Consider the following 85,496-nt stretch of genomic DNA (forward strand, 5'->3'; position numbering starts at 1 on the left):
GGGGCGCGTTCCCCCCGCTCCCCTGCCGGCCCCCCCCGTCCGCTTGGGGGGCCCCCCCCGGGCCCCGCGGCTAAACCCGGTGGGTGCCGTGGCTGCGGAGCGCTCCGCAGCCACGGCACCTGTCGTTCCCTATTCGGTTGTACGTGCCCGAGCCGTCTCCCCGAGTGGACGGCGCCGGGCGGCTCTGTGCGCCCTCGCTCCTAGCTTTCCGCCAGGATGTGCGAGAGCTCCTGATCCAGATCGAAGTGGCGGTGCTCCGTGCCCGGGGGCACGGCGGCGTCCGTTCGCTTCAGGAACGACTCCAGGGCCCGCGCCGGGGCCTCGAGCAGTGCCTCGCCCTCCGGGGAGCTCAGGGCGATGCAGACGACGCCCTGACCATGACTGCGCGACGGCCAGACTCGGACGTCGCCGGTTCCGGTGGGCCGGTGGAGGCCCTCCGCGAGAAGGTCGCGGGCGAACACCCACTCAACGGTCTCCTCGGCTCCGGTGTGGAAGGTGGCGTGCACGGCGTAGGGGTCGGCCGTGTCGTACCGCAGGCCTGCGGGGACAGGCAGGGAGGACTCGCTCGACACAACGAGGCGCAGGTGCAGCTCGCAGCTGACCGTGGTGTTCATAAGCGCCAGGGCCTTTCGCTCAGTGTGCGCTCGGGGATTCGCACGTCGGCGAAATCGACATGCCACCTACGGTGCCGTTGTAAACCCCTCTGAGTGTTTTGCGTGCCTTTACGTAACTCTTCCGGCCGAGAACCCCTTGCGGAGGTACGACCATTCCGGTGACCGGTTTCTCTCCGGTAGGGTTTGGCTGTATGAATACGGGGAGTGACGAGGCGCGCGAGGTCGCCGTGGCACCTGACGGGCAGCCTGGCAAGAAGTCGGACGAGGCGCAGGACGGGCAGGGGCTCGGTTCCAGGGCGCCGGAATTCATCAGGTCGCGGCGGCTGCTGCATCTGAGCTGGCAGGTCCTGGTCTTCGTCATCGGCCTCGCGGTCGTGGTCGCCGGCATCATCATGCTGCCGCTGCCGGGACCCGGATGGGTCGTGATCTTCGGCGGCATGGCGATCTGGGCGACCGAGTTCGTGTGGGCACAGCTGGTGCTGCGCTGGACCAAGCGCAAAGTGACCGAGGCGGCCCACCGCGCCCTCGATCCCAAGGTGCGGCGGCGCAACATCACACTGACGGTGATCGGCCTCGTGATCGTGGCCGCGATCCTCGGGGTCTACCTGTGGAAGTTCGGCTTCGAGATGCCCTGGAACATCAAGAACCAGTGAGCCGCGCGAGGGGGTGCCGGACCGGTCACCGCTGGTCACAGGCACCCCCTGACATGGGGTAATCTTCTTCCTGCACCCGGGCGATTAGCTCAGTGGGAGAGCGCTTCGTTCACACCGAAGAGGTCACTGGTTCGAACCCAGTATCGCCCACCCGGACCGAGGGGCCCGTTCGCGAAGACGCGGACGGGCCCCTCGGCGTGTGCGCAGGCCGACAGCGGCCGCCCTCTGGCGTCCTGTGCCGCCTCACTCCCGCGTGACCGTCCGCAGCCGCACCTCTGCGCCGGCCGTCCTTTTTCGGCCGTCCGTCGATCTCGTACGGCGGCCTGCGATCTGTTCGACGGGTCGACCCCATGCCTCTCACCTGGGACATCGTCAGTTTTCGGACGGTGCCCGGGCGTTGACCGTGCTCGTAGCTCCTGCTTCACTCACAAGAAATTCCTGTCCGAATCATTGACGCACCCCCGGCCCCTCCGTAGCTTGTGCCAGCAAGCGCTTACTTGAAACGATTCATGCAGGCGGCGACGCTGCGGGGAGGGGCCCGACTGTGGGAACCAGCAGGAATGTTGAGAGGCGTACGATCCTGAAGGCGGCCGGCGCCACGGCGGCGACGCTGGGGTTGGCCGCGACGACCGGGTGCGGTGGTGACAGCGGCAGTTCCGGAGACGGAACGGTGACACTGCGTTACGCGTGGTGGGGTGGCGAGCCGCGTGCCATCGCCATCAAGAAGACGATCGCGCTCTTCGAGAAGAAGTATCCGAAGATCAAGATCAAGCCTGAATTCACCGACTACCAGGCGTTCTGGGAGAAGTTCCAGACCCAGGCCTCGGGTGGGAATCCGCCGGACGTTTTCCAGAATGCGGTCGGTTTTCTGCGCAAGTACGACAAGCGCGGAGTTCTGCTGGATCTCAAGTCGCAGGCGGACGCCGGGAATCTGAGCCTGGACAACTTCCGCAACGGGGTTCTGGCGAACGGTCAGGTCGACGGCAAGCAGCTCGGCATCCCCGTCGGCGCCAACACCATGGCACTTGTCATCGACCTCAAGGCCTTCAAGAAGGCGGGCGTCGAGGCGAAGTTCGGCTGGACCTGGGACGAGTACTTCGCCGCGCTCCAGACGATCCAGGACAAGCTGAAGATCGCCGGTGACACCGGTTACCACGGCATCATGTACCTGTACGACCTGTATCTGCGCCAGAACGGCAAGGCCTTCTTCACCGACTCCGATCTCGGTTTCACCGAGGACGATCTGACGCAGTGGTGGACGGACGCCTACAAGCGGGTGAAGTCCGGGCTCGTCGCCGACCCCAAGAAGATCGAGCAGGTCTATCCCAAGTCGGGTCTGTCGGCCGGGCTCGCCGCGTCCGAGTTCACCTGGGACAACTTCTCCATCCGCTACGAGGGCGAGGGTGAGTCGGACTACGGGCTCGCGCCGATCCCCACCACGGACGGCAAGAACACCGGCCAGTACCTCGGCTCGCTGATGCTCAGCGGCTTCTCCGGGACCAAGCATCCCAAGGAAGTCGCCCAGTTCATCAGCTTCATGGTCCACGACCCCGAGGTCGGCAAGATCATGGGCTACGACCGCGGCATCCTGGCCACGACCGAGCAGTACGACGCCTTCAAGCCGACCGATGCCCAGAACAAGGGTGTCGCAGCCTACGAGGAAGAGGTCGCCAAGGCCGGCGTGCTCGGGAAGATCACCCCGCACCCGTCGGGCGCCGACGTCATCGAGGCGGCGTTCCTGCGGATCGGTGGCGAGGTCTCCCAGGGCAAGACCAAGCCGGCCGACGCCGCCAAGGCGCTGTTCAGCGAGGCCAAGGCCGCGTTCGCGGGCTGAGGGGACGTACCACCATGACGCTCGTCAAGGAAGCGCCCGTGCGCCCGGCGAAGAAGCGGCCCGCCGCTCCTGTCGCCGGGCGGCGCGGGCGGCGCCGCGAGAACATCGCCGGCTATCTCTTCATGTCGCCGTGGATTGCCGGGTTCCTGGTGCTCACGGCGGGGCCGATGATCGCGTCGCTGTACTACGCGTTCACCCGGTACAACCTGTTCACGCCGCCCGAGTGGGTGGGCTTCGACAACTTCACGACGATGTTCCAGGACCCGCGCTGGCAGAAGTCGGTGGAGGTCACGCTCAAGTACGTCGTCGTGGCCACTCCACTGAAACTGCTGCTCGCGCTCGGCGTCGCGCTGCTGCTCGCACAGAAGCGGCGCGGGCAGGGCGTGTACCGGGCCGCGTTCTACATGCCCTCCCTCATCGGCGCCAGTGTCTCCGTCGGCTTCGTGTGGCGGGCGCTGTTCTCGGACGACGCGATCGTGGACCGTACGCAGAAGGTCTTCGGGCTCGACGTGGGCGGCTGGATCGGCAACCCGGACTACGTCATCTACGCCTTGGTCGCGCTCAGCATCTGGCAGTTCGGCGCGCCGATGGTCATTTTCCTTGCCGGACTCAAGCAGGTCCCGCAGGAGCTGTACGAGGCCGCCGAGATGGACGGGGCCGGCCCGCTGCGGCGGTTCTGGAACATCACGCTGCCGATGATTTCCCCGGTGCTGTTCTTCAACGTGCTGCTGGAGTCCATCCACGCGTTCCAGGTGTTCGGCTCCGCGTATGTCGTCTCCAACACCCAGTGCGGGCCGGCCGACGCCACCCTCGTCTACACCTGTTACCTGTACCAGAAGGGCTTCAAGGAGGCCCAGATGGGCTTCGCCTCCGCGATGGCCTGGACGCTAGTGGTCGCGGTGGCGCTCGTCACGGCGGTCCTGTTCTGGTCGCAGAAGAAGTGGGTGCACTACGAGGAGGCCGCCAAGTGACCACTGTCAGCACCCCTGTCGTGCGCACCGCGAGCGAGAAGCGGCGCTCCGGATCGATCGCCTGGCACGTGGGCTCGCTCGCCGTCCTCGCGGTCGTCCTGTACCCCGTGATCTGGGTTTTCGGCGCCTCGTTCAAGCCGAGCAAGGACATCATCGCCAGCGTCGACCTGCTGCCCACCAAGCCGGTCTGGGCGAACTTCTCCGGGCTCGCCGACGGCATCTCCGGCATCTCCATCAGCAGCTTCTTCGTGAACTCGCTGATGTACGCGGGCCTCGCGGTGCTCGGTGTCGTGCTGTCCAGCTCGCTCACCGCCTACGCCTTCGCCAAGATCAGGTTCGCCGGGCGGAACCTGCTGTTCACGCTGATGATCGGCACACTGCTGCTGCCGTACCACGTCCTGCTCATCCCGCAGTACGTGATGTTCCGCAAGCTGGAACTCGTCGACACGCTGGTGCCGCTGGTGGCCGGCAAGTTCCTCGCCACGGAGGCGTTCTTCGTCTTCCTGATGGTGCAGTTCATGCGCGGGCTGCCGCGCGAGCTGGACGAGGCGGCCAAGCTCGACGGCTGCGGCCATCTGCGGACCTACTGGTCGATCGTGCTGCCGCTGTGCCGCCCCGCCCTCATCACCAGCGCCATCTTCACCTTCATCAACGCGTGGAACGACTTCATGGGGCCGTTGATCTACCTCAACACCCCCGAGAAGTACACCGTGTCGCTGGGCCTGATGATGTTCCGCGACCAGGAGGGCATCTCCAACTACGGCAGCATGATCGCGATGTCGCTGGTGGCGCTCGTCCCGGTCATCGCCTTCTTCATGGCCTTCCAGCGCTACCTCATCGACGGCATGGCCACGTCCGGACTGAAGTGAGGAGGTCAGCATGGCGCAAGCGCGTGTGAAGGCCCGTCGCAGGGCGTCCGTGTTCGGTGGCGAGCGCTTCGCGCTCTTCGCCGAGGCACTTCTCACCGGCGTGTGGATCTCCGTGGCCTGTCTCGGCCTGGTCACCTATCCGGCGGCCTTCGCCGCGGGCGCACGGCATCTGCGGCGTCGTACGAGCCATGAGGCGGGCGGCTGGCGGGAGTTCGTCGCGGACTTCCGTACGGCCGTGCGGCGCGGGTGGCTCGTCGGGGTCGCCGGGTGGGTCGCGGCGGGCGCGGTCTGGGTGGACGTCCAGGCCGCGCGGGCCGGGATCCCCGGCGGCCCGCTCGTCGGGGCCGTCGGGCTCTTCGCGCTGATCGGCCTGGTGGTGGCCGGGCTGCGTGCGACGGCGGTCTGGACGCCGGGCGCCTCCTGGCGCGCCCTGCTCGCCGACGCCGTACGGCGGACCCTGCACGATCCCGCCGGGTCCTTCCTGATCGTCGCCGGACTGGCCGTCGTGGCCCTGTCCGCGGGGTTCGTCGCCCCGCTGGCCGTTCCCGTGCTCGGAGCCGTCGCGGCGGCGGCCGTCGCCGTGGAGGAGCGCTACCGGCGCCGCTGACGAGCGGTGCCCTTGTCACAGGTCGGCGCCCTCGGCGTCGCACCTCTCTCTGTCATGCCCCTGACCAGCCTGTCCAGCCTGTCCATGGAAAGGAACGGCCATGTCCCCCATCCCCCGCAGGTCCATCCTCAAAGCCGCCGCCGTCGCCGGAGCCGCCGCGCAGTTCAGCTGGGCGCTAGGGGCCAAGGACGCGCAGGCCGCGCCGAGAGCCGCCGAGGCCGACGACTCTCCCGTGACCCTGAACTGGCTGGAGGACGGCGGTCTCGGCGCCGCGCCCGGCTCGACCGTCGGTGTCCCCTGGCCGAAGGGCGTCTACCAGGAGGACCAGAAGTTCGCGGTCACGGACGCCGACGGCAAGGCCGTGCCCGTCCAGTCCTGGCCGATCGCCTACTGGCCCGACGGCTCGCTCAAGTGGACGGCCCACGCGGTCAGTTCGGGCAACGGCAAGCTGTCGCTCACCGCCGGTGACGCCGCCGTACCCGACAAGAAGGTGACCGTCGACAAGAGCGGCGGCACGATCACCGTCTCCACCGGCGTCATCACCGCGAAGATCGGCAAGTCGGGCGCCACGCTCATCAAGTCGGTCACCCGCGGGTCGACGGAGATCGCCAAGAACGGGCGGCTCGTGCTGATCCGCCAGCCGGAGATCGAGGACGAGGACCAGGGCACGGTCAAGACCGAGCGTTTCGAGGGGGCCATCTCGGACGTCACGGTCGAACAGGAGGGACCGGTCCGCGCGGTCGTCAAGATCGACGGCAAGCACCGCAAGGGCAACCGGAGTTGGCTGCCGTTCTCCATCCGGCTGTACTTCTACGCGGGCGCCGACTCCTTCCGCATGGTGCACACCATCACCTTCGACGGCACCCAGGAGCCGGGCAAGGCCAGCGGCGACTTCATCCGCGGCATCGGCGTCCGCTTCAGCGTGCCGATGCGCGACCAGTCCTACGACCGTCACATCCGGATCGGCGGAGAAGGAACCGGTCTGCTGCGCGAGGCCGTCAAGGGCATCACCGGGCTCCGCCGCGACCCCGGTATCGCCGTGCAGGAGGCCCAGTACGCGGGCAAGAAGCTGCCCGACCCCGCCACCTGGGACCAGCGGGTCACCACTCGGCTCCAGTACATCCCCGAGTGGGGCGACTACACGCTCTCGCAGCTCTCCGCCGACGGCTTCACCCTGCGTAAGCGCACCAAGAAGGGGCACGGCTGGATCGGCGCCGGCGGCGGCCGGCGGGCCTCCGGGTTCGGGTACGTCGGTGGCGCGAGCGGCGGATTCTCCTTCGGCCTGCGGGACTTCTGGGAGCGGCACCCCTCCCAGCTCGACATCCGCGACGCCCAGACCGACGAGGCCGAGGTCACCCTGTGGCTCTGGTCGCCCGAGGCGCAGCCCATGGACCTGCGCTTCTACCACGACGGCATGGGCCAGGACACCTTCGCCGAACAGCTCGAAGGCCTCAACATCACCTACGAGGACTACGAGCCCGAGTTCGGCACGCCGTACGGCATCGCCCGTACGTCGGAACTGCTGTTCTGGGCCAACGAGTCGACGCCGTCCCCGGAGGCCCTGGCCGAACAGGTCGAGGCCGTACGGGTGTTGCCGCAGCTCGCCGCACCGCCCAAGCAGCTCATCAAGGCGGGGGTCTTCGGCCCGGGCCTCTACTCCGAGCCGGACCGCTCGACCCCGGCCAAGGCGAAGATCGAGGACCACCTCGACTTCCTCTTCACCTACTACAAGGACCAGGTGGAGCAGCGCCGTTGGTACGGCTTCTGGGACTACGGCGACATCATGCACACCTATGACACCGTCAGGCACCAGTGGCGGTACGACATCGGCGGCTACGCGTGGGACAACTCCGAGCTCTCGCCGGACCTGTGGCTGTGGTTCGCGTACATCAGGTCGGGCCGCGCGGACATCTTCCGGTTCGCCGAGGCCATGACCCGGCACACCGGTGAGGTGGACGTGTACCACCTGGGGCAGTGGGCCGGACTCGGCACCCGGCACGGTGTGCAGCACTATGCCGACAGTGCGAAGCAGCAGCGCATCGCCAACACGACGTACCGCCGCTACTACTACTTCCTCACCGCCGACGAGCGCGTCGGTGATCTCATGCACGCCAATGTCGACTCCGACGAGACCTTCCTGGTCCTGGACCCGCTGCGCAAGATCCGTACCGACCCGTACACACCCGACCGGCACGCCCTGTCGGTCGGCTTCGGCACCGACTGGAGCGGTCTGGTGTCGGCCTGGCTGACCGAGTGGGAGCGCAAGGGGCCGAAGTGGGAGAAGGCCAAGGCGCGCGTGCTGTCGACGATGGAGGGAATCGCCGCGCAGCCGAACGGCTTTGTGCAGGGGAGCGGGCTGTACGACCTCGACACGGGCAAGTTCGCCGTCGCTTCGGCGCCGGTGGTGGGCGTGTCCCACCTGTCCGCCGTGTTCGGGCTCAACGAGCTGTGCGCCGAACTCATCGACCTCGTCGACATGCCGAAGTTCAACGAGGCGTACTTCGACTACTGCCGGTACTTCAACGCGACCAAGGCCGAGCAGGCCGCCCGCTACGGGTCCAACTTCGGGACGCTGCTGCTGTTCCAGGGGCACTCGCGACTTGACGCGTACGCGGCTGTGAAGACCGGGGACGCGAAGCTGGCCAAGCGCGCCTGGGACAAGTTCTACAACTCCGACGGGTACAAGGAGTCGGCGCCCTGGAAGACGGAGAAGTTGAGCGGGCCGGTCTCGTTGGTGGCGGGTAGCGAGGCGGCGTGGGTGGCGACGAACGACACCGCGCTGTACGGGCTGGCGGCTATCGAGAACCTGGCGCTTCTTGGGGACAAGATGCCGTAACGGTCCGGGGGGAACTGCGGGTCCGTTGTGGCTGGTCGCGCAGTTCCCCGCGCCCCTGAGTCAGTTCATCCTCCCCAGGTTTTCCCGTATCCGTCGGACATCCCTGAGGCGGTGTTCGTACGTTGCTCCCAGTGCGAGCAGCAAGAGGCCGGCCAGGGCAGGGGGCACCCAGCGGGGAAGGGCATCCGTCACCTGGACGATGTACGGGGCCAGTTCGTGCAGGGCGTCCAAAAGCAGGATCGCGCCGCCCAGCAGGAGCGGGGCCTGGAGGTGGTGGCGGGCGCCTGCCAGGGTGACCAGCAGGGCTGCCACGCCCAGCAGTAGGGGGCGTGTCCAGTCCGGGTCGCCCCAGGCCGCGAAGAGGCTCGGTACGAGAGTGGCGGCCAGGCCGGGGGCGTACGCGGTCCAGGACGAGGTCCGCGGGTCACGGCGGTGGCGCAGGGCGCCGACCAGCAGCGCGGGGATCGTGACCGGGAGGGTGTACGCCTCGGGGGCGCCCACGTCCCAGGCCGCCAGGCGCACCCAGGTGGCGAGGACGAACAGGGCGGCGGCCGCGTAGCCGACAGGGCGGCGGTCCGTACGGATCGCCGCGCCCGCGGTGATCACTCCGCACAGGGCCAGGACCGTGGCCAGCAGGGGCAGGTCGGTCGCCGCCAGCGCGATGGCCAGCAGTCCGGCCGCCGCTCCGGCCACCTCGACCGGCACGGTGGCCTTCGAGTCGCCGAGTCGATGGGCGAGGAGAGCCGCGGTCGCGGGGATCGCCAGGACCAGCAGGGCCGTGTGCGCCGGGGACAAATCCACGGAGGCGCCGGTCGCCACGGCGAGTGCGGCGCCGTAGACCAAGGCCGTCGGGGCCGTGAAAGGGGCGAGGCGCCAGGAGGCCGCGGTGAAGAGCGCGATCAGGGCGGAGAGCACGACGAGGGTCGCGGTCCGGTCGGCGAGGGCGAGGAAGGCGAGGCTCGTGGAGGTGAGCAGCGCGAGGGGGAGGGCGGTGAGGCGCTGGTTCAGGAGGGCGGCAGCGGCGAGGGCCGCGACCGTCACGGCGCCCTCGGTCAACAGGGCTGCGGAGTAAGGGAGTTCCAGCACCGCCGGGAGCGTGAGGGCGGTGGCCCAGAACAGACCCAGTGCTCCCGCCAGGGCCCGAGGACGCCAGGTCGTGTCCCGCACCGTCAGGGCGAGCACGCCCGCCACGGCGGCCAGGACCAGGGGGACCGCCTCCGTGTGCGGTGGCCAGGTCACGTCGACGGTCACCGCGGCGCGGGCGTCCGAGGGGGTGCCGGACCACGTCTGTGAGGCCCAGGCGAGCGGGCCCAGCACGACGATGCCGACGGCCGGCAGCGCCCACAGCAGGGACAGGGCCTGTACGGCACCAGAGGCCCAGGCCAGGCCTCGACGTACCGCGTCCGGCAGGCGATTGAGCCGGAGTGTCGCCAACAGGGCGATGCCGAAACCCAGATGGGCGGGAACCGCCCATGGTTCGGGCAGCGCGGATCGTGCCGTACCGCCGAAGGCGGCCACCGTGAGCAGCCCGGAAGTGATGGCCAGGCCGAGCGCCTGCTTGTGCCAGGCGGCGGCCAGCGCGATCGCGCTCGCCAGGAGAAGGAGCGCCGCCGCACGGGCGGCGGCGCTCGGGCCGGAGGCTGTCCAGGTCAGCCAGCCGGCGGCCAGTACGCCCCAGGCGCCCACTCCGTACGCGCCGATCGCGGCGACCACACGTACGGACCTGGGCGTCATCCGGAGCGCCACGATCGTGTCGAACCCCGCCGTCACCAGAAGCGCGGCCGTGAGCCCGTACGAGCCGGCGTCGGCCGCGATCGCCCAGAAGAACAGCGGGAGTTGGGCCGCGGCCAGGGCGGCCGGGTGGGGCAGGCGCAGCTCGGACGTGTGCGGCAGGAGGCCGTACGCCGTCCAGAGGCCGGCCAGCAGCGCCGAGGCGATCGCCGTGTAGGGGGCCCCGGGTGTCTTCGCGAAGACGGCCTCGTGCAGCGCGTAGGCGTCCAGGACCATCAGGGCCAGTCCCAGGCCCGCCACCGACTCGGCCGTCGAACGCAGCCCGCGCTTCAGCAGCGGGAGCGGCGCCGCGAGCGCCGCCACGGTGACCGCGCCGAGCACCAGGGACCGGCCGGTGATCCCCAGGTGACCCCAGCTGACCAGTGTGAACACCATCGCCGCAACGGTGAGCAGGACACCGCCGAGCACCAGGAGCACGTTCTGCACGCTCGGTGCGCTCGCTTCGGGACGAGGGGTTGTGGCGGGCGTCGGACCGGTCGGCCGAGGCGCCTGCCACTTCGGCTGGAGCGCGGCGACCAGCCAGGCCCGGCGGGCCAGCAACTGGCTGCGGCGGGCGTCCAGTTGCCACAGCTCGGCGTCGATGAGCCGTAGCTCCTCGGCCGGGGGCGGAATGTGCGTCATGCCTCGAAGTGTGGGCTGGGTCACGCCGCGCGACATGAGTACGGGTACTCAGAACCTACTCGGATCCGATGCCAGACTCAGTCCATGGACTGGACCCGATACCGCTTCCGCACCCAGTGGTCCCTGCCCGCGAAGCCCGCCGCCGTCTACGACGTGCTGGAGCAGGCCGAGGAGTATCCCCGCTGGTGGCCCCAGGTGCGCGAGGTGCGACGGCTCGACGACACGAGCGGTCTGATCACCATCCGCGCCGTGCTGCCGTACGACCTGGTCTTCACCGCGCGCGAGGTGCGGCGCGACCGGGAGGCCGGGGTGCTGGAGATCGCGATGACCGGGGATCTCGACGGGTGGGCGCGCTGGACGATCACCGCGGACGGTGGCGGCAGCCTCGCCCGGTACGACCAGGTCACCGAGGTGCGCAAGCCGCTGCTGCGGCGGTTCGCCGTACCGGGACGGCCGGTCTTCCTGGTCAACCACCGGCTGATGATGCGCGCCGGACGGCGGGGGCTCGTCGCCTACTTGGAAGCGGTTTGAAGGAAAGCCGCGGGGACCTGTATTGTTCAGTGCGTTCCCGGGCGATTAGCTCAGTGGGAGAGCGCTTCGTTCACACCGAAGAGGTCACTGGTTCGAACCCAGTATCGCCCACCCGGAAAAGACCGGTCTGCAACCGCAGGCCGGTTTTTTGTGTCCAGTTGTGCGTTCTGTGGGGGGCGTCATGAGTGGTGGGGGAGACAGGCGGAGATCGCGCAAGGCGATCTCGATACGGCGGCGCAGGCTTCGGTCGCTGATCGGCGTGGGGATCACCCTGATCGTGTTCGGCGGGATCGCCGCCGGCACGCAGGCCCTTGCCAACAAGGAACGGGTCACCACGATGTGGGTCGGCGCCGAGATCCGCGCCGACGGCAGCGCCCGGATCACCGAAGTCATCGACTACGACTTCGGCCACTCGGGGAGCTCGCACGGGATCTTCCGTGATGTGCCGGGGGACCCCTTCGAGGGAGACGACGTGCGCGTCAGTCTCGACGGCCACAAGGTCCCCTGGGAGGACACCTACGGCGACTACTACCGGGACGAGAACGGCGAGCAGCAGCTCGCCGACCGGCTCAAGATCGGTGATCCGGAGCGGCTGGTCAGCGGAGTGCACCGCTACCGCATCCAGTACACGCTCCCCGAGGTGGTGAAGGGCGGCAAGCTCGCCTGGGACGCGGTCGGCACCGGCTGGAAGGTCGACCGCTCCGCTGTGGAGATCCACGTCGTGGACACCCATTCACTCACCCATCTGAGCTGTCAACACGGGAGTTGGGACAAGGGGAAGCCCTGTGCGGTCCGCCAGAGCGAGCCGGGGCACCTGGTGGTGAAGCTCGACAAGCTCGCGGGCAGCGAGGGCCTCACCCTTTATGCCACCGCCGCCAGGACCAAGCTCGCCGCTGCCCCGGCACTGCCCGCGGCGCCCTCCGGTACAGCCGTCGGTACGACCCTTCCGCACCCGGTGCGCAACGGAGGGATCTTCCTCGCCGTCGCACTGGCCTGCGCCGCGCTGACCATCTGCGCGTTCCGGGTCTACGGGCGTGACCGCGTGGTCGAGGAGGACGGGCGCGTGCGGCGGGTCGAGATCGAGCGGCTGGCCCGGAAGGTCACTCCGTCCGCCACGCCTCCCGAGGACCTCACACCGGCTCAGGGCGGCGTCCTGCGCATCGAGGCGGTCAAGGATCACCACAGGGTGGCGTGGCTGATGACGGCCGCGGCCGACGGACGCATCTCCATCGACGGTGAGGGCCCCTACCCGGTCCTGGAGCGGCACGACGCCGCCGGGCTCCCGGCGGACGAAGAGGCTGAGGCCCTGCTGGACACGATGTTCTCCTCCCGCACCACACTGCACCTCGGAGTGCGCGACCACTGGTTCAGGGACGGCTGGGAGCAGCTCTCCCGGAAGCTGCACGGCTGGCGCCTGTCGAGTGGCCTGTGGGACCACGTCGCCCAGGAGCGCACCTTCAGATGGAACACGGCGGGTATGGTCGCGATACTCCTCGGGTTCGCCCTCGCGATCACCGGCGGCGTCCTGAACGGCCGCCGGATCGAGGCCGGTTCGCCCCTTCTGCTGGTCGGTGCAGTGGCCGCCGGATTCGGTGTCGCCCAAGTGGCCCGCTTCTGGGAGGTGAGCAGGCGCACCCCGCGCGGCACCCAACTCTGGCTCCAGACCGAGGCGTTCCGGCGCTACCTCGCCGACCCGTCCGCCTGCCCCGACGAACCGCCCGTCGAAGAACAGGTGGACCGCTGCACGGCATGGGCGGTGGCCCTGGGTGTCGCACCGGCCTGGGAAGCGGCCGTCAGAGCGTCGGTCACGGTGCCGACGCCGTCGTCCCGGCGCTTCTCCCTCGACATCGGTGACGTGCTGCTGGCCGGTGTCGCAATCTCCGCCGCCACGGCGTCCTCCGGCTCCGGCGGTTCCGGCGGCTCCTCCGCAGGCGGTTCCTCCAGCGGCGGAGTCGGCGGTGGCGCAGGGGGCGGGGGCGGCGGCTCCTGGTGAGGTACGGGGCGGGGGCCCGCACGGTCACGCGGGACCCTGCCCTCAGCTCGCCGGTTCCGTCAGCTGGCCGGTTCCGTCAGGCCGCCGCCGGCAGATCCGGTCGTAGCGGCCACGCCGGGTCCACCGACTCCAGGGACCCGCTGCGGGCGAACCAGGCCTGCAGGCCCCGCGCCTGGGCCGCGTGCCAGACCGCCTGGAGGTTGTGCAGTTCGGCGGGTGCCAGCCGCTCCAGCCGGGTCGCGAAACGCCGCCCGACCGCCCGTACGACATCCAGCGAGGCCTGTGCGTCGGCCGCCGCATCGTGCGCGCCGTCCAGCTCGACGCCGTAGTGCTCGCACAGGTCGGTGAGGGTGCGGCGGCCCTTGCGGTAGCGGTCGAGGTGCTTGTCGAGGACCCGGGGGTCCAGGACCAGCAGGGGTGAGGACTCGAACCAGCGGTCCAGGGAAGAGGCGCGATGACGGCGCAACTCCCGGTCGAGCAGCGTCAGATCGAACGGCGCGTTCATCACCACCAGCGGACGGCCCGCCACCGCCTGCTCCGCCAGCGCCTCGGCTATCTCGAACATCACCGGCGCCGGCCAGCGGCCGTTGAGCTGGAGATGCTCGTCCGTCAGTCCGTGCACCGCGGTCGCCCCGGCGGGCACCGGCACACCCGGGTTGACCAGCCAGCGGCTCACCCGTGGCCGGGTGCCCGCCGCGTCCTGGACGACGACGGCGGCCGACACGATCCGGTCGGTCTCGACGTCAACGCCTGTGGTCTCCGTGTCGAAAGCGGCCAGGGGCCCTTCGTACCAGCACGTCGTCATAGCTACACAACCCCTCGTTCACCCACGGCAGCTGACGCACCGTCTTCTGCCCGTTTGGTGATACCCGGGCTGTTTGCGCCGTACGCCGGAAGGACACAACAGGAGTACGGGTCTTTGCAGTTCAGCGGCCCGCTGTGCGATTCATGTGGCCCCTGTGCGGGCATGTCACTTGGCTTGGAAGGCTGTTGGTCATGGCGATAGCGCAGCCCGAGCGGGGCGGGCTGCTGCCCGAACGCACGGGCCCCCTTCGCGGCACGCTCGCCACCACCGCCTGCATGGAGACCTTGCAGGTGGGCTATCTGCACGCCGTCGCGGCGGCGGCCGGCTGCTCGTTGTCGCAACCCTTTCCGGACAACGGCATCGACTGGCACGTCAGCCACGGCTCGCCCGGACACACCGTCGACGACGAGGTCACCATCAAGGTGCAGCTCAAATGCACCTACCAGATCGCGCCCAACCCGCCAGGCCGGTTCTTCTCCTTCACGCTCGACAACGACCACCTGCGCAAGCTCGCCCGCACCCCGGTGTCGGTCCACAAGATCCTGGTGGTCATGCTCGTCCCCCGAACCCAGGACGACTGGCTGCGCGCCAGCCACGACCGGCTGGACCTCAGACACTGCTGCTACTGGGTCAACCTGGCCGGCCACCCCATCACCGGCCGGACCCGGACCACCGTGCGGATCCCCACCAACCGCATCTTCGACGACCGGGCGCTGTGCGAGATCATGACGCGCGTCGGGACGGGAGGCAGACCATGACCCACCGCCCGCTGGAGGAGCCACTGCGCGCCGTCCGCCCCCATCCGGAGGCCCACTGGGACCGTTCGCCGAGCCCCGACGAGGTCGACCCCGCCGTCCTCAGCGCCCTGCTGCACCGGCACGGCTGGCAACGGCGCGGCGGCGCCGCCGGACGCTACGGCCGCTGGACACCACCAGGGCCGGGCGCGAGCGGGACCAGCCTGCTCGTGCCCGAGAGCCGCGCCTTCCCCGACAGCGAGGACCTCCTCGGCGAGGCCCTCGTCGCGCTGTCCCGCAGCGGCACGCCCTCCGCGCGCGAGGTGCTCGTCGGACTCGCCGTCCCCAGCGACGAGATCCGCTGGTGGCGGGACGTCCCGACCGGCCCCGCCGACACCACGCCCTGGAGTGTCGAGGAGCGGCTGCGCGCCGCAGCCCGCCAGACCCTTCTCGCCGGTGCGCTCGCCACACGCGCGCGTGCCGGCTACTACGGCGCCCGTTACCGTCGTACGGCAGCCGCGTCCCTGGACAACGTCCTGGTCGGCTCCGCCGCCGGGGGCCGCCGTCTGACCGCCTTCGTGCCCGTCGACACGGGCCGCCCGCTCGCCGTCCGCCTCCACCAGGCCCTCTACGCCACCCGCGAGGCCATCGACTACCAGCGGGCCACCGGCGGCATGGACGCCTTCGACGGCGCGGTCGAGGCGGGTGTCAGCCGTGAGCTCACCGAGGCGCTGATCTCCCTCGTGCACGGGACGGAGGGCGCGCGCATCGCCGTCGAGTGGGCGCCCGCGGCCGGGGTCCCCGAGGGGTGCGCCGCACGCGCCGAGGCCGTCGAGTTCTCGCCCGGCGACCTGCCCGTCCTGCGCGAGGCGGGGGCCCGCTTCCTGCGTGAGGAGCCCTCCGTCTCGGTGCGGATCACCGGCACGGTGGAGCGGATGCGCAGGTCGGGGCCGCGCGGCGACGGGTCGGTACGGCTGCGGGTGATCGCCGGCGCCGAGATCCCGCACCTGCGGCTGACGCTGGACGAGGAGGCGTACCGGATCGCCGGGCAGGCCCACCTCGTCGGGCTGCCGGTCCGGGTGCACGGCAGACTGGAGAGCCGCGGCGGGTTCCGCAGGCTCACCGGGGCCGCCGGAGTCGTGCCCGTACAGGTGGACGAGGCCGAGCGGGACCGGCTGATGAAGTCCCTTCAGGAGAACCTCGACTTCTTCGAGGAGGCGTGCGGAGAGTCCGGCGAGGAGTCCTGCGAGGGGGACTGATTTCGCGGAGGTGGGTGCCGGGTCGGTACGATCCCCTATTGCGCGCGCTCCCGGTATGGCGCCGCACCCACCTTCAGTCAGGAGAGACCGGTGTCAGACGTCCGTGTGATCATCCAGCGCGATTCCGAGCGGGAAGAACGCGTGGTGACGACGGGCACTACGGCCGCCGAGCTCTTCGCCGGCGAACGCTCGATCGTCGCCGCGCGCGTGGAGGGCGAGCTCAAGGACCTCGCGCACGTCCTGTCCGAGGGCGACGCGGTCGAGGGCGTCGAGATCTCCTCCGAGGACGGTCTCAACATCCTGCGCCACTCCACCGCGCATGTGATGGCGCAGGCAGTCCAGGAGCTGTTCCCCGAGGCCAAGCTGGGCATCGGCCCGCCGGTCAAGGACGGCTTCTACTACGACTTCGACGTCGAGAAGCCGTTCACGCCCGAGGATCTCAAGGCCATCGAGAAGAAGATGCAGGAGATCCAGAAGCGGGGTCAGCGCTTCTCCCGCCGTGTGGTGACCGACGAGGCGGCCCGTGAGGAGCTCGCCTCCGAGCCGTACAAGCTGGAGCTGATCGGTCTCAAGGGCTCCGCGTCCTCCGACGACGGAGCGGACGTCGAGGTCGGCGCCGGCGAGCTGACGATCTACGACAACCTGGACGCCAAGACCGGCGAACTGTGCTGGAAGGACCTGTGCCGTGGTCCCCACCTGCCGTCGACCCGGAACATCCCGGCCTTCAAGCTGATGCGCAACGCGGCCGCCTACTGGCGCGGCAGCGAGAAGAACCCGATGCTCCAGCGCATCTACGGCACCGCGTGGCCGACCAAGGACGAGCTGAAGGCGCACCTCGACTTCCTCGCCGAGGCGGAGAAGCGCGACCACCGCAAGCTGGGCTCCGAGCTCGACCTGTTCTCCATCCCGGAGCAGATCGGCTCCGGCCTCGCGGTCTTCCACCCCAAGGGCGGCATCATCCGCCGGGTCATGGAGGACTACTCGCGCCGCCGCCACGAGGAGGAGGGCTACGAGTTCGTCTACACCCCGCACGCGACGAAGGGGAAGCTCTTCGAGCAGTCCGGGCACCTGGACTGGTACGCCGACGGCATGTACCCGCCCATGCAGCTCGACGAGGGCGTGGACTACTACCTCAAGCCCATGAACTGCCCGATGCACAACCTGATCTTCGACGCGCGCGGCCGCTCCTACCGCGAACTGCCGCTGCGCCTGTTCGAGTTCGGGACCGTGTACCGGTACGAGAAGTCGGGCGTCGTGCACGGCCTCACGCGTGCGCGTGGCTTCACGCAGGACGACGCGCACATCTACTGCACCCGTGAGCAGATGTCGGAGGAGCTCGACAAGACGCTCACCTTCGTCCTCGGCCTGCTGCGGGACTACGGTCTGACCGACTTCTACCTGGAGCTGTCCACCAAGGATCCGGAGAAGTTCGTCGGCTCGGACGAGGCCTGGGAGGAGGCGACCGAGACCCTGCGTCAGGTCGCCGAGAAGCAGGGCCTGCCGCTCGTTCCCGACCCCGGTGGCGCCGCCTTCTACGGTCCGAAGATCTCCGTCCAGACCAAGGACGCGATCGGCCGGACCTGGCAGATGTCGACGATCCAGCTGGACTTCAACCTGCCGGAGCGCTTCGAGCTGGAGTACACCTCGCCCGACGGCTCCAAGCAGCGTCCGGTCATGATCCACCGGGCCCTGTTCGGCTCCATCGAGCGGTTCTTCGCGGTGCTCCTGGAGCACTACGCGGGCGCCTTCCCGGCATGGCTGGCCCCGGTCCAGGCGGTCGGCATCCCGATCGGGGACGCGCACGTCGAGTACCTGCAGAAGTTCGCGGCCGCGGCCAAGAAGCAGGGCCTCAGGGTCGAGGTGGACTCCTCGTCCGACCGGATGCAGAAGAAGATCCGCAACGCCCAGAAGCAGAAGGTGCCCTTCATGGTCATCGCGGGCGACGAGGACATGTCGGGCGGCTCGGTCTCCTTCCGCTACCGCGACGGCTCGCAGGAGAACGGCATCCCGTTCGACGAGGCCATCGCGAAGATCCAGAAGGTCGTGGAGGAGCGGGCGCAGGTCTGATCTCTGTACGGCGGGGCCCCCGGGGAGTTCAGCTTCCCGGGGGCCTTTCGTCGTCCTCCTGGGAGAACACCTGGAGCAGCCAGGAGGCGAAGGTGCCGGTCACGGCGCCGAGGAGGGCCATCCCGATCATCATCACGCCGACCGCGATCAGGCGTCCCATCGGGGTGACCGGGGTGACGTCGCCGTAGCCGACGGTGGTGAGGGTGGCGCAGGTCCACCAGACGGCGTCGCCGAAGGTGTGCATGGTCGTACCGGGGGCGTCGCGTTCCTGCTGGTACACGGCGAGGGCGCCGGTGAAGCCCAGCAGAAGGGTCGACAGACCGGAGTACGCGATCACACGCGCGTGCAGGGCGAGCCGGGGACGTCCGTGCCGGCGCTGCACGGCCTCGTACACCTTGACGACCCTGAGGGGACGCAGCAGCGGCAGGGCGAGGACCACGGTGTCCAGCATGTGCGTCCGTGCGAAGCCCAGCCGCTGCCCGCTGAGCCGCCAGCGCACCGCGTAGTCCACGGCGAACAGCGCCCAGGCGGCCAGCGTGACTGCCAGACAGAGATCGAGCAGAGCGTCCGGGAGATCGGGGGCGAGTACGCGGAACGCGTATGCGGCGAGGAAGGCCAGGGAGGCGAGGGCGAGGGGGACCTCGGTGCGGGCTTCCCAGTGCGAGTGGCGGCGGTCGGGGGTACGGGGTCCGCGGGGAGCGGGGGAGTCGGGCTGGTGGGGGCCGGGAGGCCTGGGGGTTTTGGCAGTGCGGGGCTTGCGGGTGTCGGAGCCGTGGGCCGTATCCGCGGCTGTGGTCTGGGACTCCCGGTGATCGGTGCCGTGCGTTTCGGGAGCGCCGGAGTCATCAGATCCTGAGGTGTCGGCGCCGTTGGGCCCTCGCGTGTCGGCGTCGGGGGAGCCGCGCTTGTCGGAGACGTGGGCCCTGGCAGCCCTCGCATCGTGGCCGCTGTGCGCCTCGGTGCCGTGGGCGCTGCCCGTGTCGGTGCCGTCCGCCTCGTGAGCGTGAGCGTGATCGCCGGTCTCGTCGGCGTCTGCGTCGCCGGCTCCGCGGCTGTCCTCGTCCACCTGTCCAGCTTGGCCCGGGCTGCTTTTCCCACAACCCCGCCGACACGGCGCGAACGGGCGAAGTCATATGCTGCATTGCATGACGAGTGAGCCGGAGCAGCAGTTGGGAGTGGGGACGCAGGACGCGTTCCAGCGTCTGTGGACCCCCCACCGGATGGCCTACATCCAGGGCGAGAACAAGCCGACCGGCCCGGGCGCCGACGACGGCTGCCCCTTCTGCTCGATCCCGGCCAAGTCCGACGAGGACGGCCTGATCGTCCGGCGCGGCGAGCTGGTGTACGCGGTGCTCAACCTCTACCCCTACACCGGCGGCCACCTGATGGTCGTGCCCTACCGTCACGTGGCCGACTACACCGACCTCACCGACCCGGAGACCGCCGAGCTGGCCGCGCTGACCAAGCAGGCGATGACTGCTCTGCGTACGGCTTCCGGGGCGCACGGCTTCAACGTCGGTATGAACCAGGGGACGGTGGCCGGTGCCGGCATCGCCGCCCACCTCCACCAGCACATCGTCCCGCGCTGGGGCGGCGACACGAACTTCATGCCGGTCGTCGGCCACACGAAGGTGCTGCCGCAGCTGCTGGGCGACACGCGGAAGATGCTGGCGGAGGCCTGGCCGACGGCTTGATCTCAGCTGAGCCGGCATCCGTCAGCCCGTCCGGCGTTTGAGGACGAGGCCGTCCCGGCCGAAGGGGGGTCTGGGGGCGCAGCCCCCAGGGACCGGAACCCAGACCCACCCGCACGTGGACTCGCCCGAACCGCCGGAGGCCTACGCGTCGTACACGTCCGCCTTCCGCGGCGACACGTCCTGGACCTGCGTGCTCAGGAAGCCCGCCCGCGTGCCGAACTTCTCCGTGTCCACGCCGTTCTCCGACAGGATCCGGATCGCCGCCGAGTGCACCACCCGCAGCACCGGGGTCGCGGCGCGCAGCGCGTCGTCGGCCATGAAGCGGTGCCGCCACGGCTTGTCCGCCCAGGCGTGCCGCAGACCGAACGGCTCGGGCAGGGCGAGCGAACCGCCGAGCCAGTTGAGCAGCGGCGGATACCAGGCCAGGGGCGCCCGCGCGGTGAGGCGGACCACCTCGTCGGCGTCCACCAGCGGCAGCTTGATCTTCTTGGTCTCCCAGAAGCGCAGTTGCTTGGCGACCTCCTTCTCCTTGGCGGCCGGCTTCGACGTGAACAGCCCGTGCACCGGTCCCAGCGCGTGCCCGGTGACCTCGATGCGCAGCGTCTCGTGCAGCACGGTCACCGTGATCAGCATGGTGAGGACGAGCTGTCCCTCCCACAGCGTCCACTGCACGCCCAGGTAGTGCCGGTCACCGCCGCCGAACTGCTGCTTGTTGCAGATGTCCTGTATCGCGTGGTTCTTGACCTGGTACGCGTCCACGTCCGTGCCGCCCGGCCGGGACACCTCCTTCGCGCCCTCCGCGATCGGTGTGACGACCCAGTGACGTATGGAGGGCTTCGGGAAGCCGCCGGTGTTGATGGTGTTGCGTTCGAGCATGCGCAGCTGGTCGTGGATGGACCGGACCACGTCCCAGCTGCGGAAGGGGTGGATCTCCCGGGTGGGGTCGGCCGACACCAGGTCCTCGGCGAGCTGCCAGCTGCCCCAGCGGGTGCCCATGCCGAGTATTCCCTTGGGGCCGGCGTAGAAGACCGAGTTGGACTGCTGTTCGGCGCTGAGCGTGGCCAGGGACTGGCGCAGCTGCTCGGCCGCGGTCTCGCCGGGGTTGCTCGGCACCGCCTCGGGCACCTTGGCGCCCACGCTGCTGCCGGCCAGCAGACTCGCCCAGCGCTCCCGCAGATCCTTCGCGGTGCGCTCGCAGATCTGCTTGGCCCAGAACCAGCCGACCACGGGGAGGACGACGCACGCGCGTGCGTACAGCCCCCAGAACCCGCTGAACGGCATCTTGAGCAGGAAGAGCACGGCGAGCCCGGCCATCGCGACGAGGAGCACGGTGGAGATCGCCCCGGCCTGCTTGTCCTCGCGCCTGGCGACGTTGCTGCGCAGGGTGAAGACCAGCAGCCAGACCAGGAGTCCGGGCAGGAACAGCACACCGCACAGCACCATGACGGCGCTCAGCCAGTTGTCCCGGTCCCGGCGGATGTTGTTCGCCGCGAGACAGTGCTCGACCACGACCTGCGGCTCCGCGCCGAAGGACTGGATGAGCGGCTTGCGGCCCTTGCCGAGCATGCGGGTGATCACCGCCGTGGAGAAGGCCTCGCCCAGGTTGGGGCGGAAGATCTTCGCCCACTTGCGGCCGCCCTTGACGGCCGACTCGTGCCACTCGTTGTTGGCCTTGAGGATCTCCTCCACCGGATTGTCCCGATAGGCCGCCGAGGCCAGGGCGAACGTCGCCGTCTGCGCCTCGTCGCCCGTGCGCGGCACCTGCGGACCGAAGATGTCCGCGAAACCGCCGTCAACGGTCATTCCCGCCCCCGATCGCCGCCTGTCTCACCCACTGCGGCCTTCCCGACTTCCGTACTCCGCACACCTGTTGATCAGGTCATCAGCGTAACTGTCGGCACTGACATTGGTGGGCGGACGGCCGAAGCCGTCCGCCGAATCGGAGGGGAGCGTTCCGTACACGTCACTTGTGGGGCGTGGAACGCCACGTGCGCGCCGCCCGAAGCCACTTGTCCCCGGGCAGGTGCCAACTACGAGGCAGCGCGGGCCTCTTCACGGATCCTTTCGGCGATCTGCGGCGGCATGGGCTCGTGCCGGGCATAGGAGCGGCTGAAACGCGCGGTGCCGTGCGACAGGGACCTGAGGTCCACCGCGTACCGGCCGATCTCGATCTCGGGCACCTCGGCCTTGATCAGCGTGCGTCCGCCGTTGGTCTGCTCGGTGCCGAGCACCCGGCCGCGCCGGCCGGACAGGTCGCTCATCACCGCGCCCACGTAGTCGTCGCCGACCAGTACGGACACCTCGGCGACCGGCTCCAGCAGATGGATCTTCGCGTCCGCCGCCGCCTCCCTGAGGGCAAGCGCCCCGGCCGTCTGGAACGCGGCGTCCGAGGAGTCCACGGAGTGCGCCTTGCCGTCCAGCAGCGTCACCCGGACGTCGATGAGCTGATGTCCGGTGGCGACCCCCTTGACGGCCTGCGCCCGTACGCCCTTCTCGACGGACGGGATGAACTGCCGGGGCACCGCGCCGCCGACGACCTTGTCCACGAACTCGATGCCCGAGCCGCCCGGCAGCGGTTCCACCTCGATCTCGCAGATGGCGAACTGCCCGTGCCCGCCGGACTGCTTCACATGCCGCCCGCGCCCGCCCGCCTTGTCCGCGAACGTCTCCCGCAGGGACACCCGGTGCGGTACGACGTCCACCTGCACGCCGTAGCGGCTGCGCAGCCGCTCCAGGGCCACGTCGGCGTGCGCCTCGCCCAGGCACCACAGGACGACCTGGTGGGTGTCCTGGTTCTGTTCGAGCCGCATGGTGGGATCCTCGGCGACCAGTCGGGAAAGGCCCTGCGAGAGCTTGTCCTCGTCCGCCTTGCTGTGCGCCTCGATGGCGAGCGGCAGCAGCGGGTCGGGCATCTCCCACGGCTCCATGAGCAGCGGGTCGTCCTTGGCCGAGAGGGTGTCGCCGGTCTCCGCGCGGCTCAGCTTCGCCACGCACGCGAGGTCGCCCGCGATGCAGTGCGAGAGCTGGCGCTGCTGCTTGCCGAAGGGGGCCGACAGCGCGCCGATCCGCTCGTCGACGTCATGGTCCTCGTGCCCGCGGTCGGCGAGCCCGTGCCCCGAGACATGGACCGTCTCGTCCGGACGCAGGGTCCCGGAGAAGACCCGCACCAGCGAGATCCGGCCGACATACGGGTCGGACGCGGTCTTCACGACCTCCGCGACCAGCGGTCCCTCGGTGTCGCAGGCCTTGATCTCGCGCGGCTTGCCGTCGATGGTCGTGACACCCGGGGTGGGGTGCTCGAACGGCGTCGGGAAGCCGCCGGTGACCAGTTCCAGGAGCTCGACCGTGCCGAGCCCCTGCTTGGCGCCCTCGCTCGCGGGGGCGGCGGCCAGGACCGGATGGAACACCCCGCGTGCGACGGCCCGCTCAAGGTCCTCCACGAGCGTCTTGAAGTCGATCTCCTCGCCGCCCAGATAGCGGTCCATGAGGGTCTCGTCCTCGCTCTCCGAGATGATCCCCTCGATCAGCCGGTTACGGGCCTCCTCGATCTCCGGGAGCAGGTCCTCGCCCGGCTCGGACTCCTTGCGCTCCCCGGAGGAGTAGTCGAAGAGCTTCTGCGACAGCAGCCCGGTCAGACCTGTCACGGGTGTGTGCCCGTCGGGTCCCTGCGGGCCGTGCAGCGGCAGGTAGAGCGGCAGTACGGCGTCGGGGTCGTCGCCGCCGAAGGCCTCCGCGCAGATCCGCGTCATCTCCTCGAAGTCCGCCCGCGCGGCCTCCAGATGCGTGACGACGATCGCCCGGGGCATGCCGACGGCCGCGCACTCCTCCCACACCATGCGCGTGGAGCCGTCCACCCCGTCCGAGGCCGAGACGACGAAAAGGGCCGCGTCCGCCGCTCGCAGACCGGCCCTGAGCTCACCGACGAAGTCGGCGTATCCGGGGGTGTCCAGAAGGTTGATCTTGAACCCGTCCCATTCGACGGGCACCAGGGAGAGCTGTACCGAGCGTTGCTGCCGGTGCTCGATCTCGTCGTAGTCCGAGACGGTGCCGCCGTCCTCCACACGGCCCGCCCGGTTCACTGCTCCCGCGGTCAGCGCGAGAGCTTCCACCAATGTCGTCTTGCCCGAACCGGAGTGGCCGACCAGCACCACATTCCGTACGGACGCGGGGTGGTCGGCCGCTGTTGCCCTGCCGGCGGCTCCGGGGTGTGCGTTCGCCTTGTCGCCCATGGCCTTGCCTCCCGTGCACGGTGAGGTCATTGTGGGCGCGGACGCGCGGACCCGCGTGCGGTGCGGCTCCGGTGACGCCCGCGGTCCTTCGAGCTTTCCACTCCCGTCACGGTGCGTCCATACGACGGACGCGATCCCACCGTGACCCGGATGGCACGGGCCCGTGACACGGGCTCCGGGTGCCCGGCCGCCGCCCACGCGCGCGCGTGGCTACGATGGGCCAGCCGGTGGCCAGCAGGGGCCGAGCCGGCCACACCGACCGTCGGGAAGGCCATGCTGAACAAGTACGCGCGTGCATTCTTCACGCGTGTTCTCACTCCGTTCGCCACATTTCTGATCAGAAGGGGCGTCAGCCCCGACACGGTCACGCTCCTCGGCACCGCCGGAGTGGTCGCGGGCGCGCTGGTCTTCTACCCCATGGGCGAGTTCTTCTGGGGCACGGTCGTGATCACACTGTTCGTGTTCTCCGACCTCGTCGACGGCAACATGGCCCGCCAGCTCGGCCGCACCAGCCGCTGGGGCGCCTTCCTCGACTCCACGCTCGACCGGGTCGCCGACGGCGCGATCTTCGGCGGCTTCGCCCTCTGGTACGCCGGTGGCGGCGACGACATCGCCCTGTGCGCGGTCTCCATCTTCTGCCTGGCCAGCGGACAGGTGGTGTCGTACACCAAGGCCCGAGGCGAGTCGATCGGGCTGCCGGTCGCCGTCAACGGCCTCGTGGAGCGTGCCGAACGCCTGGTGATCTCGCTGGTCGCGGCCGGCCTCGCGGGTCTGCACGCGTTCGGCGTGCCCGGCATCCAGTACCTGCTGCCGGTCGCCCTGTGGATCGTCGCCGTCGGCAGCCTGGTCACGCTGATCCAGCGGGTCGTCACGGTCCGCCGGGAGTCCGCGGAGGCCGAGGAGGCCGCCGCGGAGTCGGGTGCCGAGCCGGATGCCGCCGAGGAGGACGTGGCCGGGGACAAGTCCCGGCAGCAGGGGAGCGAGGCCGCGAAGTGAGCGCCCAGGAGCGGCTGGCGGACGCGCTGTACGGCCTCGGCTGGGGCGTGGTGAAAAAGCTCCCCGAGCCGGTCGCCGTGCGCCTCGGCCGGAGCATCGCCGACCTGGCCTGGAAGCAGCGCGGCAAGGGCGTGCTCCGCCTGGAGAGCAACTACGCGCGCGTGGTGCCCGACGCGAGCCCGGAGCGCCTCGCCGAGCTCTCGCGCGCGGGCATGCGGTCGTATCTGCGCTACTGGATGGAGTCCTTCCGGCTGCCCGCCTGGAGCAAGGAGCGCGTCAAGAGCGGCTTCCACCCCAACGGCCTGCACCACCTCACCGACGGACTCGCCCAGGGCAAGGGCGTCATCCTCGCGCTGCCGCACATGGCCAACTGGGACCTCGCGGGCGCCTGGGTCACCACCGAGCTGGAGACGCCGTTCACCACGGTCGCCGAACGGCTCAAGCCGGAGACGCTGTACGACCGTTTCGTCGCCTACCGCGAGGGACTCGGCATGGAGGTGCTCCCGCACAGCGGCGGCGCCGCCTTCGGCACACTGGCCCGGCGGCTGCGTGACGGCGGCCTGGTCTGCCTGGTCGCCGAGCGCGACCTGTCGTCGTCCGGGGTCGAGGTGCGGTTCTTCGGCGAGGCGACCCGCATCCCCGCGGGCCCGGCCCTGCTGGCCCAGCAGACGGGCGCTCTGCTGCTGCCGGTGACACTCTGGTACGACGACTCGCCCGTCATGCAGGGGAGGGTGCACCCCCCGGTCCCGGTGCCCGAGACAGGTACGCGGGCCGAAAAGACGTCTGTCATGGCACAGGCGCTGGCCGATGCCTTCGCCACAGGGATCGCTGATCACCCGGAGGACTGGCACATGCTGCAGCGCTTGTGGCTGAAGGACCTCGAGCCGCGCCCGTCGGACGGGGCCCGCTCGTGAGAATCGGCATCGTCTGCCCGTACTCCTGGGATGTGCCGGGCGGCGTCCAGTTCCACATCCGCGATCTCGCCGAGTACTTCATCCGTCTCGGCCACGAGGTGTCCGTCCTCGCCCCGGCCGACGACGACACCCCGCTGCCGCCGTACGTCGTCTCGGCGGGCCGCGCGGTCCCGGTGCCGTACAACGGCTCGGTGGCCCGGCTGAGCTTCGGCTTCCTGTCGGCGGCACGGGTGCGTCGCTGGTTGCACGACGGCGAGTTCGACGTGGTCCACATCCATGAGCCGTCCTCGCCGTCGCTCGGCCTGCTGACCTGCTGGGCCGCGCAGGGCCCCATCGTCGCCACCTTCCACACCTCGAACCCGCGCTCCCGGGTCATGGTCGCCGCGTACTCGATCCTCCAGGCCGCCCTGGAGAAGATCAGCGCCCGGATCGCCGTGAGCGAGTACGCCCGCCGCACGCTGGTCGAGCACCTCGGCGGCGACGCGGTGGTGATCCCCAACGGCGTGGACGTCGACTTCTTCGCCAAGGCCCAGCCGAAACCCGAGTGGCAGGGGAACACGATCGGTTTCATGGGGCGCATCGACGAACCCCGCAAGGGCCTGCCGGTGCTGATGAAGGCCTTGCCGAAGATCCTCGCCGAGCGCCCTCAGACCCGGCTGCTGGTGGCCGGCCGCGGTGACGAGGAGGAGGCGGTGGAGTCCCTCCCCGAGGAGCTACGCGCGCGCGTGGAGTTCCTCGGCATGGTCAGCGACCAGGACAAGGCCCGCTTCCTGCGCAGCGTCGACCTGTACGTCGCCCCCAACACCGGTGGTGAGAGCTTCGGGATCATCCTCGTCGAGGCGATGTCGGCGGGCGCCCCTGTCCTCGCCTCCGACCTCGACGCCTTCGCCCAGGTCCTGGACCACGGCGCGGCGGGCGAGCTCTTCGCCAACGAGGACGCGGACGCGCTCGCCGAGGCGGCGGTACGACTGCTCGGTGACCGCGCGCGCCTGACCGAACTGCGGGAGCGCGGCAGCGCACACGTCCGCCGGTTCGACTGGTCGACCGTCGGGGCGGACATCCTGTCGGTCTACGAGACGGTGACCGCGGGCGCGGCGGCGGTGGCCGCGGCGGACGACGACCGGGGGCCGGGACTGCGGGCGAGGCTGGGGCTGGCCAGGGACTGATCGACGCCGGGGACGGGGGCTCCGGCGCCCGCGGGCGTGGTCGGGTCGGCGGGGAACTGACGGTGAGGGTGCCGTCGGCAGGAACGCCGGCCGTACGAGCCTTGCGGGTCGGACCGCCTCGCCGACGACAGGGGCACGGACGTGCAGGCGTGGTCGGTGCAGGCACGCGCGGCCGAGGCACGGGTGGTGGAGCGCGGCCGGGAGCTGAGCGCGTGACCGGAGCGTCGACGACCGGGCGAGCCTGCGGACGTAACGCTGACCGGTCCCCGGGACGCGCCTCGTCGGCGACGCCGTAGCGCCGGTACAGGGCCCGCCTCGCCGACGACAAGCCTCGTACCCGCCCTGCACCCGTCCGACGTGCCCTGCTCCGGCCACGCAGACGTCCGCCCCCCGTCCTGCCCCGCTCCGCCCCAGCCCGCCCCGATAGCCTTGCTGGCTGTGACTCCCACCCTCATCTGGATCATCGTCGCGCTCGTCGCGATCGGCCTCTACCTGAGCTGGACCGCGGGCCGTCTGGACCGGCTGCACGCCAGGATCGACGCCACGCGCGCGGGCCTGGACGCGCAGTTGCTCCGCCGGGCCTCCGTGACCCAGGAACTGGCCACTTCCGGAGTGCTGGACCCGGCCGCGTCGATCGTCCTGTACGAGGCCGCGCACGCCGCCCGGCAGGCCGAGGAGGAGCAGCGGGAGGTCGCCGAGAGCGAGCTGAGCCAGGCGCTGCGGGCCGTGTTCGCGGAGTCGGCCCAGGTGGAGGCGGTCCGCGAGGCGCCCGGGGGAGAGGCGGCGGCCCATGAACTGACGGAGGCCGTACGACGCGTTCCGATGGCCCGCCGCTTCCACAACGACGCGGTGGGCGCGGCCCGCAGGCTCCGCCAGCACCGCAAGGTCCGCTGGTTCCGCCTGGCCGGTCACGCCCCCTTCCCGATGGCCTTCGAGATGGACGACGAACCGCCCGCCGCCTTGGTGGACCGGGCCGCATAGGCCGATGACCGACGCGCGGCGCCGACCTGGCGACTACGGCTGCGTCCCGTACGAGCAGGAGGGCCCTCTGCTGGCCGTGCTGGGAAGGGCCCTCGACGAGGAGCTGAAGGAGATCTTCGTCGGCGAGCTGAAGGGGGCCGGCACCTGTGGCCAGACCTGGCCGCCCGGGTTGCTCGACCGGCTGAGAAGCGCCGTCGCACTGCCCGTCCACGGCTCCGGGAACCGCGACGAGCTGTTGCCCACGCCCCTGGTCCTCGACGAGTCCCGCCTGGCCGAGGCCGACGAGGCATGGTTGCCGGTGCTCACACCCGCCGGCCCCGGCTTTCTGACCTGGGAGAACTCCGACTGACCCGGCCCCTCGGGGAGTAAAACGAGCCACCGGCTCCCCATTGGCCCTTGCTGTGGCCTGATCCGGTGACGTTTCCTCGGTGCTGCAGTAATCCCCTTTCACTTCAGCGAGGTCAACCCGTGTCCAGCACCGAGAACCAGGCTCCCGAGACCGGCACCGCGCGCGTGAAGCGCGGAATGGCGGAGCAGCTCAAGGGCGGCGTGATCATGGACGTCGTCACGCCGGAGCAGGCGAAGATCGCCGAGGACGCGGGCGCCGTCGCCGTCATGGCCCTGGAGCGGGTCCCGGCCGACATCCGCAAGGACGGCGGCGTGGCCCGGATGTCCGACCCGGACATGATCGAGGGCATCATCGAGGCCGTGTCGATCCCGGTCATGGCGAAGTCCCGCATCGGCCACTTCGTCGAGGCCCAGGTCCTGCAGTCCCTCGGCGTCGACTACATCGACGAGTCCGAGGTCCTCACCCCGGCCGACGAGGTCAACCACAGCGACAAGTTCGCGTTCACGACGCCCTTCGTGTGCGGTGCCACCAACCTGGGCGAGGCCCTGCGCCGTATCGCCGAGGGCGCGGCCATGATCCGCTCCAAGGGCGAGGCCGGCACCGGCAACGTCGTCGAGGCCGTCCGTCACCTGCGCCAGATCAAGAACGAGATCGCCAGGCTGCGCGGTTACGACAACAACGAGCTGTACGCCGCCGCCAAGGACCTGCGCGCCCCGTACGAGCTCGTCAAGGAGGTCGCCGAGCTCGGCAAGCTCCCGGTCGTGCTGTTCTCCGCCGGCGGTGTCGCCACCCCCGCCGACGCCGCGCTGATGCGCCAGCTCGGCGCCGAGGGTGTCTTCGTCGGCTCCGGCATCTTCAAGTCCGGCGACCCGGCCAAGCGCGCCGCCGCCATCGTGAAGGCCACCACCTTCTACGACGACCCGAAGATCATCGCGGACGCGTCCCGGAACCTCGGCGAGGCCATGGTCGGCATCAACTGCGACACCCTCCCCGAGGCCGAGCGCTACGCCAACCGCGGCTGGTAACCACTCATGAGCACTCCTGTCATAGGCGTCCTGGCCCTCCAGGGCGACGTCCGGGAGCACCTCGTCGCCCTGGCCGCGGCCGACGCCGTGGCCAGGCCGGTGCGGCGCCCGGAGGAACTCGCCGAGGTGGACGGTCTCGTCATCCCCGGCGGCGAGTCCACCACCATCTCCAAGCTGGCCGTGCTGTTCGGCGTGATGGAGCCCCTACGTGCGCGCGTGCGTGACGGCATGCCCGTCTACGGCACCTGCGCGGGCCTGATCATGCTGGCCGACAAGATCCTCGACCCTCGCTCGGGACAGGAGACGGTCGGCGGCATCGACATGATCGTGCGCCGAAACGCCTTCGGACGTCAGAACGAGTCCTTCGAGGCGGCGGTCGAGGTGAAGGGTGTCGAGGGCACTCCCGTGGAGGGCGTCTTCATCCGCGCCCCCTGGGTCGAGTCCGTCGGCGCCGAGGCCGAGGTGCTCGCCGAGCACGACGGCCACATCGTCGCGGTCCGCCAGGGCAACGCGCTCGCCACGTCGTTCCACCCGGAACTGACCGGCGACCACCGTGTGCACGCCCTCTTTGTCGACATGGTGCGCGCGAACCGGGCAGCCGAGTCCTTGTAGGATCTCAGGCGTTGGTTGCAGGGATGGGTTACGCGAAGGAGACAGGCAGATGTCCGGCCACTCTAAATGGGCTACGACGAAGCACAAGAAGGCCGTGATCGACGCCAAGCGCGGCAAGCTCTTCGCGAAGCTGATCAAGAACATCGAGGTCGCGGCCCGCATGGGTGGCGTCGACATCGAGGGCAACCCGACTCTCTACGACGCCATCCAGAAGGCCAAGAAGCAGTCGGTCCCGAACAAGAACATCGACTCCGCGGTCAAGCGTGGCGGCGGTCTCGAGGCCGGTGGCGCCGACTACGAGACGATCATGTACGAGGGTTACGGTCCGAACGGCGTCGCGGTGCTCATCGAGTGCCTCACCGACAACCGCAACCGTGCCGCCTCCGACGTGCGCGTCGCCATGACCCGCAACGGCGGCAACATGGCCGACCCCGGCTCGGTGTCCTACCTCTTCAACCGCAAGGGCGTCGTCATCGTCCCCAAGGGCGAGCTGAGTGAGGACGACGTCCTCGGCGCGGTCCTCGACGCGGGCGCCGAGGAGGTCAACGACCTGGGCGAGTCCTTCGAGGTGCTCAGCGAGGCCACCGACCTGGTCGCCGTCCGCACCGCCCTCCAGGACGCCGGGATCGACTACGACTCCGCCGAGGCCAACTTCGTCCCGACCATGCAGGTCGAGCTCGACGAGGAGGGCGCCAAGAAGATCTTCAAGCTGATCGACGCCCTCGAGGACAGCGACGACGTCCAGAACGTCTTCGCCAACTTCGACGTGAGCGACGAGGTCATGGAGAAGGTCGACGCGTAACGCTGCCGCGAGTTGAGCGGATTTCGGCGGGCCGGTGGGACACACCCCACCGGCCCGCCGCCGTTGTCGGTGGCAGCGGATAGCCTGCACAAACAGGCGATCGAAAGGGAGAGGGGGGCGCGTGCGCGTACTCGGGGTGGACCCCGGTCTCACGCGGTGCGGTGTCGGGGTGGTCGAAGGTGTTCCGGGGCGGCCACTCACGATGCTCGGCGTCGGCGTCGTACGCACGCCCGCGGACGCCGAGTTGGGGCAGCGGCTGGTCGCCGTCGAGCAGGGCATCGAGCAGTGGCTCGACGAGCACCGGCCCGAATTCGTCGCCGTGGAGCGGGTGTTCAGCCAGCACAACGTCCGCACCGTGATGGGCACCGCCCAGGCCAGCGCCGTCGCGATGCTGTGCGCCGCCCGCCGTGGCATCCCCGTCGCCCTGCACACCCCGAGCGAGGTCAAGGCCGCCGTCACTGGCAGCGGCCGTGCCGACAAGGCCCAGGTCGGTGCCATGGTGACCCGGCTGCTGCGACTCGACGCCCCGCCCAAGCCGGCCGACGCCGCCGACGCCCTCGCGCTCGCCATCTGCCACATCTGGCGGGCCCCCGCCCAGAACCGCCTCCAGCAGGCCGTCGCCCTGCACACAGCCACAGCACGGAAAGGCCGTACGGCATGATCGCCTTTGTGAGCGGCACGATCGCCGCCCTCGCTCCCGACGCGGCCGTGGTCGAGGTCGGCGGTGTCGGCATGGCGGTGCAATGCACGCCGAACACGCTGTCGACCCTGCGCCTCGGCAAGCCGGCCAAGCTCGCCACCTCCCTGGTCGTACGCGAGGACTCACTGACCCTGTACGGCTTCGTCGACGACGACGAGCGCCAGGTCTTCGAGCTGCTGCAGACCGCCAGCGGAGTCGGCCCGCGGCTGGCCCAGGCCATGCTGGCGGTGCATGCGCCGGACGCCCTGCGCCGGGCGGTCGCCACGGGGGACGAGAAGGCACTGATCGCCGTCCCCGGCATCGGTAAGAAGGGCGCCCAGAAGCTGCTCCTGGAGCTGAAGGACCGGCTGGGCGAGCCGATCGGCGCCCCCGCGATCGGCGCTCCCGTCACCCAGGGCTGGCGCGACCAGCTGCACGCCGCCCTGATCGGCCTCGGATACGCCACGCGGGAGGCCGACGAGGCCGTCACCGCCGTAGCCCCGCAGGCAGAGGCGGCCGAGGGCACGCCCCAGGTCGGCCAACTGTTGAAGGCCGCCCTGCAAACCCTGAACCGCGCCCGCTAGGAGAACGTCAGTGAACTGGGACGACACGACCGACGAGACCGCCCCCGCCGCGGAGCGGCTGGTGGGCTCTGTCGCCGACCGTGAGGACCAGGCCGTAGAGGCCGCCCTGCGCCCCAAGGACCTGGACGAGTTCATCGGCCAGGAGAAGGTCCGCGAGCAGCTCGACCTGGTGCTGCGGGCCGCACGCGCGCGGGGGGCCACCGCCGACCACGTGCTGCTCTCCGGCGCCCCCGGCCTCGGCAAGACCACCCTGTCGATGATCATCGCGGCCGAGATGGAGGCCCCGATCCGCATCACCAGCGGTCCCGCCATCCAGCACGCGGGCGACCTCGCGGCGATCCTCTCCTCCCTCCAGGAGGGCGAGGTCCTCTTCCTCGACGAGATCCACCGCATGTCGCGGCCCGCCGAGGAGATGCTCTACATGGCGATGGAGGACTTCCGCGTCGACGTCATCGTCGGCAAGGGCCCCGGCGCCACCGCCATCCCCCTGGAGCTGCCCCCCTTCACCCTGGTCGGCGCCACCACGCGCGCGGGACTGCTGCCGCCGCCACTGCGCGACCGCTTCGGCTTCACCGCGCACATGGAGTTCTACGAACCGGCCGAACTGGAGCGGGTCATCCACCGCTCGGCCAACCTGCTCGACGTCGAGATCGGCTCCGACGGTGCCGCCGAGATCGCGGGCCGCTCCCGCGGCACCCCCCGTATCGCCAACCGTCTGCTGCGCAGGGTCCGCGACTACGCCCAGGTCAAGGCCGACGGGATCATCACGCGCGACATCGCGGCGGCCGCGCTGAAGGTCTACGAGGTCGACGCCCGCGGCCTCGACCGGCTGGACCGAGGGGTCCTGGAGGCCCTGCTCAAGCTGTTCGGCGGCGGCCCGGTCGGCCTGTCCACCCTCGCGGTCGCCGTGGGCGAGGAGCGCGAGACCGTGGAAGAAGTGGCCGAGCCCTTTCTCGTGCGGGAGGGCCTGCTGGCGCGTACTCCGCGCGGACGGGTCGCCACTCCCGCCGCATGGGCGCATCTCGGCCTCACCCCGCCCCGCTCCGCGGCCACAGGAAACGGACAACAAGACCTGTTCGGGACGTGATGCGTTTGTGACGGCGCCGCATTCGCCGGGTCCGGAACCCAGGTGCGATGCTGAGCGTTGTTCCATGCGCGCGGACTCGCTTAGACTCCGCCGATGCCGCCTTTGTCGGCGGCGTACAAACCCCCAACCATCAGGCCGCTCACCTCGCGGTCGCGTGAAGGAAGTTCCGACCCGTGAGTCTCGTGACCCTCCTCCCGTTCATCGTGCTCATCGGGGCCATGTTCCTGATGACCCGGTCGGCCAAGAAGAAGCAGCAGGCCGCCGCCAACATGCGGAACGACATGCAGCCCGGCAGCGGCGTCCGCACGATCGGGGGTATGTACGCCACGGTCAAGGAGGTCGGCGAGGACACCGTCCTCCTCGACGCGGGCCCGGGTGTGGACCTGCTCTTCGCGAAGAACGCCATCGGTGCCGTCCTGACGGACGACGAGTACAACCGCATCGTCCACGGCATCGAGCACGACCTGAAGTCCGACTCCGACGTCGTCCCTGACGACGCCTCCTCCCTCACCGACACCGAGACCGACGAGTCCGCCGACGAAGCTGCCGCCGCCTCCGACGAGAAGTCCGTCGATCTCGGTAAGAAGGACACGGCCGAGGAGCCCGTCGTCGACGCGCCCGCCAAGGCCGACGACGAGACCGAGGCAGCCGGGGCGAAGTCGGACGACGAGCCGAAGAAGACCGACGGCGACTCCGACGCGAAGTAGTCGCACTCCGGGGCGCGCGGACCAGCTCCGCGCGCCCCGGAATCTGCGCAGCTCGCACGGGATCCCGAACCATGTCATGGCCGCCCGTACGCCGACCCGGCGCGAGAGCGGCCCGAGAGGGAGTACGAGAAGGTGGCAGCACCTAAAAGGGGCCGGAGCGCGAGTGCCCAGAGCAAGCCAGGGCGCGCGCTGGCCCTGATCCTGATCGCCATGGTGGCGCTGACCGGGGGCATGTTCCTCTCGGGGCACACCACTCCGCGCCTCGGCATCGACCTTGCCGGCGGTACCAGCATCACGCTGGAGGCGAAGGCCGACCAGGGGTCGGCGATCAACAAGGCCAACATGGACACCGCGGTCGACATCATGAACCGCCGTGTCAACGGCCTGGGCGTCTCCGAGGCGGAGGTGCAGACCCAGGGTGATCGCAACATCATCGTGAACATCCCCAAGGGCACCAACTCCAAGGAGGCCCGCGACCAGGTCGGCACCACCGCCAAGCTGTACTTCCGTCCGGTCCTGGCCCAGGAGGCCACCGGCGGCGCCGCGGCCACCTCGCCGAGCCCGTCCGCCAGTGGCTCCTCGACCGCCTCGCCGAGCCCGTCCGCGAGCAAGTCCGGCACGGGCGAGAAGGCGACCTCGTCGTCCTCCCCGTCGGCCACCGCCACCTCCCAGGGCCGCGCCGTCAGCGACGCGCTGAAGGCCGACTCCACGCCGTCGGCGTCCGCGAGCGCGTCGAGCGCCGCCTCCCCGTCGGCCGCCGCCAGCAGCGCCCCCTCCGCCGCCGACGCCAAGCTCCAGGCCGCGTACGCCGCCCTGGACTGCTCCAAGAAGGCGCAGCGCACCACCGCGGGCGACGGCGCCAAGCCGTCCGAGACCACCTTGGGCTGCGGCGAGATCTCCGGCGTCTGGTACAAGTACGTGCTCGGCCCGGCCGCCGTCGACGGCACCGAGGTCAAGAAGGCCCAGGCCGTCTTCGACACCCAGACGGCCGCCGGATGGCAGGTCACCATGACCTTCACCGGCAAGGGCGCCAAGAAGTTCGCCGACATCACGGGCCAGCTCGCGAAGAACACCCAGCCGCAGAACGAGTTCGGCATCGTCCTCGACGGCGAGGTCGTCTCCAGCCCGTACGTCAGCTCCTCGATCACCGGCGGCAACGCGCAGATCTCCGGCAGCTTCACCCAGGAAGAGGCCCAGAACCTCGCCAACATGCTGTCGTACGGCGCCCTCCCGCTCTCCTTCCAGGAGCAGAGTGTGACCACGGTGACCGCGGCACTCGGTGGTGACCAGCTGCACGCCGGTCTCCTCGCCGGAGCCATCGGCCTCCTCCTGGTCGTCATCTACCTGGTGGCCTACTACCGGGGCCTGTCGGTCGTCGCGATGGCCTCGCTGCTCGCCTCCGGCATCCTCACCTACGTGATCATGTCGCTGCTCGGCCCGACGATCGGCTTCGCGCTGAACCTGCCGGCCGTGTGCGGTGCCATCGTCGCCATCGGTATCACCGCGGACTCGTTCATCGTGTACTTCGAACGCATAAGGGACGAGATCCGCGAGGGCCGCTCGCTGCGCCCCGCCGTCGAGCGGGCCTGGCCGCGCGCCCGGCGCACCATCCTGGTCTCCGACTTCGTGTCGTTCCTCGCCGCCGCGGTCCTGTTCGTCGTGACCGTCGGCAAGGTCCAGGGCTTCGCGTTCACGCTGGGCCTGACCACCGTGCTCGACGTCGTCGTGGTCTTCTTCTTCACCAAGCCGCTGATGACGCTCCTCGCCCGGCGGAAGTTCTTCGCGAGCGGCCACAAGTGGTCCGGCCTCGATCCGAAGAGCCTGGGCGCGCAGCCGCCGCTGCGGCGCACCCGCCGTCCCGCCCCCGTTGAGACGAAGGAGGCGTGAGCATGTCGAAACTCGGCAATCTCGGCGCCCGACTGCACCGTGGCGAGATCAGCTACGACTTCATCGGTCACCGCAAGCTCTGGTACAGCATCTCGATCCTGATCACCATCACGGCGATCGTCGGCCTCGCGGTACGCGGCCTGAACATGGGCATCGACTTCCAGGGCGGTGCGGTCTTCACCACCGAGAAGACCAGCGTCTCCGTCTCCCAGGCCGAGGACTACGCGAAGGAGGCCTCCGGCCACGACGCGGTCGTCCAGAAGCTCGGCAACGGCACGCTGCGCATCCAGATCGCCGGCATGGACACCAAGCAGTCCGACCAGATCAAGACGGAACTGGCGAAGGACTTCAAGGTCGACCCCGAGTCCATCGCCGCCGACCTGGTAGGACCGAGCTGGGGTGACCAGATCGCCAACAAGGCCTGGCAGGGTCTGGCGATCTTCATGGTCCTCGTCGTGATCTATCTGGCCATCGCCTTCGAGTGGCGCATGGCCATCGCGGCGCTGGTCGCCCTGATCCACGACATCACCATCACCGTCGGCATCTACGCCCTCGTCGGCTTCGAGGTCACGCCGGGCACGGTGATCGGTCTGCTGACCATCCTCGGTTACTCGCTCTACGACACGGTGGTCGTCTTCGACTCCCTCAAGGAGCAGACGAAGGACATCACCAAGCAGAACCGCTGGACCTACAGCGACATCGCCAACCGCTCGATCAACGGCACCCTGGTCCGCTCGATCAACACCACGGTGGTCGCGCTGCTGCCGGTGGCCGGCCTGCTGTTCATCGGTGGCGGCTTCCTCGGCGCGGGCACGCTCAACGACATCTCGCTGTCGCTGTTCGTCGGTCTCGCCGCCGGTGCCTACTCCTCGATCTTCATCGCCACGCCGCTCGTCGCCGACCTCAAGGAGCGCGAGCCGGCGATGAAGGCCCTCAAGAAGCGGGTCCTGGCCAAGCGCGCGCAGGCGTCCGCCGAGGAGGAGATCGTCGACGCGCGTCCCGTCTCCGACGAACCGGACGACGAGGCCCACGCCGTGGTCGGTCCGCGCAGCCAGCCCGCGTCCCGCAGCCGGGGCCGCGGCCGTCCCTCGGGGAAGCGCCGATGACCGGCATTGAGGAGCTGCTGCTCAGCCGTATCCGCGATGTGGCCGACTACCCGGAGCCGGGTGTGATGTTCAAGGACATCACCCCGCTCCTGGCGGACCCGGCGGCGTTCACCGCGCTGACGGACGCGCTGGCGGAGGTCGCCACGGCCACCGGCGCCACGAAGGTCGTCGGGCTGGAGGCCCGGGGCTTCATCCTCGGCGCCCCGGTCGCGGTCCGCGCGGGCCTCGGCTTCATCCCCGTACGCAAGGCGGGCAAGCTCCCCGGAGCGACCCTCAGCCAGGCGTACGACCTGGAGTACGGCTCGGCGGAGATCGAGGTCCACGCGGAGGACCTGTCCGCGGGCGACCGTGTCCTGATCGTCGACGACGTCCTGGCCACGGGGGGCACCGCCGAGGCGTCCATCGAGCTGATCCGCAGGGCGGGGGCCGAGGTGGCGGGCCTCGCGGTCCTCATGGAGCTGGGCTTCCTGAGCGGGCGGGCCCGTCTGGAGCCGGCCCTGGCGGGGGCGCCGCTGGAAGCGTTGTTGGTGGTCTGAGCGCCGACAGCACCGCCCATGTGACGGCCGTTCCGGAACACCGGGACGGCCGTCACGTATGGGGGAGCGAGGTCCCTTGACGGCCGCGGCGCCGTCGTGGCTGGTCGCGCAGTTCCCCGCGCGCCTTGGGCGCATCAAGCCCCCCGGCGCCCCACAGCGACCCTCCGGAATGCAGGCGGCAGCCCCACGTGTTTCACCGGTAGACGTCCCTCACATCGGACTGAAGGCGATCCCCGCGCGCAGGATCGCTACCATGGGGTCTCCGGAGCCTGACCGGGGGACCCGGATCGCGCACGAGGAGTCCTCTTGCCAGACGAGGCCCAGCCACTGACCGCCGCCAAGCCCGAGCCCGCCTCGGCGCCCGCGGCGAAGCCCGCGCCGGACGCGAAGAACGCGACGAACGACGCCCGTGGGCCGGTCGAGCACGCCCAGTCCGCGCCCGTGGACAAGCCGTCCGAGTCGGCCAGGCCCAAGCCTCCCCCCACTCTCGACTCCACCGAAGCGGGCGAGCCCGCGGCGCCCGAGCGCTCCACCACGGGGACGCCGGCGGTCCGCCCGAACACCGGCCAGCCCGCCCGCACCGGCTCCTCCAACCGCGTCCGCGCCCGCCTCGCCCGCCTCGGCGTCCAGCGCTCCAATCCGTACAACCCGGTCCTGGAGCCCCTGCTGCGGATAGTGCGCAGCAACGACCCGAAGATCGAGACCGCGACGCTGCGCCAGATCGAGAAGGCCTACCAGGTCGCCGAGCGCTGGCACCGCGGCCAGAAGCGCAAGAGCGGCGACCCGTACATCACCCACCCCCTCGCGGTGACCACGATCCTTTCCGAGCTCGGCATGGACCCGGCCACCCTCATGGCGGGCCTGCTGCACGACACCGTCGAGGACACCGAGTACGGCCTCGACCAGCTGCGCCGCGACTTCGGTGACTCGGTCGCCCTGCTCGTCGACGGCGTCACCAAGCTGGACAAGGTCAAGTTCGGCGAGGCCGCGCAGGCCGAGACCGTGCGCAAGATGGTCGTGGCCATGGCCAAGGACCCGCGCGTCCTGGTCATCAAGCTCGCCGACCGCCTGCACAACATGCGCACCATGCGCTATCTCAAGCGCGAGAAGCAGGAGAAGAAGGCGCGCGAGACGCTGGAGATCTACGCTCCGCTCGCCCACCGCCTCGGTATGAACACCATCAAGTGGGAGCTGGAGGACCTCGCCTTCGCGATCCTCTACCCCAAGATGTACGACGAGATCGTACGGCTGGTGGCCGAGCGGGCGCCCAAGCGTGACGAGTACCTGGCCATAGTGACCGACGAGGTGCAGTCCGACCTGCGCGCCGCCCGGATCAAGGCCACGGTCACCGGCCGCCCGAAGCACTACTACAGCGTCTACCAGAAGATGATCGTCCGCGGCCGTGACTTCGCGGAGATCTACGACCTGGTCGGCATCCGCGTCCTGGTGGACACCGTCCGCGACTGCTATGCGGCGCTGGGCACCGTCCACGCCCGCTGGAACCCGGTTCCGGGGCGGTTCAAGGACTACATCGCGATGCCCAAGTTCAACATGTACCAGTCGCTGCACACGACGGTCATCGGGCCCAACGGGAAGCCGGTCGAACTGCAGATCCGCACCTTCGACATGCACCGCCGCGCCGAGTACGGCATCGCCGCGCACTGGAAGTACAAGCAGGAGGCCGTCGCCGGTACCTCCAAGGTCCGCTCGGACCAGCCGCGGACCACCGGCAAGGACGACCACCTCAACGACATGGCGTGGCTGCGCCAGCTCCTCGACTGGCAGAAGGAGACCGAGGACCCCGGCGAGTTCCTGGAGTCCCTGCGCTTCGACCTCTCCCGCAACGAGGTCTTCGTCTTCACGCCCAAGGGTGACGTCATAGCGCTGCCGGCCGGCGCCACCCCGGTGGACTTCTCGTACGCGGTGCACACCGAGGTGGGCCACCGCACCATAGGAGCCCGCGTCAACGGCCGTCTCGTACCGCTGGAGTCGACCCTCGACAACGGCGACCTCGTCGAGGTCTTCACGTCCAAGGCGCCCGGTGCCGGACCCTCCCGGGACTGGCTGAACTTCGTCAAGTCGCCGCGGGCCCGCAACAAGATCCGCGCCTGGTTCTCCAAGGAACGCCGGGACGAGGCGATCGAGCAGGGCAAGGACGCCATCGTCCGCGCCATGCGCAAGCAGAACCTGCCGATCCAGCGCATCCTCACCGGCGACTCGCTGGTCACGCTCGCGCACGAGATGCGCTACCCGGACATCTCCGCGCTGTACGCGGCGATCGGCGAGGGCCATGTCTCCGCGCAGAACGTCGTGCAGAAACTCGTCTCCGCGCTCGGCGGCGAGGAGGCGGCCACCGAGGAGATCGACGAGTCGGTCCCGCCGACCCGCAGCCGCCGCAAGCGGCGCTCCAGCGCCGACCCGGGTGTCGTCGTCAAGGGCGTCGAGGACGTCTGGGTCAAGCTGGCCCGCTGTTGCACTCCCGTCCCCGGCGACCCGATCATCGGCTTCGTCACCCGCGGTAGTGGCGTATCGGTTCACCGCAGCGACTGTGTGAACGTGGAGTCACTGTCCCGCGAGCCCGAGCGCATCCTGGAAGTCGAGTGGGCGCCCACCCAGTCCTCGGTCTTCCTGGTCGCCATCCAGGTCGAGGCCCTGGACCGCTCCCGGCTCCTCTCCGACGTCACCCGCGTCCTGTCCGACCAGCACGTCAACATCCTCTCCGCGGCCGTCCAGACCTCCCGCGATCGCGTCGCCACCTCCCGCTTCACCTTCGAGATGGGCGACCCGAAGCACCTCGGCCACGTCCTGAAGGCGGTCCGGGGAGTGGAGGGCGTGTACGACGTGTACCGCGTGACGTCGGCGCGAAGGTCGTAGCCTGCGGAGACACACGACGGGGACGGGGGAGCACATGGAGGACCGGGGCGGAGCCGCGTTAGGCGGGCGGGAGCGGGTCATCGACGGCCGCTACCGGGTCGTCGACATGCTCGGGCGCGGTGGGATGGGCACCGTGTACGAGGCCGAGGACGAACAGCTCGGCCGCCGTGTCGCGGTGAAGCTGCTGACGGCCGTCGAGGGCGTCGGTCGGGACAACGAGGCCTGGAGCCGGTTCGTCCGGGAGGCCCGCGCGCTGGCCAGGATCGACCATCCCGGAGTCGTCACGCTGTACGACAGCGGCGTGCACGAGCCCGGCGGTACGCCGTACCTCGTCATGCAGCTGCTCGAAGGGATCAGCCTGGCCGAGCTGATGTCCGCCGGGGCGGGACCGCTGCCGCCGTCCGAGGCATGTGCAGTGGCCCTCGGCATCGCCGACTCGCTGGCCGCGGCCCACGAGGCCGGCGTCCTCCACCGCGACATCAAGCCGTCCAACGTCGGCCTCACCAGGGACGGCCGCGTCGTCCTCCAGGACTTCGGACTCGCCCGCCTGGCCGGGGAGACGACGATCACCCGGACCGGCGTCGTCATGGGCACCCCGCAGTTCATGGCCCCCGAGGTCATGCGCGGGGCCCTGCCCGGGCCCGCCGCCGACCTGTACGGCCTCGGCACCTGCCTGTACCTCATGCTCTCCGGGGAGCTGCCGTTCCGCTCCGCCGTCGACGTCGGCGCGATCATCGAGCGGGCGCTGGGCACCGGCGTTCCCCGGATCGCCGCGGGGGCGCCCTTTCCGGTGGAGCTCGGGCAACTGGTCAACCGGCTGTGCCGACAGAAACCCGAGGAGCGACCCCAGGACCTCGGTGAGGTCCGCCGCCTTCTCGAACAGCTGGCGGACGGCGGTACGGCGGCGCTCGTGCGGCGCCTGGCACTCACCGTCCGGGACAGCGCCGTACAGGCGACCCGCAAGCCCGTGCCCCTCGTCGACGATGAGCTGCCCGAGTACGAGTGGGACGAACCCGAGTCCCAGGCGCTCGCGCTCCCTCGGCCCGGGGCACTCGACGGTGCCACCCTCAGCGACGCCACCCGGCGCATCGTCCTGGGCAGCATGACCGAGACCAACGCCCTCTCCCGGCAGCGCGAGGCCGTCAACCTCGTCCAGCGGGGGCAGCTGCGGGAGGCGGCGCAGATGCTGTCGGCCGTGGTGCCCGTCTGTCTCTCGAAGCTGGGCCCCGACCATCCCACCACCCTCACCAGCCAGTACTGGCAGGCCGTGTGCCTGGCCCGGCTCGGCGCCGGGGGAGAGGCACTGGACCTCTTCTCCCGGGTCAACAAGCGGCTGGGCCGACGAACGGACGGAACCGATGACTGACCTGATCGTGGAGCTCGGGGACTCCCCACAGGCCGAGGACGACCTCCGCTCCCTGCGGCACTGGCTGCACGGCGACGAGCTCGTCGATGTACACGCGCGCGTGGCGGCCACCGCACCGCCGGCCCCGGGCAGCCTGGGCGGCACCGGCTTCGATCTGCTCCAACTCGCCCTCGGCAGCGGCCTGTCCACCGCCTCACTGATCGTCTCGGTACTGCAGTGGCAGACCTCCAGGCGCGGTGCCCCGGCCGTCACCCTGCGCCGGGGCGGGGTGGAGATCCTGCTGACCAAGGAGATGGCGCGGGACCAGGACACCGTGCGCGGCCTCGTCGACCTGCTCGACGCGTCCGCGCCGGCCGCCCCGCTCCCCGCACCGCGGAGCGAGGAGACCGGGGGCGATGACGGCACTGCCTGATCCCGCGCGCTCACGGGCCGTCCTCATCGGCACCGCCTCCTACCGGCACCTGCCCCAGCTGCCCGCCGTCGAGGCGAACGTCCTGGACCTCGCCGCCGAGCTGTGCGACGCCACGGTGTGGGGGCTGCCCGTGCAGAACTGCGCGGTTGTCACCGACCCGCTGAGCCCGCACACCATCCTCGATCCGGTGTACCGGGCGGGCGAGGAGGCCACGGACACCCTGCTCGTCTACTTCTCCGGCCACGGCATGCGCGACGCCGACTCCGACGACCTGTACCTGGCCCTCGGGGACACCCGCGAGCACCTCGGCTACACCGCCGTCGCCTACCAGCACCTGAGAGCTGCCCTGCGCTCGGCCCGCGCCCGCCGCAAGATCGTCGTCCTCGACTGCTGCTTCAGCGGACGGGCGGCCCGCGCCCTGGCGGGCGAGGAGGTCCTGGCCGCCCAGGCGGCGGTCGACGGCGCCTACGTCCTGACCGCCTCGCCCCGGGACCGCATCGCGCTCGCCCCCGACGGCGAGCGGTACACCGCCTTCACGGGGGAACTGCTGGCCGTCCTGCGCGGCGGCATCCAGAACGGCCCCGAGCTCATCGACCTGGACACCCTCTACCGCGTCATGGAAGAGCGGCTGCGCGCCAAGAACCGCCCGACCCCACAGCGCTCCCAGGAGAACGGCGTCGGACGGCTGCCGGTGGCCCGCAACAAGGCACGCGCCTCCCGGCACGCCCCCGCGGGCCCCGTCCTGGCCGCCGACGTACGCGCGGCGATCGTCGCGACCGGCCTCGCTCTCGCCCGCCTGCTGCGTACCGAGGGCAACGCCCGCGACGCCCTGGCCGTCCTGCGCCTGGCGCTCCAGGAACAGCAGACCGCCGAGGTCTACGGCGACCTCCTCGCCGTACAGCTGGAACTGTCCGAGCTGCTCGCCGAGACCGGGCAGGTCAGGGAGGCCGTCGAGGTGCTGGAGCTCGCCTTCCAGCGGGTGCACAAGGTGTACGGGCCCGAGGCGGTCCTGGTCTGTCGGCGGCTGGCCGATCTGCTCCAGGAGTCCGGCAACCATCTCCAGGCCTGCGAGGTCCTCAAGCACGCCCTGGACATCAGCGAGCGGGGCGGCCGGGACTGAGTCGGGGTCCGCTGCGACCAGGCCCGGACATGACGGTGGCCCGGTGGTTTCGGGTGCGAAACCACCGGGCCACCGGATGCGAACGGCAGGTCAGCCGCCGAACTCCTGCAGACCCTTCAGAGCCTGGTCCAGGAGCGCCTGGCGGCCTTCCAGCTCGCGCTCCAGCTTGTCGGCGCGCGCGTTGTTGCCCTGGGCGCGGGCCTGCTCGATCTGGCCCCTGAGCTTGTCCACGGCGGCCTGGAGCTGGCCGGTCAGACCGGCGGCACGCGCGCGTGCCTCCGGGTTGGTCCGGCGCCACTCGCTCTCCTCGGCCTCCTGGAGAGCGCGCTCGACGGCGTGCATCCGGCCCTCGACCTTCGGCCGGGCGTCCCGCGGGACGTGGCCGATGGCCTCCCAGCGCTCGTTGATCGAGCGGAAGGCGGCACGGGCACCCTTCAGGTCGCCGATCGGAAGGAGCTTCTCGGCCTCCTCGGCCAGCTCCTCCTTCAGCTTGAGGTTCTCCGACTGCTCGGCGTCCCGCTCGGCGAAGACCGAGCTGCGGGCGGCGAAGAACACGTCCTGGGCGCCGCGGAAGCGGTTCCACAGGTCGTCCTCGTGCTCGCGCTGGGCGCGGCCCGCGGCCTTCCACTCCGCCATCAGCTCGCGGTAGCGCGCGGCCGTGGGACCCCAGTCCGTCGACCCGGACAGCGCCTCGGCCTCGCCGACCAGCCGCTCCTTGGTCTTACGGGCGTCCTCGCGCTGCGCGTCCAGCGAGGCGAAGTGGGCCTTGCGGCGCTTGGAGAACGCCGAGCGGGCGTGCGAGAAGCGGTGCCACAGCTCGTCGTCCGACTTGCGGTCCAGGCGGGGCAGGCCCTTCCAGGTGTCCACCAGCGCGCGCAGCCGCTCACCGGCGGCCCGCCACTGGTCGGACTGGGCCAGCTCCTCCGCCTCGACGACCAGCGCCTCCTTGGCGTGCCGGGCCTCGTCGGACTGCTTCGCGCGCTGCTGCTTGCGCTCCTCACGGCGCTTGTCGACGGTCTCCACGAGCTTGTCGAGACGCACCTTGAGCGCGTCCAGGTCGCCGACCGCGTGATGCGCGTCGACCTGCTCGCGGATGTGGTCGATGGCCGCCTGAGCGTCCTTCGCCGAAAGGTCGGTGGTCTTGACTCGCTTCTCGAGGAGGCCGATCTCGACAACCAGGCCCTCGTACTTGCGCTCGAAGTAGGCCAGGGCTTCCTCGGGGGAACCCGCCTGCCAGGAACCGACGACCTGCTCGCCGTCGGCCGTACGCACGTACACGGTCCCCGTCTCGTCGACGCGGCCCCACGGGTCGCTGCTCACAGCGCCTCCTCCACATGATGCCTGCGGGAGGCTTCCTCGCCCCCGGGCATCGTCCACAGTTTCGTCACGGCCAACATAGGCGACCGGCGGGTGGCCTGTCCGCATCCCGCGCGACCGAAATTATGCAGTTGGCGGTCAGGATTTGGTGACGGTCGCCTTGTTGATCACGACGGTCGCGTTCGGCGCGCCGTCGCCCGCGCCGGTGCTCTCACCGGCCGCGGCGATCTTCTTCAGCACCTTCATACCGGATTCCGAGATGGTGCCGAACGGCGTGTAGCTGGGCGGCAGCTGGCTGTCCTGGTACACGAGGAAGAACTGGCTGCCGCCGGTGTGCGCCTGCCCGGTGTTCGCCATCGCGACGGTGCCCGCCGGGTAGACGTTGCTCTTGAGGCTCTTGTCCTTCAGGTTCTCGTCCGGGATGGTGTAGCCCGGTCCGCCGCTGCCGGAGCCTGTCGGGTCACCGCACTGCAGGACGTAGATGCCGTTGGTGGTGAGCCGGTGGCACTTGGTGTGGTCGAAGAAGCCCTTGCCCGCGAGGAAGTCGAAAGAGTTCACCGTGTGGGGGGCCGCCGACGCCTTCAGCGCGATGTCGATCTTGCCGCAGGTCGTCGCCAGGTCCAGGGTGTACTTCGCCGACTTGTCGATGGACAGCGCCGGCTCCTTCTTCCAGGTCTCCGTCTTGACCTTGCCGGCCGCAGGCTTGTCGCACGGGTCCGGCGCCTTGCTGGTCGCCGCGGCGCTCGGGGTCGCCTCCGCGCTCGTGTTGGCCTTGTCGTCGTCCTTCATGACACCGGACGTGTAGAGCGCCAGGCTGCCCACCAGGACCACGCCGAGCACCGACCCGATCACGGAGTTGCGTACACGGGCCTTGCGGCGCGCGGCCGTGCGCCGCTGCTGCTGCCGCAAGAACTTCTCCCGCGCGAGCTGCCGCTTCCGCTGTTCCTGGGTGACCACGGGGTTCTCTCCTCATGCGTCTCGTACGCCGACCGGTACGCATGCGTCCTATGAGCCGACCGCCTGCGTGTGCCCCGTACCGTATATGGGTTCGCTGAGGAATCGGCAGCGCCGGTAGGCTCTGACCACTGGGGCAGCCGCCCGGAAGACCGCCCGTACCCACACAAAACGAGGACGATCGTGCTCATTGCCGGGTTCCCCGCCGGGGCCTGGGGGACGAACTGTTATCTCGTCGCCCCCGCCGCCGGTGAGGAGTGCGTGATCATCGACCCCGGCCACCAGGCCGCCGAAGGCGTCGAGGAAGCGCTGAAGAAGCATCGGCTCAAGCCCGTCGCCGTCGTCCTCACGCACGGCCACATCGATCATGTGGCCTCGGTCGTCCCGGTGTGCGGCGCGCACGACGTGCCGGCCTGGATCCACCCCGAGGACCGCTACATGATGAAGGACCCGTCGATGGGTCTGGGGCGTTCCATCGGGATGCCGCTCATGGGCGAGATCACCGTCGGGGAGCCGGACGACGTGCGTGTGCTGTCCGACGGCACGAAGCTGGAGCTCGCGGGCCTGGAGCTGTCCGTCGCGCACGCGCCGGGCCATACCAAGGGGTCGGTGACCTTCCAGATGCCCGAGACCGCGGAGATCCCTTCCGTGTTCTTCTCCGGGGATCTGCTCTTCGCCGGCTCCATCGGACGCACCGACCTGCCCGGCGGTGACATGGCCGAGATGCTCGACTCGCTGGCCCGCGTGTGCCTGCCGCTCGACGACTCGACCGTGGTGCTGTCCGGCCACGGCCCCCAGACGACCATCGGCCAGGAGCGCGCCACCAACCCGTACCTGCGGGAAGTGGCCGCCGGCCAGGGAGCTTCAGAGGCTCCCCGACGAGGAATGTGACGAGAGACTTCGTGAGCACCTTTCAGGCCCCCAAGGGCACGTACGACCTGATCCCGCCGGACAGCGCCAAGTACCTGGCCGTCCGCGAGGCGATCGCCGCGCCGCTGCGCACCTCCGGCTACGGCTACATCGAGACGCCCGGCTTCGAGAGCGTCGAGCTGTTCGCGCGCGGCGTCGGTGAGTCCACCGACATCGTCACCAAGGAGATGTACGCCTTCGAGACCAAGGGTGGCGACAAGCTCGCCCTGCGCCCCGAGGGCACGGCGTCCGTGCTGCGCGCGGCGCTGGAGGCGAACCTGCACAAGCTGGGCAACCTCCCCGTCAAGCTCTGGTACTCCGGCTCGTACTACCGCTACGAGCGCCCCCAGAAGGGCCGCTACCGGCACTTCTCTCAGGTCGGCGCCGAGGCGATCGGCGCGGAGGACCCGGCGCTCGACGCCGAGCTGATCATCCTGGCCGACCAGGCGTACCGCTCGCTGGGCCTCAGGAACTTCCGCATCCTGCTCAACAGCCTGGGCGACAAGGAGTGCCGACCGGTCTACCGGGCCGCGCTCCAGGACTTCCTGCGCGGCCTGGACCTCGACGAGGACACCCTGCGCCGCGCTGAGATCAACCCCCTGCGCGTCCTCGACGACAAGCGCGATTCGGTCCAGAAGCAGCTCGGAGACGCTCCGCTGCTCCGCGACTACCTCTGCGACGCCTGCAAGGTGTACCACGAGGAGGTCCGCGAGCTGATCACCGCGGCGGGCGTGGCCTTCGAGGACGACCCGAAGCTGGTGCGCGGCCTCGACTACTACACCCGTACGACCTTCGAGTTCGTCCACGAAGGTCTGGGCTCGCAGTCCGCTGTGGGCGGCGGCGGCCGCTACGACGGTCTCTCGGAGATGATCGGCGGCCCCGCCCTGCCGTCCGTGGGCTGGGCGCTCGGCGTCGACCGCACGGTCCTGGCCCTGGAGGCGGAGGGCGTCGAGCTCGAACTCCCCTCCACGACCAGCGTGTTCGCGGTGCCGCTGGGCGAGGAGGCCCGCCGGATCCTCTTCGGCAAGGTCACCGAGCTCCGCAAGGTCGGTATCGCGGCGGACTTCTCGTACGGCGCCAAGGGTCTCAAGGGCGCCATGAAGAACGCCAACCGCAGCGGCGCCCGCTACACGATCGTCGCGGGTGAACGCGACCTCGCCGAGGGCGTCGTACAGCTGAAGGACATGGAGTCCGGGGAGCAGTCGGCGATCGGGGTCAACGAGATCGTGGCGGAGCTGGAGTCGAGGCTGGGCTGAGGTCAGTCCAGGAGGTCGTACCGCATGGCGCTGGTGACGGCTGCCGTGCGGTCGGCCACGCCCAACTTGGCGAAGACACGCAGGAGATGGGTCTTCACCGTCGACTCCCCGATGAACAGGCGCCTGCCGATCTCCGCGTTGGTGCAGCCCTCGGCCACCAGCCGGAGCACCGCCGTCTCACGGGACGACAGGCGGGGCCGCTCCGGCTTGGTGCGCAGCTGGTCGACCAGCCGCGCCGCGACCGACGGGGCCAGAACCGTCTCACCGCGCGCCGCCCGTCGTACCGCCTCCGCCAGTTGGCCGCGGGGCAGGTCCTTCAGGAGATAGCCCGCCGCTCCCGCCTCCACGGCCCGCAGGATGTCCCGGTCCGTCTCGTACGTCGTCAGGACGATCACCCGGCAGGGCAGGCCCGCCTCCGACATCCGCACGATCGACGCCACGCCCCCGCCGCCCGGCATCCGCAGGTCCATCAGCACGATGTCCGGCCGGAGTTCCGCCGCCAAAGCCTCGGCCTGCGGTCCGTTCGACGCGTCCGCGACCACGTCGAGATCCGGCTCGGCGCTCAGCATCGCCCGCAGGCCCTCGCGTACGACGGGATGGTCGTCGGCAAGGATGATCCGGATCATGGCGGGCAGCTCCTCGGGGGTGGGACGGGCAGCCGTAGGGTGATCGTGGTGCCCTCGCCGGGCGCGCTGCCCACCTCGGCCGTCCCGCCGCCTTCGGTGACGCGGGCCCGCAGGCCCGACAGACCGTAGCCGCCGCTCACGGCCTCCGGGTCGAAGCCGCAGCCGTCATCCTGCACGGACAGCGTGAGGGTCTCGTCGGAGTACGCCAACGCGATGTGCACGGTCACCGAACTTCCCGCGTGCTTACGGCAGTTGGCCAGTGCCTCCTGGCAGGCGCGCAGTGCTACCACCTCTGGCCCGGCGGGCAGCGGCCGTACTGAACCGGTCACCTCCAGTGACGCGGACTGCCGTGCCGCCAGTCGGCACAGCGCGTCCGGCAGCGTCGCGCCGTCCAGGTCGGCGGGGGTGCCGTCGGCCACCAGGGCCCGCGCCTCGGCGAGGTTCAGCCGGGCCGTCTCGTCCATCAGGGCCAGATGACGGCGGGCCTGCGGCACGTCGTGGTCGAGCTCCGCCTCCACGGCCTGGACCAGCATCAGCAGACTGGTGAAGCCCTGCGCGAGGGTGTCGTGGATCTCCCGGGCCATCCGCTCCCGCTCGGCCAGCGCCCCGTGCGCCGCCGACAGCCGCGATACCTCGTGCCGGCTCGCGTCCAGCTCCGCGATCAGGGCGGCCCGCTCCTGGCTCTGCTCGATGATCCGGATCACCCAACTGCCCAGGGCCACCGAGAAGACGAGGGTGACCACGGCGAACAGCCCGTTGAAGAAGACGTCCTGGCCGCTCGGCCACCACAGCAGCGCCCAACCCACCACCGGCGCAAGGTTGATCACGGCCACCATGCTGGTCGCCCACCGCATCCGCAGCGTCATGAAGCACTGGGGGACGAGCGCGAAGGTCATCAGCCGGGTCTCGCCGACCAGGATCGCCGAGGGCAGGAACAGGGCGATCATCGTGACGAGATAACCGAGGGCCTGGCGCTCGGGCGGCGGATCCCCCCTCAGCAGCGGGCGTCCCGTCCACACGAACAGCGGGACCAGCGGGACCAGAAGCGCCGCCGCGGTGACGCGGACCGGCCACCCCGGGTGTTCAGCGCCGAGCACGAACGCCAGGGTGGCCAGCCAGATGAGGGCGAAGTAGGTGTCCCACAGGCGGAACGAGCGGTCCCAGCTGTAGGCGCCGGCGGCCCCCGCCGCGTCCTTCATCCGTCGCGCCGGTTCTTCCACCGGAAGGTCAGCAGACACAGCAGCAATCCTCCGACGCACCACGCCCCCAGCACCAGGGCGATGCGCCCGAACTCCCAGTCTCCCGCCTGCTCCAGGACCTGCGCCGAGTCCGGCAGGAACACCCCGCGCAGCCCCTGGCACATCCACTTCAACGGGAACAGCGCACCGATGTTCAGCATCCAGTCCGGGATCGTGTCGATCGCGATGTACACCCCGGAGATGAACTGCAGGACCAGGAAGGGCAGTACGACCACCGAGCTCGCGCTCTTGCTGGACTTGGGCACCGAACTGATCGCGATGCCGAGCAGCGCGCACGCCGTCAGACCGAGCACGAAGATCCAGGCGAAGGCGAACCACCGGCCGCCGTCCGACGGCAACTCGACGTCGTACAGCGTGGTGCCGACGACCAGCAGGATCGCCGTCTCCATCAGGCCAGTGACCAGAACCAGCCAGATCTTGCCGAGGAAGTACGCCGCCGGCGGCATCGGAGTACCGCGCAGCCGGCGCAGCACCTTCTCGTCCCGCTCGATGGCGATCGAGACGCCGAGCGACTGGAAGCTCGTCGACATGATGCCCGCGGCCATCATCGCCGGGACGTACAGCTGCGAGGCGGTGATGCCCGCCCCCTCCACGTCGTCGCTGAAGATCGACGCGAAGAGGAACAGGAAGACCACCGGGAAGGCGAAGGTGAACACCATCTGGTCGCGCTGGCGGAAGAACTGCCTGATCTCCAGGACGCCCCGCCGGATTCCGAGCCCCCAGGTACCGGGCAGCCGCACCGGTACCGGACTGCGGGTTTCCTTCGCCGCGGTCGTGGTCATCGCGCGTCCTCCTGTCCGGTGAGCCGGAGGTAGACGTCCTCCAGCGTGGGGCGGCTGACCTGGAGCCCCGGGATCTCGCCGTCGAAGCGGCGCATCAGCTCGGCGACCGTCCTGGTCGGGGTCTCCGTGTGCGCCGTGCGCGGGGCGCCGTCCGGCTCGGTCCACTCGACGGTGGCGCCGGTGCCGTACCGCTCCCGCAGGGCGGCCGGTTCGTCCTCGGCTACGACCTTCCCCCGGGAGATCACGGCCAGCCGGTCGGCGAGCGCCTCGGCCTCCTCCAGGTAGTGCGTGGTGAGCAGGATCGTGGTGCCCTCGTCGGACAGCTTGCGGATCAGCTCCCAGAACTGGCGCCGGGCCGCCGGGTCGAAGCCGGTCGTCGGCTCGTCCAGGAGCAGCAGTTCGGGGCCGCCGATCACGCCCAGCGCCACGTCGAGGCGCCGCCGCTGACCGCCCGAGAGCGCCTTGATCCGGCTGTCCGCCTTGGCCTGAAGACCCACCAGGCCGATGACTTCCTCCGGGTCCCGCGGCCTCGGGTAATAGCGGGCGAAGTGCCGCACGGTTTCCCCCACCGTCAACTCCGCGGGCGCGGATTCGTCCTGCCAGACGATCCCTACACGGGATCGCCACGCGCGCGTGCCGTGCGCCGGGTCCGAGCCGAGCACCGAGACCTCACCCGAGTCCCGGTCCCGGTTGCCCTGGAGGATCTCCACCGTGGTGCTCTTGCCCGCGCCATTGGGTCCGAGCAGGCCGAAGACCTCGCCCCTGCGGATGCCGAGATCGATCCCGTCGACCGCGGTCACGTCGCCGTACTGCTTGCGCAGCCCCCGAACGTCCACCGCGAGTTCGTTCGCGTGTGTGGTCATGCCTGTGAGCATCGGCCGGAACCGAACGCTCAGGGACGACCGTGCGTACTTCCTTATGTCCACCGAACGGTGGACAAGCCTCCTCGTGCGGCACAATGGCCCCTGCCCGAAGAAGGTCCAACTCTCAAGCAGACGGATCGGCGTGATGAGCAAGACCACAGTGAAAGACGTCTCCACGGAGCCCGGGTCCTCGTCGGCCGGCGCCGGCGCCGCGCCCCGGACGGTGGGCGGCAGCCGTGCCTTCGCGCTGCTGCTGGTGATCACCGGCGCCGCCGGCCTGCTCGCCGCGTGGGTCATCACGATCGACAAGTTCAAGATCCTCGAGGGCAAGGTCAGCGGCAAGACGTTCACGCCGAGCTGCTCCCTCAACCCGATCGTCTCCTGCGGCAGCGTGATGGAGAGCAAGCAGGCGGCCGCCTTCGGGTTCCCCAACCCGATGCTGGGCCTGGTGGCCTACGGCATCGTCATCTGTGTCGGCATGAGCCTGCTGGCCCGCGCGAGCTTCCCGCGCTGGTACTGGCTCACCTTCAACTTCGGCACGCTCTTCGGCGTGGCCTTCTGCACCTGGCTGCAGTTCCAGTCGCTGTACCGGATCAACGCGCTGTGCCTGTGGTGCTCCCTGGCCTGGGTCGCCACGATCACGATGTTCTGGTACGTGACCTCGTTCAACATCCGCAACGACCTGCTGCCGTCCCCGGGCTGGCTCAAGCGCTTCCTCTCCGAGTTCACCTGGGTCCTGCCGGTCACCCACTGCGGCATCATCGCGATGATGATCCTGACCCGCTGGGGCTCCAGCCTCTGGGCCTGACCGACAGCCGACGGCGTTGTCAGTGCGGTGACATAGGGTTTTGAACGTGGAGCCCGATCTGTTCACCGCGGCGGCGGAAGAGCGCCAGGAGAAGGACCCGGCCGGCAGCCCCCTGGCGGTCCGGATGCGCCCGCGCACCCTCGACGAGGTGGTGGGCCAGCAGCACCTGCTCAAGCCGGGCTCGCCGCTGCGCCGGCTGGTCGGCGAGGGCAGCGGCGGCCCCGCCGGGCCCTCCTCGGTGATCCTCTGGGGCCCACCAGGCACCGGCAAGACGACCCTGGCGTACGTCGTCTCCAAGGCGACGAACAAGCGCTTCGTGGAGCTCTCCGCGATCACCGCAGGCGTCAAGGAGGTCCGCGCGGTCATCGACGGCGCCCGCCGCGCCACCGGCGGCTTCGGCAAGGAGACCGTCCTCTTCCTCGACGAGATCCACCGCTTCAGCAAGGCCCAGCAGGACTCCCTGCTCCCCGCGGTCGAGAACCGCTGGGTGACCCTGATCGCGGCCACCACCGAGAACCCGTACTTCTCGGTCATCTCCCCGCTGCTGTCCAGGTCCCTGCTGCTGACCCTCGAACCCCTCACCGACGACGACCTCAGAGGGCTGCTGAAGCGGGCGCTGAGCGACGAACGCGGCCTCAAGGACGCCGTCGCCCTCCCCGAGGACACCGAGGAGCACCTCCTGCGGATCGCCGGCGGCGACGCCCGGCGCGCCCTGACCGCCCTGGAGGCCGCCGCCGGGGCAGCGCTCGACAAGGGCGAACCGGAGATCTCCCTCACCACACTGGAGGAGACGGTCGACCGTGCGGCCGTGAAGTACGACCGCGACGGCGACCAGCACTACGACGTCGCCAGCGCCCTCATCAAGTCCATCAGGGGCTCCGACGTGGACGCGGCCCTGCACTACCTGGCCCGCATGATCGAGGCCGGCGAGGACCCCCGCTTCATCGCCCGCCGCCTGATGATCTCCGCCAGCGAGGACATCGGCCTCGCCGACCCCAACGCCCTGCCCATAGCCGTCGCCGCCGCTCAGGCCGTGGCGATGATCGGCTTCCCCGAGGCCGCGCTGACGTTGAGCCACGCCACCATCGCCCTCGCCCTGGCACCGAAGTCCAACGCCGCGACCATGGCGATCGGCGCCGCCATGGAGGACGTACGCAAGGGGCATGCGGGACCCGTGCCGATGCACCTGAGGGACGGGCACTACAAGGGCGCGGCCAAGCTCGGGCACGCGCAGGGGTACGTCTACCCGCACGACCTGCCCGAAGGCATCGCCGCCCAGCAGTACGCCCCGGAGGAACTCAAGGACCGGGAGTACTACACACCCACCCGGCACGGCGCCGAGGCCCGGTACGCGGACGCCGTGGAGTGGACCCGCCAGCACCTCGGTCGCAAGCGGTCCTGAGCAGCCTGTAGAATCCCTCGAAGTGCTGTGTCCCGTGCAGTCAGAACGGGACGGTCAGCCGGAACCCCTCAGGGGGTTCCAGGAGCGTCGCGCACCGTTCGAATGGTGTCGCGGGCAGCCCACCACCACTCACCCCAGGGGGAGACCGGTCGGTGGGCCACTCGCGTGCTGCACGTATGTGCCCAGACCAGGGGAGCGGCTGCCCATCGGATCCCTCGTGGACCCGGCGGGTTTCCCCGGCTGCGGATGCGACCTCCCTCAACACCTGACAAGCCGATAACCAGGAAATGAGAAGCAGTGGCGAACCAGTCCCGCCCCAAGGTCAAGAAGTCGCGTGCCCTCGGCATCGCGCTGACCCCGAAGGCCGTCAAGTACTTCGAGGCCCGTCCCTACCCCCCGGGTGAGCACGGCCGTGGCCGCAAGCAGAACTCGGACTACAAGGTCCGTCTGCTCGAGAAGCAGCGTCTGCGTGCGCAGTACGACGTGTCCGAGCGTCAGCTCGTCCGCGCCTACGAGCGTGCCTCCAAGGTTCAGGGCAAGACCGGTGAGGCCCTGATCATCGAGCTCGAGCGCCGTCTCGACGCGCTGGTCCTGCGTTCGGGCATCGCCCGCACGATCTACCAGGCCCGCCAGATGGTCGTCCACGGCCACATCGAGGTCAACGGCCAGAAGGTCGACAAGCCGTCCTTCCGCGTCAAGCCCGACGACGTCGTCATGGTCCGCGAGCGCAGCCGCAGCAAGACGCTGTTCGAGGTCTCCCGCGCCGGTGGCTTCGCCCCCGACGGTGAGACCCCGCGCTACCTCCAGGTGAACCTCGCCGCCCTGGCCTTCCGCCTGGACCGCGAGCCGAACCGCAAGGAGATCCCGGTGATCTGCGACGAGCAGCTCGTCGTCGAGTACTACGCCCGTTGATCTTCAACAGGCGATAGCACCACCTCAGCCCGCCGTCTCACCGCCCTTCCGGGTGGGCGAGGCGGCGGGTTGCTGCATGTCGAGGGCCACCTTGGCGTGCCGTACGCGCCCTGCGGCGTGGGCAGTCCTTCCAGCGGCTCAGCGGCTCAGCGGCTCAGCGGCTCAGCGGCTCAGCGGCTCAGCGGCTGCGTGCGGCCCAGCGCCCGGGACGCCGCCGCCTCCCGCCCCAGGGCCCGGCCCTGCCGTACGCGCAGGCCCACCGAGGGCCACAGCGCTGCTGCCGCGCCCTGCCCGAACAGCTCGCGTGGCAGCCGCGTGGTGTGGTCCGTCAGGCCCAGCATCTCCATGACCGCGTAGTCGACGAACTCCGGATCACTGCGGCCGGTGCCGAGTGCCGTCCCCGGCGCGATAGGCTCGGCACCGTTGTCCACGCGTGTTCATGAGAGCAGGTGCAAGGTGTCCGGTGGAGAGGTTGCCGGGATCCTGGTGGCCGTCTTCTGGGCGATCCTGGTCTCCTTCCTCGCCGTCGCCCTGGCGAGGCTGGCCCAGACGCTCAAGGCGACCACCAAACTCGTGGCGGACGTGACCGACCAGGCGGTGCCGCTGCTGGCCGACGCCGCCGGAGCGGTGCGCTCGGCGCAGACCCAGATCGACCGGGTCGACGCGATCGCCTCGGACGTCCAGGAGGTCACGTCGAACGCCTCCGCGCTGTCCACCACCGTCGCCTCCACCTTCGGCGGCCCCCTGGTCAAGGTCGCGGCCTTCGGCTACGGCGTGCGCCGGGCGATCACCGGCCGCAAGGACGAGGTGCCCGCGAAGGCCTCCCGGCGTACCGTGATCGTGGGTCGGGCGGTCTCCCGGAGCCGTGGGAAGAGGGACTGAGGCTCAAGATGTTCCGCCGCACTTTCTGGTTCAGCACGGGCGTGGCCGCCGGTGTCTGGGCGACCACCAAGGTCAATCGCAAGCTGAAGCAGCTGACCCCCGAGAACCTCGCCGTCACGGCGGCCAACAAGGCGATCGAGACGGGCGCCCGCCTCAAGGACCGCGCGGTCGGCTTCGCGCTCGACGTCCGCGACAACATGGCCGAGCGGGAGGCCGAGCTGACGGACGTTCTCGGCATCCGCGAGAGTCCCGAACTGCCCGCACCCAGGCGCATCGCCGCCATCGAGAACTCGACGTACACGACGAAGTCGTACAAGACGCACCCGTACAACCGGAATGAGGACCACTGATGGAGTCGGCTGAAATCCGCCGCCGCTGGTTGAGCTTCTACGAGGAGCGCGGTCACACCGTCGTCCCTTCGGCGTCGCTCATCGCGGACGACCCGACTCTGCTCCTGGTCCCCGCCGGCATGGTCCCCTTCAAGCCGTACTTCCTCGGTGAGGTCAAGCCGCCGTGGGCGCGCGCCACCAGCGTGCAGAAGTGCGTGCGCACCCCCGACATCGAAGAGGTCGGCAAGACCACCCGGCACGGCACGTTCTTCCAGATGTGCGGCAACTTCTCCTTCGGGGACTACTTCAAGGAAGGCGCCATCAAGTACGCCTGGGAGCTGCTCACCAGCCCCCAGGACAAGGGCGGTTACGGCCTGGAGCCGGAGAAGCTCTGGATCACCGTGTACCTGGAGGACGACGAGGCCGAGCGCATCTGGCACGAGGTCGTCGGGGTGCCGAAGGAGCGCATCCAGCGCCTCGGCATGAAGGACAACTACTGGTCCATGGGCGTCCCCGGACCCTGCGGCCCCTGTTCCGAGATCAACTACGACCGCGGCCCCGAGTTCGGCGTCGAGGGCGGCCCCGCCGTCAACGACGAGCGGTACGTGGAGATCTGGAACCTCGTCTTCATGCAGTACGAGCGCGGCGAGGGCATCGGCAAGGACAACTTCGAGATCCTCGGCGAGCTCCCCAGCAAGAACATCGACACCGGCCTCGGACTCGAGCGCCTGGCGATGATCCTGCAGGGCGTGCAGAACATGTACGAGATCGACACCTCCATGGCCGTCATCAAGAAGGCCACCGAGCTGACCGGTGTCGCGTACGGCGACGCCCACGACTCGGACGTCTCCCTGCGCGTGGTCACCGACCACATGCGCACGTCCGTGATGCTCATCGGAGACGGTGTCACCCCCGGCAACGAGGGCCGCGGTTACGTCCTGCGCCGCATCATGCGCCGGGCCATCCGCAACATGCGCCTGCTCGGCGCCACCGGTCCGGTCGTGCTGGACCTGATCGACACCGTGATCGCCATGATGGGCCAGCAGTACCCGGAGCTCGTCACCGACCGCGAGCGCATCGAGAAGGTCGCCGTCGCCGAGGAGAACGCCTTCCTGAAGGCCCTCAAGGGCGGTACGAACATCCTCGACACCGCCGTCACCGAGACCAAGGCCGCCGGTGGCACGGTCCTCGCCGGCGACAAGGCGTTCCTGCTCCACGACACCTGGGGCTTCCCGATCGACCTCACCCTGGAGATGGCCGCCGAACAGGGCCTCTCCGTGGACGAGGACGGCTTCCGCCGTCTGATGAAGGAGCAGCGGGAGCGCGCCAAGGCCGACGCCCAGGCCAAGAAGACCGGTCACGCCGGTGCCGGTGCCTACCGTGAGATCGCCGACAAGACCGGCGAGACCGAGTTCATCGGCTACAGCGACACCGAGGGCGAGTCCACCGTCGTCGGCATCCTCGTCGACGGCGCCTCCTCCCCGGCCGCCACCGAGGGCGACGAGGTCGAGATCGTCCTGGACCGCACCCCGTTCTACGCCGAGGGCGGCGGCCAGATCGGCGACACCGGCCGGATCAAGGTCGACTCCGGTGCCGTCATCGAGATCCGCGACTGCCAGAAGCCGGTCCCGGGCGTCTACGTCCACAAGGGCGTCGTCCAGTTCGGCGAGGTCACCGTCGGTGCCAAGGCGCATGCCTCGATCGACGGCCGCCGGCGCACGGCCATCGCCCGCGCCCATTCGGCCACCCACCTCACCCACCAGGCGCTGCGGGACGCGCTCGGCCCGACGGCCGCCCAGGCCGGTTCCGAGAACCAGCCCGGCCGTTTCCGCTTCGACTTCGGCTCCCCGTCCGCCGTTCCGACGGCCGTGATGACCGACGTCGAGCAGAAGATCAACGAGGTGCTCGCCCGCGACCTCGACGTCCGCGCCGATGTCATGGGCATCGACGAGGCCAAGAAGCAGGGCGCCATCGCCGAGTTCGGCGAGAAGTACGGCGAGCGGGTCCGCGTGGTGACCATCGGCGACTTCTCCAAGGAGCTGTGCGGCGGCACCCATGTGCACAACACCTCGCAGCTCGGCCTGGTCAAGCTGCTCGGCGAGTCGTCGATCGGCTCCGGAGTCCGCCGTATCGAGGCGCTCGTCGGTGTCGACGCGTACAACTTCCTGGCCCGTGAGCACACCGTCGTCGCCCAGCTCCAGGAGCTGATCAAGGGCCGCCCGGAGGAGCTCCCGGAGAAGGTCTCCGCCATGCTCGGCAAGCTGAAGGACGCCGAGAAGGAGATCGAGAAGTTCCGCGCCGAGAAGGTGCTCCAGGCCGCCGCCGGTCTCGCCGAGTCCGCCAAGGACGTCCGCGGGATCGCCGTCGTCACCGGTCAGGTGCCGGACGGTACGACCCCCGACGACCTGCGCAAGCTGGTCCTCGACGTGCGCGGCCGCATCCAGGGCGGCCGGGCCGCCGTGGTCGCCCTCTTCACGGTCAACAACGGCAAGCCGCTGACGGTCATCGCCACCAACGAGGCCGCCCGCGAGCGCGGTCTCAAGGCCGGCGACCTGGTCCGCACGGCCGCCAAGACGCTCGGCGGCGGCGGTGGCGGCAAGCCGGACGTCGCCCAGGGCGGCGGCCAGAACCCGGCTGCCGTCGGCGAGGCCGTGGACGCCGTGGAGCGTCTGGTCGGGGAGACGGCCAAGTAATGCGCAGAGGCCGTCGACTCGCGATCGACGTCGGGGACGCCCGCATCGGGGTCGCCTCGTGCGACCCCGACGGGATCCTCGCCACCCCGGTGGAGACGGTCCCGGGCCGGGACGTTCCGGCAGCTCATCGCCGGCTGAAGCAGCTGGTCGAGGAGTACGAACCGATCGAGGTCGTCGTCGGCCTCCCTCGCTCCCTCAAGGGGGGCGAGGGCCCGGCCGCGGTGAAGGTCCGCGGCTTCGCTCAGGAACTCGCCAAGGGAATCACGCCCGTTCCGGTCAGGCTCGTCGACGAGCGGATGACCACGGTGACGGCCAGTCAGGGACTGCGCGCATCCGGGGTGAAATCAAAAAAGGGCAGATCGGTCATTGACCAGGCAGCAGCCGTGATCATCCTTCAGCAGGCGCTCGAATCCGAACGGGTGTCAGGTAAAGCACCCGGCGAGGGCGTCGAAGTGGTCATCTGATCGCGATACGGTAACGTTCCGCGCGATGCGGCGACATTCGAACAGTCACCGCACAGAAAGAGGCGGAGCGGTAGCCGGATCGTGAAAGCAGGTGACCGCCGCCTCGCGGCTCTAGGGGATCGATGACTGAGTATGGCCGGGGCCAAGGCTCCGAACCGTGGCATCCGGAGGACCCGTTGTACGGGGACGACGGATGGGGCGGACAGCAGGCCCACGCGGGCCAGCAGTCCCCCTACGGCGGCCAGCCGCAGCACTATCCGCAGCAGCCGCAGCAGCCGCAGTACGACAACGGTGGCTGGGGCGACGGCCAACAGGCCGCCTATGGTCAGGCGCAGCAGCAGTACCCGCAGCACGACGGCCAGTACGACCAGCACCAGCAGTACAACCACCAGTACGACCAGCAGCAGTACGGCCAACAGCAGTACGACCAGCAGGCCTATCAGGGCCAGCCGCAGCAGCCGTACGACAACAACAACGGCTGGGCGGCCGGTGCGCAGGGGCAGGTCCCCTACCCCGCCGACCCGTCGGACCCGTACGGCCAGCAGGCCGCCGCGTACGGCGCTGAGCAGCAGGACTACTACGCCGGCCCGGACGCCTATCCGCCGCCGGAGCCGCCGAGCCGTCGGCATGCCGAGCCGGAGCCGCGCACCGACTGGGACCCGGGCCCGGACGAGGGCGAACACGCCTTCTTCGCGGGTGGTGGCGACGAGGACACCTCCGACGACCCGGAGGACGGTCGTGGCGACCGGAGGGGCCGAGGCGGCAAGGGGACCAAGAAGCGCAGGAGCGGATGCGCCTGTCTGGTGGTCCTGCTGGTGTTCGGCGGCGGTGTCGGCACCGTCGGCTACTTCGGTTACCAGTTCTACCAAAATCGTTTCGCCGCGGCTCCGGACTACACCGGGAGCGGCACGGCCGAGGCGGTGAACGTCCAGATCCCCAAGGGCGCGGGCGGGTACGCGATCGGCCGGGTCCTCAAGGACGCGGGTGTCGTCAAGAGCGTCGACGCGTTCGTGACCGCCCAGGAGCGGAACCCCAGGGGGAAGTCGATCCAGGCCGGCGCCTATCTGCTGAAGAAGGAGATGTCCGCCGAGAGCGCCGTCGCGATGATGCTGGACCCGAAGAGCCAGAACAACGTGCTGGTTGTTCCGGGTGTGCGGAACGTCAACGTCTACAAGTTGATCGACGACAAACTAGGCCTTGAGCCCGGCGCCACGAAGAAGATCGCCAAGGAGAAATACAAGAGCCTCGGGCTGCCGAGCTGGGCGAACGACAACAAGGAAATAAAGGACCCCCTGGAGGGCTTCCTTTATCCGGGCACCTATCCCGCCGCCAAGGGCATGAAGCCCGAGACGGTGCTCAAGGAGATGGTCACCGAGGCCTCCGAGACGTACGGCAAGTACGACCTGGAGGCGAAGGCCAAGGCGCTCAAGCTGGAGAGTCCGCTGCAGGTCATCACGGTCGCGAGCCTCGTGCAGGCGGAGGGGAAGACCGAGGAGGACTACCGCAAGATGGCGGAAGTGGTCTACAACCGGCTCAACCTCGCGAACCCCGAGACCTACGGTCTGCTGCAGTTCGACTCGACCTTCAATTACCTGATGGGCCAGAGCAACATCAAGATCACCGAGGCGGAGATCAAGAGCAACAAGGACCCGTACAACACGTACACGAACAAGGGTCTGCCGCCCGGACCGATCGACAACCCGAGTGCCACCGCGCTGAAGGCGGCGCTGAATCCGACGGACGACGGCTGGTACTACTTCGTCGCGACCGACGGCGTGAACAAGACCGAATTCGCCAAGACCCACGACGAATTCCTGAAGCTCAAGGACAAGTTCAATGAGGCCACGGGCAGTTGACGCCCGCCGGGCAGCCGTCCTCGGCAAGCCCATCGCCCACTCCCTCTCCCCGGTGCTGCACCGTGCGGCGTACGAGGAGCTGGGGCTGACGGGCTGGTCGTACGACCGTTTCGAGCTCGACGAGGCCGCCCTGCCCGGCTTCGTCGGACAACTCGGCCCGGAGTGGGCCGGGCTGTCGCTGACCATGCCGCTCAAGCGGGCCGTCATCCCGCTGCTCGACGAGATCAGCGAGACGGCCGCCTCCGTCGAGGCGGTCAACACGGTCGTGTTCACCGACGACGGTCGGCGACTCGGCGACAACACCGACATCCCGGGCATGGTCGCCGCCCTCAGGGAACGGGGCATCGAACAGGTCGATTCCGCGGCGATCCTCGGCGCCGGCGCCACCGCTTCCTCCGCGCTCGCCGCACTCGCCCGCGTCTGCACCGGCGAGGTCGTCGCCTACGTGCGCAGCGAGGCCCGGGCCGCCGAGATGCGGCAGTGGGGCGCTCGCCTCGACATCGACGTGCGTACGGCGGACTGGGCGGACGCGGCCGACGGCCTGCGCGCGCCCCTGGTGATCGCGACCACTCCCGCCGGGGCGACGGACGCGCTCGCCCATGCCGTACCGGAGCGGCCCGCGACCCTCTTCGACGTGCTCTACGACCCGTGGCCGACCGAGCTCGCCGCCCGCTGGTCGATGATCGGCGGGGCCGTGGTCAGCGGTCTCGACCTGCTGGTGCACCAGGCCGTGCTCCAGGTCGAACAGATGACGGGACGGAAGCCGGCGCCGGTGGAAGCCATGCGCAAGGCGGGCGAGCACGCGCTGGCGGCCCGCTGAAGTCCTCCGGTTCCTCCGACTCCTTCGGCTGTCCTCCGGTGAAGTGGGACATGGTGATCCTGTGAAGGCGCTGTACTGAGAGGTAACCCCAGGCCATGCTCTGCGGGCGGCCCGGCAATGTCGGCGGGCCGTCGAACGGAGCCAGCCATGACACGTCACGCCCGGCGCAGGTTTCTCACCTACCTGGTGGCCGCGCCCGCTCTCGCCGTAGCGACCAGGATCGGTGTGGACGCCTACGCTCCAGGCAGCGCCGACGCGGCGATCCCGACGCCTCCCGCACCCGCCGATCTGGTCGACCTCGGTGACCTGCTGATCCTGGCCGGAGCGCCCACCGCGGACATGCTCGTGCTGAGCGTCGACGAGGACGGGGACGTCCACTTCCGGCTGCCCCGCGAGGAGGTCGGCCAGGGCCTCACCACAGCCGTGGCCATGCTGGTCGCGGAGGAGCTCGACACCCCGCTCGACCGGGTCCGCGTCCACCTGGAGGACGCCCGGCCCGAACTGCTCTTCAACCAGCTCACCGGCAGCTCCAACTCGGTCCGTTCGCTGTACGACCCGGTGCGCCGGACGGCGGCGGCCGCCCGGGCCCGGATGGTCGCGGCGGCCGCCCGGCAGTGGGGGCTGAAGGCGAGCGAGCTGACGGTCCGCGCGGGTGTGGTGGTCGCAGCGGACGGCCGTACGGCCTCCTACGGCTCCCTCACCGCCGCGGCCGCCACCCTGGACCTCGGCTCCCTCACCGTCACGCCGAAGAAGGAGTCCGAGCACACCCTCGTCGGCACGCCCACCTCCCGCATCGACGCCCGCGCCCTTGTCACCGGCGCCCACGAGTACACGCTCGACCTCGACATCCCCGGTGCCAAGCCCTGCATGGTGCGCCGCCCGCCGACCATCAACGGCACCGTGAAGACGGTCGACAACGAGTCCGCCGTACGGGCCATGCCGGGCGTGCTCGACGTGGTCGTCATCGACACCGGTGTCGCGGTGGTCGCGGAAACGTTCGGGCAGGCCCTCGACGGCAAGAACGCCCTGGAGGTCACCTGGGGCGGCGGGACCGTCGACGCGCTCTCGGACAGCGACATCCGCGCCAGGCTCAAGGCGGCCACGCCCTCGCTCGACCTGCTCGGCGCGCTGGTGAAGAAGGTGGACACCGAGTTCGATTTCGCCTTCGCCAGCCATGCGCCCCTGGAGACCAACTCGGCTGTCGCGGACGTACGGTCCGACTCGGCCGAGATCTGGTCCGGCCTCAAGTCGCCGATCGTCGCCCAGGCGGCCGTCGCGAAGGCCGTGGGGCTGCCGGTGTCCAAGGTGAAGATGCATGTGGTGCAGTCCGGCGGCTCCTTCGGGCGGCGGCTCTTCTACGACGCGGCCCTGGAGGCCGCCGTGGTGTCCAAGAAGAGCGGCCGGCCCGTACGGCTCATGTGGTCCCGTATCGACGACATGCGGCACGGACGGATGCGGCCCGCGACCCACCACCGCGTCCGCGCCACCTACGCGGCCGGGCAGGTGCTCACCTTCCAGCACCAGGTGGCGGCCGTGGAGACCGACTTCCGGCACGGACTCGGCGACGCGATCACGGCGGCCGCCGCGAGCCTGCCCTCAGGACTCGGCAACGCGACCTTCGCCCAGACCCTTTTCCTGACCACGGTGAAGTCCCCCTACAACTTCGGCGTGACCACGCAGAGCCTCACCGAGGTGCCGATCAAGATGCACACCGGGTCGTGGCGGTCGGTGTACTCGGCCAACACGCGCGGCGCCGAGGAGATCGTCGTCGACGAACTCGCCGCCAAGCTCGGCAAGGACCCCGTGGAGTTCCGGCGGTCGTTCCTCAAGACCGACCGGCAGCGGGCCGTCCTCGACCGGGCCGCCAAGGAGGGCGCCTGGGGCCGCGCCCTGCCCGGCGGGTGGGCCCAGGGCATCGGCTTCCACGAGGAGTACAAGTCCTGCACGGCCTGTCTGGTCGAGATCGACGCCACCGACCCGAAGAAGCCCCGAGTGACCAAGGCGGTGATCGTGGCCGACGTGGGGCGGGTGATCAACCCGCGCGGCCTGGAGGCACAGCTCCTCGGCGGACTCACCGACGCCATCTCCACCACGCTCCGGGCCGGCCTGCACATCGACAAGGGCCTGCCACTGGAGGGCAGCTACTCGCAGTTCCACTACGCGCGCCAGAAGGACGCCCCCAAGGACGTGAGGATCTACGTCATCGAGGGCGCCGACGAACCGGGCGGCGCGGGCGAACTCGGTGTCCCCGCGGCGGTAGGTGCCGTCGCCAACGCCTTTGCCCGGGCCACGGGCACCAAGCCGCGCAGCTTCCCCGTGAACTTCGACGTCGACTTCACGCCCTTCCCGCGCTGAGGAGCCTTCTGTGCCGTCCCACACCTTCACCGTCAACGGGAAGTCCGTCACCGTCGACGCCCCCGACGATCTGCCCCTGCTCTGGGCGCTGCGCGATCTGCTCGGCATCCGGGGCCCCAAGTACGGCTGCGGCATCGACGTCTGCAAGGCCTGCACCAGCCACCTCGACGGCGAGGCCGTCAACCCCTGTGTGGTCCCGGTCTCCGAGGCCGCGGGCCGTGAGGTCACCACCATCGAGGGGCTCGCCGACGGCGACCGGCTGCACCCCGTCCAGGAGGCCTGGCTGGAACAGGACGTGGCCCAGTGCGGCTACTGCCAGCCCGGCCAGATCATGGCCGCGGTCGCCCTCCTCAAGCGCACGAAGAACCCCACGGACGCCGACATCGACGCCATCGCCAACGTCTGCCGCTGTGGCACGTACTTCCGTATCCGGGAGGCGATCAAGAGCGCGGCGGAACGGATGGCCTGAGGGCTCGGCGCGCAGGTCCACGTCCGTCTGCTGGACCTGTGACCGGCTCTCGCCGCCGAACGTGGGAGGATCGGAGGTGGCGGGCCGGGGCCGCGCACCTGGTCGCGCCGTTGCCGTACGCGAGGACGCGCGTAAGCAGGGCAGTACCAGGGCGCGAGCACTGAGGAGCACCGTTGAGCAGGTTGCGCTGGCTGACCGCGGGGGAGTCCCACGGTCCCGCACTCGTGGCGACGCTGGAAGGCCTTCCGGCCGGCGTGCCGATCACCACGGAGCTGGTGGCGGACCACCTGGCGAGGCGGCGGCTGGGCTATGGCCGCGGTGCGCGCATGAAGTTCGAGCAGGACGAGATCACCTTCCTCGGCGGTGTCCGCCACGGTCTGTCCCTCGGCTCCCCGGTCGCGATCATGGTGGGCAACACCGAGTGGCCGAAGTGGGAGCAGGTCATGTCGGCCGACCCCGTTGACGAGGAGATCCTCGCCGGGCTCGCGCGCAACGCCCCGCTGACCCGCCCGCGCCCCGGCCACGCCGACCTCGCGGGCATGCAGAAGTACGGCTTCGACGAGGCCCGGCCGATCCTGGAGCGGGCCTCCGCGCGGGAGACGGCGGCCCGGGTGGCGCTGGGCGCGGTGGCCCGGTCGTACCTGAAGGAGACGGCCGGCATCGAGATCGTCAGCCATGTCGTCGAGCTGTGCTCGGTGAAGGCCCCGGCCGGCGTGTACCCGACCCCGGCCGACGTCGAGAAGCTGGACGCCGACCCGCTGCGCTGCCTGGACGCGGACACCTCGAAGGCGATGGTGGCCGAGGTCGACCAGGCCCACAAGGACGGCGACACCCTCGGCGGTGTGGTGGAGATCCTGGCGTACGGCGTCCCGGTGGGCCTCGGCTCGCATGTGCACTGGGACCGCAAGCTGGACGCCCGCCTCGCGGGGGCCCTGATGGGCATCCAGGCGATCAAGGGCGTGGAGCTGGGTGACGGCTTCGAGCTCGCGCGGGTGCCCGGCTCCAAGGCGCACGACGAGATCGTCAAGACCGAGGAGGGCATCCGCCGGGTCTCCGGCCGCTCCGGCGGTACCGAGGGCGGGCTCTCCACGGGTGAACTGCTGCGGGTGCGGGCCGCGATGAAGCCGATCGCGACCGTGCCGCGCGCCCTGCAGACCGTGGACGTGACCACCGGTGAGGCCGCGCAGGCCCACCACCAGCGCTCGGACGTCTCCGCGGTCCCGGCCGCCGGGATCGTCGCCGAGGCCATGGTCGCCCTGGTCCTGGCGGACGCCGTGGCGGAGAAGTTCGGCGGCGACAACGTGGTGGAGACCCGCCGCAACGTGCGGTCCTACCTCGAGAACCTGGCCATCCGATGAGCCCCGTGGTCGTCCTCGTCGGTCCGATGGGCGTGGGCAAGTCCACCGTGGGGCAGCTGCTGGCCGAGCGGCTCGGTGTGGGGTACCGGGACACCGACGACGACATCGTGGCCGAGCAGGGCCGCACCATCGCGGAGATCTTCGTCGACGAGGGCGAGGCGGCCTTCCGGGCCATCGAGAAGGCCGCGGTGCGGCGGGCGCTGGCCGGGCACGAGGGTGTCCTGGCGCTGGGCGGCGGGTCGATCCTGGACGAGGACACGCGCGCGTTGCTGGCCGGGCAGCAGGTTGTCTACCTGTCGATGGACGTCGAGGAGGCGGTCAAGCGCACCGGCCTCAACGCGGCCCGGCCCCTGCTCGCGGTCAACCCGCGCAAGCAGTGGCGCGAGCTGATGGAGGCCCGCCGCCATCTGTACGAGTCGATCGCCACGGCGGTCGTGGCCACCGACGGCCGTACCCCCGAAGAAGTCACACAGAACGCGCTGGACGCACTGGAGTTGAAAGAAGCATGAGCGAGGCAGTGACGCGCATCCAGGTCGGCGGCACCGCGGGCAGTGAGCCGTACGAGGTCCTGGTGGGACGTCAACTCCTGGGTGAGCTAGGCGCGTTGGTCGGGGAGAAGGCCCAGCGGGTCGCCGTCATCCACCCCGAGGCGCTCGCGGACACCGGGGACGCGCTGCGTGCCGACCTCGCCGAGCAGGGCTTCGAGGCCGTCGCCATCCAGGTGCCGAACGCGGAGGAGGCCAAGACCGCCGAGGTCGCCGCCTACTGCTGGAAGGCGCTCGGGCAGTCCGGCTTCACCCGCTCCGACGTCGTGGTCGGCGTCGGCGGCGGCGCGACCACCGACCTCGCCGGGTTCGTGGCCGCGACCTGGCTGCGCGGAGTGCGCTGGATCGCCATCCCGACCACCGTGCTCGCCATGGTCGACGCGGCCGTCGGCGGCAAGACCGGCATCAACACCGCCGAGGGCAAGAACCTCGTCGGCGCCTTCCACCCGCCGGCCGGCGTCCTGTGCGACCTGGCCGCACTGGACTCCCTGCCGGTCAACGACTACGTCTCCGGGCTCGCCGAGATCATCAAGGCCGGCTTCATCGCCGACCCGGTGATCCTGGAGCTCATCGAGTCCGACCCCGAGGCCGCGCGCACCCCGGCAGGCCCGCACACCTCCGAGCTCATCGAGCGCTCGATCCGGGTCAAGGCCGAGGTGGTCTCCTCCGACCTCAAGGAGTCGGGCCTCAGGGAGATCCTCAACTACGGCCACACGCTCGCCCATGCCATCGAGAAGAACGAGCGGTACAAGTGGCGGCACGGCGCCGCGGTCGCCGTAGGCATGCACTTCGCCGCCGAACTGGGCCGTCTGGCGGGCCGGTTGGACGACGCGACCGCCGACCGCCACCGCACCGTCCTGGAGTCGGTGGGCCTGCCTCTGCACTACCGCTACGACCAGTGGCCCAAGCTGCTCGAGACGATGAAGGTCGACAAGAAGTCGCGCGGCAACCTGCTGCGGTTCATCGTCCTCGACGGGCTGGGCAAGCCCACGGTCCTGGAGGGGCCCGACCCGGCCGTCCTGCTCGCCGCGTACGGCGAGGTCGGACAGTAAGTCCCGCGACGGGCGTTCCGCCTGATTCGCCTTGTGGCAGGGGCACTTCGGGCCGCCCCCGGCCGTTCACCAAACGACGGCCGGGGGCGGTACCGTTCGGTGGCGAGGGGTTGTGTGCCCCCAGCCAGCGCCAATCAGCCTGCCGCGAGTGAGCCGGAGGGGCGCGTCGTGGACGAGAGGACGAGCGCGCCGGGGCCGGAGGGCCGCGCGCGGCCGGGCTCCCGGAACCGACGCGAGCGCCCCGGAGGCGAGCGAGCCGAAGAAGACGAGACGGAGTGGCACCGGATGCAGGACGCAGTGGGTTCTCCGCTGCCGCCGCCCCACCAGCCGGGGCACGGACCGGCCGCCGGCTGGTCGCCGGCCGCACACCACCCGGGACCGCATCACCCGGGTGTGCACCAGGGCTCCGCCCCGGTGCCCCCACCGCCCCCGGCCCCGGGCTTCGCCCCGCCACCGGTCCCGCCCGTGCCGCAGCACTCCCCGGCGCCGGTCCCCGACACCACCGGCCATGTGCCGCTGCCGCCGGGTGCTCCCGTCGGGGTCCCCAGCAGCCCGCCCGCCGCGTCCGACCCCGCCGGCACCACCCTCGCCGTGCTGCTGATCGGCCCCGCCGGCGCCGGCAAGACGAGCGTCGCCAAGTACTGGGCCGACCACCGGCGGGTCCCCACCGCGCACATCAGCCTCGACGACGTACGCGAGTGGGTCCGCTCCGGCTTCGCCGACCCCCAGTCCGGCTGGAACGACCACTCCGAGGCCCAGTACCGCCTCGCCCGCCGCACCTGCGGCTTCGCCGCGCGCAACTTCCTCGCCAACGGCATCTCCTGCATCCTCGACGACGCGGTGTTCCCGGACCGCCCGGTGGTCGGCCTCGGCGGCTGGAAGCGGCACGTGGGCCCGGGCCTGCTGCCCGTGGTCCTGCTGCCCGGCCTGGAGATCGTCCTGGAGCGCAACGCCGAGCGGTCCGGCAACCGCCGCCTGACGGACGAGGAGGTCGCGCGGATCCACGGGCGGATGGCGGGCTGGTACGGCTCGGGCCTCCCGATCATCGACAACTCCCAGATGGACGTACCCCAGACGGCAAGAGTCCTGGACGACGTACTGGCGAGGTCGATCGCGAGCCCGCCGAACTGGTAGCGCCCCCAAGGGGCGCGGGGAACTGCGCGATCAGCCCCCACCGGCCGCCACTCGACAGACGACCCTCCCCACTCGGACTCTCTCAAAAAGCGACATACCGGTAAAACTCCTACGCTCAACTCATGTCAGAGGTGTACGCCACCCGAAGAGCCCGCCTACGCGACCGCTGCCAAGCCGGCGGCAGCCAATCCGCGCTGATCTCCCGCCCGGCCAACGTCCGCTACCTCGCCGGCATGGCCCCGCAGGGCAGCGCCCTGCTGCTCGGCAGGACCGAGGATCTGCTGGTGTGCACCGGCCCCCCGGACGACCGTCCCGGTCTCGGCCGCCCCGACGAGACCCTGCGGATCCACACCCTCCCCGACGTCGGCGGCGACCCCGCCGTGGCCGCGGCGGACCTCGCCACGGGGCAGGGCGCCGAATCGCTCGCCGTGGAGGAACAGCACCTCACGGTCGCCCGGTATCGGGCGATCCGCTCGGTCGCCCCGCGCCCGCGCCTCGTGGATCTCGCCGGCGCGGTCGAACAGCTCCGCGTCATCAAGGACGAGGAGGAGATCTCCTGCCTCCGCATCGGCGCCGAGATCGCCGACCAGGCACTGGGCGAACTCCTGGAGTCCATCCTCGTCGGCCGCACCGAGCGGCACCTCGCCCTCGAACTGGAGCGCCGGCTCGTCGACCACGGCGCCGACGGCCCGGCCTTCGCCACCTCCGTCGGTACCGGCCCGAACTCCGGCCGCCGGGCCCACCGCCCCACCGATCGCCGGGTCGAGGAGGGCGACTTCCTCTCCGTCTGTCTGGGCGCGAGCTATCGCGGCTACCGGTGCGAGATCGGCCGAACCTTCGTCATCGGTACGTCCCCCGCCGACTGGCAGATCGAGCTGTACGACCTCGTCTTCGCCGCTCAGAGGGCCGGGCGCGAGGCACTGGCACCCGGCGTGGCCTACCGTGACGTGGACCGCGCGGCCCGGCAGGTACTGGAGTCCGCGGGGCACCATGAAGGCCTCCCGTCGCTCACCGGACACGGTGTGGGACTCGAAATCGACGAGGACCCGCAGCTGGCCCCCGCGGCCATGGGTAAACTGGACGCTTGCGTGCCGGTCACCGTCGAACCGGGGGTCCACCTCCCGGGACGGGGCGGCGTCCGGATCGATGACACGCTCGTCGTACGCCCCGAGGCGGACGGCGGACCCGAGCTACTCACCATCACGACCAAGGAGCTGCTCGCCCTCTAGGCAGAGGCGTGCGCCGGGGTCGTCCACGTCAGTCCAGGAGATTCCGCAACCGTGGCTTCCACGAACGACCTCAAGAACGGCCTGGTGCTCAAGCTCGAAGGCGGCCAGCTCTGGTCCGTCGTCGAGTTCCAGCACGTCAAGCCCGGCAAGGGCCCGGCCTTCGTGCGCACCAAGCTCAAGAACGTCCTGTCGGGCAAGGTCGTCGACAAGACCTTCAACGCCGGCGTCAAGGTCGAGACGGCCACTGTCGACAAGCGCGACATGCAGTTCTCGTACATGGACGGCGAGTACTTCGTCTTCATGGACATGGAGACCTACGACCAGCTGATGATCGACCGCAAGACGGTCGCCGACGCCGCGAACTTCCTCATCGAGGGCTTCACCGCGACCGTCGCGCAGCACGAGGGGGAGGTGCTCTTCGTCGAGCTGCCCGCCGCGGTCGAGCTCGTCGTCCAGGAGACCGAGCCGGGCCTCCAGGGCGACCGCTCCACGGGTGGTACCAAGCCCGCGACCCTGGAGACCGGTCACCAGATCCAGGTCCCGCTCTTCATCACCACCGGTGAGAAGATCAAGGTCGACACCCGCACGAGCGACTACCTCGGCCGGGTGAACAGCTAACCGTGGCTGCCCGCAACACGGCCCGCAAGCGTGCCTTCCAGATCCTCTTCGAGGGCGACCAGCGCGATGTCGACGTCCTGACGGTCCTGGCGGACTGGATCCGGCTCTCCCGGGATGACACCCGGCAGCCGCCGGTGAGCGAGTACACGATGCAGCTGGTCGAGGGCTACGCGGAGCACGCGAAGCGCATCGACGAGCTCATCGCGCAGTACTCGGTCGGCTGGACGCTGGACCGGATGCCGGTCGTCGACCGCAACATCCTGCGTCTGGGCGCCTACGAGCTGATCTGGGCCGACGAGACGCCGGACGCCGTGGTGCTCGACGAGATGGTGCAGCTGGCCAAGGAGTTCTCCACGGACGAGTCACCCTCGTTCGTCAACGGCCTGCTGGGCCGGCTCAAGGAACTGAAGCCCTCGCTGCGCCGGGAGTAGCTCCGCCGGGAGAACCGATGGACGGCGGTCGTATGGGATCTGCGGACCGGTTGTGGCTGGTCGCGCCCACGCGGTGGAGCCGCACATCGGCACAGGCCCCGCGCCCCTTACCGGGCGCGAACTCGCCTGAGGGCCCACAGCGAGCTGCTGTGGGCCCTCAGGCGTGCTGGTACGTGTGAGCCCCACAAGGCCCGCAGAAAGCCGCCGGGGTGGCCGGAACCGTGAAGTTCCGGCCACCCCGGCGGCACGTTTCTGCTGAGGCTGGGAGCGGCTCAGCTCTCCTCGTGGGACACCGCGCGACGCGCGTCCGCGTCCAGCACGCCCCAGCTGATCAGCTGTTCGGTGAGGACCGAGGGCGACTGGTCGTAGATGACGGCGAGTGTGCGCAGGTCGTCCTGGCGGATCGAGAGCACCTTGCCGTTGTAGTCACCGCGCTGGGACTGGATCGTCGCCGCGTAGCGCTGGAGGGGGCCGGCCTTCTCGGCCGGCACGTGGGCCAGTCGCTCCAGGTCGAGGACCAGCTTCGGCGGCGGCTCGGCGGCCCCGCCCGGAGTGGTGCCCGGCAGCAGCTCCTGCACCGGCACGCCGTAGAAATCCGCCAACTCGGCAAGGCGCTGGACGGTCACCGCACGGTCGCCACGCTCGTACGAACCGACCACGACCGCTTTCCAGCGTCCCTGGGACTTCTCCTCGACACCGTGGAGGGAAAGGCCCTGCTGGGTGCGGATGGCCCGGAGCTTGGCCCCGAGCTGTTTGGCGTATTCGCTGGACATATAGCTCCCCGGACACTGGATCGACGCGGCTGCAGTGGTCCCGAGCCGCGCGTCTGGTAACTCACTGTGAGGTTACGCAGCGTGACTCTTGTGCGTCAAGCCGAATGGTCCACACCGCCTCTTCCGTGGTAGCGGTGGCTGATTACGCCAAGGGGGTGATCAGGGAGGTCGCCCCGGCCTGCTACGGTGGATGGCGCAAATCCGACGTCCTTTAAGGTCCGTCCCGTGAGGCGGAGAAGGAGGTCCGTTTCGTATGGACAAGCAGCAGGAACCGCAAGCCGCCGCCGACGCCCGACCCGTTCTCGAGGGCCCCGACATCGCGCGCGTGCTGACTCGTATCGCCCACGAGATCGTCGAACGCGCCAAGGGCGCCGACGACGTGGTGCTCCTCGGCATCCCCACCCGAGGCGTCTTCCTCGCCCAGCGGCTCGCCGTCAAGCTGGAGGAGATCACCGACCGCAAGATCCCGGTCGGTTCGCTCGACATCACCATGTACCGCGACGATCTGCGCATGCACCCGCCGCGTGCGCTGGCCCGCACCGAGATCCCCGGTGACGGCATCGACGGCCGCCTGGTCGTCCTCGTCGACGACGTGCTCTTCTCCGGCCGCACCATCCGCGCCGCCCTGGACGCCCTGAACGACATCGGGCGCCCCCGCGCGGTACAGCTCGCGGTCCTCGTCGACAGAGGCCACCGCGAACTGCCCATCCGCGCCGACTACGTCGGCAAGAACCTCCCCACGTCGCTGCGGGAGACGGTCAGGGTCCAGCTCGCCGAGGAGGACGGTCGCGACACCGTGCTGCTCGGTGTGAAGCCGGCCCAGTAGCAGACGGCCGCGCGCCTTCCGGTGTGCCTTCGCCTGCCCGAAATCTCCCCTGAACTGCCTTACGGAGCCTGACAGATGCAGCGTCATCTCATCTCGGCCGCCGACCTCACCCGCGACGACGCCGTCCTGATCCTCGACACCGCCGAGGAGATGGCCCGGGTCGCCGACCGGCCGATCAAGAAGCTGCCGACCCTGCGCGGCCGCACGATCGTCAACCTCTTCTTCGAGGACTCCACGCGTACGCGTATCTCCTTCGAGGCCGCCGAGAAGCGTCTCTCGGCGGACGTCATCAACTTCACGGCCAAGGGCTCCAGCGTGTCCAAGGGCGAGTCCCTCAAGGACACCGCCCAGACCCTGGAGGCCATGGGCGTCGACGCCGTCGTCATCCGGCACGGGGCCTCCGGGGCGCCGTACCGCCTCGCCAACTCCGGCTGGATCGACGCGGCCGTCATCAACGCCGGCGACGGCACCCACCAACACCCCACCCAGGCCCTGCTGGACGCGTTCACGATGCGCCGCCGGCTCGTCGGGCGGGACGCCGGGCTCGGCCAGGACCTGTCCGGCAAGCGCATCACGCTCGTCGGAGACGTCCTGCACAGCCGGGTCGCCCGCTCCAACGTCGCCCTGCTGCACACCCTCGGCGCCGAGGTCACCCTGGTCGCTCCGCCCACCCTGGTGCCGGTCGGCGTCGAGACCTGGCCCTGCGAGGTGTCGTACGACCTGGACAGCACGCTCGCCAAGTCCGACGCGGTGATGATGCTGCGCGTCCAGCGCGAGCGCATGAACGCCGCGTTCTTCCCGACCGAGCGCGAGTACTCGCGGCGCTACGGCCTCGACGGCGACCGCATGGCGCGGATGCCGGAGCACGCCATCGTGATGCACCCCGGCCCGATGGTGCGCGGCATGGAGATCACCGCAGAGGTGGCCGACTCCGACCGCTGCACCGTGGTGGAGCAGGTCGCAAACGGAGTCTCCATCCGGATGGCCGTTCTGTATCTGCTGCTCGGGGGAGCTGTGTTCTCTTCCAAAGACGTGCCCGCCGTCAGCCACACCCGTATCGAGGAGAAGTAAGTCACATGAGCAAGATCCTGATCCGTGGTGCGAAGGTGCTCGGCGGCGAGCCGCAGGACGTGCTGATCGACGGCGCCGTGATCGAGGCCGTCGGTGCCGGACTCTCCGACGAGGGCGCCGAGGTCGTCGAGGCCGGTGGCAAGGTCCTTCTCCCGGGCCTCGTCGATCTGCACACCCATCTGCGCGAGCCGGGCCGCGAGGACTCCGAGACCGTGCTGACCGGCACGCGCGCGGCGGCGAGCGGCGGCTACACGGCCGTGTTCGCCATGGCCAACACCTTCCCCGTCGCCGACACCGCCGGTGTGGTCGAGCAAGTCTGGCGACTGGGCCGGGAGCACGGCTACTGCGACGTGCAGCCCATCGGGGCGGTCACCGTCGGCCTGGAGGGCAAGAAGCTCGCCGAGCTCGGTGCCATGCACGAGTCGGCCGCCGGCGTCACCGTCTTCTCCGACGACGGCAAGTGCGTCGACGACGCCGTGATCATGCGGCGCGCGCTGGAGTACGTGAAGGCCTTCGGCGGGGTCGTCGCCCAGCACGCGCAGGAGCCGCGGCTGACCGAGGGCGCCCAGATGAACGAGGGGATCGTCTCCGCCGAGCTGGGGCTCGGGGGCTGGCCCGCGGTGGCCGAGGAGTCGATCATCGCCCGGGACGTCCTGCTCGCCGAGCACGTCGGCTCCCGGGTCCACATCTGCCACCTGTCGACCGCCGGGTCCGTCGAGATCGTCCGGTGGGCCAAGTCCCGCGGCATCGACGTCACCGCCGAGGTCACCCCGCACCACCTGCTCCTCACCGACGAGCTGGTGCGCACGTACAACCCGGTCTACAAGGTGAACCCGCCGCTGCGCACCGAGCGGGACGTGCTCGCGCTGCGCGAGGCGCTGGCCGACGGCACCATCGACATCGTCGCCACCGACCACGCCCCGCACCCGCACGAGGACAAGGACTGCGAGTGGGCCGCGGCCGCCATGGGGATGGTGGGTCTGGAGACCGCGTTGTCAGTGGTGCAGGAGACCATGGTGGACACCGGGCTCCTCACCTGGGCCGGGGTCGCCGAGCGCATGTCCGTCAAGCCTGCCGAGATCGGGCAGGCCACGGGCCACGGGCGTCCCGTCTCGGCTGGTGAGCCCGCCAACCTCACGCTCGTCGACACGGAATACCGTGGGTCCGTGGACCCCGCGGGCTTCGCCTCGCGCAGCCGCAACACTCCGTACGAGGGGCGTGAGCTGCCGGGCCGTGTCACGCACACGTGGCTCCGGGGCAAGGCCACGCTCGTCGACGGGAAGCTCACGTGACATCTGAAACCCTGCTGGCCGCCGGTCTCGCAGTCGAGAAGAAGTCGGCCGACGTCACCGACTGGGCCGCCCGCGTCGGCTGGCTCGTCGGCCTCGCCCTGTTCGTCGCGCTCGTCTACTGGCTGATGCGCGAGGGCTGGAAGTGGCGCGGCACGCTCCAGGGCGATCTGCCCGCGCTGCCCAGCGCGCCGGACGACCCCGGCCCGGCGAGACTGAGCATGAGCGGCCGCTACCACGGCTCCACCACCGCGGGCCAGTGGCTCGACCGGATCGTGGCGCACGGCCTGGGCACCCGCAGCCGGGTCGAGCTCACGCTGACGGACGCGGGACTGGACGTCGTGCGCCCCGGCGCGACGGACTTCTTCATCCCCGCCGACGCCCTGCACGAGGCCGTGCTCGGCAAGGGCATCGCAGGCAAGGTCCTGACCGAGGGCGGGCTCCTGGTCGTGACCTGGACCCACGGCGAGCGGCTGATCGACTCGGGGTTCCGCTCGGACCACGCGGCCGAGCACAACGAGTGGGTCGACGCCATTAACTCCATGATCAACAAGACGGAAACGGAAGGCGCACGATGACCACCTCCACAAGGGGGGCCTCGAAGGTCCCCGCGGTACTCGTCCTGGAGGACGGCCGGATCTTCCGCGGCCGTGCCTACGGGGCCGTGGGGGAGACCTTCGGCGAGGCCGTGTTCTCCACCGGCATGACCGGCTACCAGGAGACCCTGACCGACCCGTCGTACGACCGCCAGATCGTCGTCGCGACCGCCCCGCAGATCGGCAACACCGGCTGGAACGACGAGGACGACGAGTCCCACCGCATCTGGGTCTCCGGCTACGTCGTGCGCGACCCCGCGCGCGTGCCGTCCAACTGGCGGGCCAAGCGCTCCCTGGACGACGAGCTGGTCGCCCAGGCCATCGTCGGCATCAGCGGCATCGACACCCGCGCCCTCACCCGCCACCTGCGCGAGCGCGGCTCCATGCGCGCCGGGATCTTCTCCGGCGAGGCGATCGCGGCCGAGTCCGAACTCGTCGCCCGCGTGCAGGCCCAGCCGCACATGAAGGGCGCCTCGCTCTACGAGGAGGTCGCCACCAAGGAGGCGTACGTCGTCCCCGCTATCGGTGAGAAGAAGTTCACCGTCGCCGCGATCGACCTCGGCATCAAGGGCATGACTCCGCACCGCATGGCCGAGCGCGGCATCGAGGTGCATGTGCTGCCGGCCACGGCGAGTGTGGACGACGTCTACGCCGTCGACCCGGATGGTGTGTTCTTCTCCAACGGCCCCGGCGACCCGGCCACCGCCGAGGGACCGGTCGCACTCATGACCGCGGTGCTGGAGCGCAGGACGCCCCTGTTCGGCATCTGCTTCGGCAACCAGATCCTCGGCCGCGCCCTCGGCTTCGGCACCTACAAGCTGAAGTACGGCCACCGGGGCATCAACCAGCCCGTGCAGGACCGGACCACCGGCAAGGTCGAGGTCACCGCGCACAACCACGGCTTCGCCGTGGACGCGCCGCTCGACAAGGTCAGCGAGACGAAGTTCGGCCGCGTCGAGGTCTCGCACGTATGCCTGAACGACAACGTCGTGGAGGGGCTCCAACTGCTCGACCAGCCGGCCTTCTCCGTCCAGTACCACCCCGAGGCGGCAGCGGGCCCGCACGACGCCGCCTACCTGTTCGACCGCTTCACGTCTTTGATGAGCACCGTCATGGAGGGCCAGCGTGCCTAAGCGCACCGATATCCAGTCCGTCCTGGTCATCGGCTCCGGCCCGATCGTCATCGGCCAGGCCGCCGAGTTCGACTACTCCGGCACCCAGGCGTGCCGCGTCCTCAAGGCCGAGGGCCTGCGCGTCATCCTCGTCAACTCCAACCCCGCGACGATCATGACCGACCCGGAGATCGCCGACGCGACCTACGTCGAGCCGATCACCCCGGAGTTCGTCGAGAAGATCATCGCCAAGGAGCGCCCCGACGCCCTGCTGCCCACTCTGGGCGGCCAGACGGCCCTCAACACGGCGATCTCGCTGCACGAGGCCGGCACCCTCGACAAGTACGGCGTCGAGCTGATCGGCGCCAACGTCCAGGCGATCAACAAGGGCGAGGACCGCGACCTCTTCAAGGACGTCGTCGAGGAGGTCCGCAAGAAGATCGGGCACGGCGAGTCCGCCCGCTCGGTCATCTGCCACTCCATGGACGACGTCCTCGCGGGCGTCGAGACCCTCGGCGGCTACCCCGTCGTCGTCCGCCCCTCCTTCACTATGGGCGGCGCCGGTTCCGGCTTCGCGCACGACGAGGAGGAGCTGCGCCGCATCGCGGGCCAGGGCCTCACGCTCTCGCCGACCACCGAGGTGCTCCTGGAGGAGTCGATCCTCGGCTGGAAGGAGTACGAACTGGAGCTGATGCGCGACAAGCACGACAACGTCGTGGTCGTCTGCTCCATCGAGAACTTCGACCCCATGGGCGTGCACACCGGCGACTCGATCACCGTCGCGCCCGCCATGACGCTCACCGACCGCGAGTACCAGCGGCTGCGGGACGTCGGTATCGCGATCATCCGCGAGGTCGGCGTCGACACCGGCGGCTGCAACATCCAGTTCGCGATCGACCCGGTCGACGGCCGTGTCATCGTCATCGAGATGAACCCGCGCGTGTCGCGGTCCTCGGCGCTCGCCTCCAAGGCGACCGGTTTCCCCATCGCCAAGATCGCGGCGAAGCTGGCCGTCGGCTACACGCTGGACGAGATCCCCAACGACATCACCGAGAAGACCCCGGCGTCCTTCGAGCCGACGCTCGACTACGTGGTCGTCAAGGCCCCGCGGTTCGCCTTCGAGAAGTTCCCGCAGGCCGACTCCACCCTCACCACCACCATGAAGTCGGTCGGCGAGGCCATGGCGATCGGCCGGAACTTCCCCGAGGCCTTCCAGAAGGCACTGCGCTCGCTGGAGAAGAAGGGCAGCCAGTTCACCTTCGTGGGCGAGCCCGGCGACAAGAAGGCGCTGCTGGAGGAGTCCGTACGGCCCACCGACGGCCGGATCAACGCCGTCATGCAGGCCATCCGCGCGGGCGCCGCGCCGGAGGAGGTCTTCGAGTACACGAAGATCGACCCCTGGTTCGTCGACCAGCTCTTCCTGATCAAGGAGATCGCGGACGAGCTCGCCGCCGCCGAGCGCCTGGACGCCGACCTGCTCGCCGAGGCCAAGCGGCACGGCTTCTCCGACCAGCAGATCGGCGAGATCCGGGGCCTGCGCGAGGACGTGGTGCGCGAGGTGCGGCACGCGCTCGGCGTACGCCCGGTCTACAAGACCGTCGACACCTGCGCGGCCGAGTTCGCCGCGAAGACGCCGTACTTCTACTCCTCCTACGACGAGGAGAGCGAGGTCGCCCCGCGCGAGAAGCCCGCGGTGATCATCCTGGGCTCGGGTCCCAACCGCATCGGCCAGGGCATCGAGTTCGACTACTCCTGCGTGCACGCCTCCTTCGCGCTGTCGGACGCCGGGTACGAGACGGTGATGGTCAACTGCAACCCGGAGACCGTCTCCACCGACTACGACACCTCCGACCGGCTCTACTTCGAGCCGCTCACGCTGGAGGACGTCCTGGAGATCGTCCACGCGGAGCAGCAGGCCGGACCGGTCGCCGGCGTCATCGTGCAGCTCGGTGGACAGACCCCGCTGGGCCTGGCGCAGGCGCTCAAGGACAACGGCGTGCCGATCGTGGGCACCTCGCCCGAGGCGATCCACGCCGCCGAGGACCGCGGTGCCTTCGGCCGCGTCCTCGCCGAGGCGGGTCTGCCTGCCCCCAAGCACGGCACCGCCACCACCTTCGCGGGCGCCAAGGCCATCGCCGACGAGATCGGCTACCCGGTCCTCGTCCGGCCCTCCTACGTCCTCGGCGGCCGCGGCATGGAGATCGTCTACGACGAGACCCGCCTGGAGGCCTACATCGCCGAGTCGACCGAGATCAGCCCCTCGCGGCCGGTCCTGGTCGACCGCTTCCTGGACGACGCCATCGAGATCGACGTCGACGCCCTCTACGACGGCCAGGAGCTCTACCTCGGCGGTGTGATGGAGCACATCGAGGAGGCCGGCATCCACTCCGGCGACTCGGCGTGCGCGCTGCCGCCGATCACCCTCGGCGGTCACGACATCAAACGGCTGCGGGCCTCCACCGAGGCCATCGCGAAGGGCGTCGGGGTCCGCGGGCTCATCAACATCCAGTTCGCGATGGCCGGCGACATCCTCTACGTCCTCGAAGCCAACCCGCGCGCGTCCCGCACCGTCCCCTTCACCTCGAAGGCGACCGCGGTGCCGCTCGCCAAGGCCGCCGCCCGGATCTCGCTGGGCGCGACCGTTGCCGAGCTGCGCGCGGAGGGGCTGCTGCCCGCCAACGGCGACGGCGGCGAGCTGCCCTTCGACGCGCCGATCTCCGTCAAGGAGGCCGTCATGCCGTGGTCGCGCTTCCGCGACATCCACGGCCGCGGCGTCGACACGGTCCTCGGCCCGGAGATGCGCTCCACCGGCGAGGTCATGGGCATCGACTCCGTCTTCGGCACGGCGTACGCCAAGTCGCAGGCGGGCGCCTACGGGCCGCTGCCCACCAAGGGCCGCGCCTTCATCTCGGTCGCCAACCGGGACAAGCGCTCGATGATCTTCCCGGCGCGCGAGCTGGTCGCCCACGGCTTCGAACTGCTCGCCACCTCCGGCACCGCCGAGGTCCTCAAGCGCAACGGCATCAACGCCACGATCGTGCGCAAGCAGTCCGAGGGCACCGGCCCGAACGGCGAGAAGACCATCGTCCAGCTCATCCACGACGGCGAGGTCGACCTCATCGTCAACACCCCGTACGGCACCGGCGGCCGCCTCGACGGCTACGAGATCCGTACGGCGGCCGTGGCACGGTCGGTCCCGTGTCTGACGACGGTCCAGGCCCTCGCCGCCGCCGTCCAGGGCATCGACGCCCTCAACCACGGTGACGTGGGCGTCCGTTCGCTCCAGGAACACGCGGAGCACCTGACCGCGGCCCGCGACTAGCAGCCCTGAGGGGGACACCGGAAACGGTGTCCCCCTCTTCGTGAGGACACCATGTACAAGATCTTCTTCAACCTCGTCTTCAAGTGGATGGACCCGGAGCGGGCCCATCACCTGGCCTTCCGCTGGATCCGGCTCGCCGCCCGTGTCCCCGTGCTGCGCGCCTTCGTCGCGGCCGCCCTCGCGCCCCGCCACAAGGAGCTGCGCACCGAGGCCTTCGGGCTGCGCATGCACGGCCCTTTCGGCCTCGCCGCCGGCTTTGACAAGAACGCGGTGGCCGTCGACGGCATGACCATGCTGGGCTTCGACCACGTCGAGATCGGCACCGTGACGGGGGAGGCCCAGCCCGGCAACCCCAGAAAGCGGCTGTTCCGGCTCGTGGCGGACCGGGCGCTCATCAACCGCATGGGCTTCAACAACGACGGTTCGCTGGCCGTGGCGGCCCGTCTGGCGTCCCGTGAGGCCGTCTTCAGGACCGTCGTGGGCATCAACATCGGCAAGACCAAGGTGGTCCCGGAGGCCGAGGCCATCGGCGACTACGTGAAGTCCGCCGAGCGGCTGGCGCCGTACGCCGACTACCTGGTCGTGAACGTCTCCTCGCCCAACACACCCGGTCTGCGCAACCTCCAGGCGGTGGACCACCTGCGGCCGCTGCTGAGCGCCGTCCGTGAGGCGGCCGACCGGATCGTCGCGAACCGCCACGTCCCCCTCCTGGTGAAGATCGCGCCGGACCTCGCAGACGAGGACGTGGACGCCGTCGCCGACCTGGCCGTCGAGCTCGGTCTGGACGGCATCATCGCCACCAACACGACCATCGCGCGCGAGGGCCTCGGCCTGAAGTCCGGACCCGCGCTGGTGAAGGAGACCGGCGGACTCTCCGGAGCACCCCTCAAGGCGCGCTCCCTGGAGGTCCTGAAGCGCCTGTACGCGCGCGTGGGCGACCGGATCACCCTCGTAGGCGTCGGCGGCATCGAGAACGCCGAGGACGCCTGGCAGCGCATCCTGGCCGGTGCCACGCTGGTCCAGGGCTACAGCGCGTTCATCTACGAGGGGCCCTTCTGGGCCCGCGCCGTCCACAAGGGCCTCGCCGCGCGCCTGCGCACGAGCCCGTACGCCACGCTCGCCGACGCGGTCGGCGCCGACGTGAGGAAGACCGTATGAGCCTCCAGCCCTTCGGTGCCCGTCTGCGCCGCGCCATGGACGAGCGGGGGCCGCTGTGCGTCGGCATCGACCCGCACGCCTCACTGCTCACCGAGTGGCGCCTGAACGACGACGTGGCGGGCCTGGAGCGGTTCAGCCGCACCGTCGTCGAGGCGCTGTCCGACCGGATCGCCGTGTTCAAGCCCCAGAGCGCCTTCTTCGAGCGTTTCGGCTCGCGCGGTGTCGCCGTACTGGAGAAGACCGTCGAGGAGGCCCGGGCGGCCGGCGCCCTGGTCCTGATGGACGCCAAGCGCGGCGACATCGGCTCGACCATGGCCGCGTACGCCGAGGCCTTCCTGCGCAAGGACTCCCCGCTGTTCTCGGACGCGCTGACCGTGTCGCCGTATCTCGGCTACGGCTCGCTCTCGCCGGCCATCGCGCTGGCGCGCGAGAGCGGTGCGGGTCTGTTCGTGCTCGCGCTGACCTCCAACCCCGAGGGCGGTGAGGTCCAGCACGCGGTCCGCTCGGACGGCCGTGACGTCGGCGCGACCATGCTGGCCCATCTCGCCGCCGAGAACACGGGGGAGGAGCCGCTGGGGTCCTTCGGCGCCGTCGTCGGGGCCACGCTCGGCGATCTCTCGTCGTACGACCTCGACATCAACGGCCCGCTCCTCGCGCCCGGCGTCGGTGCCCAGGGGGCCACTCCGGCCGACCTTCCCCGCGTCTTCGGAGCGGCCGTCCGCAATGTCGTCCCCAATGTCAGCCGGGGGGTGCTGCGGCACGGTCCCGACGTGGGTGCGTTGCGTGCGTCCGCGGACCGGTTCGCGGACGAGATCCGAGCCGCGCTGCCGACCGGATGACGATGGACGATCCTCCCGTCCGAGTCCTCCGACGAGGGGTTCGAGGCTCACTTGAGTCTGAATACATCCTCAAATCCGGGGCAATATGTCAGAAATGTCCGACCTGAGAGAGGCTGACCAGGACTTTTCCGCTGTTCTCGCTGACTCCGGCGGACTTGGCCGCTAGTCTCCGACGCAGAGTCAAAGGGCAAGCGTGTTGCTCGTGGCTCCCCAGGTGTGGGGCGACTAGGTTCCTCACCGGTCCGTATCCGACAGTTCGACATCCGAGGTGACGTAGGCGTGGCTCTTCCGCCCCTTACCCCTGAACAGCGCGCAGCCGCGCTCGAAAAGGCCGCCGCGGCTCGCCGGGAGCGGGCCGAGGTCAAGAATCGACTCAAGCACTCCGGCGCCTCTCTTCACGAGGTCATCAAGCAGGGCCAGGAGAACGACGTCATCGGCAAGATGAAGGTCTCCGCCCTGCTCGAGTCCCTGCCGGGCGTGGGCAAGGTCCGCGCCAAGCAGATCATGGAGCGACTCGGCATCTCCGAGAGCCGTCGTGTACGCGGCCTCGGCTCCAACCAGATCGCTTCGCTGGAGCGTGAGTTCGGCAGCACCGGTTCCTGAACCGGGTCACTCCGGGAAGGGAGTCCCGGGTACTCCGGGATTGCTGGAATAATCGCTGCATGAGTGAACGTCCGCGGCTGACCGTGCTCTCCGGCCCCTCAGGGGTCGGCAAGAGCACGGTCGTCGTCCATATGCGCAAGGAACACCCCGAGGTCTGGCTCTCGGTGTCGGCGACGACCCGCAAGCCCCGCCCCGGCGAGCAGCACGGCGTCCAGTACTTCTTCGTCACCGACGAGGAGATGGACAAGCTGATCGCCAACGGCGAGCTGCTGGAGTGGGCGGAGTTCGCCGGCAACCGCTACGGCACGCCGCGTGCGGCCGTGCTGGAGCGGCTGGAGCGGGGTGAGCCCGTCCTCCTGGAGATCGATCTGCAGGGGGCCAGGCAGGTCCGTGAGTCGATGACGGACGCCCAGCTGGTGTTCCTGGCTCCTCCCTCCTGGGAGGAGCTGGTGCGCAGACTCACCGGACGTGGCACCGAGCCGCCCGAGGTGATCGAGCGCCGTCTTGAGGCGGCGAAGGTCGAACTGGCGGCTGAACCCGAGTTCGATGTGACCTTGGTCAACACCTCCGTCGAGGACGTGGCTCGCGAGCTGCTAGCCTTGATGGATGTCGTGTGATCGTTTCCGGTCATGCACACTGAATCTTTCCCATCCATCGGAAGGTAGAGCGTGTCCTCTTCCATCTCCGCGCCCGAGGGCATCATCAACCCGCCGATCGACGAGCTCCTCGAGGCCACCGACTCGAAGTACAGCCTCGTGATCTACGCGGCCAAGCGGGCCCGCCAGATCAACGCGTACTACTCGCAGCTCGGCGAGGGCCTCCTCGAGTACGTCGGTCCGCTGGTGGACACCCACGTCCACGAGAAGCCGCTCTCGATCGCCCTCCGCGAGATCAACGCGGGTCTGCTGACGTCCGAGGCCGTCGAGGGCCCGGCGCAGTAGTAGGCGTTGCAGTAGTACTTTCAGCTTTTCGCTGACTTATCCACAGGCCCGACAGCGCGACTGTCGGGCCTGTGGTGTGTGATGGACCCGTACGTCGCACTCGTACATCGCACTCGTATGTTGCCGAGCCGGGGAGAGACGGTGGACAAGCCGAAGGTCGTGCTGGGGGTCAGCGGCGGCATCGCCGCGTACAAGGCCTGCGAGCTGCTGAGAAGGCTCACGGAGTCCGGCCACGACGTCCGCGTCGTCCCCACCGCCTCCGCGCTGCACTTCGTGGGCGCCCCCACGTGGTCCGCGCTCTCCGGCAAGCCCGTCTCCACCGAGGTCTGGGACGACGTCCACGAAGTCCCGCACGTGCGCATCGGCCAGCACGCCGACCTCGTGGTCGTGGCCCCGGCGACCGCCGACATGCTCGCCAAGGCGGCGCACGGCCTGGCGGACGACCTGCTCACCAACACCCTCCTCACCGCCCGCTGCCCGGTCGTCTTCGCGCCCGCCATGCACACCGAGATGTGGGAACACCCGGCCACCCAGGAGAACGTGGCGACGCTGCGCCGCCGCGGCGCGATCGTGATCGAACCGGCCGTCGGCAGGCTGACCGGCGTCGACACCGGCAAGGGACGACTGCCGGACCCGGCGGAGATCTTCGAGGTCTGCCGCCGGGTGCTCGCCCGGGGAGTGCGGGAGCCCGACCTCGCCGGCCGGCACGTCGTCGTCAGCGCCGGTGGCACCCGCGAGCCCCTCGACCCGGTCCGCTTCCTCGGCAACCGCTCCTCCGGCAAGCAGGGCTACGCCCTCGCCCGCACCGCGGCCGCGCGCGGTGCCCGGGTCACGCTGATCGCGGCCAACACCGGGCTGCCGGACCCGGCCGGAGTGGACGTCGTCCAGGTGGGGACGGCCGTACAGCTGCGTGAGGCGGTGCTGAAGGCCGCGGCCGACGCCGACGCGGTGGTCATGGCGGCCGCGGTCGCCGACTTCCGCCCGCAGACGTACGCGGCCGGAAAGATCAAGAAGAAGGACGGCCAGGACCCCGAGCCCATCGTCCTGGTGCGGAATCCGGACATCCTTGCCGAGATCTCGGCTGAGCGGGCCCGTCCGGGGCAGGTGATCGTCGGCTTCGCCGCCGAGACCGACGACGTCCTGGCCAACGGCCGTATGAAGCTGGAGCGCAAGGGCTGCGACCTGCTCGTCGTCAACGAGGTGGGCGAGCGCAAGACCTTCGGATCGGAGGAGAACGAAGCCGTGGTGCTGGGCGCCGACGGCAGCGAGACCCCCGTGCCGCACGGTCCGAAGGAATTCCTGGCCGAAACCGTCTGGGACCTGGTGGCACACAGCCTCAACTGAACGTCTCGTTCGCCTCTCGGACCCCTCGAACCTCTGCCCCAAAGGCGTGGCGCCCCTGGCCAAGCCCGCCCGGCATTGGGCACAATGCCCGTGCCGCAGGTCACGGGACTTCCGAGAGGCGAGACGGGGACCCGTTGGCCGAGCACGACCGATAAACTGTTCTCGGACGATGCCGGGCGCAGCCCCCGAGCCCGTCCGCCAATGATCAGCCAGCAGCCGCTGCAAACCCAGGGAGCGTTGTGTCCCGTCGTCTGTTCACCTCGGAGTCCGTCACCGAGGGCCACCCCGACAAGATCGCTGACCAGATCAGTGACACCATCCTCGATGCGCTCCTCAAGGAGGACCCGACCTCCCGGGTCGCCGTCGAGACGCTGATCACCACCGGTCTGGTGCACGTGGCCGGTGAGGTCACCACCAAGACCTACGCGCCGATCGCCCAGCTGGTGCGCGACAAGATCCTGGAGATCGGCTACGACTCCTCCAAGAAGGGCTTCGACGGCGCCTCCTGCGGCGTCTCGGTGTCCATCGGCGCTCAGTCCCCGGACATCGCGCAGGGCGTCGACACGGCCTATGAGAAGCGGGTCGAGGGTTCCGCCGCAGATGATGGGGACGAGCTGGACAGGCAGGGGGCCGGTGACCAGGGTCTGATGTTCGGTTACGCGACCGACGAGACGCCGACCCTGATGCCGTTGCCGATCTTCCTGGCGCACCGTCTGGCCAAGCGCCTGTCCGAGGTCCGCAAGAACGGCACCATCCCCTACCTGCGCCCGGACGGCAAGACGCAGGTCACCATCGAGTACGACGGCGACAAGGCCGTCCGGCTCGACACGGTCGTGGTGTCCTCGCAGCACGCCTCCGACATCGACCTGGAGTCGCTGCTGGCGCCCGACGTCCGTGAGTTCGTCGTGGAGCCGGAGCTCAAGGCGCTCCTGGATGACGGCATCAAGCTGGACACGGAGAACTACCGTCTTCTGGTCAACCCGACCGG

Annotated in this window: 78 protein-coding genes and 2 tRNA genes; 66 read left to right on the forward strand and 14 right to left on the reverse strand. The window is 70.0% G+C overall.

The features are described from left to right. Positions 1 to 200: 200 nt before the first annotated feature. The gene (locus AB0D34_RS11310; protein ID WP_004002642.1) at positions 201 to 614 is read right to left on the reverse strand and encodes an SsgA family sporulation/cell division regulator; all 414 of its coding nucleotides are present in this window, start codon (positions 612 to 614) and stop codon (positions 201 to 203) included. Positions 615 to 805: 191 nt separating this feature from the next. Between AB0D34_RS11310 and AB0D34_RS11315 the strand changes: the two genes are divergently transcribed. From AB0D34_RS11315 to AB0D34_RS11345, 7 genes are all read left to right on the forward strand, one after another. Then, complete coding sequence (locus AB0D34_RS11315; protein ID WP_362659909.1) at positions 806 to 1,267, forward strand: TIGR02611 family protein; 462 nt, start codon at positions 806 to 808, stop codon at positions 1,265 to 1,267. A 78-nt stretch (positions 1,268 to 1,345) separates the two neighbouring features. Then, positions 1,346 to 1,417 (forward strand) — tRNA-Val (locus tag AB0D34_RS11320). 394 nt (positions 1,418 to 1,811) lie between these two features. Then, positions 1,812 to 3,101: an extracellular solute-binding protein gene (locus AB0D34_RS11325; protein WP_362659911.1), complete on the forward strand. Its 1,290-nt coding sequence runs from the start codon at positions 1,812 to 1,814 to the stop codon at positions 3,099 to 3,101. 14 nt (positions 3,102 to 3,115) lie between these two features. Further along, positions 3,116 to 4,072, forward strand: a complete 957-nt coding sequence (locus AB0D34_RS11330; RefSeq protein ID WP_362659914.1) for a sugar ABC transporter permease — start codon at positions 3,116 to 3,118, stop codon at positions 4,070 to 4,072. Further along, complete coding sequence (locus AB0D34_RS11335) at positions 4,069 to 4,941, forward strand: carbohydrate ABC transporter permease (RefSeq protein WP_362659917.1); 873 nt, start codon at positions 4,069 to 4,071, stop codon at positions 4,939 to 4,941. Before AB0D34_RS11330 ends, AB0D34_RS11335 begins: the two co-directional genes overlap by 4 nt. A gap of 10 nt (positions 4,942 to 4,951) precedes the next feature. Continuing rightward, positions 4,952 to 5,548, forward strand: a complete 597-nt coding sequence (locus AB0D34_RS11340) for a hypothetical protein (RefSeq protein WP_362659920.1) — start codon at positions 4,952 to 4,954, stop codon at positions 5,546 to 5,548. A 100-nt stretch (positions 5,549 to 5,648) separates the two neighbouring features. Next, positions 5,649 to 8,384 carry a Tat pathway signal sequence domain protein gene (locus AB0D34_RS11345; protein ID WP_362659923.1) on the forward strand — a complete coding sequence of 912 codons (2,736 nt, stop codon included), beginning with the start codon at positions 5,649 to 5,651 and terminating at the stop codon, positions 8,382 to 8,384. Positions 8,385 to 8,444: 60 nt separating this feature from the next. On the opposite strand, the gene AB0D34_RS11350 is transcribed toward AB0D34_RS11345, so the two are convergent. Beyond that, positions 8,445 to 10,796 (reverse strand): hypothetical protein, encoded by a 2,352-nt coding sequence (locus AB0D34_RS11350; RefSeq protein ID WP_362659925.1) that lies wholly within the window; start codon positions 10,794 to 10,796, stop codon positions 8,445 to 8,447. 84 nt (positions 10,797 to 10,880) lie between these two features. On the opposite strand from AB0D34_RS11350, the gene AB0D34_RS11355 reads away from it, so the two are divergent. The 3 genes from AB0D34_RS11355 to AB0D34_RS11365 all read left to right on the forward strand — a co-directional run bounded on the left by AB0D34_RS11355 (position 10,881) and on the right by AB0D34_RS11365 (position 13,320). After that, a complete protein-coding gene (locus tag AB0D34_RS11355; RefSeq protein WP_362659928.1) occupies positions 10,881 to 11,327 on the forward strand; it encodes an SRPBCC family protein in 447 nt (148 codons plus the stop codon). Between the two features lie 39 nt (positions 11,328 to 11,366). Further along, positions 11,367 to 11,438 (forward strand) — tRNA-Val (locus AB0D34_RS11360). Between the two features lie 148 nt (positions 11,439 to 11,586). Continuing rightward, positions 11,587 to 13,320, forward strand: coding sequence for a DUF2207 domain-containing protein (locus tag AB0D34_RS11365; RefSeq protein ID WP_362659931.1), 1,734 nt, complete (start codon positions 11,587 to 11,589; stop codon positions 13,318 to 13,320). 76 nt (positions 13,321 to 13,396) lie between these two features. Here the strand turns inward: AB0D34_RS11365 and AB0D34_RS11370 are convergent, their stop codons facing one another. Further along, positions 13,397 to 14,125, reverse strand: coding sequence for a 3'-5' exonuclease (locus tag AB0D34_RS11370; RefSeq protein ID WP_362659934.1), 729 nt, complete (start codon positions 14,123 to 14,125; stop codon positions 13,397 to 13,399). Positions 14,126 to 14,316: 191 nt separating this feature from the next. Here AB0D34_RS11370 and AB0D34_RS11375 point away from each other — a divergent pair, with 191 nt between their 5' ends. From AB0D34_RS11375 to thrS, 3 genes are all read left to right on the forward strand, one after another. Next, a complete protein-coding gene (locus AB0D34_RS11375; protein WP_030321429.1) occupies positions 14,317 to 14,883 on the forward strand; it encodes a DUF4365 domain-containing protein in 567 nt (188 codons plus the stop codon). Further along, positions 14,880 to 16,118, forward strand: a complete 1,239-nt coding sequence (locus AB0D34_RS11380; RefSeq protein WP_362659937.1) for a hypothetical protein — start codon at positions 14,880 to 14,882, stop codon at positions 16,116 to 16,118. Before AB0D34_RS11375 ends, AB0D34_RS11380 begins: the two co-directional genes overlap by 4 nt. Positions 16,119 to 16,208: 90 nt before the next feature. Continuing rightward, positions 16,209 to 18,185, forward strand: coding sequence for a threonine--tRNA ligase (thrS, locus tag AB0D34_RS11385; protein ID WP_362659940.1), 1,977 nt, complete (start codon positions 16,209 to 16,211; stop codon positions 18,183 to 18,185). A 28-nt stretch (positions 18,186 to 18,213) separates the two neighbouring features. On the opposite strand, the gene AB0D34_RS11390 is transcribed toward thrS, so the two are convergent. Beyond that, complete coding sequence (locus AB0D34_RS11390; RefSeq protein ID WP_362660132.1) at positions 18,214 to 18,804, reverse strand: potassium channel family protein; 591 nt, start codon at positions 18,802 to 18,804, stop codon at positions 18,214 to 18,216. A gap of 514 nt (positions 18,805 to 19,318) precedes the next feature. On the opposite strand from AB0D34_RS11390, the gene AB0D34_RS11395 reads away from it, so the two are divergent. Next, positions 19,319 to 19,879 carry an HIT domain-containing protein gene (locus AB0D34_RS11395; protein WP_362659943.1) on the forward strand — a complete coding sequence of 187 codons (561 nt, stop codon included), beginning with the start codon at positions 19,319 to 19,321 and terminating at the stop codon, positions 19,877 to 19,879. A 141-nt stretch (positions 19,880 to 20,020) separates the two neighbouring features. Here the strand turns inward: AB0D34_RS11395 and AB0D34_RS11400 are convergent, their stop codons facing one another. Continuing rightward, the gene (locus AB0D34_RS11400) at positions 20,021 to 21,682 is read right to left on the reverse strand and encodes a hypothetical protein (RefSeq protein ID WP_362659946.1); all 1,662 of its coding nucleotides are present in this window, start codon (positions 21,680 to 21,682) and stop codon (positions 20,021 to 20,023) included. 227 nt (positions 21,683 to 21,909) lie between these two features. Beyond that, the gene (locus tag AB0D34_RS11405; RefSeq protein ID WP_362659949.1) at positions 21,910 to 24,108 is read right to left on the reverse strand and encodes an elongation factor G-like protein EF-G2; all 2,199 of its coding nucleotides are present in this window, start codon (positions 24,106 to 24,108) and stop codon (positions 21,910 to 21,912) included. Between the two features lie 273 nt (positions 24,109 to 24,381). Here AB0D34_RS11405 and pgsA point away from each other — a divergent pair, with 273 nt between their 5' ends. The 19 genes from pgsA (at position 24,382) to AB0D34_RS11500 (ending at position 43,311) form a co-directional block, all read left to right on the forward strand. Continuing rightward, on the forward strand, positions 24,382 to 25,104 hold the full coding sequence (pgsA, locus tag AB0D34_RS11410) for a phosphatidylinositol phosphate synthase (protein WP_362659952.1): 723 nt from the start codon (positions 24,382 to 24,384) through the stop codon (positions 25,102 to 25,104). Further along, positions 25,101 to 26,018 carry a phosphatidylinositol mannoside acyltransferase gene (locus tag AB0D34_RS11415; protein ID WP_362659954.1) on the forward strand — a complete coding sequence of 306 codons (918 nt, stop codon included), beginning with the start codon at positions 25,101 to 25,103 and terminating at the stop codon, positions 26,016 to 26,018. The genes pgsA and AB0D34_RS11415 overlap by 4 nt, the downstream gene beginning before the upstream one ends. Continuing rightward, complete coding sequence (locus AB0D34_RS11420; RefSeq protein WP_362659957.1) at positions 26,015 to 27,184, forward strand: glycosyltransferase family 4 protein; 1,170 nt, start codon at positions 26,015 to 26,017, stop codon at positions 27,182 to 27,184. The genes AB0D34_RS11415 and AB0D34_RS11420 overlap by 4 nt, the downstream gene beginning before the upstream one ends. A 438-nt stretch (positions 27,185 to 27,622) precedes the next feature. Further along, positions 27,623 to 28,165, forward strand: coding sequence for a hypothetical protein (locus AB0D34_RS11425; RefSeq protein WP_362659960.1), 543 nt, complete (start codon positions 27,623 to 27,625; stop codon positions 28,163 to 28,165). A gap of 4 nt (positions 28,166 to 28,169) precedes the next feature. Continuing rightward, positions 28,170 to 28,514 carry a DUF6210 family protein gene (locus AB0D34_RS11430; RefSeq protein WP_362659963.1) on the forward strand — a complete coding sequence of 115 codons (345 nt, stop codon included), beginning with the start codon at positions 28,170 to 28,172 and terminating at the stop codon, positions 28,512 to 28,514. Positions 28,515 to 28,633: 119 nt separating this feature from the next. After that, positions 28,634 to 29,539 carry a pyridoxal 5'-phosphate synthase lyase subunit PdxS gene (gene pdxS / locus AB0D34_RS11435; RefSeq protein WP_031043147.1) on the forward strand — a complete coding sequence of 302 codons (906 nt, stop codon included), beginning with the start codon at positions 28,634 to 28,636 and terminating at the stop codon, positions 29,537 to 29,539. 6 nt (positions 29,540 to 29,545) lie between these two features. Continuing rightward, positions 29,546 to 30,151: a pyridoxal 5'-phosphate synthase glutaminase subunit PdxT gene (pdxT, locus tag AB0D34_RS11440; RefSeq protein WP_362659965.1), complete on the forward strand. Its 606-nt coding sequence runs from the start codon at positions 29,546 to 29,548 to the stop codon at positions 30,149 to 30,151. Positions 30,152 to 30,200: 49 nt separating this feature from the next. Then, positions 30,201 to 30,953: a YebC/PmpR family DNA-binding transcriptional regulator gene (locus AB0D34_RS11445; protein ID WP_275774168.1), complete on the forward strand. Its 753-nt coding sequence runs from the start codon at positions 30,201 to 30,203 to the stop codon at positions 30,951 to 30,953. 121 nt (positions 30,954 to 31,074) lie between these two features. Further along, entirely contained in the window at positions 31,075 to 31,614 is a 540-nt protein-coding gene (ruvC, locus tag AB0D34_RS11450) for a crossover junction endodeoxyribonuclease RuvC (RefSeq protein ID WP_362659968.1), read from the forward strand. Continuing rightward, positions 31,611 to 32,216, forward strand: coding sequence for a Holliday junction branch migration protein RuvA (ruvA, locus tag AB0D34_RS11455; protein ID WP_362659971.1), 606 nt, complete (start codon positions 31,611 to 31,613; stop codon positions 32,214 to 32,216). The genes ruvC and ruvA overlap by 4 nt, the downstream gene beginning before the upstream one ends. 10 nt (positions 32,217 to 32,226) lie before the next feature. Beyond that, positions 32,227 to 33,303 carry a Holliday junction branch migration DNA helicase RuvB gene (ruvB, locus tag AB0D34_RS11460; RefSeq protein WP_362659974.1) on the forward strand — a complete coding sequence of 359 codons (1,077 nt, stop codon included), beginning with the start codon at positions 32,227 to 32,229 and terminating at the stop codon, positions 33,301 to 33,303. 173 nt (positions 33,304 to 33,476) lie between these two features. Then, positions 33,477 to 34,010, forward strand: coding sequence for a preprotein translocase subunit YajC (gene yajC, locus AB0D34_RS11465; RefSeq protein WP_362659977.1), 534 nt, complete (start codon positions 33,477 to 33,479; stop codon positions 34,008 to 34,010). Positions 34,011 to 34,142: 132 nt separating this feature from the next. After that, the gene (gene secD, locus AB0D34_RS11470; protein WP_362659980.1) at positions 34,143 to 35,897 is read left to right on the forward strand and encodes a protein translocase subunit SecD; all 1,755 of its coding nucleotides are present in this window, start codon (positions 34,143 to 34,145) and stop codon (positions 35,895 to 35,897) included. Between the two features lie 2 nt (positions 35,898 to 35,899). Further along, on the forward strand, positions 35,900 to 37,003 hold the full coding sequence (gene secF / locus AB0D34_RS11475) for a protein translocase subunit SecF (protein ID WP_362660135.1): 1,104 nt from the start codon (positions 35,900 to 35,902) through the stop codon (positions 37,001 to 37,003). Next, on the forward strand, positions 37,000 to 37,539 hold the full coding sequence (locus AB0D34_RS11480) for an adenine phosphoribosyltransferase (protein WP_362659983.1): 540 nt from the start codon (positions 37,000 to 37,002) through the stop codon (positions 37,537 to 37,539). The genes secF and AB0D34_RS11480 overlap by 4 nt, the downstream gene beginning before the upstream one ends. 306 nt (positions 37,540 to 37,845) lie before the next feature. Beyond that, positions 37,846 to 40,413 carry a bifunctional (p)ppGpp synthetase/guanosine-3',5'-bis(diphosphate) 3'-pyrophosphohydrolase gene (locus tag AB0D34_RS11485; protein WP_362659985.1) on the forward strand — a complete coding sequence of 856 codons (2,568 nt, stop codon included), beginning with the start codon at positions 37,846 to 37,848 and terminating at the stop codon, positions 40,411 to 40,413. Positions 40,414 to 40,447: 34 nt separating this feature from the next. Beyond that, positions 40,448 to 41,779 (forward strand): serine/threonine-protein kinase, encoded by a 1,332-nt coding sequence (locus tag AB0D34_RS11490; RefSeq protein WP_362659988.1) that lies wholly within the window; start codon positions 40,448 to 40,450, stop codon positions 41,777 to 41,779. After that, positions 41,772 to 42,191 (forward strand): hypothetical protein, encoded by a 420-nt coding sequence (locus AB0D34_RS11495; RefSeq protein WP_362659991.1) that lies wholly within the window; start codon positions 41,772 to 41,774, stop codon positions 42,189 to 42,191. The genes AB0D34_RS11490 and AB0D34_RS11495 overlap by 8 nt, the downstream gene beginning before the upstream one ends. Then, the gene (locus AB0D34_RS11500) at positions 42,175 to 43,311 is read left to right on the forward strand and encodes a caspase family protein (RefSeq protein WP_362659994.1); all 1,137 of its coding nucleotides are present in this window, start codon (positions 42,175 to 42,177) and stop codon (positions 43,309 to 43,311) included. The genes AB0D34_RS11495 and AB0D34_RS11500 overlap by 17 nt, the downstream gene beginning before the upstream one ends. A gap of 90 nt (positions 43,312 to 43,401) precedes the next feature. On the opposite strand, the gene AB0D34_RS11505 is transcribed toward AB0D34_RS11500, so the two are convergent. Both AB0D34_RS11505 and AB0D34_RS11510 read right to left on the reverse strand, forming a co-directional pair. Continuing rightward, positions 43,402 to 44,631 (reverse strand): DUF349 domain-containing protein, encoded by a 1,230-nt coding sequence (locus tag AB0D34_RS11505; protein ID WP_362659997.1) that lies wholly within the window; start codon positions 44,629 to 44,631, stop codon positions 43,402 to 43,404. A 135-nt stretch (positions 44,632 to 44,766) separates the two neighbouring features. Further along, positions 44,767 to 45,585: a peptidylprolyl isomerase gene (locus tag AB0D34_RS11510; RefSeq protein ID WP_362660000.1), complete on the reverse strand. Its 819-nt coding sequence runs from the start codon at positions 45,583 to 45,585 to the stop codon at positions 44,767 to 44,769. Between the two features lie 180 nt (positions 45,586 to 45,765). On the opposite strand from AB0D34_RS11510, the gene AB0D34_RS11515 reads away from it, so the two are divergent. Both AB0D34_RS11515 and hisS read left to right on the forward strand, forming a co-directional pair. Further along, a complete protein-coding gene (locus AB0D34_RS11515) occupies positions 45,766 to 46,473 on the forward strand; it encodes an MBL fold metallo-hydrolase (protein WP_362660003.1) in 708 nt (235 codons plus the stop codon). An 11-nt stretch (positions 46,474 to 46,484) separates the two neighbouring features. Next, positions 46,485 to 47,747, forward strand: coding sequence for a histidine--tRNA ligase (hisS, locus tag AB0D34_RS11520; RefSeq protein WP_362660006.1), 1,263 nt, complete (start codon positions 46,485 to 46,487; stop codon positions 47,745 to 47,747). A gap of 2 nt (positions 47,748 to 47,749) precedes the next feature. On the opposite strand, the gene AB0D34_RS11525 is transcribed toward hisS, so the two are convergent. Genes AB0D34_RS11525 through AB0D34_RS11540 form a run of 4 tightly spaced genes read right to left on the reverse strand, consistent with a single transcriptional unit; the run spans position 47,750 to position 51,277 of the window. Then, positions 47,750 to 48,373, reverse strand: coding sequence for a response regulator transcription factor (locus AB0D34_RS11525; protein WP_362660009.1), 624 nt, complete (start codon positions 48,371 to 48,373; stop codon positions 47,750 to 47,752). Beyond that, positions 48,370 to 49,572: a sensor histidine kinase gene (locus AB0D34_RS11530; RefSeq protein ID WP_362660138.1), complete on the reverse strand. Its 1,203-nt coding sequence runs from the start codon at positions 49,570 to 49,572 to the stop codon at positions 48,370 to 48,372. Before AB0D34_RS11530 ends, AB0D34_RS11525 begins: the two co-directional genes overlap by 4 nt. Continuing rightward, the gene (locus AB0D34_RS11535; protein WP_362660012.1) at positions 49,569 to 50,414 is read right to left on the reverse strand and encodes an ABC transporter permease; all 846 of its coding nucleotides are present in this window, start codon (positions 50,412 to 50,414) and stop codon (positions 49,569 to 49,571) included. The genes AB0D34_RS11530 and AB0D34_RS11535 overlap by 4 nt, the downstream gene beginning before the upstream one ends. Continuing rightward, on the reverse strand, positions 50,411 to 51,277 hold the full coding sequence (locus AB0D34_RS11540; RefSeq protein ID WP_362660015.1) for an ABC transporter ATP-binding protein: 867 nt from the start codon (positions 51,275 to 51,277) through the stop codon (positions 50,411 to 50,413). Before AB0D34_RS11540 ends, AB0D34_RS11535 begins: the two co-directional genes overlap by 4 nt. Positions 51,278 to 51,422: 145 nt before the next feature. On the opposite strand from AB0D34_RS11540, the gene AB0D34_RS11545 reads away from it, so the two are divergent. The 3 genes from AB0D34_RS11545 to rpsD all read left to right on the forward strand — a co-directional run bounded on the left by AB0D34_RS11545 (position 51,423) and on the right by rpsD (position 54,399). Beyond that, positions 51,423 to 52,085, forward strand: coding sequence for a vitamin K epoxide reductase family protein (locus AB0D34_RS11545; protein ID WP_362660018.1), 663 nt, complete (start codon positions 51,423 to 51,425; stop codon positions 52,083 to 52,085). Positions 52,086 to 52,131: 46 nt separating this feature from the next. Beyond that, positions 52,132 to 53,487, forward strand: a complete 1,356-nt coding sequence (locus AB0D34_RS11550; RefSeq protein WP_362660021.1) for a replication-associated recombination protein A — start codon at positions 52,132 to 52,134, stop codon at positions 53,485 to 53,487. Between the two features lie 297 nt (positions 53,488 to 53,784). Then, complete coding sequence (gene rpsD, locus AB0D34_RS11555; protein WP_362660023.1) at positions 53,785 to 54,399, forward strand: 30S ribosomal protein S4; 615 nt, start codon at positions 53,785 to 53,787, stop codon at positions 54,397 to 54,399. A gap of 170 nt (positions 54,400 to 54,569) precedes the next feature. On the opposite strand, the gene AB0D34_RS11560 is transcribed toward rpsD, so the two are convergent. Beyond that, complete coding sequence (locus AB0D34_RS11560) at positions 54,570 to 54,830, reverse strand: hypothetical protein (protein ID WP_362660026.1); 261 nt, start codon at positions 54,828 to 54,830, stop codon at positions 54,570 to 54,572. 25 nt (positions 54,831 to 54,855) lie between these two features. On the opposite strand from AB0D34_RS11560, the gene AB0D34_RS11565 reads away from it, so the two are divergent. The 15 genes from AB0D34_RS11565 (at position 54,856) to nusB (ending at position 70,634) form a co-directional block, all read left to right on the forward strand. Further along, complete coding sequence (locus tag AB0D34_RS11565; protein ID WP_362660028.1) at positions 54,856 to 55,281, forward strand: DUF948 domain-containing protein; 426 nt, start codon at positions 54,856 to 54,858, stop codon at positions 55,279 to 55,281. 8 nt (positions 55,282 to 55,289) lie between these two features. After that, a complete protein-coding gene (locus tag AB0D34_RS11570) occupies positions 55,290 to 55,631 on the forward strand; it encodes a hypothetical protein (RefSeq protein WP_362660031.1) in 342 nt (113 codons plus the stop codon). Beyond that, positions 55,631 to 58,303, forward strand: coding sequence for an alanine--tRNA ligase (gene alaS, locus AB0D34_RS11575; RefSeq protein ID WP_362660033.1), 2,673 nt, complete (start codon positions 55,631 to 55,633; stop codon positions 58,301 to 58,303). The genes AB0D34_RS11570 and alaS overlap by 1 nt, the downstream gene beginning before the upstream one ends. Further along, positions 58,303 to 58,767: a Holliday junction resolvase RuvX gene (gene ruvX, locus AB0D34_RS11580; RefSeq protein WP_362660036.1), complete on the forward strand. Its 465-nt coding sequence runs from the start codon at positions 58,303 to 58,305 to the stop codon at positions 58,765 to 58,767. The genes alaS and ruvX overlap by 1 nt, the downstream gene beginning before the upstream one ends. 122 nt (positions 58,768 to 58,889) lie before the next feature. After that, positions 58,890 to 60,623, forward strand: coding sequence for an endolytic transglycosylase MltG (gene mltG / locus AB0D34_RS11585; protein WP_362660039.1), 1,734 nt, complete (start codon positions 58,890 to 58,892; stop codon positions 60,621 to 60,623). Further along, entirely contained in the window at positions 60,604 to 61,443 is an 840-nt protein-coding gene (locus AB0D34_RS11590; protein WP_362660042.1) for a shikimate dehydrogenase, read from the forward strand. Before mltG ends, AB0D34_RS11590 begins: the two co-directional genes overlap by 20 nt. Positions 61,444 to 61,590: 147 nt before the next feature. After that, the gene (locus AB0D34_RS11595; protein ID WP_362660045.1) at positions 61,591 to 63,798 is read left to right on the forward strand and encodes a molybdopterin cofactor-binding domain-containing protein; all 2,208 of its coding nucleotides are present in this window, start codon (positions 61,591 to 61,593) and stop codon (positions 63,796 to 63,798) included. Positions 63,799 to 63,808: 10 nt separating this feature from the next. Continuing rightward, positions 63,809 to 64,267, forward strand: coding sequence for a (2Fe-2S)-binding protein (locus AB0D34_RS11600; protein ID WP_362660047.1), 459 nt, complete (start codon positions 63,809 to 63,811; stop codon positions 64,265 to 64,267). A 173-nt stretch (positions 64,268 to 64,440) separates the two neighbouring features. After that, on the forward strand, positions 64,441 to 65,625 hold the full coding sequence (aroC, locus tag AB0D34_RS11605) for a chorismate synthase (protein ID WP_362660050.1): 1,185 nt from the start codon (positions 64,441 to 64,443) through the stop codon (positions 65,623 to 65,625). Beyond that, a complete protein-coding gene (locus AB0D34_RS11610) occupies positions 65,622 to 66,134 on the forward strand; it encodes a shikimate kinase (protein WP_362660053.1) in 513 nt (170 codons plus the stop codon). The genes aroC and AB0D34_RS11610 overlap by 4 nt, the downstream gene beginning before the upstream one ends. Continuing rightward, positions 66,131 to 67,222 (forward strand): 3-dehydroquinate synthase, encoded by a 1,092-nt coding sequence (gene aroB / locus AB0D34_RS11615; protein ID WP_362660056.1) that lies wholly within the window; start codon positions 66,131 to 66,133, stop codon positions 67,220 to 67,222. The genes AB0D34_RS11610 and aroB overlap by 4 nt, the downstream gene beginning before the upstream one ends. 285 nt (positions 67,223 to 67,507) lie before the next feature. Further along, complete coding sequence (locus tag AB0D34_RS11620) at positions 67,508 to 68,356, forward strand: Pro-rich N-terminal domain-containing protein (RefSeq protein ID WP_362660059.1); 849 nt, start codon at positions 67,508 to 67,510, stop codon at positions 68,354 to 68,356. Between the two features lie 122 nt (positions 68,357 to 68,478). Then, positions 68,479 to 69,585, forward strand: coding sequence for an aminopeptidase P family protein (locus tag AB0D34_RS11625; protein ID WP_362660062.1), 1,107 nt, complete (start codon positions 68,479 to 68,481; stop codon positions 69,583 to 69,585). 51 nt (positions 69,586 to 69,636) lie between these two features. Then, positions 69,637 to 70,203: an elongation factor P gene (efp, locus tag AB0D34_RS11630; protein WP_289919136.1), complete on the forward strand. Its 567-nt coding sequence runs from the start codon at positions 69,637 to 69,639 to the stop codon at positions 70,201 to 70,203. Between the two features lie 2 nt (positions 70,204 to 70,205). After that, entirely contained in the window at positions 70,206 to 70,634 is a 429-nt protein-coding gene (nusB, locus tag AB0D34_RS11635; protein ID WP_362660065.1) for a transcription antitermination factor NusB, read from the forward strand. 272 nt (positions 70,635 to 70,906) lie between these two features. Here the strand turns inward: nusB and bldD are convergent, their stop codons facing one another. Further along, positions 70,907 to 71,407, reverse strand: a complete 501-nt coding sequence (gene bldD / locus AB0D34_RS11640) for a transcriptional regulator BldD (RefSeq protein ID WP_003956405.1) — start codon at positions 71,405 to 71,407, stop codon at positions 70,907 to 70,909. A 253-nt stretch (positions 71,408 to 71,660) separates the two neighbouring features. On the opposite strand from bldD, the gene pyrR reads away from it, so the two are divergent. The 13 genes from pyrR to AB0D34_RS11705 form a co-directional block, all read left to right on the forward strand. Then, positions 71,661 to 72,233, forward strand: a complete 573-nt coding sequence (gene pyrR, locus AB0D34_RS11645) for a bifunctional pyr operon transcriptional regulator/uracil phosphoribosyltransferase PyrR (RefSeq protein ID WP_362660068.1) — start codon at positions 71,661 to 71,663, stop codon at positions 72,231 to 72,233. A 75-nt stretch (positions 72,234 to 72,308) separates the two neighbouring features. Beyond that, complete coding sequence (locus AB0D34_RS11650; RefSeq protein WP_362660071.1) at positions 72,309 to 73,304, forward strand: aspartate carbamoyltransferase catalytic subunit; 996 nt, start codon at positions 72,309 to 72,311, stop codon at positions 73,302 to 73,304. Between the two features lie 5 nt (positions 73,305 to 73,309). Continuing rightward, positions 73,310 to 74,596 (forward strand): dihydroorotase, encoded by a 1,287-nt coding sequence (locus AB0D34_RS11655; protein WP_362660074.1) that lies wholly within the window; start codon positions 73,310 to 73,312, stop codon positions 74,594 to 74,596. Beyond that, positions 74,593 to 75,171, forward strand: a complete 579-nt coding sequence (locus AB0D34_RS11660; protein WP_362660077.1) for a hypothetical protein — start codon at positions 74,593 to 74,595, stop codon at positions 75,169 to 75,171. The genes AB0D34_RS11655 and AB0D34_RS11660 overlap by 4 nt, the downstream gene beginning before the upstream one ends. Further along, positions 75,168 to 76,322, forward strand: coding sequence for a glutamine-hydrolyzing carbamoyl-phosphate synthase small subunit (carA, locus tag AB0D34_RS11665; RefSeq protein WP_362660080.1), 1,155 nt, complete (start codon positions 75,168 to 75,170; stop codon positions 76,320 to 76,322). The genes AB0D34_RS11660 and carA overlap by 4 nt, the downstream gene beginning before the upstream one ends. Next, positions 76,315 to 79,623 carry a carbamoyl-phosphate synthase large subunit gene (gene carB / locus AB0D34_RS11670; RefSeq protein ID WP_362660083.1) on the forward strand — a complete coding sequence of 1,103 codons (3,309 nt, stop codon included), beginning with the start codon at positions 76,315 to 76,317 and terminating at the stop codon, positions 79,621 to 79,623. Before carA ends, carB begins: the two co-directional genes overlap by 8 nt. A gap of 51 nt (positions 79,624 to 79,674) precedes the next feature. After that, complete coding sequence (locus AB0D34_RS11675; RefSeq protein ID WP_362660085.1) at positions 79,675 to 80,781, forward strand: quinone-dependent dihydroorotate dehydrogenase; 1,107 nt, start codon at positions 79,675 to 79,677, stop codon at positions 80,779 to 80,781. Further along, complete coding sequence (pyrF, locus tag AB0D34_RS11680) at positions 80,778 to 81,620, forward strand: orotidine-5'-phosphate decarboxylase (RefSeq protein WP_362660088.1); 843 nt, start codon at positions 80,778 to 80,780, stop codon at positions 81,618 to 81,620. Before AB0D34_RS11675 ends, pyrF begins: the two co-directional genes overlap by 4 nt. Positions 81,621 to 81,899: 279 nt before the next feature. Further along, entirely contained in the window at positions 81,900 to 82,223 is a 324-nt protein-coding gene (locus AB0D34_RS11685) for an integration host factor (RefSeq protein ID WP_003977346.1), read from the forward strand. Between the two features lie 59 nt (positions 82,224 to 82,282). Continuing rightward, positions 82,283 to 82,840: a guanylate kinase gene (gene gmk / locus AB0D34_RS11690; protein ID WP_362660091.1), complete on the forward strand. Its 558-nt coding sequence runs from the start codon at positions 82,283 to 82,285 to the stop codon at positions 82,838 to 82,840. Between the two features lie 51 nt (positions 82,841 to 82,891). Further along, the gene (gene rpoZ / locus AB0D34_RS11695) at positions 82,892 to 83,164 is read left to right on the forward strand and encodes a DNA-directed RNA polymerase subunit omega (protein ID WP_003988945.1); all 273 of its coding nucleotides are present in this window, start codon (positions 82,892 to 82,894) and stop codon (positions 83,162 to 83,164) included. Positions 83,165 to 83,305: 141 nt separating this feature from the next. Beyond that, on the forward strand, positions 83,306 to 84,508 hold the full coding sequence (coaBC, locus tag AB0D34_RS11700) for a bifunctional phosphopantothenoylcysteine decarboxylase/phosphopantothenate--cysteine ligase CoaBC (protein ID WP_362660094.1): 1,203 nt from the start codon (positions 83,306 to 83,308) through the stop codon (positions 84,506 to 84,508). Between the two features lie 239 nt (positions 84,509 to 84,747). After that, positions 84,748 to 85,496: S-adenosylmethionine synthetase N-terminal domain-containing protein (locus AB0D34_RS11705; RefSeq protein WP_362660097.1), on the forward strand; the 749-nt coding region annotated here is incomplete at its 3' end.

It is taken from the genome of Streptomyces sp. NPDC048420 (assembly GCF_040651535.1).
Classification (GTDB): Bacteria; Actinomycetota; Actinomycetes; order Streptomycetales; family Streptomycetaceae; genus Streptomyces.

What these genes read in the sequence shown, in the direction of transcription:
- AB0D34_RS11310 (WP_004002642.1), bottom strand. Translation starts at nt 614, where the DNA reads ATGAACACCACGGTCAGCTGCGAGCTGCACCTGCGCCTCGTTGTGTCG.
- AB0D34_RS11315 (WP_362659909.1), top strand. Translation starts at nt 806, where the DNA reads ATGAATACGGGGAGTGACGAGGCGCGCGAGGTCGCCGTGGCACCTGAC.
- AB0D34_RS11330 (WP_362659914.1), top strand. Translation starts at nt 3,116, where the DNA reads ATGACGCTCGTCAAGGAAGCGCCCGTGCGCCCGGCGAAGAAGCGGCCC.
- AB0D34_RS11340 (WP_362659920.1), top strand. Translation starts at nt 4,952, where the DNA reads ATGGCGCAAGCGCGTGTGAAGGCCCGTCGCAGGGCGTCCGTGTTCGGT.
- AB0D34_RS11345 (WP_362659923.1), top strand. Translation starts at nt 5,649, where the DNA reads ATGTCCCCCATCCCCCGCAGGTCCATCCTCAAAGCCGCCGCCGTCGCC.
- AB0D34_RS11350 (WP_362659925.1), bottom strand. Translation starts at nt 10,796, where the DNA reads ATGACGCACATTCCGCCCCCGGCCGAGGAGCTACGGCTCATCGACGCC.
- AB0D34_RS11355 (WP_362659928.1), top strand. Translation starts at nt 10,881, where the DNA reads ATGGACTGGACCCGATACCGCTTCCGCACCCAGTGGTCCCTGCCCGCG.
- AB0D34_RS11370 (WP_362659934.1), bottom strand. Translation starts at nt 14,125, where the DNA reads ATGACGACGTGCTGGTACGAAGGGCCCCTGGCCGCTTTCGACACGGAG.
- AB0D34_RS11375 (WP_030321429.1), top strand. Translation starts at nt 14,317, where the DNA reads ATGGCGATAGCGCAGCCCGAGCGGGGCGGGCTGCTGCCCGAACGCACG.
- AB0D34_RS11380 (WP_362659937.1), top strand. Translation starts at nt 14,880, where the DNA reads ATGACCCACCGCCCGCTGGAGGAGCCACTGCGCGCCGTCCGCCCCCAT.
- AB0D34_RS11395 (WP_362659943.1), top strand. Translation starts at nt 19,319, where the DNA reads ATGCTGCATTGCATGACGAGTGAGCCGGAGCAGCAGTTGGGAGTGGGG.
- AB0D34_RS11400 (WP_362659946.1), bottom strand. Translation starts at nt 21,682, where the DNA reads ATGACCGTTGACGGCGGTTTCGCGGACATCTTCGGTCCGCAGGTGCCG.
- AB0D34_RS11405 (WP_362659949.1), bottom strand. Translation starts at nt 24,108, where the DNA reads ATGGGCGACAAGGCGAACGCACACCCCGGAGCCGCCGGCAGGGCAACA.
- pgsA (WP_362659952.1), top strand. Translation starts at nt 24,382, where the DNA reads ATGCTGAACAAGTACGCGCGTGCATTCTTCACGCGTGTTCTCACTCCG.
- AB0D34_RS11430 (WP_362659963.1), top strand. Translation starts at nt 28,170, where the DNA reads ATGACCGACGCGCGGCGCCGACCTGGCGACTACGGCTGCGTCCCGTAC.
- pdxT (WP_362659965.1), top strand. Translation starts at nt 29,546, where the DNA reads ATGAGCACTCCTGTCATAGGCGTCCTGGCCCTCCAGGGCGACGTCCGG.
- AB0D34_RS11445 (WP_275774168.1), top strand. Translation starts at nt 30,201, where the DNA reads ATGTCCGGCCACTCTAAATGGGCTACGACGAAGCACAAGAAGGCCGTG.
- ruvA (WP_362659971.1), top strand. Translation starts at nt 31,611, where the DNA reads ATGATCGCCTTTGTGAGCGGCACGATCGCCGCCCTCGCTCCCGACGCG.
- secF (WP_362660135.1), top strand. Translation starts at nt 35,900, where the DNA reads ATGTCGAAACTCGGCAATCTCGGCGCCCGACTGCACCGTGGCGAGATC.
- AB0D34_RS11480 (WP_362659983.1), top strand. Translation starts at nt 37,000, where the DNA reads ATGACCGGCATTGAGGAGCTGCTGCTCAGCCGTATCCGCGATGTGGCC.
- AB0D34_RS11490 (WP_362659988.1), top strand. Translation starts at nt 40,448, where the DNA reads ATGGAGGACCGGGGCGGAGCCGCGTTAGGCGGGCGGGAGCGGGTCATC.
- AB0D34_RS11495 (WP_362659991.1), top strand. Translation starts at nt 41,772, where the DNA reads ATGACTGACCTGATCGTGGAGCTCGGGGACTCCCCACAGGCCGAGGAC.
- AB0D34_RS11500 (WP_362659994.1), top strand. Translation starts at nt 42,175, where the DNA reads ATGACGGCACTGCCTGATCCCGCGCGCTCACGGGCCGTCCTCATCGGC.
- AB0D34_RS11525 (WP_362660009.1), bottom strand. Translation starts at nt 48,373, where the DNA reads ATGATCCGGATCATCCTTGCCGACGACCATCCCGTCGTACGCGAGGGC.
- AB0D34_RS11530 (WP_362660138.1), bottom strand. Translation starts at nt 49,572, where the DNA reads ATGAAGGACGCGGCGGGGGCCGCCGGCGCCTACAGCTGGGACCGCTCG.
- AB0D34_RS11535 (WP_362660012.1), bottom strand. Translation starts at nt 50,414, where the DNA reads ATGACCACGACCGCGGCGAAGGAAACCCGCAGTCCGGTACCGGTGCGG.
- AB0D34_RS11540 (WP_362660015.1), bottom strand. Translation starts at nt 51,277, where the DNA reads ATGACCACACACGCGAACGAACTCGCGGTGGACGTTCGGGGGCTGCGC.
- AB0D34_RS11545 (WP_362660018.1), top strand. Translation starts at nt 51,423, where the DNA reads ATGAGCAAGACCACAGTGAAAGACGTCTCCACGGAGCCCGGGTCCTCG.
- AB0D34_RS11570 (WP_362660031.1), top strand. Translation starts at nt 55,290, where the DNA reads ATGTTCCGCCGCACTTTCTGGTTCAGCACGGGCGTGGCCGCCGGTGTC.
- alaS (WP_362660033.1), top strand. Translation starts at nt 55,631, where the DNA reads ATGGAGTCGGCTGAAATCCGCCGCCGCTGGTTGAGCTTCTACGAGGAG.
- ruvX (WP_362660036.1), top strand. Translation starts at nt 58,303, where the DNA reads ATGCGCAGAGGCCGTCGACTCGCGATCGACGTCGGGGACGCCCGCATC.
- mltG (WP_362660039.1), top strand. Translation starts at nt 58,890, where the DNA reads ATGACTGAGTATGGCCGGGGCCAAGGCTCCGAACCGTGGCATCCGGAG.
- AB0D34_RS11590 (WP_362660042.1), top strand. Translation starts at nt 60,604, where the DNA reads ATGAGGCCACGGGCAGTTGACGCCCGCCGGGCAGCCGTCCTCGGCAAG.
- AB0D34_RS11595 (WP_362660045.1), top strand. Translation starts at nt 61,591, where the DNA reads ATGACACGTCACGCCCGGCGCAGGTTTCTCACCTACCTGGTGGCCGCG.
- AB0D34_RS11610 (WP_362660053.1), top strand. Translation starts at nt 65,622, where the DNA reads ATGAGCCCCGTGGTCGTCCTCGTCGGTCCGATGGGCGTGGGCAAGTCC.
- aroB (WP_362660056.1), top strand. Translation starts at nt 66,131, where the DNA reads ATGAGCGAGGCAGTGACGCGCATCCAGGTCGGCGGCACCGCGGGCAGT.
- AB0D34_RS11620 (WP_362660059.1), top strand. Translation starts at nt 67,508, where the DNA reads ATGCAGGACGCAGTGGGTTCTCCGCTGCCGCCGCCCCACCAGCCGGGG.
- AB0D34_RS11625 (WP_362660062.1), top strand. Translation starts at nt 68,479, where the DNA reads ATGTCAGAGGTGTACGCCACCCGAAGAGCCCGCCTACGCGACCGCTGC.
- bldD (WP_003956405.1), bottom strand. Translation starts at nt 71,407, where the DNA reads ATGTCCAGCGAATACGCCAAACAGCTCGGGGCCAAGCTCCGGGCCATC.
- pyrR (WP_362660068.1), top strand. Translation starts at nt 71,661, where the DNA reads ATGGACAAGCAGCAGGAACCGCAAGCCGCCGCCGACGCCCGACCCGTT.
- AB0D34_RS11650 (WP_362660071.1), top strand. Translation starts at nt 72,309, where the DNA reads ATGCAGCGTCATCTCATCTCGGCCGCCGACCTCACCCGCGACGACGCC.
- AB0D34_RS11655 (WP_362660074.1), top strand. Translation starts at nt 73,310, where the DNA reads ATGAGCAAGATCCTGATCCGTGGTGCGAAGGTGCTCGGCGGCGAGCCG.
- carA (WP_362660080.1), top strand. Translation starts at nt 75,168, where the DNA reads ATGACCACCTCCACAAGGGGGGCCTCGAAGGTCCCCGCGGTACTCGTC.
- AB0D34_RS11675 (WP_362660085.1), top strand. Translation starts at nt 79,675, where the DNA reads ATGTACAAGATCTTCTTCAACCTCGTCTTCAAGTGGATGGACCCGGAG.
- pyrF (WP_362660088.1), top strand. Translation starts at nt 80,778, where the DNA reads ATGAGCCTCCAGCCCTTCGGTGCCCGTCTGCGCCGCGCCATGGACGAG.
- gmk (WP_362660091.1), top strand. Translation starts at nt 82,283, where the DNA reads ATGAGTGAACGTCCGCGGCTGACCGTGCTCTCCGGCCCCTCAGGGGTC.